The sequence below is a fragment of the Sciscionella marina DSM 45152 genome (genome assembly GCF_000379465.1).
In the GTDB taxonomy this organism is placed as follows: domain Bacteria; phylum Actinomycetota; class Actinomycetes; order Mycobacteriales; family Pseudonocardiaceae; genus Sciscionella; species Sciscionella marina.
In genome coordinates this window covers 1-114406 of sequence record NZ_KB905382.1, presented here as the reverse complement: position 1 = coordinate 114406, position 114406 = coordinate 1, and the positions used below count along the sequence as shown (strand labels likewise).

At 68.3% G+C, this 114406-nt stretch carries 101 protein-coding genes and 2 pseudogenes (1 of these 103 cut by a window edge); 58 read left to right on the top strand and 45 right to left on the bottom strand.

The window, feature by feature from the left end:
* Positions 1-8292, bottom strand: the 5' portion of a protein-coding gene (locus A37U_RS0110805; protein WP_020496657.1) for a non-ribosomal peptide synthetase. It extends 6285 nt beyond the left edge of the window; the window shows 8292 of its 14577 coding nt (coding positions 1-8292); its start codon is at positions 8290-8292; its stop codon lies off the left edge, out of view.
* A gap of 150 nt (positions 8293-8442) precedes the next feature.
* Positions 8443-17184, bottom strand: coding sequence for a non-ribosomal peptide synthetase (locus tag A37U_RS0110800; RefSeq protein ID WP_020496656.1), 8742 nt, complete (start codon positions 17182-17184; stop codon positions 8443-8445).
* Between the two features lie 166 nt (positions 17185-17350).
* On the opposite strand from A37U_RS0110800, the gene A37U_RS43130 reads away from it, so the two are divergent.
* From A37U_RS43130 to A37U_RS43120, 7 genes are read left to right on the top strand one after another with little or no spacing between them, the layout of a single operon-like run.
* Positions 17351-18319, top strand: a complete 969-nt coding sequence (locus A37U_RS43130; protein WP_020496655.1) for a daunorubicin resistance protein DrrA family ABC transporter ATP-binding protein — start codon at positions 17351-17353, stop codon at positions 18317-18319.
* Positions 18316-19116: an ABC transporter permease gene (locus tag A37U_RS0110790; RefSeq protein WP_020496654.1), complete on the top strand. Its 801-nt coding sequence runs from the start codon at positions 18316-18318 to the stop codon at positions 19114-19116. Before A37U_RS43130 ends, A37U_RS0110790 begins: the two co-directional genes overlap by 4 nt.
* On the top strand, positions 19113-20012 hold the full coding sequence (locus A37U_RS0110785; protein WP_020496653.1) for a PLP-dependent aminotransferase family protein: 900 nt from the start codon (positions 19113-19115) through the stop codon (positions 20010-20012). Before A37U_RS0110790 ends, A37U_RS0110785 begins: the two co-directional genes overlap by 4 nt.
* Positions 20009-20989, top strand: coding sequence for a 2,3-diaminopropionate biosynthesis protein SbnA (sbnA, locus tag A37U_RS43125; protein ID WP_020496652.1), 981 nt, complete (start codon positions 20009-20011; stop codon positions 20987-20989). Before A37U_RS0110785 ends, sbnA begins: the two co-directional genes overlap by 4 nt.
* A gap of 10 nt (positions 20990-20999) precedes the next feature.
* Positions 21000-22028 (top strand): 2,3-diaminopropionate biosynthesis protein SbnB, encoded by a 1029-nt coding sequence (gene sbnB, locus A37U_RS0110775; protein ID WP_020496651.1) that lies wholly within the window; start codon positions 21000-21002, stop codon positions 22026-22028.
* Positions 22025-22198, top strand: coding sequence for an MbtH family protein (locus tag A37U_RS0110770; RefSeq protein WP_020496650.1), 174 nt, complete (start codon positions 22025-22027; stop codon positions 22196-22198). The genes sbnB and A37U_RS0110770 overlap by 4 nt, the downstream gene beginning before the upstream one ends.
* A gap of 21 nt (positions 22199-22219) precedes the next feature.
* The gene (locus tag A37U_RS43120) at positions 22220-23149 is read left to right on the top strand and encodes an SDR family NAD(P)-dependent oxidoreductase (protein WP_020496649.1); all 930 of its coding nucleotides are present in this window, start codon (positions 22220-22222) and stop codon (positions 23147-23149) included.
* Between the two features lie 3 nt (positions 23150-23152).
* Here A37U_RS43120 and A37U_RS43115 read toward each other — a convergent pair whose 3' ends face one another.
* Positions 23153-24007, bottom strand: a complete 855-nt coding sequence (locus A37U_RS43115; protein ID WP_020496648.1) for a carbohydrate kinase family protein — start codon at positions 24005-24007, stop codon at positions 23153-23155.
* 62 nt (positions 24008-24069) lie between these two features.
* Here A37U_RS43115 and A37U_RS0110755 point away from each other — a divergent pair, with 62 nt between their 5' ends.
* The 7 genes from A37U_RS0110755 to A37U_RS43110 all read left to right on the top strand — a co-directional run bounded on the left by A37U_RS0110755 (position 24070) and on the right by A37U_RS43110 (position 29866).
* Positions 24070-24822, top strand: coding sequence for a GntR family transcriptional regulator (locus A37U_RS0110755; RefSeq protein ID WP_020496647.1), 753 nt, complete (start codon positions 24070-24072; stop codon positions 24820-24822).
* A gap of 241 nt (positions 24823-25063) precedes the next feature.
* A complete protein-coding gene (locus tag A37U_RS0110750; protein ID WP_157182743.1) occupies positions 25064-25936 on the top strand; it encodes a carbohydrate kinase family protein in 873 nt (290 codons plus the stop codon).
* A complete protein-coding gene (locus A37U_RS0110745; protein WP_020496645.1) occupies positions 25933-26655 on the top strand; it encodes a hypothetical protein in 723 nt (240 codons plus the stop codon). The genes A37U_RS0110750 and A37U_RS0110745 overlap by 4 nt, the downstream gene beginning before the upstream one ends.
* Positions 26652-26963, top strand: coding sequence for a hypothetical protein (locus A37U_RS0110740; RefSeq protein ID WP_020496644.1), 312 nt, complete (start codon positions 26652-26654; stop codon positions 26961-26963). Before A37U_RS0110745 ends, A37U_RS0110740 begins: the two co-directional genes overlap by 4 nt.
* Positions 26960-27817 (top strand): BtpA family protein, encoded by an 858-nt coding sequence (locus A37U_RS0110735; RefSeq protein WP_020496643.1) that lies wholly within the window; start codon positions 26960-26962, stop codon positions 27815-27817. The genes A37U_RS0110740 and A37U_RS0110735 overlap by 4 nt, the downstream gene beginning before the upstream one ends.
* Entirely contained in the window at positions 27814-28455 is a 642-nt protein-coding gene (locus A37U_RS0110730) for a TenA family protein (protein ID WP_020496642.1), read from the top strand. Before A37U_RS0110735 ends, A37U_RS0110730 begins: the two co-directional genes overlap by 4 nt.
* A 139-nt stretch (positions 28456-28594) precedes the next feature.
* The gene (locus tag A37U_RS43110) at positions 28595-29866 is read left to right on the top strand and encodes an MFS transporter (protein ID WP_020496641.1); all 1272 of its coding nucleotides are present in this window, start codon (positions 28595-28597) and stop codon (positions 29864-29866) included.
* A 109-nt stretch (positions 29867-29975) separates the two neighbouring features.
* Here A37U_RS43110 and A37U_RS48215 read toward each other — a convergent pair whose 3' ends face one another.
* Entirely contained in the window at positions 29976-30425 is a 450-nt protein-coding gene (locus tag A37U_RS48215; RefSeq protein ID WP_020496640.1) for a MarR family winged helix-turn-helix transcriptional regulator, read from the bottom strand.
* Positions 30426-30549: 124 nt separating this feature from the next.
* Between A37U_RS48215 and A37U_RS0110715 the strand changes: the two genes are divergently transcribed.
* The 6 genes from A37U_RS0110715 to A37U_RS0110690 all read left to right on the top strand — a co-directional run bounded on the left by A37U_RS0110715 (position 30550) and on the right by A37U_RS0110690 (position 42788).
* Positions 30550-32034 carry a sulfatase family protein gene (locus tag A37U_RS0110715; RefSeq protein WP_026197083.1) on the top strand — a complete coding sequence of 495 codons (1485 nt, stop codon included), beginning with the start codon at positions 30550-30552 and terminating at the stop codon, positions 32032-32034.
* An 85-nt stretch (positions 32035-32119) separates the two neighbouring features.
* A complete protein-coding gene (locus A37U_RS48210; protein WP_020496638.1) occupies positions 32120-32548 on the top strand; it encodes a YbaB/EbfC family nucleoid-associated protein in 429 nt (142 codons plus the stop codon).
* Position 32549: 1 nt separating this feature from the next.
* Complete coding sequence (locus A37U_RS0110705) at positions 32550-32876, top strand: hypothetical protein (RefSeq protein WP_020496637.1); 327 nt, start codon at positions 32550-32552, stop codon at positions 32874-32876.
* 17 nt (positions 32877-32893) lie between these two features.
* Complete coding sequence (locus A37U_RS0110700; protein WP_020496636.1) at positions 32894-33799, top strand: hypothetical protein; 906 nt, start codon at positions 32894-32896, stop codon at positions 33797-33799.
* Positions 33800-33937: 138 nt separating this feature from the next.
* Positions 33938-37048 carry an AfsR/SARP family transcriptional regulator gene (locus A37U_RS0110695; protein ID WP_020496635.1) on the top strand — a complete coding sequence of 1037 codons (3111 nt, stop codon included), beginning with the start codon at positions 33938-33940 and terminating at the stop codon, positions 37046-37048.
* A gap of 253 nt (positions 37049-37301) precedes the next feature.
* Positions 37302-42788 carry an ATP-binding protein gene (locus A37U_RS0110690; protein WP_020496634.1) on the top strand — a complete coding sequence of 1829 codons (5487 nt, stop codon included), beginning with the start codon at positions 37302-37304 and terminating at the stop codon, positions 42786-42788.
* Between the two features lie 63 nt (positions 42789-42851).
* On the opposite strand, the gene A37U_RS0110685 is transcribed toward A37U_RS0110690, so the two are convergent.
* Together A37U_RS0110685 and A37U_RS0110680 are read right to left on the bottom strand one after the other, a co-directional pair.
* Positions 42852-43445: a TetR/AcrR family transcriptional regulator gene (locus A37U_RS0110685; RefSeq protein ID WP_020496633.1), complete on the bottom strand. Its 594-nt coding sequence runs from the start codon at positions 43443-43445 to the stop codon at positions 42852-42854.
* On the bottom strand, positions 43432-44295 hold the full coding sequence (locus tag A37U_RS0110680) for an alpha/beta fold hydrolase (protein ID WP_020496632.1): 864 nt from the start codon (positions 44293-44295) through the stop codon (positions 43432-43434). Before A37U_RS0110680 ends, A37U_RS0110685 begins: the two co-directional genes overlap by 14 nt.
* Before the next feature lie 243 nt (positions 44296-44538).
* Between A37U_RS0110680 and A37U_RS0110670 the strand changes: the two genes are divergently transcribed.
* Together A37U_RS0110670 and A37U_RS0110665 are read left to right on the top strand one after the other, a co-directional pair.
* Positions 44539-45108 (top strand): TetR/AcrR family transcriptional regulator, encoded by a 570-nt coding sequence (locus A37U_RS0110670; protein WP_026197082.1) that lies wholly within the window; start codon positions 44539-44541, stop codon positions 45106-45108.
* 697 nt (positions 45109-45805) lie between these two features.
* A complete protein-coding gene (locus A37U_RS0110665; RefSeq protein ID WP_020496629.1) occupies positions 45806-46282 on the top strand; it encodes a nitroreductase family deazaflavin-dependent oxidoreductase in 477 nt (158 codons plus the stop codon).
* 6 nt (positions 46283-46288) lie between these two features.
* Here A37U_RS0110665 and A37U_RS54380 read toward each other — a convergent pair whose 3' ends face one another.
* Complete coding sequence (locus A37U_RS54380; protein ID WP_276140749.1) at positions 46289-46414, bottom strand: cupredoxin domain-containing protein; 126 nt, start codon at positions 46412-46414, stop codon at positions 46289-46291.
* Positions 46415-46423: 9 nt separating this feature from the next.
* On the opposite strand from A37U_RS54380, the gene A37U_RS0110655 reads away from it, so the two are divergent.
* The 3 genes from A37U_RS0110655 (at position 46424) to A37U_RS0110645 (ending at position 49267) form a co-directional block, all read left to right on the top strand.
* Positions 46424-46756, top strand: a complete 333-nt coding sequence (locus A37U_RS0110655) for a helix-turn-helix domain-containing protein (protein ID WP_020496627.1) — start codon at positions 46424-46426, stop codon at positions 46754-46756.
* A gap of 240 nt (positions 46757-46996) precedes the next feature.
* A complete protein-coding gene (locus A37U_RS0110650) occupies positions 46997-48076 on the top strand; it encodes a hypothetical protein (protein ID WP_026197081.1) in 1080 nt (359 codons plus the stop codon).
* Positions 48077-48166: 90 nt separating this feature from the next.
* Entirely contained in the window at positions 48167-49267 is a 1101-nt protein-coding gene (locus tag A37U_RS0110645) for a calcium:cation antiporter (protein ID WP_020496625.1), read from the top strand.
* Between the two features lie 102 nt (positions 49268-49369).
* Here the strand turns inward: A37U_RS0110645 and A37U_RS0110640 are convergent, their stop codons facing one another.
* Positions 49370-49996, bottom strand: coding sequence for a YHS domain-containing protein (locus tag A37U_RS0110640; RefSeq protein ID WP_020496624.1), 627 nt, complete (start codon positions 49994-49996; stop codon positions 49370-49372).
* 68 nt (positions 49997-50064) lie between these two features.
* Here A37U_RS0110640 and A37U_RS0110635 point away from each other — a divergent pair, with 68 nt between their 5' ends.
* The 3 genes from A37U_RS0110635 (at position 50065) to A37U_RS0110625 (ending at position 52422) form a co-directional block, all read left to right on the top strand.
* Positions 50065-50844 (top strand): helix-turn-helix domain-containing protein, encoded by a 780-nt coding sequence (locus A37U_RS0110635; RefSeq protein ID WP_026197080.1) that lies wholly within the window; start codon positions 50065-50067, stop codon positions 50842-50844.
* A 4-nt stretch (positions 50845-50848) separates the two neighbouring features.
* On the top strand, positions 50849-50980 hold the full coding sequence (locus tag A37U_RS54375; protein ID WP_020496622.1) for a hypothetical protein: 132 nt from the start codon (positions 50849-50851) through the stop codon (positions 50978-50980).
* Positions 50981-51114: 134 nt separating this feature from the next.
* Positions 51115-52422, top strand: coding sequence for an MFS transporter (locus A37U_RS0110625; RefSeq protein ID WP_020496621.1), 1308 nt, complete (start codon positions 51115-51117; stop codon positions 52420-52422).
* Here A37U_RS0110625 and A37U_RS0110620 read toward each other — a convergent pair.
* Both A37U_RS0110620 and A37U_RS0110615 read right to left on the bottom strand, forming a co-directional pair.
* On the bottom strand, positions 52406-54190 hold the full coding sequence (locus A37U_RS0110620; RefSeq protein WP_083933370.1) for an MOSC domain-containing protein: 1785 nt from the start codon (positions 54188-54190) through the stop codon (positions 52406-52408). The two genes, A37U_RS0110625 and A37U_RS0110620, sit on opposite strands and share 17 nt — an antisense overlap.
* On the bottom strand, positions 54183-55031 hold the full coding sequence (locus tag A37U_RS0110615; RefSeq protein WP_020496619.1) for an alpha/beta hydrolase: 849 nt from the start codon (positions 55029-55031) through the stop codon (positions 54183-54185). Before A37U_RS0110615 ends, A37U_RS0110620 begins: the two co-directional genes overlap by 8 nt.
* 117 nt (positions 55032-55148) lie before the next feature.
* Between A37U_RS0110615 and A37U_RS0110610 the strand changes: the two genes are divergently transcribed.
* From A37U_RS0110610 to A37U_RS0110595, 3 genes are all read left to right on the top strand, one after another.
* Positions 55149-55922 (top strand): AraC family transcriptional regulator, encoded by a 774-nt coding sequence (locus A37U_RS0110610; RefSeq protein WP_020496618.1) that lies wholly within the window; start codon positions 55149-55151, stop codon positions 55920-55922.
* 397 nt (positions 55923-56319) lie between these two features.
* On the top strand, positions 56320-56586 hold the full coding sequence (locus tag A37U_RS0110605) for a hypothetical protein (RefSeq protein ID WP_020496617.1): 267 nt from the start codon (positions 56320-56322) through the stop codon (positions 56584-56586).
* Positions 56587-56739: 153 nt separating this feature from the next.
* Complete coding sequence (locus A37U_RS0110595; protein ID WP_026197079.1) at positions 56740-57081, top strand: hypothetical protein; 342 nt, start codon at positions 56740-56742, stop codon at positions 57079-57081.
* A 1-nt stretch (position 57082) separates the two neighbouring features.
* Here A37U_RS0110595 and A37U_RS0110590 read toward each other — a convergent pair whose 3' ends face one another.
* On the bottom strand, positions 57083-58285 hold the full coding sequence (locus A37U_RS0110590; protein ID WP_020496615.1) for a M20 metallopeptidase family protein: 1203 nt from the start codon (positions 58283-58285) through the stop codon (positions 57083-57085).
* A 410-nt stretch (positions 58286-58695) separates the two neighbouring features.
* On the opposite strand from A37U_RS0110590, the gene A37U_RS0110585 reads away from it, so the two are divergent.
* Together A37U_RS0110585 and A37U_RS0110580 are read left to right on the top strand one after the other, a co-directional pair.
* The gene (locus tag A37U_RS0110585) at positions 58696-59352 is read left to right on the top strand and encodes a maleylpyruvate isomerase N-terminal domain-containing protein (RefSeq protein ID WP_020496614.1); all 657 of its coding nucleotides are present in this window, start codon (positions 58696-58698) and stop codon (positions 59350-59352) included.
* 79 nt (positions 59353-59431) lie between these two features.
* Positions 59432-61003 (top strand): helicase HerA-like domain-containing protein, encoded by a 1572-nt coding sequence (locus tag A37U_RS0110580; RefSeq protein ID WP_026197078.1) that lies wholly within the window; start codon positions 59432-59434, stop codon positions 61001-61003.
* Between the two features lie 21 nt (positions 61004-61024).
* Here A37U_RS0110580 and A37U_RS0110575 read toward each other — a convergent pair whose 3' ends face one another.
* Positions 61025-61780: an NUDIX hydrolase gene (locus A37U_RS0110575; RefSeq protein ID WP_020496612.1), complete on the bottom strand. Its 756-nt coding sequence runs from the start codon at positions 61778-61780 to the stop codon at positions 61025-61027.
* Between the two features lie 158 nt (positions 61781-61938).
* On the opposite strand from A37U_RS0110575, the gene A37U_RS43095 reads away from it, so the two are divergent.
* Positions 61939-62802, top strand: a complete 864-nt coding sequence (locus tag A37U_RS43095; RefSeq protein ID WP_240437544.1) for a 5'-methylthioadenosine/S-adenosylhomocysteine nucleosidase family protein — start codon at positions 61939-61941, stop codon at positions 62800-62802.
* Positions 62799-64985, top strand: a complete 2187-nt coding sequence (locus A37U_RS51375; RefSeq protein ID WP_157182742.1) for a hypothetical protein — start codon at positions 62799-62801, stop codon at positions 64983-64985. Before A37U_RS43095 ends, A37U_RS51375 begins: the two co-directional genes overlap by 4 nt.
* A 16-nt stretch (positions 64986-65001) precedes the next feature.
* Here A37U_RS51375 and A37U_RS0110560 read toward each other — a convergent pair whose 3' ends face one another.
* The 3 genes from A37U_RS0110560 to A37U_RS0110550 all read right to left on the bottom strand — a co-directional run bounded on the left by A37U_RS0110560 (position 65002) and on the right by A37U_RS0110550 (position 68051).
* Positions 65002-65250, bottom strand: coding sequence for a PASTA domain-containing protein (locus A37U_RS0110560; protein ID WP_157182741.1), 249 nt, complete (start codon positions 65248-65250; stop codon positions 65002-65004).
* 140 nt (positions 65251-65390) lie between these two features.
* Positions 65391-67583: a catalase/peroxidase HPI gene (gene katG, locus A37U_RS0110555; protein ID WP_020496608.1), complete on the bottom strand. Its 2193-nt coding sequence runs from the start codon at positions 67581-67583 to the stop codon at positions 65391-65393.
* Positions 67584-67616: 33 nt separating this feature from the next.
* Complete coding sequence (locus tag A37U_RS0110550; RefSeq protein ID WP_020496607.1) at positions 67617-68051, bottom strand: Fur family transcriptional regulator; 435 nt, start codon at positions 68049-68051, stop codon at positions 67617-67619.
* An 84-nt stretch (positions 68052-68135) separates the two neighbouring features.
* Between A37U_RS0110550 and A37U_RS0110545 the strand changes: the two genes are divergently transcribed.
* From A37U_RS0110545 to A37U_RS0110535, 3 genes are all read left to right on the top strand, one after another.
* Complete coding sequence (locus tag A37U_RS0110545) at positions 68136-68777, top strand: TetR/AcrR family transcriptional regulator (RefSeq protein WP_276140737.1); 642 nt, start codon at positions 68136-68138, stop codon at positions 68775-68777.
* Positions 68767-69267 carry a pyridoxamine 5'-phosphate oxidase family protein gene (locus tag A37U_RS0110540; RefSeq protein ID WP_026197077.1) on the top strand — a complete coding sequence of 167 codons (501 nt, stop codon included), beginning with the start codon at positions 68767-68769 and terminating at the stop codon, positions 69265-69267. Before A37U_RS0110545 ends, A37U_RS0110540 begins: the two co-directional genes overlap by 11 nt.
* Before the next feature lie 99 nt (positions 69268-69366).
* Positions 69367-70731, top strand: a complete 1365-nt coding sequence (locus A37U_RS0110535; protein ID WP_020496604.1) for an APC family permease — start codon at positions 69367-69369, stop codon at positions 70729-70731.
* 1 nt (position 70732) lies between these two features.
* On the opposite strand, the gene A37U_RS0110530 is transcribed toward A37U_RS0110535, so the two are convergent.
* The 3 genes from A37U_RS0110530 to A37U_RS0110520 are packed head-to-tail and all read right to left on the bottom strand — an operon-like array spanning position 70733 to position 72785.
* On the bottom strand, positions 70733-71728 hold the full coding sequence (locus tag A37U_RS0110530; RefSeq protein ID WP_020496603.1) for an amidohydrolase family protein: 996 nt from the start codon (positions 71726-71728) through the stop codon (positions 70733-70735).
* Positions 71728-72471, bottom strand: a complete 744-nt coding sequence (locus A37U_RS0110525; RefSeq protein WP_020496602.1) for an SDR family NAD(P)-dependent oxidoreductase — start codon at positions 72469-72471, stop codon at positions 71728-71730. The genes A37U_RS0110530 and A37U_RS0110525 overlap by 1 nt, the downstream gene beginning before the upstream one ends.
* Entirely contained in the window at positions 72468-72785 is a 318-nt protein-coding gene (locus tag A37U_RS0110520) for a hypothetical protein (protein WP_020496601.1), read from the bottom strand. Before A37U_RS0110520 ends, A37U_RS0110525 begins: the two co-directional genes overlap by 4 nt.
* Before the next feature lie 70 nt (positions 72786-72855).
* Here A37U_RS0110520 and A37U_RS0110515 point away from each other — a divergent pair, with 70 nt between their 5' ends.
* Positions 72856-73713: a LysR family transcriptional regulator gene (locus A37U_RS0110515; RefSeq protein WP_020496600.1), complete on the top strand. Its 858-nt coding sequence runs from the start codon at positions 72856-72858 to the stop codon at positions 73711-73713.
* A gap of 4 nt (positions 73714-73717) precedes the next feature.
* Positions 73718-74311, top strand: coding sequence for a TetR/AcrR family transcriptional regulator (locus A37U_RS0110510; RefSeq protein ID WP_020496599.1), 594 nt, complete (start codon positions 73718-73720; stop codon positions 74309-74311).
* Here A37U_RS0110510 and A37U_RS0110505 read toward each other — a convergent pair.
* Positions 74301-75524 (bottom strand): alpha/beta hydrolase family protein, encoded by a 1224-nt coding sequence (locus A37U_RS0110505; RefSeq protein WP_020496598.1) that lies wholly within the window; start codon positions 75522-75524, stop codon positions 74301-74303. The two genes, A37U_RS0110510 and A37U_RS0110505, sit on opposite strands and share 11 nt — an antisense overlap.
* A 104-nt stretch (positions 75525-75628) precedes the next feature.
* Between A37U_RS0110505 and A37U_RS43090 the strand changes: the two genes are divergently transcribed.
* Both A37U_RS43090 and A37U_RS52845 read left to right on the top strand, forming a co-directional pair.
* Entirely contained in the window at positions 75629-76465 is an 837-nt protein-coding gene (locus A37U_RS43090; RefSeq protein WP_205622907.1) for a Bcr/CflA family efflux MFS transporter, read from the top strand.
* Between the two features lie 63 nt (positions 76466-76528).
* The gene (locus tag A37U_RS52845) at positions 76529-76870 is read left to right on the top strand and encodes a hypothetical protein (protein WP_020496596.1); all 342 of its coding nucleotides are present in this window, start codon (positions 76529-76531) and stop codon (positions 76868-76870) included.
* 21 nt (positions 76871-76891) lie between these two features.
* Here the strand turns inward: A37U_RS52845 and A37U_RS43085 are convergent, their stop codons facing one another.
* The 6 genes from A37U_RS43085 to A37U_RS0110470 form a co-directional block, all read right to left on the bottom strand.
* The gene (locus A37U_RS43085) at positions 76892-77362 is read right to left on the bottom strand and encodes a YbaB/EbfC family nucleoid-associated protein (protein ID WP_020496595.1); all 471 of its coding nucleotides are present in this window, start codon (positions 77360-77362) and stop codon (positions 76892-76894) included.
* A 9-nt stretch (positions 77363-77371) separates the two neighbouring features.
* Positions 77372-78439: a hypothetical protein gene (locus A37U_RS0110490; protein ID WP_020496594.1), complete on the bottom strand. Its 1068-nt coding sequence runs from the start codon at positions 78437-78439 to the stop codon at positions 77372-77374.
* Entirely contained in the window at positions 78436-78759 is a 324-nt protein-coding gene (locus A37U_RS0110485) for a hypothetical protein (protein ID WP_020496593.1), read from the bottom strand. Before A37U_RS0110485 ends, A37U_RS0110490 begins: the two co-directional genes overlap by 4 nt.
* Complete coding sequence (locus A37U_RS0110480; protein WP_020496592.1) at positions 78756-80348, bottom strand: carboxylesterase/lipase family protein; 1593 nt, start codon at positions 80346-80348, stop codon at positions 78756-78758. Before A37U_RS0110480 ends, A37U_RS0110485 begins: the two co-directional genes overlap by 4 nt.
* Positions 80349-80460: 112 nt before the next feature.
* Positions 80461-81114, bottom strand: coding sequence for a response regulator (locus A37U_RS0110475; protein WP_020496591.1), 654 nt, complete (start codon positions 81112-81114; stop codon positions 80461-80463).
* The gene (locus tag A37U_RS0110470; RefSeq protein WP_240437543.1) at positions 81104-82246 is read right to left on the bottom strand and encodes a sensor histidine kinase; all 1143 of its coding nucleotides are present in this window, start codon (positions 82244-82246) and stop codon (positions 81104-81106) included. The genes A37U_RS0110475 and A37U_RS0110470 overlap by 11 nt, the downstream gene beginning before the upstream one ends.
* A 106-nt stretch (positions 82247-82352) precedes the next feature.
* Here A37U_RS0110470 and A37U_RS43080 point away from each other — a divergent pair, with 106 nt between their 5' ends.
* The gene (locus A37U_RS43080) at positions 82353-83558 is read left to right on the top strand and encodes an alpha/beta hydrolase (RefSeq protein ID WP_020496589.1); all 1206 of its coding nucleotides are present in this window, start codon (positions 82353-82355) and stop codon (positions 83556-83558) included.
* Positions 83559-83571: 13 nt separating this feature from the next.
* Here A37U_RS43080 and A37U_RS53520 read toward each other — a convergent pair whose 3' ends face one another.
* Positions 83572-83691: a DUF5988 family protein gene (locus A37U_RS53520; protein WP_020496588.1), complete on the bottom strand. Its 120-nt coding sequence runs from the start codon at positions 83689-83691 to the stop codon at positions 83572-83574.
* A 189-nt stretch (positions 83692-83880) separates the two neighbouring features.
* Between A37U_RS53520 and sigJ the strand changes: the two genes are divergently transcribed.
* On the top strand, positions 83881-84810 hold the full coding sequence (gene sigJ, locus A37U_RS43075) for an RNA polymerase sigma factor SigJ (protein ID WP_240437542.1): 930 nt from the start codon (positions 83881-83883) through the stop codon (positions 84808-84810).
* Between the two features lie 49 nt (positions 84811-84859).
* Positions 84860-85942, top strand: a complete 1083-nt coding sequence (locus A37U_RS0110450; RefSeq protein ID WP_026197075.1) for an NAD(P)/FAD-dependent oxidoreductase — start codon at positions 84860-84862, stop codon at positions 85940-85942.
* Here A37U_RS0110450 and A37U_RS0110445 read toward each other — a convergent pair whose 3' ends face one another.
* On the bottom strand, positions 85943-87184 hold the full coding sequence (locus A37U_RS0110445) for a hypothetical protein (protein WP_020496585.1): 1242 nt from the start codon (positions 87182-87184) through the stop codon (positions 85943-85945).
* A gap of 206 nt (positions 87185-87390) precedes the next feature.
* Here A37U_RS0110445 and A37U_RS0110440 point away from each other — a divergent pair, with 206 nt between their 5' ends.
* On the top strand, positions 87391-87864 hold the full coding sequence (locus A37U_RS0110440; protein ID WP_020496584.1) for a carboxymuconolactone decarboxylase family protein: 474 nt from the start codon (positions 87391-87393) through the stop codon (positions 87862-87864).
* Between the two features lie 494 nt (positions 87865-88358).
* On the opposite strand, the gene A37U_RS0110435 is transcribed toward A37U_RS0110440, so the two are convergent.
* Genes A37U_RS0110435 through A37U_RS0110415 form a run of 5 tightly spaced genes read right to left on the bottom strand, consistent with a single transcriptional unit; the run spans position 88359 to position 93942 of the window.
* The gene (locus A37U_RS0110435; protein WP_020496583.1) at positions 88359-90110 is read right to left on the bottom strand and encodes an ABC transporter ATP-binding protein; all 1752 of its coding nucleotides are present in this window, start codon (positions 90108-90110) and stop codon (positions 88359-88361) included.
* A 1-nt stretch (position 90111) separates the two neighbouring features.
* The gene (locus A37U_RS0110430; RefSeq protein WP_020496582.1) at positions 90112-90945 is read right to left on the bottom strand and encodes an ABC transporter permease; all 834 of its coding nucleotides are present in this window, start codon (positions 90943-90945) and stop codon (positions 90112-90114) included.
* Positions 90942-91928 carry an ABC transporter permease gene (locus tag A37U_RS0110425; RefSeq protein WP_020496581.1) on the bottom strand — a complete coding sequence of 329 codons (987 nt, stop codon included), beginning with the start codon at positions 91926-91928 and terminating at the stop codon, positions 90942-90944. Before A37U_RS0110425 ends, A37U_RS0110430 begins: the two co-directional genes overlap by 4 nt.
* A gap of 13 nt (positions 91929-91941) precedes the next feature.
* On the bottom strand, positions 91942-93459 hold the full coding sequence (locus A37U_RS43070; protein ID WP_020496580.1) for an ABC transporter substrate-binding protein: 1518 nt from the start codon (positions 93457-93459) through the stop codon (positions 91942-91944).
* Between the two features lie 18 nt (positions 93460-93477).
* Positions 93478-93942, bottom strand: a complete 465-nt coding sequence (locus tag A37U_RS0110415; RefSeq protein ID WP_020496579.1) for a cupin domain-containing protein — start codon at positions 93940-93942, stop codon at positions 93478-93480.
* Positions 93943-94140: 198 nt separating this feature from the next.
* Here A37U_RS0110415 and A37U_RS0110410 point away from each other — a divergent pair, with 198 nt between their 5' ends.
* From A37U_RS0110410 to A37U_RS0110400, 3 genes are all read left to right on the top strand, one after another.
* A complete protein-coding gene (locus A37U_RS0110410) occupies positions 94141-94608 on the top strand; it encodes a GbsR/MarR family transcriptional regulator (RefSeq protein ID WP_020496578.1) in 468 nt (155 codons plus the stop codon).
* A gap of 3 nt (positions 94609-94611) precedes the next feature.
* Entirely contained in the window at positions 94612-95436 is an 825-nt protein-coding gene (locus tag A37U_RS0110405) for a class I SAM-dependent methyltransferase (RefSeq protein ID WP_020496577.1), read from the top strand.
* Positions 95437-95549: 113 nt separating this feature from the next.
* Positions 95550-96179: a TetR/AcrR family transcriptional regulator gene (locus A37U_RS0110400; protein WP_051111608.1), complete on the top strand. Its 630-nt coding sequence runs from the start codon at positions 95550-95552 to the stop codon at positions 96177-96179.
* Between the two features lie 4 nt (positions 96180-96183).
* Here the strand turns inward: A37U_RS0110400 and A37U_RS0110395 are convergent, their stop codons facing one another.
* Positions 96184-96975, bottom strand: a complete 792-nt coding sequence (locus tag A37U_RS0110395) for a PE-PPE domain-containing protein (protein WP_026197072.1) — start codon at positions 96973-96975, stop codon at positions 96184-96186.
* Positions 96976-97128: 153 nt separating this feature from the next.
* Between A37U_RS0110395 and A37U_RS0110390 the strand changes: the two genes are divergently transcribed.
* Both A37U_RS0110390 and A37U_RS0110385 read left to right on the top strand, forming a co-directional pair.
* Positions 97129-97800, top strand: a complete 672-nt coding sequence (locus A37U_RS0110390) for a response regulator transcription factor (RefSeq protein WP_020496574.1) — start codon at positions 97129-97131, stop codon at positions 97798-97800.
* The gene (locus tag A37U_RS0110385; protein ID WP_020496573.1) at positions 97797-99095 is read left to right on the top strand and encodes a HAMP domain-containing sensor histidine kinase; all 1299 of its coding nucleotides are present in this window, start codon (positions 97797-97799) and stop codon (positions 99093-99095) included. The genes A37U_RS0110390 and A37U_RS0110385 overlap by 4 nt, the downstream gene beginning before the upstream one ends.
* Positions 99096-99099: 4 nt before the next feature.
* On the opposite strand, the gene A37U_RS48205 is transcribed toward A37U_RS0110385, so the two are convergent.
* The gene (locus A37U_RS48205; RefSeq protein ID WP_020496572.1) at positions 99100-99570 is read right to left on the bottom strand and encodes a hypothetical protein; all 471 of its coding nucleotides are present in this window, start codon (positions 99568-99570) and stop codon (positions 99100-99102) included.
* Positions 99571-99815: 245 nt separating this feature from the next.
* Here A37U_RS48205 and A37U_RS0110375 point away from each other — a divergent pair, with 245 nt between their 5' ends.
* Positions 99816-100061 carry a PLD nuclease N-terminal domain-containing protein gene (locus A37U_RS0110375; protein WP_020496571.1) on the top strand — a complete coding sequence of 82 codons (246 nt, stop codon included), beginning with the start codon at positions 99816-99818 and terminating at the stop codon, positions 100059-100061.
* Positions 100062-100065: 4 nt separating this feature from the next.
* Here the strand turns inward: A37U_RS0110375 and A37U_RS0110370 are convergent, their stop codons facing one another.
* From A37U_RS0110370 to A37U_RS0110345, 6 genes are all read right to left on the bottom strand, one after another.
* Complete coding sequence (locus tag A37U_RS0110370; RefSeq protein ID WP_020496570.1) at positions 100066-100998, bottom strand: MBL fold metallo-hydrolase; 933 nt, start codon at positions 100996-100998, stop codon at positions 100066-100068.
* Positions 100995-101903 (bottom strand): fumarylacetoacetate hydrolase family protein, encoded by a 909-nt coding sequence (locus A37U_RS0110365; RefSeq protein WP_020496569.1) that lies wholly within the window; start codon positions 101901-101903, stop codon positions 100995-100997. Before A37U_RS0110365 ends, A37U_RS0110370 begins: the two co-directional genes overlap by 4 nt.
* A 26-nt stretch (positions 101904-101929) precedes the next feature.
* The gene (locus A37U_RS0110360; protein WP_020496568.1) at positions 101930-102724 is read right to left on the bottom strand and encodes an SDR family oxidoreductase; all 795 of its coding nucleotides are present in this window, start codon (positions 102722-102724) and stop codon (positions 101930-101932) included.
* Positions 102725-102773: 49 nt separating this feature from the next.
* Entirely contained in the window at positions 102774-103796 is a 1023-nt protein-coding gene (locus A37U_RS0110355) for a hemolysin family protein (protein ID WP_020496567.1), read from the bottom strand.
* Complete coding sequence (locus A37U_RS0110350) at positions 103793-105160, bottom strand: hemolysin family protein (RefSeq protein WP_020496566.1); 1368 nt, start codon at positions 105158-105160, stop codon at positions 103793-103795. Before A37U_RS0110350 ends, A37U_RS0110355 begins: the two co-directional genes overlap by 4 nt.
* Before the next feature lie 118 nt (positions 105161-105278).
* Positions 105279-106118, bottom strand: a complete 840-nt coding sequence (locus A37U_RS0110345; protein ID WP_020496565.1) for an LLM class F420-dependent oxidoreductase — start codon at positions 106116-106118, stop codon at positions 105279-105281.
* A 47-nt stretch (positions 106119-106165) separates the two neighbouring features.
* Between A37U_RS0110345 and A37U_RS54835 the strand changes: the two are divergent.
* Positions 106166-106330, top strand: a pseudogene (locus A37U_RS54835) (DNA alkylation repair protein); the annotation flags it as partial.
* Positions 106331-106718: 388 nt separating this feature from the next.
* Here A37U_RS54835 and A37U_RS49485 read toward each other — a convergent pair.
* A complete protein-coding gene (locus tag A37U_RS49485; protein ID WP_083933368.1) occupies positions 106719-107156 on the bottom strand; it encodes a winged helix-turn-helix transcriptional regulator in 438 nt (145 codons plus the stop codon).
* Positions 107157-107240: 84 nt separating this feature from the next.
* Here A37U_RS49485 and A37U_RS0110335 point away from each other — a divergent pair, with 84 nt between their 5' ends.
* Together A37U_RS0110335 and A37U_RS0110330 are read left to right on the top strand one after the other, a co-directional pair.
* A complete protein-coding gene (locus A37U_RS0110335) occupies positions 107241-108416 on the top strand; it encodes an MFS transporter (protein WP_020496562.1) in 1176 nt (391 codons plus the stop codon).
* 7 nt (positions 108417-108423) lie between these two features.
* Positions 108424-109089, top strand: coding sequence for a TenA family protein (locus A37U_RS0110330; RefSeq protein WP_020496561.1), 666 nt, complete (start codon positions 108424-108426; stop codon positions 109087-109089).
* On the opposite strand, the gene A37U_RS0110325 is transcribed toward A37U_RS0110330, so the two are convergent.
* Positions 109086-109937 carry an NAD(P)H-binding protein gene (locus tag A37U_RS0110325; RefSeq protein WP_020496560.1) on the bottom strand — a complete coding sequence of 284 codons (852 nt, stop codon included), beginning with the start codon at positions 109935-109937 and terminating at the stop codon, positions 109086-109088. The two genes, A37U_RS0110330 and A37U_RS0110325, sit on opposite strands and share 4 nt — an antisense overlap.
* A 134-nt stretch (positions 109938-110071) precedes the next feature.
* Between A37U_RS0110325 and A37U_RS0110320 the strand changes: the two genes are divergently transcribed.
* Complete coding sequence (locus A37U_RS0110320) at positions 110072-110659, top strand: TetR/AcrR family transcriptional regulator (RefSeq protein ID WP_020496559.1); 588 nt, start codon at positions 110072-110074, stop codon at positions 110657-110659.
* Here A37U_RS0110320 and A37U_RS43055 read toward each other — a convergent pair.
* The gene (locus A37U_RS43055; RefSeq protein ID WP_020496558.1) at positions 110656-112107 is read right to left on the bottom strand and encodes a pyridoxal phosphate-dependent decarboxylase family protein; all 1452 of its coding nucleotides are present in this window, start codon (positions 112105-112107) and stop codon (positions 110656-110658) included. The two genes, A37U_RS0110320 and A37U_RS43055, sit on opposite strands and share 4 nt — an antisense overlap.
* An 80-nt stretch (positions 112108-112187) precedes the next feature.
* On the opposite strand from A37U_RS43055, the gene A37U_RS0110310 reads away from it, so the two are divergent.
* Complete coding sequence (locus tag A37U_RS0110310) at positions 112188-112640, top strand: Lrp/AsnC family transcriptional regulator (protein ID WP_020496557.1); 453 nt, start codon at positions 112188-112190, stop codon at positions 112638-112640.
* A gap of 25 nt (positions 112641-112665) precedes the next feature.
* Here A37U_RS0110310 and A37U_RS0110305 read toward each other — a convergent pair whose 3' ends face one another.
* Positions 112666-113238 (bottom strand): TetR/AcrR family transcriptional regulator, encoded by a 573-nt coding sequence (locus A37U_RS0110305; protein ID WP_240437541.1) that lies wholly within the window; start codon positions 113236-113238, stop codon positions 112666-112668.
* A gap of 104 nt (positions 113239-113342) precedes the next feature.
* On the opposite strand from A37U_RS0110305, the gene A37U_RS0110300 reads away from it, so the two are divergent.
* Positions 113343-114179 (top strand): alpha/beta fold hydrolase, encoded by an 837-nt coding sequence (locus tag A37U_RS0110300; RefSeq protein WP_020496555.1) that lies wholly within the window; start codon positions 113343-113345, stop codon positions 114177-114179.
* A 17-nt stretch (positions 114180-114196) separates the two neighbouring features.
* On the opposite strand, the pseudogene A37U_RS0110295 reads toward A37U_RS0110300, so the two are convergent.
* A pseudogene (locus A37U_RS0110295) lies at positions 114197-114406 on the bottom strand (IS110 family transposase); the annotation flags it as partial.

Below are 114406 nucleotides of genomic sequence, written 5' to 3'. Positions count from 1 at the left end.
GGCCGAGGCGAGCGCGGCGAGTTTCGCGTGCAGCGCACTGTCCACCTCGAACAGTTCCACTCCGCCGCGGTTCTCGCTCACCGCGGGGCGCGGGCGGTCGGCGGGAAGCGTCAGCTCGTCCGGGATACCGTCCAATGTGCAGCGCCAGTACTCGACCTGTTGGGCGATCCGGCTTTCCTTGTCCTGCTCGGTGCCCATGACCTGGCGCTGCCAGATGCTGTAGTCCGCGTACTGCACCGGAAGCGGGGCCCAGCCCGGGGCGCTGCCACGCAGCCGTGCGGTGTAGGCCTCGGAGAGGTCCCGTGCGAGCGGCGCCATGGACCAGCCATCGCCCGCGATGTGGTGCAGGGTCAGCAACAGCACGTGCTCGGTTTCGCCGATCCGGAACAACACCGGGCGCAGTGGGGGCTCGGTGTGCAGATCGAAGGGCCTGCGCACTTCCTCGAGCATCCGCTCGCCGAGCCCGGATTCGGTCACCGCAACCGGATCCAGCGTCGGCCGGATCTGTTCGGCGGGCAGGATGACCTGGTAGGGCTCGCCGTCGAACTCCGGGTACACGGTGCACAGCACTTCGTGGCGGGCCAGCACATCCGCGATGGCGGCCTCGAGCGCGGAGACGTCGAGTGCGCCGGAAAGGCGGATGCCGATCGGGATCTTGTACGGGGAGTTCTCCGGTTCGAGTTTGTTCAGGAACCACAGCCGCCGCTGCCCGAAGGAGGCGGGAATCCGTTCCCCGCGCGGCATCGGGCACAGAGTCTGGCGTGCATCGGCCGCATTGTCCAGCGCGGTGACCAGACCGGCCACGGTGGGCGAATCGAACAGGTTGCGCACCGCGAGTTCCACGCCGAAGGCCGAACGGATCCGGCTGACCAGGCGGGTGGCCAACAGCGAATGCCCGCCCATGGCAAAAAAGTTGTCGTCGATGCCGACCGCAGTGTTTCCCGATGACGCAGTCAGGTTCAGTGCTTCGGCGAACAGTTCACACAGCACCTGTTCGCTGCGGTTGCGCGCGGACCTGCCCTCGGCCGCGCCCGCGTACACCGGCTCGGGAAGGGCGCGCCGGTCGAGTTTTCCGTTGGCGGTCAGCGGAAGCCGGTCCAGGGCGCAGAACGCGGCAGGCACCATGTAGCCGGGCAGTTCGTGCTCGGCGAGCGCGCGCAGCTGCTCCTCGTTCGCCGTGCCCACGTAGTAGGCGACCAGCCGCTTGTCCCCCGGGCGGTCCTCGCGGACGAGCACGGCGACCTGGCCGATCCCCTCGGCACGGCCGAGCACCGCTTCGATCTCACCGAGTTCGATGCGGAATCCGCGGATCTTGGCCTGTTCGTCCACCCGACCCGCGAATTCCAGGGCACGGCCCGCGGTCCAGCGCACCAGGTCCCCGGTGCGATACATCCGCGCACCGGCCGCGAACGGATCGGCAACGAACCGATTGGCGCTCAGCCCCGGTTCATCGAGGTAACCGCGGGCCAGCCCGGCTCCGGCGAGGTAGAGCTCGCCGATCGTGCCGTGCGGGACCGGGCGCAGCCGCTCATCCAGTACATAGCAACGCATCCCGTCCATCGGCGAACCGATCGGCACGGTGTCCGGAACCTCGGCCACCGAGCGCATCAGGTGCCGGGTGGCGAAGGTCGTGGTCTCGGTCGGACCGTAGCCATCGCCGAACACCAGCGCCGGATTCACCTCGAACACCCGGTGCACGGCCGAGGCGGGCACCACGTCCCCGCCGGACCACACCTCGCGGACGTTCGCGAAGCAGCCCGGCTCCTCCTCGGCGAGCAGCCGGAACAGGCCCGCGGTCAGCCACAGTCCGGTGATCCCCTGTTCGCGGATGGTCTCGGCCAGCTCTCGGATGTCGAGCTCACCGGCCGGTGCGAGGACCAGTTCGCGGCCGTGCAACAGCCCGGCCCACAGTTCGTAGGTCGAGGCGTCGAAGGCGTGCGGGGAGTGCAGCAGCACCCGCTCCTGGCGTTCGGTGTCCCAGCAGCGGTCGGCCGCGAGCGCGAGCACATCGGCGTGCCGGACCGCGACTCCCTTGGGCACTCCGGTCGAACCGGAGGTGAACATGACATAGGCCAGCCGCTGCGGATCCACGGTGATACCCGGATCGGTGGCCGGGAAATCCTGAGTCCGCGCCGGATCGACGAGTTCGCAGCCGTGCGCGAAACCCGGTTCGGTATCGCTGATCAGCAGCCGGGCCCCGGTGTGCTCGAGGATCCTGGTCAGCCTGCCCTCGGGATTGCGTGCGTCCAGCGGGACATAGGCGGCCCCGGCCTTGAGCACGGCGAGGGTGGCGACCACGAGCTCCGGTCCGCGTTCGAGCAGCAGCGCGATCCGTTCCTCCGCAGTCACCCCGAGGGTGAGCAGCCGATTCGCGAGCCGGTTCGCCCGCGCGTCGAGTTCGCCGTAACCGATCCGCACACCATCGGCGAGCAGCGCGGTGGCCTCCGGATGCCGGGCTGCTTCTTCGGCGAAGGACTCGTGCACCCCGCGCACCGCTTCCTGCTGCGGCGCACCGGTGCCCAGTTCCCGCAGCATCGCGCGCTCGGTCTCCGGCAGCACGTCCATTGTGGACAGCTCGGCGTCCGGGGCGGCGAGCACCCGTTCGGCGAGCGTGCGCAACCGGGCACCGATCGCCTCCGCGTCGACCAGATCGGGCCGGTGATTGAGTCGCAGTTCCAGTTCGGCACCGGGCACCGCGACCACGGTCAGCGGGTAGTGCGTGGCATCGTCGATGTAACCCGCCTCGGCGCGCAATCCGGTCCCGGGCAGTTCGAGCGCGGATTCGAGCGGGTAGTTCTCGAACACCAGCAGCGTGTCGAACAGTTCCCCGCTGCCGAGGGTTTCCTGGATGTCACTGAGACCCAGATAATGCTGTGCCTGCAGCGCGGTCTGTTCGGACTGCACGGTCGAGAGCAGCGCGCGGAAACTGTCCGCGGCACCGGGGCGCACCCGGACCGGGACCGTGTTGATGAACAGGCCGATCATCGACTCGACCCCGGGCAGTTCCGCGGGCCGCCCGGAAACGGTCGCGCCGAACAGCACATCCTCGCGCCCGGTCAGCCTGCCGAGCAGCACCGACCACAGCGACTGCAGCACGGTGTTCAGGGTGACCCCGGCCTCGGCGGCGAGCGCGGAGAGCCCTTCGGTCAGCGCTCGCGGGAAGGTGATCGTGTGCCTGCGCTGCTCCGCCTCCGCTTCGGAATGCGCGCACAGCAGCGTCGGCTCGGCCTCGTCCAGCGCGCGGTGCCAATCCTGCTTCGCGGCCTCGATGTCCTGTGTGGCAAGCCATTCCAGGTAGTCGCGGTACTGCGCGGGCGGGTCGAGCCGCTGCCCAGCGTAGAGCGCGAACAGTTCGTGCACCAGCAGCGGTGCCGACCAGCCGTCGAGCAGTAGGTGGTGGTTGGTGAGCATGACCTCGTGCTGCCCCGAACCCAGGGCGAACACGATCAGCCGCAGCAGTGGCGGCTCGGCGAGGTCGAAGCCCTCTTCCCGGTCGGCGGCGCGCAATCCGTCCAGTTCCGCCTCGCTCGTCTCGATGAGCCGGAACGGAACCTCGGGCTTGGTGCGGGAGAACTGCACCGGCGCGGAAAGTCCACGGTCGGTGAACCCGGACGCAAGGTTGGGGTGCCGGTCGAGCAGCGCGGAAAGGGCGGCACGCAACCGTTCGACGTCCAGTTCCCCGTAGAGTCGCAGGCCAAGCTGCACCACATAGGGGTCCTCGCCGTAGGCCGCGTGGAAGAACAATCCCTTGGCCAGCGGGGAAAGCGGCAACACCTCGGCGAGCGGGGCATGCTCGCGCTCCAGTGCGACCAGCTGGGCGGCATCGAGGGCGGCGAGCGGGAAATCCGAGGGGCTGTACCCGCCTTCGGCACCGGCGAGCGCGGTGAGCGCCTCGGTGAACAACCTGCCCAGTTCGGCGATCTCGGTCTCCGCGAGCACCGCCTCCGGCCAGGAAAGCCGGGCGTGCAGGCCGTCCTCAAGCGCGGTGACGGTGACCTCGAGCGCGTGCGGCGCAGGCAGTTTCGCGTCCGCGCCACCGCCGAGTCCCGCGGACTCCGGTGCGGGCGTGAACGGTTGGCTGCCCGCGGTGAACCGGCCGAGGTAGTTGAAGCCGATCTGCGGGGTGGCCCCGGCCGCGAGCACCGGGCCGGTCTCCGGATCGAGGTAGCGCGCCTGCCCGTAGCTCGCGGCGCCGGGCAGTGCCCGCAGCTGATCCTTGACCAGGCCGACGACACCGTTCAGGGCCGCGCCGCCGCGCAATGCCGCGCCGAGGTCGATCCCGTCGAGTTCCAGGCGCACCGGGTACATCGTGGTGAACCAGCCGACCGTGCGGGTCAGATCGGTTTCGGTACCGTCCCTGCCGTGTGTCTCCAGATCGAGCAGGGTGGCCGTACCCGGGGTTCCCCTGCGGGCCCGCCAGCCCGCACAGGCCAGGGCGAGGCCGCTGAGCAGCACCTCCTGCGCGCCGGTGTGGAACGCCTCGGGAACCGTGCCGAGCAGCGGATCCGCGATCTCCGGCGGCAGCGCCAGATCCAGGTGCCGCACGGTGTCCGCGGTGTCCCGGTTCGGATCGAGCGCGCGTTCGGAAAGCGGCGGGTCGGGCTGGTCGAGCAACCGCGCCCAGGCAGCGGCATCGGCGCCGCTCGCCGTTTCGCGCAGCCGGGCGGCCCAGCCGCGGTAAGCGGTCGGCACCGGTTCCAGTGCCGGGGTCGCGTCCTCGCGCACTGCCTGCCAGGCCTCGGCGAGATCGCCGGTGAGGATGCGCCAGGAGACCCCGTCCACGGCGAGGTGATGCGCCACGATGAGCAGCCGACCGGTGTCCGCGGCGTCCAGCCACACGAACCGCACCAGGTCCCCGGTGCCCGGATCGAGCTGCGCACGGGCCTGGTCGAGCGCCTTCGCGGTGGCCCCGGCCAGATCGCCACCTACCTCGATCCGCTGCACCCGCGCGGTGATGGCACCCGGTTCGGGGATGTCCAGCGACCAGTTCCCGTGCTCCCTGCGCAGCCGCATGCGCAGCGCGTCGTGGGCGTCGAGCACGGTCTGCGCCAGGGTGCGCAGCCGTTCGACGGTCAGGCCACGCGGGGCGATCAGCGAAACCGACTGGCAGAACCCGTCGATCTCCCCGCCCAGTTCGCGCAGCCAGTGCATGATCGGGGTGAGCTCGACCGGTCCGATGCCCGATTCCTGTTGCGGTGCCTGGGTTTCCTGCACCGGGGTGGCCGCTGCGGCGAGCCCGGCGACGGTGCGGTGGGTGAAGATGTCCTTCGGGCTGATGCGCAGCCCGGCCTTACGCGCCCTGCTGGCCAGCTGGATGGACACGATGCTGTCCCCGCCGAGCGCGAAGAAGCTGTCGTGCACACCGATCTCCTCGACCCCGAGCACCTGCGCGAACAGTTCGCACAGCTGCCGCTCGGTCTCGTCGCGCGGTGCGGTGTGCTCACCGTTGCGCACGCCGAGTTCGGGTTCGGGAAGCGCGGCCTGGTCGATCTTGCCGTTCGTGGTGAGCGGCAGCGCGGACATGGCCACGAACGCCGCGGGCACCTGGTATTCGGGCAGCCGCTCGCCGGTCCATTCGGCCAGCCGGCCCGCTCCCGGATCCGCGCCTTCGGGCACGTAGTAGGCGATCAGCTGCTTCCCGCGCGGGGTCTGCCTGGTGACCACGGCGACTTGGGCGAGCTCGGGAGAGTTACCGAGAACCGCGGCGATCTCCCCCGGTTCGACGCGGAACCCGCGGATCTTGACCTGTTCGTCGCACCGTCCGGCGAACTCGAGGATGCCCTCGGGGTGCACGCCGTGCGGATCCTCGATGCGGCGCACCAGGTCGCCGGTGCGATACATCCGCGCGCCCGGTTCGAACGGGTCGGCGAGGAATCGCTGCGCCGTCTGCCCCGGTGCCGCCCAGTAGCCGCGGGCCAGTCCGGCGCCGCCGATGTAGAGCTCGCCGGTGCTGCCGTGCGGTACCGGGCGGAGGAAGTCGTCGAGCACATAAAGCCGGGTGCCGTCGATCACCGCACCGATCGGCACCGTGTCCGGCACCTCCTCGACCGTGCGCATCAGGTGCCGGCACACGAACGCGGTCGCTTCCGCAGGGCCGTAGCCATCGCCGACCACGATCCCCGGGTTGGCGTCCAGCACCGCACGCACGGTCGCGGCGGGCACCACGTCACCGCCGGACCACACCTCGCGGACCCCGGTGAAGCAGTGCGGATCCTCCTCGGCGAACGTCCGGAACAGGCCCGCGGTCAACAATACGGTGCTGACCTCGTGCTCGCGGATCAGTCGCGCCAGCTCCTGAGAGTCCAGCTCCCCGTCCGGGGCGACCACCACCTGCCGTCCGCGCAGCAGCTGGCACCACAGCTCGCAGGTGGACATGTCGAAGGCGAACGGCGAGTGCAGCAGCACCCGCTGATGCCGGTCGGTGTCCCAGCTCCGGTCCGCGCCGAGCGCCACGATGTCCTTGTGCCGCACGCCGACGCCCTTGGGCACGCCGGTCGATCCGGAGGTGAACATGATGTACGCGAGCTGTTCGGGATGCACCGGGATGCCGGGATCCGTTGCGGGGTAATCGGTTGCCGGTTCGTCGACCAGGATGCTCGTGATGCCGTCCACAGCGGTCTCACCCGCGCTCGCGGTGTCGGTGAGCAGCACCGCGACCCCGGCGGCGCCGAGCATGTGCGCCAGCCGCTCCCGCGGACTGCGCATGTCCAGCGGCACATAGATCGCGCCCGCCTTGAGCACCGCGAGCACGGCGACGGCGAACTCCGGCGAACGTCGCTGCCGGATCGCCACCCGGTGCTCCGCGCCGACCCCGGCGGCAAGCAGCCGGTGCGCCAGCCGGTTCGCGCGCTCGTCGAGCTCCCGGTAGCTCAGCCGGATCCCGTCACCGAGCATCGCCGGCTCGTCCGGGTTCGCCGCGACGTGCCTGCCGAACGCGTCCAGCAGCGATTCCTCGATCTCCCCGCCGGTGCCGCGCAGGATGCTGTGTTCCTCGGGCGCGGTCACCGGGATCGCGGCGACCGGGCGCTCCGGGTTCTCCAGCATCGCGGTCAGCACCTCGCACAGCCGCGCGGCGATGCGCTCGGCGGCCGCGGCCGGGAGCAGATCCTCGCGGTGATCGAAGCACAACCGCAGCCGCGGCCCGGGAATCGCGCAGATCGCGAACGGGTAGTGCGTGGCGTCCTGCCCGCTGGCCCCGCGCAACCGCAGGCCGGTACCGGGGAGTTCGAGCGCGTCCGGTTCGAGCGGGTAGTTCTCGAACACCACCAGCGAATCGAACAGGGTGCCCCCGCCGGCGAGCTTCTGGATGTCGGTCAGCGGCAGGTGCTGGTGCTCGAGCAGTTCGGCCTGCTCGTCCTGGATCCGGTGCAGCAGCGCGGAAACCGACTCCTGCGGGCGCAGCCGCACGCGCACCGGGACGGTGTTGATGAACAGCCCGATCATCTCCCCGGATCCGGGGAGCTCGGGTGGGCGCCCGGAAACCGTGGAACCGAACACCACGTCCTCGGCCCCGGTCAGCGAGCCAAGCAGCAGCCCCCACGCCGCCTGCAGCACCGTGTTCGGAGTGCAGTCGTGTTCCCTGGCGAACGCGGTGAGCCGCTCGGTCTGCTGTTCGGAGAGCTCGGTCACGATGCGACGCGGGTGCACCGGTTCCCGCTCGGCGGCGTCCGCCAGCAGCGGCGGCGCGCCGAGACCGTCGAGCGCGGCGCGCCATGCGGTGTGCGCTGCCTCGGTATCGCGGTCGGCGAGCCAGCCGTGGTAGTCCCGGTACGGCGTGGTGTGCGGTAGCTCCTCGCCCGCATAGGTGGTGAACAGCTGGCGCACCAGCAGCGGAAGTGACCAGCCGTCCAGCAGGATGTGGTGGTTGGTCAGCGCGACCACGTGCCGGTCCCCGGTCAGCCGCACCAGCAGCACCCGCAGCAGCGGAGCGGAACTCAGCGTGAAGGTACGCGAACGCTCCTCGGCGAGCAGCTTCTCCAGATGCGTCTCGGTGTCCGTACTGTCCATATCGGACAGATCGAGTTCCCGCCAGGGCAGCCGCACCTGTTTCGGGATCACCTGCACGGTCTCGCCGTTGCGCCGCTGGCGGAATCCCGCGCGCAGGTTGGGGTGCCGCTCGATGAGGGTTTCGAAGGCATGTCGCAGCCGCGCGGCATCCAGTTCGCCGTCCAGCTCGAGCCGCAGCTGCATGGTGTACACGTCCTCGGCCCGCTCGTCGTAGAGCGCGTGGAACAGAAACCCGAGCTGCAGGGGGGAAAGCGGAAGGACATCCTCGATACGGTTGCCGCTCACGACGCCTCCTCGCTGACGCTCGTCCCCATCGCTCGCAGGGCTACTGTGTCCTCTGGTTCACTCGCAAGCTCGCTCACGACGCCTCCTCGCTGACGCTCGTCCCCATCGCTCGCAGGGCTACTGTGTCCTCTGGTTCGCTCGCAAGCTCGCTCACTGCGACAGCTCCCACTCTTCGTCTAGTTCGTTCTCGAATTCGTCGATGTCGTCCTGGTCGAGTTCGAGCAGGGACAGGTCCGATGGCGTGAACCCGGTACCTTCGCCGCCGTGCTCGGCCAGTTCGGTGAGCGCGGTGCGCAGGGCATCGGCGAAGCGCTCCAGCTCGGCCTCGCCGATCAGTTCCCCCGCGGCGAGCACATCAATCACCAGCTGATCCCCGCTATGCACCGCGGTGAGCTCGAGCAGGTGCGCCAGCGGCATTCCGGGGTCCGCCCCGCCGCCGATTCCCTCACCCGCCGGGGCGAATGCACCCGGTTCGGGTGCGGGCATCCTGCCCAGATAGTTGAAACCGATCTCCGCACCGTGCTCGAGTTCCGGACGCTCCCCGGTCCAGCGGGCCAGCCCGTACTCGCCACCGCGCGCGGTGCTGTTCCGCACCTGCTCCTTGGTCAGTTTCACCACCTCGGCGCCCTGTGCCCCACCGATCTCGATGCGCGCCGGGAACAGCGTGGTGAACCAGCCGACGGTGCGGCCGGTGTCGAGATGATCACCACCGAGATCACCGAGGACATCCCGGCCGTGCCCTTCGAGATCGGCGAGCAGTGCGTCCGGTCCGCGCCAGGAGCGAACGGCCATGGCGAGCGCGGCGAGCAGTACCTCATCGGCATGCGCATGGCAGGATTCGGTCACCGTGCCGAGCAGCCGTTCGGTGTCCGTTGTGGACAGCCGGATTCCGGTGCGGCGCACGGTGGCCACGGTGTCGATCGCCGGGTCCAGCGCCCGCGCGCCGATCCGCGGCAGCTCGCCGAGTTCGCGCCAGAACTGCGGATCCACGGTCTGCGCGTGTTCTTCCAGCGCCCGCGCCCAGCCACGGTAGGAAACCGGTACCGGGGGCAGTTCCGGTGCTTGTCCGGTCGCGATCGCGGTGTAGGCGGTACGCAGATCGGCGAGCAGGATCTGCCAGGAGATCCCGTCGACCACCAGGTGATGGGCGAGCAACAGCAGCTGCCCGGACGAGGTGTCCCACGCCGCGCGGAACATCACCCCGGACTCCGGATCCAGTTCCGCGGCGACACTTTCCGGGTCCGCATCGATCCGCAGTACGTCCACGGTGGACGGTTCCGGGACCTCCAGCAGGCCCTCGGGGAGCAGCCGGGCACGCAGCGCCTCGTGCTGCTCGACCAGGGCAGCCAAGGCCGCGCGCAGCACGGGTTCACTCGCTTCCACGGGCAGGTGCACCCGCATGGACTGGTGGTAGCCGCCGATCGGCCCGCCGCGGTCCAGCAGGGCCCGGGCGATCGGCGGAACCGGCAGCGTGCCGATCCCATCCACCGCGCCGGTCTCGGTTCCCGCGGCCGTGCACACCGCGGCGAGCGCGGCCGGGGTGCGGTGTTTGAACACATCCTTGGGCGTGCACACCAGCCCGTGTTCCCGGGCGCGCGCCACCAGTTTGATGGACAGGATGCTGTCCCCGCCGAGCGCGAAGAAGCCGTCCCCGGCCCCGACCTCGGCGACCCCGAGGGTTTCGGCGAACAGTGCGCACAGGATCTCCTCGACCGGACCGCTCGCCGCCTGGGATCCGCCGGTGAACTCCGGATCCGGGAGCGCGCCACGGTCGAGTTTTCCGCTCGGGGTAAGGGGAAACTCCTCGAGCACCACGAACGCGGCAGGCACCATGTGCGCGGGCAGCAGTTCGGCGAGCTCGGCGTGCAGCTGCTCGGGTTCGGCCGTGCCGGTGAGGTAGCCGATCAGCCGCGCCGTTCCAGTGGCATCGGTGCGCGCGAGCACCGCGCATTCGGCGACCCCGTTCGCGGCGGCGAGCACGGACTCGATCTCGCCGAGCTCCACGCGGAATCCGCGGATCTTGACCTGGTCGTCGGCCCGGCCGTGGAACCACAGCACACCGGCACCGTCCACACTGGCCAGATCACCGGTGCGGTACATCCGCGCGCCGGGTGCGCCGAACGGATCGGCGAGGAACCGTGTCGCGGAAAGGCCCCTGCGCTCGGTGTACGCGTCGGCCAGTTGCGGGCCCGCGAGGTAGAGATCCCCGGAAATCCCTTCGGGAACCGGGCGCAGCGCCGAATCGAGCACGTAGAGCCGGGTGTTCCACACCGGTTTCCCGATCGGCACACTCGGGCGCGAATCGGCCGGATCACAAGGCCAGGCGGTCACATCCACCGCGGCCTCGGTCGGCCCGTACAGGTTGTGCAGCCGCGCGCCGAACACCTCGCCGAACCGGGTCCGGGTGGCCGGGGACAGCGCTTCCCCACTGCAGATCACCCGGCGCAGCGACAGGCAGCTGCCCGGTTCACTGTGCGCCAGGAAGGCCTGCAACATCGAGGGTACGAAGTGGACGGTGGTGACCGCGTGCCGTTCGATCAGCGTGGTGAGCGCGGCCGGGTCGGTGTGCGCGTCCGGTTCGGCGACCACGAGCGCGGCCCCGGACAGCAGTGGCAGGAAGAACTCCCAGACCGAGACGTCGAAGCTGGACGGGGTCTTCTGCAGGATCACGTCCCCGGAGCCGATGCCGTACTCGGCGCGCATCCACAGCAGCCGGTTCACGATCGCGCCGTGGGAGACGGCGACTCCCTTGGGCCGCCCGGTGGATCCCGAGGTGTAGATGACGTAGGCGGTGTCAAGTGCAGACACTTCGGCCGGTGCCACCGGTTCGGCGATTTCCTCGGTGTCCACCAGCAGTCGCGCGGTTTCCGGCAGCCCTCCGGCGAGCGCGGAGGTGGTCAGCAACAGCGCGGGTGCGCAGTCCCCGAGCATGAACTCGATGCGCTCGGCCGGGTAATCCGGATCGATGGGCACATAGGCCGCGCCGAGCCGCTGCACCGCGTACAGCGCGGCGACCAGTTCGACCGAGCGCGGCACCGCGACCGCGACCCGGTCCCCGCGAGCGACCCCGCGCGCCGCGATCCGGCCCGCGAGCCGGGCGACCCGGTCCTCGAATTCCCTATAGCTGTACCGCTCCTCTCCACTGTGCTGGTTTTCCGGGAGTAAGAGCGCCGTCGCCTCGGGTGTCTCGGCCGCCTGCTGCGCGAACAGCGCGGGCAGCGTGATGCGCGGCAGCTCGCGCGATTCCCCGGCGAGCAACCGGCCGGAGGCGGGCCGCAGGCGCCCGGCGGGCAGATCGAGTTCGCCGCTGAGCACCCGGGTGAACGCCGCGAGCAGCGCCTCGGCCAGCGGGCGGTCCACCGCGCCGTCCCGGTGATCGAGGCGGATCTCCAGCTGCTGTCCGGGGGTGATGTTCAGGGTCACCGGGTAGTGCGTGGCATCGCTGCCGTGCACCCCGGTGACCGCGAAGTCCGCGCCGTCCGGGGTGAATTCCGCGTGGTCCAGCGGGTAGTTCTCGAACACGAGCAGCGAATCGAACAGGGTTTCCTGCCCGCTCGCCCGCTGGATCGCGGACAGCCCCAGGTGCTGATGTTCGCGCAGCGCGGTCTGCTCGTCCTGCATCAGGCGCGCGGTCTCGGCAAGGGAACGCTGCGGGTGCACCCGGGCGCGCACCGGGACGGTGTTGATGAACAGGCCGACCATCCGCTCCACGCCGGGAAGTTCGGCCGGCCGCCCGGAAACGGTCGCCCCGAACACCACATCCTCGCTCGCGGTGAACGTGCCGAGCACCAGCGCCCACGCGGTCTGCATCAGGCTGTTCAGCGTGATGCCGCGTTCGCGGGCGCGCTCCTGTAGGTCCTCGATGGGCAGCTGCGCCCGGATCGAGCTCGGCGCCGCATCCGGTTCACCTCGGGCGAGCAGGCTCGGCCCGCGCAGCCCTTCGAGATAGGCCGCCCAGGCCTGTTCGGCTGCCGCACGGTCCGCGTTCGCCAGCCAGCGCGCGTAGGGCTCGTGTCCGGCGGTCTCGGCCGGTTCCGCACCACTGTACAGGGCGAAAAGTTCGGCTCCGAGCACCGGAAGCGACCAGCCGTCGAGCAGCGTGTGGTGGTGGGTGAACACCAGCCGGTACCGGTCCGCGCCGAACCGCAGCAGGTCGAAGCGCAGCAGCGGCGGGCGGGCGAGGTCGAATCGTTCGGTGCGCCACCGGGTGAGCAGTTCCTCGACCGCGGCGCTGTCCATTGTGGACGCATCGATGCTCGTCCAGGGCAGTTCCCGGCCGGAAACGATGAACCGGACCGGTTCCCGCATCCCCTCGGTGGCGAAGCCGGAACGCAGCGCGTCGTGCCGGTCGAGCAGCCGCTGCGCCGCGGCACGCAGCCGTTCCTCGTCGAGCTCCCCGCTCAGCTCGAAGCACACCTGCACGGTGTAGACGTCCTCGGTGTCCTGCTCGTAGAGCGCGTGGAACACCAGCCCGGCGGCCAGCGGGGTGGGCAGGACCGCGTCCACCAGATCGCCCGCGGTGTCCTCCAGGACATCCACCTCGTGCTGGTTCAGCGTGGCGTACGGGAAATCGCTCGGGGTCCTGGCGCTCGGGGTTCCAGTGCACTGCCCGGGGCGGGCCGCTTCGGCGAGCGTGGCCAGTTCCGCCTGCCAGGCCGCGGCAAGCCGTTCCGCGCTGGCCCCGTGCAGTTCCAGTTCGGCGACCAGCTGTTCACCGTCCAGAAAGGCGTTCACCACCAGCGCGTGCTCGGCTGTCAACCCTGGTTGCGCACCGGGGAGCACTCCCGCCTCGGCCAGTGTCCAGCCGCGGTCGGTGAGCGCGAGACTCCCGAGGTAATTGAACGCGAGCCAGGGCCGCGGGGACTCGGCCAGTTCCCCGTCCCGGTAGCGCAGCAGGCCGTAGCCGTGCCCATCGCCCGGTGTGGACCGCATCGCCTCCTTGACCGTGCGCACCGTGGTCAGCGGATCCCCGCAGGGCTCGAGCCGGACCGGGTGCATGCTGGTCAGCCAGCCGACCGTGCGGCCGAGGTCCTCGTCCTGCCTGCCGTGCCGTTCCAGGTCCACGAGCAGCGGCAGTTCCCCGGTCGCCACACCGATCGCGGGCAACGCCCGGTGCAGCGCGGCGAGCAGGAGTTCGTCCACGCCCGCGTACCACTGCGCGGGCAACCGGTCGAGCAAGGTCGCGGTCAGCTCCGCGGGGAACCGGAACCGGTGCCTGCTCTCCCCCTGGCCGGTGGGCGCCGCGGCCGTGGGACCGGCCAGTTGCGCGCGCCAGTACGGCAGTTCCCCCCGGACCTCGCGTTCGGCGAGCCGCTGCGCCCAGCTCCGGAATCCGACCGGGACCGGGCTCGGTTCGGTGAGCTCGGAAAGCAGAATGCGCCAGGACACCCCGTCCACGGCGTAGTGGTGCGCCACGAACAGCACTTGCAACGGGGCGCCTTCGAGGACCACGACCTCGAGCAGCCGCGCCTGTTCCGGATCGAGTCGGGCCCTTGCCTGTTCGGCGAGCGCGACCACATCCGCGGAATCCGCGGTCTGCACTCGTGCGGGCACCGCGCCGGATTCCAGTATCTCGGCCTGTCCGGCGCGAACCCGGATCCGGAACGCGTCGTGCCGGTCGAGCAGCCGTTGCACCAGCGCGGGGACCTCGGCCGCGCGCATCCCGGCCGGGGCCTCGATCAACACCGACTGGTTGTAACCCGCCGTCGGCCCGGTGCGTTCCACGAGCCGGCGCATGATCGGGGTCAGTGGGACCGGTCCGGCCGATTCGTCGTGTGCGGCCTCGGTTTCCAGACGGCCCGCGGATTCGGCGATGCGTTCGATCGTCTTGTGTTCGAACACCTGCCGGGGCCCGAGGTCCAGTCCGGCGGAACGGGCGCGGTTGACGAACTGGATCGCGATGATGCTGTCCCCGCCGAGGGAGAAGAAATTCCGTTCCGGCGAGACCTCGTCGAGGCCCAGCACCTCGGCCGCGATCCGGCAGGCGATCCGCTCGTTCTCGGTACGCGCGGCCCGGCCCTGTTCGGCGCCGAACTCCGGATCCGGCAGGCGCTTGCGGTCGAGCTTCCCGTTCGCGTTGAGCGGCAGGGCATCCAGCACCACGATCGCCGAGGGCACCATGTAGTCGGGCAGCCGCCCGGCGATCCCGGTGCGCAGCCCGGCGGGGTCGATGCCTTGCCCGGCAAGGGGAACCACGTATCCGGCGATGCGCCCGTCCCGGAAAACGACCGCCGCCTGGGCGACCCCGTCCGCTTCGGCGAGGGTGCTTTCCACCTCGCCCAGTTCCACCCGGAACCCGCGGATCTTGATCTGGTCGTCGGCACGCCCGAGGTAGACGATCTCGCCGTGTTCGTTCCACCGCGCCAGATCCCCGGTCCGGTACATCCGGGTGCCGTCGCCATAGGGATCGGCGAGGAACCGCTGCGCGCTCAGCCCGCGCCTGTCCAGATAACCGCGAGCCAGTCCGGGACCGGCAAGGTAGAGCTCCCCGGTCACGCCGACCGGGAGCGGGCGCAGCGCCGCGTCCAGGATGTAGGCACCGGTATTGGGCAGCGGCTTGCCGATCGGTGGTTCCGCGGCTCGCCCCTCCCTATCCGGCACAGCGCCGTACCAGGCCGCGGCGTACACGGTCGCCTCGGTCGGGCCGTAGATGTTGGCGATCCGCGCGCCCGGAATGGCCCGCTCGATCCGGTGCATCAGGTACCCGGGAAGCGCTTCCCCGGCCAGCACCACCTGTTCGGCGCGCAGCCGCACCTCGCCGTGTTCGAGCACCGCGGAAAGCGCCGAGGGCACCGCGCTGATCAGGCTGCCCGACCAGGACCGCTCGGCGCGTTCGGCGAGCTCCAGCAGATCCCGCACGATCTCGATGCAGCCGCCACAGGTCAGCGGCCCGAACATCTCGAAAACCGAGACGTCGAAGTTCAGCGAGGTCGAAGCGAGCACCTCGGCGAGTCCCGTGGCGCCGAAGGTGTTCCGTGCCCAGCAGGCGAGATCCACGGCGCTGCGGTTGGCGACCACGACACCCTTGGGTTTCCCGGTCGATCCGGAGGTATAGATCGCGTACGCCGGATGCTCCGGGTACAGCGGCCGTACCCGTTCCGCGGCACTCACCGGGAAGTCCTCGCCGGGTTCCCTATCGGACTCTGTCACATCGGACTCGTCGAGGAGCAGCACCTCGGCCGAGTCCGGCAGCACGCTGCGGGCCCGCGCGGTGCTCAGCGCCAGCACCGGCTTCGCGTCCGCGAGCAGGTATTCGATCCGCTCCGCCGGATAGTTCGGGTCGACGGGCAGGTAGGCTGCGCCCGCGCCGAGCACCCCGAGCAGCGCCACCATCATGGGCGCCGAGCGGGGCACGGTCACCGCGACGAAGTCCTCCGGCCCGATACCGCGCGCGATCAGTTCCCGCGCGAGCCGGTTCGCCGCCGAGGCGAGTTCACTATAGGTGAGGCACTGCCCCGCATGCCGCACCGCGGGCGCGTCCGGGGTTCGCGCGGCCTGCGCGATGAACTCCGCGTAGAGCGTGCTTTCCGGGATCGCCACGGCTTTCGAGGCGAATTCCTCGAGCACCCGGGAGCACTCCTCGGGTGTGCTCACCGAAAACGAGGCGGTCATGGTCTCCGGCGGCACTTCGGTGAGGGTGGTGAACAGCGAACGCAGCCGCTCGGCGAACGCGTCCAGTTCCGCTTCGGTGAACAGTTCCGGGTTCGCGTCCAGGATCAGGTCCAGTCCGCCGTCCGGGCAGCGCGCGTCGAGCACAAGGGAGAGCTCGTCCACTGGGCCACCGGCCAGGTTGCGGCTCTCCGCGGGCACCCCGGCGAAATCCAGCTCATAGTCGAACAGCACGATGTTCACCTGCGGGCCGGTCAGGCGCTGTTCCCCGGCGAGCAGGCCGAGTTCGGCGCGCAGTTGCTCGTAGCGGTACCGCTGGTGTTTGACCGCCTCGCGCAGCCGTTTGGCGGTGTGCTTGGCGAGTCCTGCGATGTCTTGCGCGGCAGCGGTTTCCAGACGCAGCGGCACGATATTCGTTGCCATACCGGGAACCGTGCCGAGTTTAGCCCCGCGCGCGGCGACCGGAAGGCCGAGCACGACCGGGCGCCCACCGCCGACTCGCTCGAGGTAGAGCCCGAACCCGGCAACGAGCAGGCTCGGCCAGGCGATTCCGATCTCCCGCGCGGCCGCGTGCACCCGCTCCAGCGCCGCCCGGTCCAGATGCGTGGTGCGGCGCAGCAAGCGCTCCGGGGTGCCCGAGGCCTGCGCGGCGACGCTCGCCGGTTCCGGACGGTCGGCGAGCAGCCCGGTCCAGTATTCCCTGTCCCGCGCGCACTCCGGCGATTCCCGGTACGCGCGCTCGGCGTCGGCGAGCGCGGCACTCGGCGGGAATTCCGCCGCCGCAACGGTTTCCCCGCGCACCAGTGCGGTGTAGACCTCGGCGACCCTGCGCTGTACGAGAGTCATGCCGACCCCGTCGAGCAACACGTGGTGATAACGCTGCACCCACAGGTATTCCGCTTCGGAGAGACGCAGCAGGGTGAACGAGAACGCCGGGGCGCTGGTCACGTCGACCGGTTCATCGAGCAGGTCCGCGATCCACTCCCGCGCGGACCGTTCCGGATCGTTCTCCGCGGACAGATCCAGGAATGCGAAGGGAAAATCCTCGATTTCCGTGGTGACCCGCAACACAGTGCCGCCCTCGGTGTCCTCGACAACCGAACCGCGCAATACCTCGATGTCCGCCACGGTGCGGCGCAGTGCCCGTGCGAAGCATTCCAGGTCGATCGCACCGGGAATCCGCACGCACTCGGCGACGGCATAGCTCGGATTCCCCGGATCAAGCCGGTTCGCGAACCACACTCCGCGCTGCGCGTCGGTCAGCGGCAGTACGCCATCGGCCATCTTTCACACCCTCGGTCCGCGGACAATTCCTGTTCGCCATGACACCGATCCGGCCGTACCGGGGTCAACGTTCTTGCAGCAACCGGAACCCTGCCCCGGATCCGCCTCCCCGGCGGCGCAATCGCCCTTATGGTCGAGGCAGTCGAAGAGTTATCGAGGTGACCAAGTGAGTATTCACGCCGAGGCGCTGTGCAAGCGGTACGGGGACAGTTACGCCCTGCGCGGGGTGGATCTGCACGTCCCGACCGGCACCGTGCTGGGACTGCTCGGGCCCAACGGTGCGGGAAAGACCACCGTGGTGCGCATTCTGTCCACGCTGTTGCCCGCCGATTCCGGGCGGGCGACCGTCGCCGGGCACGAGGTGAGCGCCGAACCGAAGCGGGTACGGATGCGCATCGGGCTCACCGGGCAGTACGCCGCGGTGGACGAACGACTCACCGGCCGGGAGAACCTCACCCTGATCGGCCAGCTGCATCATCGGGGCAAGCGGGCCGCGTTGCGCAGGGCCGGGGAACTGCTCGAGCGGTTCGATCTGTGTGCCGCGGCCGACCGCCCGGTGAAGACCTACTCGGGCGGGATGCGCCGCCGGGTTGACCTCGCGGCGAGCCTGGTCGATGAGCCGGCGGTGTTGTTCCTCGACGAACCGACCACCGGGCTCGATCCGGCGAGCAGACAGGTGCTCTGGGACATCATCGCCGGACAGGTGCGCGAAGGCACCACGGTGCTGCTCACCACGCAGTACCTCGAAGAGGCCGACCGGCTCGCGGACCGGATCGCGGTGCTCGGCGAAGGTTCGGTGATCGCCGAGGGAACCCAGGCCGAGCTGAAACGCCGCGTCGGCGGGGAACGGCTGCGCATCGCACTCGCCGATCCATCCGATGTGGACAGTGCGGTGCACACTCTGGAAACCCTGTTCACCGAGCGGCCGTTGCTCGATCCGGAGTCCGGCACCATTTCCTTCGCCACGCGCGAGGGCATCGACACCCTCGCCGAGGTCACCGGCCGGCTGCGCGAGGCACGCATCGAGGTCGCCGAGTTCGGCACCAGCCGCCCCTCGCTCGACGATGTGTTCCTCTCCCTCGTCGGCGGCATGGACAGCCCGGTGAATACGGACAAGGTGGGGAGCCCGGCATGAACGTGCGAGAACTCGCGATGGAGACCAGTGCGCTGCTCGGCAGGCACATCCGGCATCTGTTGCGGATACCGGAGAAACTGCTCAGCCTCACCATGATGCCGGTGGCCTATGTGGTCATCTTCGGGGTGCTGTTCGGCAGCGCGATGTCCGTGCCCGGGGTGGATTATCTGGACTACCTCATGGCCGGGATCCTCGCGCAGACCATGCTGATGAACGTGTCCGGGACCGCCCTCGGGGTGGCCGACGATCTCGCGGGCGGGATCGTGGACCGGTTCCGCTCGCTGCCGATCGGCGCCGCGCCGGTGATGATCGCGCGCACCACCTCGAATCTGTTGCTGTCCCTGACTTCCGCGGCCGCGATGGCGCTGATCGGATTCGCCATCGGCTGGCGGGTGCACACCAATGTGCTCGCGGTGCTCGCCGGGTTCGGCATCCTCGCGCTGCTCGGCCTGACCATGGCCTGGCTCGGCGCGCTGCTCGGCCTCGCGCTGCGTTCCCCGGAGGTGATCACCCCGGTCGCGTTCGTGATCGTCGCGCCGATCACCTTCCTGTCCAACGCGTTCATCCCGCTCGGCAAACTGCCCGGCTGGCTGCAGGCGGTGTGCGCGTGGAACCCGGTCAGCGCGGTCATCGCGGCCTGCCGGGATCTGTTCGGTAACGCGGGATCCGCGGCACTGCGCGGAATGAGCGTGTTCGGCAGCGCGCCGATCCCCTGGGCGCTACTGCTGACCGTGCTGCTCCTGGCCATCTTCGCCCCGCTGACCACGCGGGCCTACCGTTCGGCGGTCGCGCGATGATGCGGGTACCCGTCGCCGGAACCGAGCTGCTGGCGAGCCAGGACGCCGAACTGCACGGCCTGGTGTACGCCGAATGGGAGCGCGCCGAACGCAGCATCGCGCTCACCACGACCGCATCCGTGCTGGAATCCAGTGTCGGCGCCGCGATGGGCGCGCTGACCTATGTCGGCCCGAGCACCGACCGGATCGAACAGCTCGCCAAAGACCGGGCACTGCGCGGATTCCGCACCGGCCGGGTGGTGATCACCTCGGCAACACCCGCCGAAGCGGCCGCGCGGGAAGGCAGCGTCACCGATATCAGCGTCACCGACATCTCGGACACCGCGCTCGGGGTGCTCACCGGGAACGCGGAGCTCCCCGAGAACGGAACCGCGGTACTGGCCATGGATTCCGCGCTCGGCGGCCCACGGGCAACCCTGGTGCTCGGCGGGCACGCGGACCATCCCGAGGTGCCCGCCCCGGTGCTCGCCGGGATCGCCCGCGCCCTGGACGCCGCGACCGGGGAACGGGGCATCGCGGCGGCACGGGCCGTGCTCGACAACGCCGCGCACCTGGACGAGCAGCTGCGCGCACTCGGCCGCGACTGTGCCCGCTCCTCCGCGGTGCCGTTCACCGATCTGGTCACCGAGGACGCCGAAACAGCCGCCCGCAGGCTCGCCGAGGTGAACATCCTCGCCGAACCGGCCGGTACGCACCTGCGGCTCGGCACCGCCGCGGTGACCAGACGCGGATTCGGGCCCGGCGAGATGTGCCAGCTGGCCGCGCTCATCCACACCTGGCTCGGCGGCTCCGGGGCGCTGTTCACCACCGGGGCCGAGGTACTGCGGCTCGCCCGGCAGTTCCCCCTCTTCTCGATAAGTCCCAGTCCGGCCACTCCACGGAGCGTGTCCGCATGACCGATCGCCAGCTGCTGCGCGGGATCACCGAGTTGCGTGCCGCGATGATCGAGACCCCGGTCGTCGCCCTCTCGCACGAGCTCGACCTGTGGGCCAAACTCGAATACGAGAATCCGAACGGCAGTTCCAAGGACCGTTCCGCGTACTGGATCCTGAAGTCCGCCGTCGAACGCGGCGAAATCACCAGGGACAGCACCATCGTCGAGTCCTCATCGGGGAATTTCGCGATCTCCCTGGCGAACTTCTGCTCCCGGCTCGGCATCGAGTTCATCCCGGTGATCGATCCGAATGTGAACGCGACGACCGAACGCTTTCTGCGCAAGACCTGCCGCCGGGTGGAGAAAGTGACCGAACGCGATGCCAGCGGCGGATTCCTGAGCACCCGGCTGGCCGCGGTGCAGCGGCTGCGCACCGAGCTCGACCCGGTGTACTGGCCGAACCAGTACGCCAACCTCGACGCACTGTTCGCGCATTACCGGCTCACCGGCGGAGAACTGTGCGCACAGCTCGACCGGCTCGACTACCTGTTCGTCGGGACGAGCACCTGCGGCACGATCAGCGGGCTCTCGTTGCGGGTGAAACAGGAGTTCCCGCAGGCGAAGGTGATCGCCGTCGATGCCTCGGGGTCCGCCATTTTCGGGGACACACCGGGAAAACGGCGGCTGCCCGGGCTCGGTTCGAGCATGCGCCCACCGCTGTGCGAGCACGCCCTCGTCGACGAGGTGATGCTGGTGCGCGAACAGGACGCGATCCGCGGCTGCCACGAACTGTTGCGCACGCACGGAATTCACGCGGGCGGTTCCACCGGAAGCGTGTACGCCGCGCTCAATGAGTATTTCAGTCCTGGAGAACAGGCCAGCGTTGCTTTCCTGTGCGCCGATCGGGGCCGCGCCTATGCCGACACCGTCTACGATCGCGCCTGGGTGCGCGAGCAGTTCGGCTTCGACCCGCACCTCGAATTGACCCCATCCGCATGAAGGAGCCATTGTGACCGAAAAACCGTTCCTCGTCGTCGGCGGCCCGGAGATCTCCGCCGAGATCGAGGCGGACCGCCCGGGCTGTCTCGAGGTGATCCGCGCGGGTTATCTCGCGCACGAGGATCAGCAAAGCGTGTTGCCGCACAGCAGTTTCCTGCGGTTCCCGCACCGGGAATCGGACCGGATCATCGCGCTTCCCGGTTATCTGGGCGCCGAGTTCGACGTCGCCGGGATCAAGTGGATCGCCAGTTTCCCCGGCAACACCGCGAACGGGATTCCGCGCGCCTCGGCCGCGCTGCTGCTCAACGACTGCACGACCGGTTATCCCTTCGCCTGCCTCGAAGCCTCGGTGATCTCCGCCTCGCGCACCGCGGCCTCTGCCGTGCTCGGCGCGGAAGCCCTTACCGGGCAACGGAAAGCGAGCACCATCGGGTTCATCGGAACCGGACTGATCGCGGAGAACATCCGCCGGTTCTTCCGCGATCTGAACTGGCAGCTCGGGGAATTCCTGCTCTACGACCACAGCGCGGACGCCGCGCGCCGGTTCGCCGCGGACTGCGCGGCCGACGGCGCCGGTGAGGTGCGGATCGCGGACAGCGCCGAACAGGTGTGCGCGCAGAGCGATCTCGTCGTGCTCGCCACGGTCGCCGGAACCCCGCACATCCACGACCCGGAACTGTTGCGGCACAACCCCGTCGTCCTGCACGTCTCGCTGCGCGATCTGGCCCCGGAGCTCATCCTCGGCGCCTTCAACATCACCGACGATGTCGACCACGCCGTACGCGAGCGCACCTCGCTGCACCTGACCGAACAGCGCACCGGAAACCGGGAGTTCGTGCACGGCACCCTGGCCGAACTGCTCACCGGGCGGATCGAGCGACCGGCCGGGCAACCGGCGATCTTCTCCCCGTTCGGGCTCGGCGTGCTCGACCTGGCGCTGGGCAGCTGGGTGCACCGGACGATCACCGAACGCGGTGGCGGGACGGCGGTGGAGAACTTCTTTCCAGGCCGGCCCAGTGTTCCAGGGGTGCCCGCATGACCGAGTACACCGTGGTGGTCAACGATGAGGACCAGTACTCCACCTGGCCCGCGGACCGGGAACCGCCCGCGGGCTGGTCCCGCACCGGACCCCGGGGCAGCAAACAGAACTGCCTCGCCTATATCGACCGGGTGTGGGACAACGTGCTCCCGAGGAGCCTGCGGGACTGATCCGCCAGGTACGCTGCCGCCATGTCAGCCACATCCTGGGATGTTCACCGGCTGCCGCGCGCCGAACACCGGAACTTCCTCGTCACCGGCGCCAATGCGGGGATCGGCTATTTCGTCGCCGAACAGCTGGCCAGTACCGGCGCGACCGTCCTGCTCGGCAGCCGGAACACCGCCAAAGCGGAGGCGGCGATGGGCACCATCCGGTCCCGGGTCCCCGGGGCGCGCCTGCGCCACGTTCCGCTGGACCTCGGGGACCGCGCCTCGATCGAAGCAAGCATCACCACATTGGGGGTCACCGCGCTCGACGCGATCGTCTGCAATGCCGGTGTGCTGCTCGAACAACCGGAACGGCAGGTCACCGGGGAAGGCAACGAGCTGATGTTCGCCACCAACCACCTCGGGCATTTCGCGCTCGTCGGCCTGCTCACCCCGCTGCTGGAGGCGGCGGAGGCGGGCCGGGTGGTCACCACCGGGAGCCTCGTCGCCGGTTCGGCGAAGTTCGATCCGGCCGATCCGCAGAGCACCCGTGATTACCAGAGCAAACGCGCCTACGCCCGGTCGAAACTGGCGCAGATGCTGTTCGGCTTCGAACTCGACCGCAGGCTGCGCGCCGCGGGCAGCACCACGCTCAGTACGGTCACCCATCCGGGCGGTGCGCTCGATTCGCTCACCCCCGCGCGCCCGCCGGTGCACGAGCCGACGACCGGGCAGCGGCTGCGCGGCCTGCCCGCGGCCCTGATGCTGCACGGTAAACAGGCCGCCGCCCAGGCCGCCGTCCGCGCCACCCTCGACCCCGCGGTGCGCGGCGGGCAGCTGTGGGCCCCGCGGTGGTTCGGGCTGCGCGGGAACCCCCGGCAGCTCCCGGTGCGCGGTACCTTCGCCGACCATGCGCTCGCGGACCGGCTGTGGACGTTGAGCGCCGAGCTCACCGGGATCGACGTGTTCGGCTGAGCGTCAGACACACCCGGCGACGCGGTCCCGGTCCGGAACCCCGGCCCGCGCCCCCTCCGCGGTGCAGGACAGGCTCGCGGCAGCGGCGGCGAACCGCGCGGCCTCGTGCGCGGGGACACCCCGTTCGAGTTCGGCGAGATAGCCGCCGGTGAAACAGTCCCCGGCGCCCGTGGTGTCCCGCACCGCGACCTCGAGCGCCGGACCATTCCACTGCCGCCCATCCGGGGCGTAGAGCCGCCAGCCCCGCGCACCCTCGGTGAGCACCACCGTGGTGCCGTACTCCACCGCGGCCGCGCCCGGTTCGGCGCCCAGCAGGGCGAGCTGTTCCGCGCTCAGCACCACGTGTTCGGCGGCGAGCAGCGCGGCACCGGCCGCATCGGGATCCTCGCAGCCGTCCAGATCCACGGCGAGGCGGACATCCGGTGCGGCGCGCACCAGCGCAGCGGCCCACGGGAACCGGTACCCGTCGAGATAGAGCAGATCGCCATCCGCCATCCGCTCCAGCACCCACTGCAGGTGTGCCTCGGTGACCGCATCGTCCTGGCTGATGATCGAGCGGTCCCCGTCCGGGCCGACGAGCACGATCGCGGTGGTGAGCTCCCCGTCCCGCGCGGTCCAGGACACGTCGGCCCCGGCACGCTCGAGCTCGGCGAGAAAGGCCTCGCTGAGCGGATCGGGGCCGAGCACCCCGGCGAACCGCACCTCGGCGCCCATCCGCGCGGCGGCGAACGCGGCGTTCGCGCCCATACCACCGTCCCGGCGCCGCAGCGCACGCGCCTGCACCCGCGCACCGGGGCCGGGCAGCGCGGGCAGGTACACCGTCACATCGTTGTTGGCGTAGCCGCAGAAGACGATCACGGAACCAGCCTAACCATAGATGACCCATTGACCAAACGTCATGACGTTTGTATGTTCGATTCATGGCGTGGCATGACGAAGACCTGGTGGACGGACCGGTGCCCAAGTGGCACCAGATCGCCGAGCTGTTGCGCTCCTGCATCACCGCGGGCGAGTTCGCTCCCGGGGACGCCCTGCCCTCGGAAACCCTGCTCACCAGGCAGTTCGGCATCAGCAGGACCACCGCACGCAGCGCGCTCAACGAGCTGGAGCACGACCAGCTGGTGAGCAGGCGTTCCGGACAGGGCACGATCGTGCTGCCCCCCAAGGTGGAGCAGCCGCTGAACCTGCTGGCCTCGTTCTCCGACGATATGCGCGCCCGCGGGCTGACCCCCGGATACCGGCTCTCCGAGGTCAGTGTGGCCTCCGCGCCCGCCGAAGTGGCCAAGGAGCTCGGACTCAGCGAGGACGAACAGGTCGTGCACATCGACCGGGTGCTGCTCGCCGACGGGGAACCGATCGCCTCCAGCGCATCCTGGCTCTCCCCGCGGGTGGTGGCCACCGACAACGCCCCGGCCCCGGAAACCCTCGACGCGTCCTCGCTCTACCAATGGATCGAGCGCGAGACGGGCACCCGGATCAGTTCCGGTGAGGAATACATCGAAGGCGCGGTCGCCGACCCGAAACTGGCCAGGCGGCTCGCCGTGCCCAAGGGCGCGCCGATCCTCATCGCACGGCGGCGCTGCGTGAGCGCCAGTGGTGAACCGGTGGAGTCCGCGGTGATCACCTACCGCGCCGACCGCTACCGGTTCCGGATCGAGCTCGCCCGCCCATGACCCTGCTGACCCGATACGGCCCTTCCCTCCGCTGCGACCTCGGCTCGACTTCTCACTCGTTCCGGGACTCGGTCGCCAAGGCTCCCTCGCGTCCTCGCTCGATCGGTGCCTTCGCGGCATCACTCGCTGGCGCTCGCTGCGATGCTCAGGAAGGACCGCCTCTCGTGACCGAGCTTGCGAGGTCACCGTGGGATACAGAACCGCCGGTCACGAGGCCGACGAGCGCCAGCGAGGAGGATTCGTGACCGCGCTCTTCGTCGGGGACACCGTTTTCGATACCACGATCCGGGTCGGCCATCTACCTGCCGCGGACGAGAAGGTCGTCGCGGCCGAGCTCGCCGACTCCATCGGTGGCGTGGTCACCAATGCCGCCGTCGCCTGCCGCCGCACCGGGCTGCCCACCCGCCTGGTGACCGCGATCGGCACCGACACCGCGAGCGCGGAATGTCTCGTCCAGGGCCGCGAGCTCGGCATCGAGTTCTGCCCGGAAACCCTGACCGGGCCGGCGAACCGGGCGATCATCGCGCTCGCGGGCGATGGGGAGAAGCAGCTCATGCTCGCACCCGGGGTACGGATGTACCCATCGGCGGGCAGCTGCGCGGAACTCCCGTTCGAGGACGTCGGCTGGGTACACACCGCTATCTACGAACCCGAGGCAGCGCGCGTGCTGCTGGCCCGCTGCGCGGAATCCCGAGTGCCCTGGTCCATCGACCTGGAACCGGCGACCTTCCCCTCGGGCATCACGGAACTGGCCGCACATCTGGACGGCGCCGCGGTGGTGTTCTGCAATACCCGTGCGGCGCAAGCGATCGGGCCGGATCCGCTGGAGACACTGCTCGGCATGGGGGTACAGGCGGTGGTGTTCACCGACGGCGCGCGCGGCGCCCGCTGGTGCACCCGCACGGAACGGTTTTCGGTTCCGGCTCCCGCCGATGCGCCACCGGTCGTGGACACCACCGGAGCCGGGGACTGCCTCGCGGGCTCGTTCATCGGGCTGTACTGCGAATCCGCCGATCCCGAGGCCGCGCTGGACTACGCGGTGCGGGCCGCATCGCGCAGCTGCGCGGTGTTCGGCGGGCACCGCTCCTATGCGAGCAGGGAGGAACTGTCATGACACTGCTCAGCGGGGAAACCGAGGTCTTCCAGGCGGCGCACGACGGCCGATGTGCCGTGGTGTTCCTGGCAAAACGGCACAGTCTTGCCGAACGGCACGGTACTGGTGATCCGAGTGCGGTACTCGCTGAGCTGGATCGCTTACGGGACAAGGGATGGCTGCTCTCGCTCGATCGGATCCTCGATGCGCAGGCGAACGAGCCCTCGGTCTACGCGACGGGTTTCACCCACGACGTGGACTTCGCCGGGATGTTCGAGGCACCGAGCCAATCGGCGGCGCACGCGGGAATCACCGCGCTGGAACGGGCCGGCTGGACGCGGCTGCTACGCACCGAATGGCTCACCGGGCCACGGGAATTCCTGCCGGTGATCAGCCCGGCCTCGCGCGGAACCCGGGACGAGTGGGGATTCTTCGCACTCTGGAAATGGAACGCGGCCTGGCAGGCGGCGAGCGAGGAACAGCGCCGCGAATACGACCTGGAATGCGATATCGCCTTCGCCTCCGATGTGCGCGCCGGGGCCGCGATCGCCGGGCGGCACCGGCTGGACGCCGCGAGCGAATGGGACCACATCGGCGTCTGGCGGATTCCGGGCGCGGACATGCTCGACGCGGCCATGCGCGAACACGACCGGGTCGCGGATTTCAAGTTCACCACCTCCCGCCACTACCTCGGCAGGCGGATCCCGTTCGAGAAAGCCATCACCGGAGAGAACGCATGAACGAATACGTCTGGCTGCACTATCTGCTCCCGCGCACCGCATGGTACGAACTCGAAACCGCCGACCGGGAGCGCTACGAACGGGAATTCGAGCGGCTGCGAGACGTTTCCGTGCAGCACGGCGCGCGGTTCTCCGGCCGGGTCCACATCCGCGGGCAGGGCGACTACTCACAGGTGGAGATCTGGTCTTTCCCCAGCGCCGAAGCCGCATTCGAACACTGGTCCCGCCTGGTCTCCGGCGGATACACGAAGTGGTTCGAATTCGCCAACCAACTCGGCACGGCCGAGCAGAACGAAAGGAACAAATGAGCAACGAACTCGGTGTCTTCCCGCCGAAGGAATCGGCACTGAACACGATCTTCGGCACCGACCGCGTGGTGATCGGGGTCGTGCACTGCCGCGCCCTTCCCGGTAGCCCGCACTACCGCGGGGAACCCGTCGCGGACCTGATCCGGTTCGCCGTCGAGGAGGCCGAGGCCTACCGGGACGGCGGGGTGCACGGGCTGATCGTGGAGAACGCCTGGGATCTGCCCTTCCCCAAACCGGAGCACCAGGGTTTCGAGACCGCGGCGAACCTCGCGGTGATCGGTGACCACGTGCGCGAACAGGTCGGGCTCCCGGTCGGGGTGAACGTGCTCGCGAACGGGGCACACTGCTCGATCGCCGCGGCACAGGCGGCGCAGGCACCGTTCGTCCGGATCAACCAATGGGTGAACGCCTACGTGGCGAACGAGGGTTTCATCGAGGGCGCCTCGGCCACCGCGACCCGGTACCGCTCCACCCTGCGCGCCGAGCATCTGAAGGTGTTCGCCGATGTGCACGTCAAGCACGGTTCGCACTCGATCATCGCGGATCGCTCGCTCGCCGAACAGACCGAGGACAACGAGTTCTTCGACGCGGATGTGCTCATCGCGACCGGCGGGCGCACCGGAGACGAGGCCGCGGAGGGCGAGATCAGCGGGATCCGCGCGGCCTCGGACCTGCCGGTGATCATCGGCTCCGGAATGAACCAGGGCAACGGCAAACGGCTGCTTTCCCTGTGCCACGGCGCGATCGTGGCCTCCGCGCTCAAGGAGAACGAGCGCTGGTGGGGCCGGGTGGACCGGGCCAAGGTGCGCGAGTTCACCAAGCAGGCCGAGCAGGCGGGTTACCAGCTGCCATGACCGAAGCACCACTGAGCGCGCGGTTGCGCGCGGAGAATTCCGGAACCTGGCAGGCCGCGCTCGGTATGCGGTTCGTCGAGGAGGTCAGCGCGGACACGATCCCGGACGCGGTCTTCGCCCGCTATCTGGTCTTCGAACGAGAATTCGTGGACACCGCCGCCCGGCTGTGCGGGGCGGCGGTCCGCGAGGCCCCGAACGCGCGCGCCCTTTCCGGGCACAGCACCGCGCTGCACAACCTGGTGACCGAGCAGTACGACTACTTCAGCAAAGCACTGGCCGATATCGGTGGTGCGCCGGAGGTGAGCGCGGCCGCCCAGGAACAGGCAGGCGGGCTGACCGAGGTGGTACTGGACATCGCCGACACCTACGGCTATCCGGGCATCGTCACCGGCATGTACACCGCGGAATCCCTGTACGGGCAGTGGTGTGCCACCGCGGCGCGCACACCCTCGCAGCGCGGTCCGATCGCCGACTGGGTCGCGCTGCACACCAGGGAGCCGTTCCTCACCCAGGTGCGCTTCCTCGCCGCGGAGATCGACGCGCTCGAGGTCCTGCCGGAGACCGAGCGCGAACTGCTCGGCGTGTTCGGCCACACCCTCGAAGCGGAGATCGCCTTCCACGAGGCGGCATACCAGTGAGACCGGAGACGAGCCGACTCGAATAGGTGAAATTCCCTTGGCGGACAAGGGGTCGGCTCATCGGAGGCCGGTTTGGTATCCACCGGCACAGTCGAGACTGAGCCACCGGCTCACCAGTAGTACACAGGAAGGTGGAGCAATGTCGCACACCGGCGAACGGGCGGCGACCGGTCCGGAAACCAATCAACTGGGCGGTTTTCTCGATCGGGTCGGAATCCCGCCGACACTGGCACTCGGTTATCTGGCGCTCGGCCTCTTCATGATCGGCGACGGCGTCGAGCAGGGTTACCTCTCGGCGATGCTCACCGATCAGGGGTTCGGCGCGAACCGGGTCGCGCTGATGTTCACCATCTACGGTGTCACCGCGGGGATCGCGGCCTGGATGGCCGCCGCACTCTCCGATGTGTTCGGCCCGCGCAAGCTCATGCTCGCCGGGGCGGGGATCTGGGTCGCCTTCCACGTGTTGTTCGTGGTGTTCGGCGTGGACCAGCACTCGAATGTGTTGCTGCTGCTCTGTTATGGGTTGCGCGGATTCGGCTATCCGCTGTTCGCCTACGGTTTTCTGATGTGGGTGGTGCGCACCGCGCGGCCCGCGAAGCTCGGCATGGCGGTCGGCTGGTTCTGGTTCGCCTATATCGCCGGGTTCTCCACGCTGAGCCCGCTGATCGCGAAGGCCAGCATCGCGCTGATCGGGCCGCAGCACACGCTGTGGGCCGCGCTGGTGGTGATCGTGCTCGGTGCGGCGATCGGGTTCGCGGTGCGCGCGCCCGGCGGCGATCGACCGGTCGATCGGCCCGAGACGAACCCGATCCGCGGCCTGGTACAAGGGGTCTCGTTGCTCTGGCAGGAACCCAAGGTCGCCGTCGCCGGGATCGTCCGGGTGATCAACGGGGTCTCCCAGTTCGGCTTCCCGGTGTTCCTACCGGTGTATTTCACGCACTCCCTCGGCTTCCCGCTCGGCGACTGGCTGACCATCTACGCGGTGATGTACCTCGTCAACCTCGGTTGCAACCTGCTCGCCGGATACTGGAGCGACCGGTACGGGGTGAACACCGTGTTGCGCTGGATGGGCTGTGTGGGGTGCGCGGTCACCACGGTCGCCTTCTACTACGTGCCGACCGCGACGCACAGCTTCTGGCTCTCGCTGATCATCGGCAGCCTGTTCTGCGCCTGCCTCGCCGGGTTCGCCCCGATGTCCGCGCTCATGCCGAAGCTCGCGCCGAAGCGCACCGGTGCGGCGATGGCCGGGCTGAACCTCGGCGCCGGGCTGGGCACCGCGGCCGGACCCGCACTTGTCGGGCTGTGCCTGACCCCGCTCGGCGTGGAAGGCGTGATGTGGGTGTTCGGCGCCTGCTATCTGATCGGCGCCGCGCTGACGGTGTTCCTCAAGCCCCGGAAGCAGCCCGTGTGACCAGCCGCCGTCCACCGGGAGCACGGTCCCGGTGGACGCGAGCGGGGCGCCGCGCAGCAAGAAGTTTCCCCCGCGGTGGCCTCGTAATCCTCCCCGGCGGTGCGCACGGCTATTCCGGGGTACCCGCAGCGGTGACCGTGGCCAGCACCCGGTGGAACGCGTCCCGGTCGGTTTCGCTGACGTTCTCGAACAGTTCCCGGTCGAGCCGCTCGATGGCACCGACCAGGATCCCCGCGGCCGCGTGCCCCTCCTCGGTGACCGAGAGGGTGACCTGCCTGCGGTTGGCGGTGCCGCGCTGACGGCGGCAGTACCCGAGGCCCACCAGCTGATCGGCGAGCCTGCTGACCGCCTGCTTGGTGGTGTCCAATCGGCGCGCGAGCTCCCCGACCGTCCCCGATCGCCGTGCCAGCGCGATGAGCAACCAGTTCGCCACCGGCGGGACGGGACTGAAGTCATCCGCGATGAGTGCCCTGCGCAGTGCCTCCCGATACCGCCGCAGCACCATGACGAGCTGTTCGGGCGCGGTGTTCGACGGGAATTCCTCGACTGCTTCGCTCATGTGGCCATGCTAACGGAATCGACAAGAAGGTCGCATCCAGAGACAGTCTCGTTTGTTGACGATCATCCGGAGTCGCGGGTACCGTCGATCCGGCGAGGCGTCCCACACCGAGAGGATGCGGCCGATGTCCAGAACCCGTACTCCAGTGGCCTTGTGCGCGACCGCCGTCCTGCTCGCGGTCGCCGGGTGTTCCGGAACCTCGATCGCCAACACCGCCGAGACCGGTTCCGCGCGCCCGAACATCGTATTCGTGCTGACCGACGATCTGTCCATGAACCTGCTGCCCTATATGCCGCACGTGCAGCAGATGCAGCGAGAGGGCATGTCGTTCTCGAACTATTCGGTGACCGATTCGCTGTGCTGCCCTTCCCGGTCCTCGATCTTCACCGGGCGGTTCCCGCACGACACCGGCGTGTTCACGAACTCCGCGCCGGACGGCGGTTATCCCGTGTTCCAGCAGCACGGCGAGGAAAACCGAACCTTCGCCACGGCATTGCAGGACAAGGGTTACCGGACCGCGATGATGGGCAAGTACATGAACGAGTACCCGGTACCGAAGAAGGTGACCGGCAAAGCCCTTCCGCCACCGCCGGGCTGGGACGAATGGGATGTGGCCGAGAACGGGTACCCGGAGTTCGGCTACACCATGAACGAGAACGGGCAGCTGGTGCACCACGGGAAGAAATCGAAGGACTACCTCACGGATGTGGTGTCCCGTAAGGCGAACTCCTTCGCGAAGTCCGCGGCGCAGGACCGGCAACCTTTCCTGCTGGAGACCGCGACCTTCGCCCCGCACGGCCCGTACACCCCGGCACCCCGGGACGCCGACAAGTTCCCCGGACTGCAAGCACCACGCGGACCGGCGTTCAACCAGCTGCCCACCGATGCCCCGCCCTGGCTGGCAAACCGGGAACCCCTTCCCCGGCAACGGATCCAGAAGATCGACAGGGACTTCCGCAAACGGGCGCAGTCGGTGCAGGCCGTGGACGCCATGATCGGCCGACTGCAGCAGACCCTGCGGGCCACCGGGCAGGACAAGAACACCTACTTCGTGTTCAACTCGGACAACGGTTTCCACATGGGCGAGTACCGGCTCGCGTCCGGCAAGCAGACCGCGTTCGACACCGATGTGCGGGTGCCGCTCGTGGTCACCGGCCCCGGAGTGCCCGCGGGCCGCACCACTTCCGCCACCGCCTCCAATATCGACCTCGCCCCCACCTTCGAATCCCTCGGCGGCGCGACTCCCCCTCCGGAGGTGGACGGCCACAGTCTCGTCCCGCCACTGCACGGGCAGAATCCGCCCGGCCGACCGGACACCGCCCTCGTCGAGCATCACGGACCGGACACCGACCCGAAGGATCCCGACTATCCGGCCAAGGGCAGCGGCAATCCGCCGAGTTATGCCGCGATCCGCACCGGGGCGTTCACCTACACCGAATACGACAACGGCGCCAAGGAATACTACGACCACCGCCGCGATCCCGGCCAGCTGCACAACACCTACGACACGCTGCCCACCGCAACGCGGGAGCGGCTGCACCGGCAACTGACCGCACTGCGTCAGTGCCACGGCACGCAGAGCTGCACCGCGGCGGCCCGGACGGGCTGACTCACCGACGGGAAGCGCGTGGGAAGCCGTTCGGAAGTCCCGCGGCCGAGACTGGCCGGGCAAGGGGGCGACCAGGAGGACGGCGATGACAGACGACGAGGCCGCGCGGATGGACGCCGCGTGGCAGAAACTCGCACGGGTTCGCGAGAATGCGCAGGCCACCAAGGATGTTCTGGGCAAGGAGCTGCCCGCGATCTCGGTCGAGGGTGAGTCCCCGGACGGCGCGGTGCACCTGACGGTGAACGTCGACGGAGTGCTGACCGAGCTGCGCCTCGGCGAACAGGTCAGAAAAATGGCACCGGAGCGGATCGCCGAGGCGGTACTGCGGACCTATGCCGAGGCACAGCGCACCGCGGCACGCCAGGCCGCCGAATTGCTGCGCCCGTTCGGCGGCAGCACCTATCTGCAGGACCGGTTCGCCTGGCGCCAGGAATTCGCACCGTACACGGAACCCGAGCCCGAACCGGTGGACCTGGATGCGCTGTCCCCGACCGTACTGCGCAGGGAGTGGTGAGATGAGCAACGGATTTCACGCCGACGTCGAGGAGCTGCGCTATGCGGGCAAAAGCGACCTTCCCAAGGCGCTCGACGACCTGGAGACCGCGCGACGGCAGCTGATCAAGGCCACCGAGGAGGAGAACACGGCATTCCGCTCACACAACCCGGACCTGTGTGCCCGCGCCTTGGCCGGATGGCAGATCACCGCGGAGGCGATGATCAAGCTGCTGCACGACGATCACGAAAACCTCGATCTGGGCAGGGAAGCGATCCTGGAGATCGCCAAGCGGTACGCCGCCGCCGAACGCGATTCGGCCGAAGCATTGCACAAGCACCAGCGATGACGCGGAGGTAGACAACCATGGGTGTACTCGTTCCGGTCGGTGCTTCCTGGCCGACAGAGGTCGAGGCCTGGGCCGATGAATGGCGCAGGACCGCACGTGAAGTGGTCACATCCGAGCTCGTCCCGGTCGGACAGTTGGCGCTGCCCGACCGGCTGTACCAGTCGATCATGCGGTTCGCGGTACCGGAGGACTTCGAAGCCAGCGCGACCATGGCGGAGTTCGTGCACCAGGCCAAGCTCGCGGTCGCCAGGCACCGGGAGAGCGGGCTGGACGATACGGTGGCGACCCTCGCCGCCTGGCAGGGTGACGCGGCGGACGGGTTCCGGCACTATCTACAAACGATGCGCGATGCGGTCCACCTGATGGAACTCCTGTTGACCGATCAGCAGACAACGCTGGAGAACTACAACAAGCTGCTCGACGCGATGAAGCAGGACTTCCACGACACGATGGACGCGGCCGCGGACGGACTGGACAAGGCTCAGATGGCCGAGGAGTCCGCCGAGGCACACATTTGCACCGCGATCGCCAACGCCACCTCGTCCTTCGAGGGCTCCCCGGCCGCGCTGTTCACCGGGGCCGTGACTGTCTATCTCGATTGGAAGAACGTCCAAGGCAAGCCCGAAGTGCTCGAGTCCTTCGCGAACGTGCTCGACCAGCTCCATGACGGGACCACTGCGGAGATGGACCGCATCGCCCGGGCTTTCAAGATCACCGAACAGAACATCCTGGACAACGGCGCACTGCTGCGCCCGCCCCGTCCGACGCTGGTGACCGACAAGCGGTTCGATCCGGACGATTTCTCTTCCCGGTCCCCCGGCGCCGAACGGGTGGAACACCGGGCCTCGCACAAAGACCTCGTCGCGGAACCGAAGGATTCGCAAGACCCGGACCAGGAATCCGCGAACGGTATCCACACCTAGCGCTGTGCTGGACAACTGTGCCGAATAAAGAACTATCGGGACATTTCTCGCGTTCCTGACGGTTTCGGTTCGGCGGAACCGCACGGCTCGGCATCGCGTCCAAGGCCGGGCCGTTCGCCGAACACGAATCGAGGTCCCATGCTCGCCGCCGACCATCCGCGCTATCGGCTACTCGGTCCCGTCGGCGCGGACGGGCCGGGCGGACCGATCCGGCTCGGCGGACCGAAACAGCGCGCGGTGCTCGCGGCGCTGCTGCTGCGCGCGAACCAGGTCGTTCCCGAAACGCAGCTGTTCGACCTGGTCTGGGGCGAGCAACCGCCGCCGAGCATCCGCGGCAGACTGCAGGTGTACATCTCGGAACTGCGCAAGCGCCTCGGCAGGGAGGTCATCGACAGGGAACCGGCCGGGTACCGCATCACGGTGCACCCCGGGGAACTCGACCTGCACCGCTTCGATCGGCTGGTGGAACAAGCGAAAGTCCGCCAGACGGCGGGCGAGTACGCCGCGGCCGCCGCATGCCTGCGCCAGGCACTCACCCTGTGGGACGGCGAAGCGCTCGGCGGCACCACCGAAACCCTCACCGGCGCCGAACTGCCCGCGCTCGAACAACGACGGCTGGTCACCCTGGAGGAGTGTTTCGAGGCCGAGCTCGCCGCCGGAGAACATGCGGCGATCCTCGGCGAACTGCGCACTGCCACCGGTCGGTACCCGTTCCGGGAACGGTTGTGCGGGCTGCTCATGCGGGCACTGCAGCGCAGCGGACAGGCCACCGCGGCACTGGCCGTGTACCGGGAAACGCGCAACCGACTGCGTTCCGAGCTCGGCATCGAGCCCGGAGCGGAACTGCGCGCGATACAGGCCGGTGTGCTCGGCGGCGAGCCGGAGAAGCCGGTCACCATGCCGATTCGCCCGATTCGCCCCGCCGAACTGCCCGCGCGGGTGCGCGGGTTCACCGGACGGGCCGAACAGCTCGCCGCCCTGAACGCCCAGCTCGCCGAGGACGGCACCGGGCTGTGGGTACTCAGCGGCACCGGCGGGATCGGCAAGACCACGCTCGCCGTGCACTGGGCGCATTCGATGCGTGCCTGCTTTCCGGACGGGCAGCTCTATCTCGACCTGCGCGGCTACGACGCCGACCACGAGCCGCTCACCCCGGCCGTGGCGCTGGCGCACCTGCTGCGCGGTCTCGGGATCGACCCGCGTGCGGTTCCCACGAGCCTCGACGACCAGCTCCGGCTGTACCGCTCCACCATCGCGGACCGCGCCATGCTCGTACTGCTCGACAATGCGCGCGACACCGCCCAGGTACTCCCCTTGCTTCCGCCTTCCGGGACCACCGTGGTGACCAGCCGCAACCGCCTCGGTGAACTGGTGGCCCGCGCGGGCGCCCGCACCATCGCGCTCGGCCCACTGTCCGGAGTGGAGTCACGTGGACTGCTCAGCGGAGTGCTCGGCGCCGAGGTTGTGGCCGGGGAGCCGGACGCGGCGCGCGAGCTCGCCCGGCTCTGCGACGGTCTCCCGCTCGCGATGCGGATCGCGGCGGCCAAGGTACTCGCGCAGCCGCGCGGCACGCTCAGGGATGTCGCGGCCGAACTGTCCACGACGGACCCGATCGGCGGTCTCGTACTGGACGGCGCCGAGGAAAGCCCGGTGGCGACCACGTTCGCACTCTCCTATCTGGCGCTCGAACCGTTGTCCCGGCGGCTTTTCCGGCTACTCGGCCTGATCCCCGGCAACGATTTCACCGCGGACGCGGCTGCCGCGCTCGCCGGGATCGCGGTGGCCGAGGCGAATCGCCTGCTCGACCGGCTCGCCGCGGCACACCTGCTCGAATGCCACAGCAGGGGCCGGTACCACATGCACGACCTCGTCCGCTCCTATGCGGCCTGCCGGGCACACACCGAGGAGGACGAGATCGGGCGCGCCCGGGCCCGCGAGCGGCTCGGCCGGTTCTACCTGACGACCGCCGAGGCGGCTTGGCCGGTGGAACGCGCGGGCGCGGTCCGGCTCCCGGTCGGCACCCCGCGGGCGAGCGAGCACGCGCTGTCCTTTGTGGACAGCACGGCCGCGCTGGCGTGGTTGAGCACCGAACTCGGCAATCTCATCGCCGTCGCCACGACGGGTCCGCACGAGATCGCCTGGAATCTCGCCGAAGTGATCAGCGGATACGTCTCCACGAACGGTCACCAGGCACAGTGGCTCGCGGCCGCGCCCGTCATTCTCGACCGGGCACAGCGCAGCGGGGCGCACTCGGTCGCCGCGTTCCTGCGGCTGCGTTTCGGCGAGGCGTATTTCCGTTCCGGAGACCACGAGCACGGCATCCACCACCTGCGCGAGGCCGTCGCCGCCGGACGCGCGCAGCGCTGGCGGGAATGCGAGGCGGCCGCGCAGATCAACCTCGGCAACGCGCTCGAATGGACCGGAAGGCTCACCGAGGCGGTCGAGCACACCCTGGCCGCGGTCGAGCTCAACCGCGAGGTGGGCAATCCGGCCGGGCACAGCGCGGCCCTGAGCTCGCTCGGTTCGCTGTACCACAACCTCGGCAGGCTGCACGAGGCCGAGCGAAGCCACCGCGCGGGACTGGAGATCGCCGCCGGGCACCGGCTGGTCTTCTGGGAGGCGGCAAACCACAACGAGCTCGGCCTCGCGCTGCACGCACTCGGCGAATCCGGGCGGGCGATCGAGCACATCCGGCTGGCCGGTGAACTGCTCGCCGGGCTCGGCGCCAAGTTCGGCGGTGTGCACGTCCTGCTTACGCTCAGCAGGATCCACACCGAGACCGGGGTGTTCGAACCGGCCCGAGCCGAAGCGGAACGCGCCTGGGAACTGGCCGCCGCGGAGGACGACAAGCTGATACACGCCACCGCACTCATCGCGCTCGGCAGGGCCGAAACCGGCCTCGGCAGGCTCACCGTCGCCGAACGGCGACTGCGTCAGGCGTGCCGGGTCAGCGATGCCGCCGGATTCGGCTATCTCGGCGCGAGCGCGCGGCTCTGGCTCGCCGAGACGGCACTGGCCGCGACCGAATCCGGGACCGCCGCGGAACTCGCCGGACAGGCAGCGGATTGGGCCGGAGAGCACGGTTATCGCGTGCTGGGCGCCGATGCCGACGGCACCCTAGCCGCCGCGCTCGCCATGCTCGGTGAACCCGGCCCCGCGGCCACCGCCCGCGATCGGGCGACCACCTTCTGGCAGGAATCCGGGCACGTTCCCGGCAGCCACCGGCTCCAGCGTCTCCTCGCCGCGTGAATCCGGGTCCACTGGCCGCCTCCGACAAATCGCCAGGGCAGACGTGTTCGGGTCCGCGCTCTGTGGTAGACCTTCCCGCGGTGTGGCCTGGACCGTCTTTTTGGCGGGTTCCCACAACGGCACGGCCTCGGCGTGCGTCGAGCCGGACATGGTGTACCGCCCGGTAACGGGGCAGGCTTGGGGTCGAGGTACAGGCGATGCTCCGAGATCCGGACATCGCCTGCTACGTGTGTCGTTTCGGGAGGATCAGCCGGTGTTCAAGCGTGTCGCAATCGTCAACCGTGGGGAAGCCGCGATGCGGCTCATCCACGCCGTCCGGGATCTCCGTGCGGAAACCGGGACGCGGATCGAGACGGTCGCGCTCTACACCGACGCGGACCGTTCGGCGACCTTCGTGCGGGAAGCGGATCTGGCGTACTCGCTCGGCCCGGCCTCGGCGCGGCCGTACCTCGATCACGCGGTGCTCAAGCAGGCGCTGGTAGACACCGGGGCGGACGCGGCCTGGGTCGGCTGGGGTTTCGTCGCGGAGGACCCGGCCTTCGCCGAGGTCTGTGAGGAAGTCGGGGTCACGTTCATCGGGCCGAGCGCCGAGGCGATGCGCAAGCTCGGCGACAAGATCGGCGCCAAGCTGATCGCCGAGGAGGTCGGCGTCCCGGTCGCCCCGTGGAGTCGCGGCGAGGTCGCCGGCCTTGAGGAGGCGGTGCAGGCCGCGGACCGGATCGGCTACCCGCTGATGCTCAAGGCGAGCGCGGGCGGCGGCGGTCGCGGAATCCGCAAGGTCACCAGCGCCGAGGACCTCGCCGATGCCTATGAGCGCACCAGTTCCGAAGCGCTGCGTGCCTTCGGTTCCGGGGTGGTGTTCCTCGAACGGCTGGTCACCGGGGCCCGGCACGTGGAGGTCCAGGTCATCGCGGACGGCCAGGGCACCGCCATGGCGCTTGGCGTGCGGGACTGCTCGGTGCAGCGGCGCAACCAGAAGATCATCGAGGAATCCGCCTCCCCGGTGCTCGGCGAGGAACAGACTGCCGAGCTGAAGGCCTCGGCCGAGCGGCTCGCCGTCGCGGTCGGCTACCGGGGCGCGGCCACCGTGGAGTTCCTGTACCACCCCGGGGAGAAGCTGTTCGCCTTCCTCGAGGTGAACACCCGCCTGCAGGTCGAGCACCCGATCACCGAGAGCACCACGAGCACCGATCTGGTCAAGCTGCAGCTGCACGTGGCCTCCGGGGGCAAGCTCTCCGGCCCGCATCCGGTCGAGCTGGGGCACGCGGTCGAGGCACGGCTCAACGCCGAGGACCCGGACCGGGACTTCGCGCCCGCCCCCGGCCGGATCGCGAAGCTGACGTTGCCCGCGGGCCCGGGAATCCGGGTGGACACCGGGGTTTCCGAGGGCGACACCATTCCCGCCGACTTCGACTCGATGATCGCCAAGATCATCGCCTTCGGCCGGGACCGGGACGAGGCACTGGCCAGGCTCCGCCGCGCGATGGCCGAGACCACGGTGATCATCGACGGCGGCGCGACCAACAAGAGCTTCGTGCTCGATCTGCTCGACGCGCCGGAAGTGATCGACGCCAGCGCGGACACCGGCTGGATCGACCGGGTGCGCGCGGAGGGCCGCCTGGTCAGTCAGCGGCATTCGGCGATCGCGCTGACCGCGGCCGCCATCGAGGCCTACCTCGACGAGGAGACCGCCGCCCGCCAGCAGCTGCTGTCCTCCGCGTTCGGCGGGCGCCCGCAGGTGCGCAGGGAGAGCGGCCGTCCGCTGGACTTCAAGCTCCGCGGCGTCGGCTACCGGGTGACCGTGGTCCGGGTCGGCCAGAAGCGATTCCGGATCGGTATCTCCGCCGGTGGCGAGGTGCACCACGCCGATGCCGAGCTGGAGCGTTTCGACACGCACAGCGGCCAGATCACGGTCAACGGTCACCAGTTCCGCCTGGTCACCGGCACGCACGGGCCGATCCACCTGGTCGAGGTGGACGGGGTCACGCACCGGGTCAGCCGCGATGAGGGCGGCGTGGTCCGCTCGCCCGCTCCCGCGCTCGTGGTCGCCACCCCGCTCGCGGTGGGCGATGAGGTCGAGGCGGGGGCGCCGGTACTGGTGCTGGAGAGCATGAAGATGGAGACGGTGCTGCGCGCGCCGTTCAACGCCAAGGTCTCCGAACTCCCGGTCTCGGTCGGCAGCCAGATCGAGACGGGGGCCCCGCTGCTGCGCCTGGAACCGCTCGCCGATGACGAGGACGAGCAGGATTCCGGTGCTGGACAGAACTCGGGGGCCGAGGCCGAGATCGACCTGCCCGCCGAACCGGGAACGGTTTCCACCGAACAGCGCGTGGAGCGCGGCCTGCAGGACCTGCGCAGCCTGCTGCTCGGTTTCGACCTCGACCCGCACGATGAGCGCCGGGTACTCGACGACTACCTGGACGCGCGCAAGGCGGCCATCGCCGAAGACAAGCGTCCACTCGCCGAGGAACTCGGGCTCATCGACGTGTTCGCCGATCTCGCCGAGCTGAGCCGCAACCGGCCGAGCGGGGAGGACGGCGCGGAAAGCCATGTGCACAGCGCGCGGGAGAACTTCCACACCTACCTGCAAAGCCTGGACGTGGAACGGGCCGGGCTGCCGGAAACATTCCAGACGAAGCTGGCCAAGGCACTGAGCCGGTACGGCGTCACCGAGCTCGAGCACACCCCCGAGCTCGAGGCCGCGGTATTCCGGATCTTCCTCACCCAGCAGCGCTCCTCGGCGGACGCGGGTGCGGTCGCCGCCCTGCTGCGCGCCTGGCTGCAGGAGCCGCCGCCGGACGAATCGCTGCGCGAACCGGCGGGCCTGGCGCTCGAACGACTGGTCTCGGCCACCCAGGCCCGGTTCCCCGCGGTCTCCGATCTCGCGCGCGGTCTGGTGTTCGCCTGGTTCGGCCAGCCGCTGCTGCGCCGCATCCGGGCCCGGGTCTACGCCGATGTCCGCAGGCATCTGCGCCACCTGGACGCGAACCCGGAGGCACCCGATCGCGCCGAGCGCATCGCCGAGATGGTGCGCAGCACCGAACCTCTCGTGCGGCTGCTCGGCCAGCGCCTGGTGCGCATGGACGCCGAGCCCAAGGACAACACGGTCATGCTGGAGGTGCTGACCAGGCGCTACTACGGCAACAAGGGGCTCACGAACCTTCAGGTCAGCGAGAACGCGGGTGCCACCTTCGTGGCCGCCGACTACCCGGGTTCCCGGGTGGTGTCCTGCGCGGTGAGCTTCGACGGGCTCGGAGGGGCACTGCGCGGGCTCGCGGAGCTGGCCGGAACCGGTGAGGCCATCGACGCCGACATCTACCTGTCCTGGGAGAGCCGCCCGCAGGATTCGGATGCGGCGGTCGCGGCACTGCACGAGGTCATCGGCGCGCACCCGCTTCCGGACCGGGTCCGCAGGCTCACCACCACGGTCGCGGGCAGCGGCGGAGCGGTGATGCACCACCACTTCACCTTCCGCCCGTCCACCACCGGGATGAGCGAGGAACGGCTGATCCGGGGGCTGCACCCGTACATCGCGCAGCGGATGCAGCTGGAGCGGCTGAGCAAATTCGATCTCACCCGGCTGCCCTCCTCGGACGAGGAGGTGTACCTGTTCCAGTGCGTGGCACGGGAGAACCCGGCCGATGACCGGCTGGTCGCCTTCGCCCAGGTGCGGGACCTGACCGAACTGCGCGAGCACGACGGCAGGCTGATCGCGCTGCCCACCGCCGAGGACACCATCGACGCCTGCCTGGACTCGATCCGCCGCGCGCAGTCCCGGCGGGGCGACCCGAAGAAACGCTTCAACACCAACCGGATCGTGGTCTACGTGTGGCCGCCGAGCGATATCACCCGCGCGGAACTGGAGCGGATCACCGAACGCGTGCTGCCCACGACCGCGGGCGCCGGGCTCGAGGAGATCCTGTTCATCGCGCGGCAGCGGGACGCCGAAACCGGGGAGCTGACCAAGATCGCGGTGCGCGTGCGGTTCGACGCGACCGGACGCGCCGAACTCGATGTCGGTGCGCCCTCGAACGAGCCGGTCGAACCGCTGGACGACTACCGGCAGAAGGTGCTGCGCGCCAGCAGTCGCAACACGATCTACCCCTACGAGCTCACCGGACTGCTCGGCGAGTTCACCGAGCACGACCTCGACGAGGGCAGCGCGCTCGTCCCGGTCGACCGGCCGCGCGGGCGGAACTCGGCCGCGATCGTCGCCGGGATCGTGTCCACGGCGACCGAGCGCCATCCCGAAGGGGTGCGGCGGGTGATTCTGCTCGGCGATCCCACCAAATCGCTCGGCGCGCTCTCCGAACCCGAGTGTTCCCGGGTCATCGCCGCCCTCGATCTCGCCGAGCGGTTGCAGCTGCCACTGGAGTGGTACGCGCTTTCCGCGGGTGCCCGGATCTCCATGTCCTCGGGCACCGAGAACATGGACTGGGTCGCAGCCGCGCTCAAGCGGATCGTGGAGTTCACCCAGTCCGGTGGCGAGATCAACATCGTGGTCGCGGGCATCAACGTCGGCGCCCAGCCGTACTGGAACGCCGAGGCCACGATGCTCATGCACACCAAGGGAATTCTGGTGATGACCCCGGATTCGGCGATGGTGCTCACCGGTAAGGAGTCGCTGGACTTCTCCGGTGGTGTCTCGGCCGAGGACAACTTCGGCATCGGCGGTTACGACCGGGTGATGGGCCCGAACGGGCAGGCGCAGTACTGGGCGCCGAACCTCGCCGCCGCGCGGGATGTGCTGCTGAGCCACTACGACCACACCTACGTCTGCCCCGGGGAGGCCACACCGCGCCGCGCGGGCAGCACGGATCCGGTGGACCGGGATGTGTCCGGCTACCCGCACGCGATCGTGGGCAGCGAGTTCACCTCCGTCGGCGAGATCTTCTCCGCCGAGCACAACCCGGACCGCAAGAAGCCGTTCGACATCCGCACCGTGATGCGCGCGCTCTCGGACCAGGACCATCCGGTGCTGGAACGCTGGGCGGGCATGGCGGACGCGGACACCGCGGCCGTGCAGGATGTGCATCTCGGCGGGCTGCCGGTGTGCCTGCTCGGGATCGAATCCCGCGCGGTGCCCCGGCGCGGTTTCCCGCCGACCGACGGGCCGGACACCTACACCGCGGGCACCCTGTTCCCGCGGTCCTCGAAGAAGGCGGCGCGCGCGATCAACGCGGCCTCGGGCAACCGGCCGCTCGTGGTGCTGGCGAACCTGTCCGGTTTCGACGGTTCCCCCGAGTCGATGCGCAAACTGCAGCTGGAGTACGGCGCCGAGATCGGCCGCGCGATCGTGAACTTCTCCGGGCCGATCGTGTTCTGCGTGATCTCCCGCTATCACGGCGGCGCGTTCGTGGTGTTCTCCAAGGCGTTGAACCCGAACATGACGGTGCTCGCGCTCGAGGGTTCGTTCGCCTCGGTACTCGGCGGCGCCCCCGCGGCGGCCGTGGTGTTCTCCGGCGAGGTCAACAAGCGCATCGCGAACGACCCGCGGGTCACCGAACTGCAGGCGCGAATCGGTGCGGCGGGCGGCACCGAGCGGGCCACGCTCAACTCACAGCTCGCCGAGGTACAGGCGAATGTGCGGGCGGAGAAACTCGGTGAGGTCGCCACGGAATTCGACCGGGTGCACAGCATCCAGCGCGCGGTCGAGGTCGGTTCGGTCGACGCGATCGTCAGCGTGGCGCAGCTGCGGCCGCGCATCATCGAGGCCATCGAGCAAGGGCTGCAACGCTAGAACCGAGACGTTGAGAGCCGAGACGTTGAGAGCCGAGACGTTGAAAGCTGGGACGTTGACAGCTCAGGACTGGAGCAGGCCGGAGACGAGCAGCAGCAGTGACTGCTCGGCATCGGCTCGGGCCTGCTCCGGGTCCTCGGCGTTGGCGATGATCAGGCTCACCTCGATGATCGCGCTGAGCAGCAGTTGCGCGAGCGCGGGAATCGGTGCGGGGCGCAGGATTCCCGCCGCGGCCGCGCCGCGCAGCGCCTCGGTGATCAGCCCCAGCCCGTGTTCGGTCTCCAGTTCCCGCCACGCTTTCCAACCGAGCACCGCGGGCGCGTCGGTGAGCGTTATCTGGATGACCTCCGGACGCTGGCAGCTGTCCAGGTAGCAGCGGAGCGCGGCGACCATGCCCTGCCACAGCTCCGGATGGCCCTGGATCGCCTCGGCGACCTCCGCGGTGATCTCCTGCTCGATCTGTTCGAGCACGGCGAGGAAAAGTCCCCGCTTGTCGCCGAAATGATGATGCAGCGCCCCACGGCTCAACCCGGTGGCCGTGACCAGTTCTTCGGCGGACACCTGGGTATAGCCGTGCGCACCGAACAGTTCGCGAGCGGTCGCGATCAGCGCGGTCTTCGTCTCGCGGGAGCGGTCGACTTGGCTACGACGGGGCATGCTGGCCGGCGAACTCCAGAATCAGCTCGGCCAGGCGCTGCGGCTGGTCAATAGGACTGAACGTGTACGAATCCGCGATGAATCGCAGGCTCGCGTTCGGCAGGTCACCGGCGAGCCGGTGCGCGAGGCTGGCCGGGAAGAGTCGGTCCGCACTCGACCAGGCTAGCAGCACCGGCTTGGTGAACCGGGGAAACTCGGTCGCCGCCGCCTGTGTGTACCGGCGGTGCGCGCCTGCGTTGAACCGTCGCAGATCCCGGCGCACGGCCGCATTGTTCCGCGCGGGCGCCAGGAAGGACTCGCGTACCTCCAGCGGCACACCCCGCTTGCTCAGCATGCCGTACGCCAGCGGATGCAGCACGGGGAACCGCAGCAGCTCGGTCAGCAGCCGCATCGATCCGGGAATACGCGCGAACAGCGTGAGCAGCTTCAGCGATCCCGGGAAGAACTGCTCATAGCAGTCCGAAGAGGTCAGCACCACCCGGCCGATACGCTCCGGATGGCGGGTGAACAGCAGCTGGGTGAGCGCGCCGCCGGTGTCGTTCGCGACCACGGTGACATCCTCGAGGCCCAGTTCGGCGAGGAACCCCGCGATCAGATCGGCGACCGCGGGCGGGGCGAGATCCTGGCCGAGCGCCGGGATCTCCTGCGAACCGAGCGGCCAATCCGGGGCCAGACAGCGGTACCCGGCCGCACTGATCTCCGGGACGAGCTCATGCCACAGATCCGCGTTCGCGAACACCCCGTGCACGAACACCACCGGCGGCCCAGCGCCCGTGTCGTGATAGCGGATCCGGGTACCGCCTACGGTGACCTCGTGGGCCGGGCCGAGTGTCTCGCTGTGCTGCGCCATGGCGACCTCCTGGGAACGTTGCCATAAACATACATGCAGTATGTATGTTGAGCAAGGATGCTTGTCCGGAACACGGCACGACGCCGAGCCCGGGGAGCGCGCCGGGTTCCCGAGTTCATCGGACGCCAGCAGCCATCCGCTCGGCCGCATCGGCGAACCGTCGGACTCCGCCGCGGACGAGAGCGTCCACTGAAGCGGCCTAGAATTGGGCGGACAACCAAGATGATCGCCGAGGAGGAGCCCGTGCCGGATGCGACGGCCGGACGAGGCCGTGCGACCCGCGAACGGCTGCTGACCGCTGCCGTCGAGCTGGTAGGCGAGCTCGGCTGGAGTGGTGTGACGACGCGCCTTGTCGCCGAACGCGCCGGCGTCAACCCCGGCCTCGTGCACTACCACTTCTCCTCGGTCGCCGAACTGCTCAGCCAGGCTTGCGGTGGCTACGTACGGCGATTGCTCGATGAGACTGCGGCCGCACTCACCGCGCACGACGACATCGAGGCCGGGATGCACTGGCTGCTCGATGAGCTGTGCCGGTACAGCGGTCATAATTCCGCCTCGCTTCCACTGGTCGAGGCATTCCTCGCAGCGGGGCGCGATCCGTTGCTGCGCACCGAGCTGGCAGCCGTCCTCGCCGATTTCCGCGGCTGCGTCGGCGATTGGCTGCGCGCACACGGGAAACACGACCAGGCCGAGCCCATCGCGGCGCTACTGGGGGCCGCGCTGGACGGGCTCGCGCTGCATGGTTCGGTCGACCCTGATTTCGACATCAGGAGCGTGGCCGGGCCGCTGTGCCGGTTGATGGTCGAGGATTAGCCCCGAACGCGGTCGGCTCGGTTGCCGAATTGCCGGTATTCGGGTGGGGTGAATTCGGGTTTGCCGTGGTGGATGTGGACATCCTATTCTGTGTTGTGGATGAGGGTGTGGTGGTGGGCGCATAGGAGCACTGTGTCGTTTTCGGTGGTATGGCCGCCGTTGGTGCGGTCCCGGCATCCCGTGTCGAGTACTTCGCCCTCGCTGCCGAGGACGGTGGGAATGATTCCGGCGCCGCGGGCGGCGTAGCCGCGTGGCCGGGATGATGGCGCCGTCCATAGTGGTGGCGCCGATGCCGTCGCGCAGGGCTTGTTCGGTCATGGTGGCCATGATGGTGAACGGTTCGCCCCCGTTGTCGGGACGATTCTCCGGGTTCGCCGCGAGCTGGACGATGTCGGCGAACGCGTCGGTGTCCCTGGGCATCCAATGGTGGGCGTCCACCCGTTTTCGACAAAACCGGCTACAGACAACGCCACGCTGTCGAATGTGGCATCAGCCTGCTCAAACAACACCGTGCGGTCGCCACTCGTTACGACGAATTCGCCGTCCGCTACCAAGCCGCTATCGCCGCCATCAACATCTGGCTACGACACATGTGAAACACGAACTGGCGCAGCGCCGCGGGTTCGGCTATATTTGGGCGAGTGCCCAAATTGGGCGATCGCCCTACTGTCCCGAACTCCGGCACCCGAGGAGAGCCATGCAGGTCATCAAGAAACCCGCTCCACCGACCGGACTCCCCCGCCTGCTGTTCCGCCTGCCGATCCGGCTCTACCGGTTGCGGCTCGGCTGGCTGCTCGGCTCACGGATGCTGCTGCTGACGCACACCGGCCGGGTATCCGGGAAGCCGCGACAGGTGGTGATCGAGGTGGTCGGCAGGGATGAGCGCACCGGAAGTTACTTCACCTGCTCGGGATTCGGCCAGAAGTCGGCCTGGTACCGCAATGTGCTGGCCACCCCACAGGCGCGGATCCAGGTCGGCAATCGCGCCGTCCCCGCCCTCGCCGAACCACTCGAAACCGAGGACGGCGCGGAGGTGATGGCCGACTACGCGGTGCGGCATCCGCGGGCGGCGCGGCGGCTGGTGCGGTTCATGGGCTTCGCCGTCGACGGCACTGCCGAGGACTACCGCGAGGTCGGCAGGAACCTGCCCTTCGTCCGCTTCACGCCCGAATAGCGCGGCTCAGCGGATTACCTGGAATTGCACGAGGTGGATGTGCACCGAGTGGTGGAAATCGGTGGTGAACCGCCTGATCTCGGTGGCATCGAGTCTCGCGGTCACCACCGGCTGCACGGAACTGGCCGCCATCGGCCTGGTGTGCACCGAGGTGACCGGCGAGGACGGCATCGCGCCACCCGGGAACTGCTCGCCGCGCCGGATGCCGGGGCGAACGAATTCCTGCTCAAGGACACCGATCCGGCCGAACCGCGGAACGCGATCCGCATGGTCGCCGCGGGTGCGGCCCTGCTCGCCCGCACGATCATCCGCCCCCTCATCGACGCTTACACCAGCGGCCATGGGCTCACCGAACGGGAGTTCGATGTGGTGCACCTGGTGGGGCGCGCACGACCGCGCCCCACTGGTGATCTCCGCATACCGGACCGGGCTCGCCGATCCGCCGTGAGCATCCGGGCGCACCGAACGGGGTAGGCCGAACGCCGCAGTGGGCGCGGCCATTCGCTGCGCCACACGCGCCCGTTCGCCGCAACGCCGAGCCGGTTGCACGTCTGTTCCGGTGATCGACGGCTGAATGTCCCGAACGGTCCGGGAGCTACTTTCGGTGAACACGTACCCACCCAGCGCCGGGTGTTCCGCGCGGATTTCCTGCCGCAGAGTCTGCTCGGAAGCCTGGTGACGCCCGGTCGCCGGGGCGGAGTGTGGAGGACGAGTATGCGAGCTGGTGTGCGAGTGGGCACCGCTGTGGCCATCGCCTCGATCGCGATCGCCGGATCGATCGGCACCGCGGGCGCGGCCACCGGGGACGACGCGCCCGGTCTGAAGGCCGCGGTGGACAAGCTGAAACAAGACGTCACCCGCCTGGAAAACGGTTTGCGGGCCAAGGGAATCCGCACCGAGACGGGAAACAGTCTGCTGGACACCGGGACCGGAAGCCGCGCGGGCTGCACCCCCGGCGCACTGCTCGGCTGGGCGGACCAGCTCAACAAGGCCATGTCGAGCCAAGAGCAACGGGGTTCGGGCCTGCTCGGCAGCCTCGCCTTCGACTACGCGGGAAGCGTTGCCAAGGAAGGGCCGGACCAGAAGTTCGGCACCGATGGGCAGTACACCGAGCAGAGCACCGGAACCATGAACAAGCTCCGCTCTTTCTGGGACATCCAGAGCAAGGACATCCAGCTGGTTCCCGCGCACGGCACCGATCTGGCCGATCCGGCCAAGGTGACGAAACTGTTCTCGCTCGTGGACGGCGCGGAACAGGCCAAGACCGATGCCGCGGACGTGCATACGGTGCTTGCCAAGATTCCGGAACTGAAGAACGGCCGTAGTCCGGTTCTCACCTTCAACGCCTATTCCGCGCCCGGTCCGGACAAGCGCATCGAGCTCGGGGACGGAATTCTGGATGCCGCGGCCAAATTCGGTTTCGGCCCGATCGGCGTTCCCGTCGTACTCGCGCACGAATACGGTCACCAGAATCAGTTCGCGAACAACTACGATGCGAGCGGTCCCGCACTGGAAATGGGTGCGGACGCGTTCTCCGGATATTTCGTGACGCACCCGAATGGCATGGGATTCGACGGCGCGGCCCAGGGCAAGGCGACCGAACTCAGCTCGTCCATCGGCGACTGCCAGGACGACCACGGCAGCCCGCAGCAGCGTTCGGCGGCGACCCGGTGGGGTGAGAAGCAGTACGCGGACCAACAGGATCCGAAAGCGGTACGCCCGAGCGCCGAGTTCATCACCGCGTGGAAGAAGGAATTCCCGGTGCTGCATCCGGACGGCGCGCGCAAGTCCTGACCCGCCCGGACCGGCGCAATACCCGAGACCCGGCGAGCGGCATGACATCCTGGAGCCCGAACACGATTCGGCTACGGGAGGAGTCTGCGGATGAGCACGGTGATCCGGGCGGTGACGGCGCGATGGACGCTGTGGGTTCCCCTGCTCGCCATCATCGCGCTCATCGCCACCTGGGGCCGCGCCCTGCATCCCGCCGTAGCCGGGCTCGTGGCGCTGTTCCTCGCCGGTGCCATCCTCGCCGCGGTGCACCACGCCGAGGTGGTCGCGCACCGGGTCGGCGAACCGTTCGGTTCACTCGTGCTCGCGGTCGCGGTGACCGTGATCGAGGTGGCCCTGATCGTCACGCTGATGGCCGACGGTGGAGCGAAATCGGCCACCCTCGCCAGGGACACCGTGTTCGCCGCCGTGATGATCACCTGCAACGGGATCATCGGGCTCGCCCTGCTCACCGGGACACTGCGGCACCGCACCGTGTCCTTCCACGCCGAAGGCACCGGCGGGGCGCTGGCCACGGTCGCCACCCTGGCCACGCTCAGCCTGGTGCTGCCGACCTTCACCACGACCACTCCCGGTCCCGCTTTCTCCCCGGCACAACTCACCTTCGCCGCGGTCGCCTCGCTGATCCTCTATGGACTGTTCGTGACCATGCAGACGGTGCGGCACCGCGACTACTTCCTGCCGGTCTCCCCGGACGGAACCCCGCTCGAGGAGCAGGAGCATGCGAACCCGCCGAGCTCCAAGGCGGCACTGATCAGCCTCGGCCTGCTGCTGGTCTCGCTGATCGCCGTGGTCGGGGACGCCAAAGCGGTTTCGCCGACCATCGAGGCCGGCGTCTCCGCCGCCGGGCTGCCCCAGGCGGTGGTCGGGGTGATCATCGCACTGCTCGTGTTGCTTCCGGAAACCCTGGCCGCCGTGCGCGCGGCGCGCCGGGACCGGATGCAGACCAGCCTCAACCTCGCCCTCGGTTCGGCCATGGCCAGCATCGGGCTCACCATTCCCGCCATCGCCGTCGCCTCGATCTGGCTGCGCGGCCCGCTGGTGCTCGGCCTGGACGCCACACACACGGTGCTGCTCGCGCTGACCGTCGTCGTCGGCTCGCTGACCGTGGTTCCGGGCAGGGCGACGCTGTTGCAGAGCGGGGTGCATCTGGCGCTGTTCGCCGGATTCGTGTTCCTCGCGATCAGCCCCTGAGGCCCGGGTTCCCGACCCTGCCGAAGGAATCCCACCCGCCATCGGTTTCCCCGCCGATGCCCCGGTCTCGCCCCGCGCGAGACCGGGGCATCTCGCCCTGAATCAGGCCTGGCTCAGCCCATGTTCGCGGGCGTAGGCGTCCCGGCAGGACTGCGCGCAGAAACCGAGCGTGGCGCCGTCGTGTTCGAGCAGGATCGTACCCTTGCCCCGGTGCACGAGCATGCCGCAGACCGGATCGAGCAGCTTGCCCTCCGGAATCGGGCCGAGTTCACCGGATTCGGCGAGGACACGGAATTCCTCGGTCATATAGGCCAGAATCGCGTCGGCATCGGCCGCCTTGCCATTCAGCCCGATACTGCCCTCGGCGACCCCGAACACGTTGATCCACAGGTCCCCGCCCGCCCTGGTCCAGCCCTTTTCCCGGTCCACACCGGTGATCGCGGAGCGCACGGCGCCGATCACGTGCCGCGCCGTTTCCGCGCGCCACGCCTCGGGAACCGTGATGCTCGCGAGCACCGGGGGCGCCGCCCCGGGCCGCACCGGCCCGTCCCCGGTGTGCCAGCCGTGCAGTTCCCGGAACGCGATATGGGTCATCCGGCGCGCACGGCGCATGGTCGCCTCCGGCGCCTCCTGCGCCGTCGTGATCAGTTCGGTGATCGACTCGGCGATGCTGCCCCGCTCGGTATCGGTCAGTGCGCCCGCCGGATGTGCGATCTCGATCAGAAACATGACCGTGATCCTCGTGGTCCGCGCCCGATCCGTCGATTACCTCAGGAGTAATCGCCTACTGTGGTCGCATGAGTCCTGCGGTGGGCACCCTGTTGCGCCAGTGGCGGCAACGGCGGCGACGGTCCCAGCTCGATCTCGCGCTCGCCGCCGAACTGTCCGCGCGGCACCTGAGCTTCGTGGAGACCGGACGGGCGAACCCGAGCCCCGCCGTACTCGGCAGGCTCTGCGCCGAGCTCGATGTTCCGCTGCGCGAACGCAATGCGCTCTATCTCGCGGCCGGGTTCGCCCCGGTGCACACCGAACGCCCGCTCGACGACCTCGGCGTGGTGCGGGCCGCGGTGGAGGCCATCCTCGCCGGGCACGAACCGAACCCCGCGGTCGCGGTGAACGCGCACTGGGATCTGCTCGCCGGAAACCGCGCGATGGCCCGGTTTTTCACCGGAATCCCGCGGTCGCTGCGTGAACCGCGGGTGAACATGCTGCGGGCCACCCTGCATCCGGACGGGCTCGCGTCCCAGCTGCGGAATCATGCGCACTGGCGCGAGCACACCCTGCGCCGGGTGCGCCGCCAGCTCGACCGGACCGCCGATCCGGAACTGGCCGGGCTGCTGGCCGAGCTGACGAGCTACCCGGCACCGGAGCCGGGCGAAGCACCCGTGCCGGACACCGGACCGGTTACGCCCATGCGGCTGCGCACCGAGGCCGGTGAGCTCTCCCTGCTCTACGCGGTCACCGTCTTCGGCTCCCCGCGGGATGTCGCCACCGACGAGATCGCGATCGAGACCTTCTTCCCCGCTGACGAGGCGACCAGGGACATCCTCGCCGCGCTCGCGGCCACGGAGCAGTGAAGCCGTGGTCCATCCCGGTGAACTGGGTTCCCGGCACATCGAGATCGACGAGCCGAGCCTGGCCCGGCTCTACGACTATCTGATCGGGACGGGCACAACTTCGAGGCTGATCACGCCGTGCGGGCAATTCGGGTGACACCGGAACTCGCGCCCGTTTTTGGCCATTCTCCGATGCTCATCGACTGGCATGCGACAGCCCATCGGCTCATCCGGTGAGAGGCTGAGCGGAACACCCTCTTCACGACCAGCGACTGTTCGTCAGGAGATGATGTGCCGAACTCCCCGGACCAAGCGCGCAGGAATCGGCGCGCTACCGCCACCAGCGTTCTGACCACCGCGATCGAGTGGTACGACTACTATCTTTACGGCCTGGTCTCCGGACTGGTCTTCGGACACGTCTTCTTTCCGGCCTCCAGCGCCACATCCGGCACACTGCAGTCCTTCGCGATCTTCGCCGTCGGATTCATCGCCCGGCCCGTGGGCGCGATGCTGTTCGGCCATTTCGGCGACCGGTTCAGCCGCCGCACCGCGCTCATCTCCAGCACGCTCTGCATGGGAATTCCCACCTTCGCCGTCGCCCTTGTTCCCGGCTACGAGACCGCGGGACTCGCGGGCGCGATCATCCTCCTCGTGCTCCGCGTGGTGCAGGGCATCGGGCTCGGCGGGCAGTGGGCGGGCGCGGTGCTGGTCTCCATGGAAACGGGACAGGCCAAGCGGCGCGGATTCTTCGCCTCCTGGGCGCAGGTCGGTTCCCCGCTGGGCCTGATCCTGGCCAATCTCGCGATCATCGCCACCCTCGGGGTGACCGGCTCGGACCGGTTCGCCGAATGGTCCTGGCGGATTCCGTTCATCGCGAGCGCGGTACTGATCGGGGCGACCCTGTACGTCCGGGCCAAGGTCGAGGAACCGCGGGCCGAAGCGCCGAAGAGCACCGCGAATCCGCTGTTGGTACTGCTACGCGGGCACTGGCGTCAGGTGCTGCTCGCCGCGCTCACCCGCACATCCGAAATGGCGCCGTTCTACATATTCACGACTTTCGTCATCACCTATGGGAAGAACTTCCTCGGGCTACCGGAAAATCTCGTGCTGGACATCGTGCTGTTCGCCTCGATGCTCTCCCTGGTGACGATTCCGCTGTTCGGGCACCTCTCCGATCGCTGGCGCCGCAAACGCGTCTATGTCGCCGGCGCACTGCTCACCGCGGTGTGGAGCCTGGCCTACTTTCCCCTTCTGGATACCGGAACCACCGCGCTCATCGCGGTCGCGGTCACCGTTTCGCTTGTGCTGCACGACATCCAGTACGGCCCGCAGGCGGCGCTGATCGCGGAGAGTTTCCCGCCCGAGGTGCGCTACAGCGGTACCGCGCTCGGTTCCCAGCTCGCCTCGATCATCTCGGGCGGGCCCGCGCCGATCATCGCGACCGCGCTCTACGGCTGGACCGGCTCCGGGCTCGCGATCGCCGGCTATCTGGTGCTGTGCGCACTGATCGGGGCGGGCGCCGCGATGTTGCTGCGCACCGGTGCCACCAGCACGAGCACGGAAGTGCCCGCCCCGCTCGCGCTCAGGCATCGATCGTGAGGTCGCTCGTGGGAACCGCACAGCACAGCAACACCGCATCCCCGCTCGGCTGCAGCACCGGTTCCAGCGTGTATGCGGTAGCACCCGAGCTGACCTGTTGCACGCAGCTCTGGCAGGCACCTTCCCGGCAGCCCGACCGCAGCCGCAACCCGGCCCGGTCGGCGAGATCGAGCAGGCTGCCGCTTTCCGGATCCCACTGTTCCTCCACCCCGCTCGCGCCGAACCGGACCCGGAACGGGCCGGGGCGCGGCGCCGGACTGCGCTGCCCGACGGTCATCCGCGGAGACTGGAACACCTCGTAATGCAGGCGATCCGCGGCGAGTCCCGCATCCCGCAGTTCGATTCCGCACTCCTTCTGGAACTCTACCGGGCCGCAGAGGTGAGCCACCGCGTCCGGCAGCGACAGCTGCTCGGCGGCCAGCGCGGCGACCGCGGGCCGGCCGGCCGTGGCACCGAGCGCCGCGCACTCGTCCAGGCCGGGTCTGGTCAGGTACAGCCGCAGCCGCGCGCCGGGCAGCCGTTCGGCGAGCCGTTCCGCCTCCTGCCACAGGGCGAGCTGGCTGCCGTCGCGCGCGGTGTGGCAGAACAGCACCGGACCGGTGAACCCGATCCGGGCGAGCCCGGCCAGGATCGGCAGCATCGGCGTGATCCCGATGCCCGCGCTGGCCAGCACGACCGGGTGGGTCACCGGTTCCGGCAGCGCGGGCTCCCCGAACGGCCCGGAGATCAGCACATCCGAGCCGGTCCGCAGCGTATCGTGCAGCAGCCGCGAACCCCGGCCGTCCGATTCGCGTTTGACGCTGATCCGGAGCTGCCCTTCGCGGGCCCCGGAAATCGTGTAGGAGCGCCACAACGGGCCTTCCGCGTCGTGCAGATGCACCCGCAGATGCTGGCCGGGGCTCGGTTCGAGGCCGAGTGTCCACAGTGGATCACGGAGCCAGAAGCTGGTCACCGCATCACTTTCGGCATTCCTGCACACCAGTTCGGCCGGGCGCGGCCACCTCGGCAGTTCCGGGGCGGACGGTGCGGCGGCCCCGGAACGCAGCGCGGCCGCCGCGGCACCGGTCTCCAGCACGGTGGCCCCCTCGCGCAGCGTGCCCGCTCGGCACACCCTGGCGTACACCCCGCAGAAGATGTGCCCGTGCCGGGCGCCGAGCAGCGCGGGCAGGTTCACGTCGTCCTCCCCGGTCTCCGGATTGACCGAAGTCGCCCGGCAGCGCGCGATCGGGCGCAGCACCTCCAGTTCGACCTCGCCGATCCGCAGCCGCCGCCCGATCAGGCCCAGTTCCCACCAGGCGGGCAGCCCGCAGAGATACAGATTGCCCCGGAATCGCAACGGATCCAGCGGCGCTTGGGCCAGTTCGCCGATCCCGGCAACGGTCTCCAGATTGATCAGCGAGAGGGTGGCGTCCTGCTGATCCCAGTACGCCTTCGCGGCCTCCACGAGCTCCACCGGGCTGCCGAACCAGCGCGCGGGCGCCTCTTCGGCGGAGGCGGTTCCCTCCGGTCCGTGCAGCGCCAGTTCACCGTCCCGCACCGCGGAGCCGAAACGGGTCAGCTCCGCGTTCTTGGCCAGATGCAGGAAGGCGGTGCGTGGGACCCACGCACCGCCTTCGGGGACCGGCTCCGCTCCGGTGGCGATCGCCCACCGCCGGTCGTACGGCAGTCCCTCGCCCACCGTCGTCTCGGCCCCGGTCAGCCGCTGGCCGTGCAGTCCCTTGACCGGATAGCGGTACATCCGGGCAAGTCGAACCTGGCCGTCATTCATCGCGCACCATGCCGAGCATAGCTTCGAACAGCGGGTCGCCCTGTTCGGAAAGTCGTTCCACGGCACGAAAATGGTGCCCGTCCGGCTGGTCGACGACCCGGCAGTCGTGCCCACGGCCGCGCCAGGCGGCGGCGAATTCGCGCTGCTGACGGTGGAATTCGGCGGACTCGTCCCCACCGACCGAGAGGATCAGCGGGGTCGGGACCGCGGGCTCGGCGTGCACCGGGCTGTGCCGCTCGGCCACCGTCTCGTCCATCCCGACCACATCGTTGAGGTAGCAGCGCTGGATCGGGTCCAGGTCGTAGAGCCCGCTGATCGCGCAGCCGCCCTTGATCAGGTCCGCCGGCCTGCCGAGCTCCGCCCACGGGGTGGCCAGCATCCGCGCGGTAAGGTGCCCGCCCGCGGAATGGCCGGCGACATAGAGCCGGTTCGGGTCGGCACCGAAATCGGCGGTCTTGTCGTGCACCAGGCCGATGGCGTCCCGGACATCCGCCACGATCTCGTCCATTCCGACCGCGGGGGCGAGCCGGTAGTTCACCGCGGCGAAGCAGACCCCGCGCTCGATGTAGGACTGGGCGAGGAACGCGAACATGGACTTGTCCAGCGACTGCCAGTACCCGCCGTGCAGGAACACCAGCACCGGGTCCGCCCCGGTCGATTCCCGCGCGGGGAACACATCCACCGACTGCAGCGCGTTGTCCCCGTAGAACACCTCCAGCACCGCGTCCCTGCGGGCCCGCACCGGGGCACTCATCCGCGAGAAACGGGAAAATACCGAGAGATAGTCATCGATCCCCGCGCGGACATTGTATTGCGCGTCCAGCCAAGCCCGGTCGTTCATGCGGTCAGCCATTCTCCTTGGTTGTTGCGAGTCATCGCCGATCTGTCTATAAACCTACGAGGAACCGAACTGGCCGAGGGCCGCATCCGAGCCAACTATCGTCGGGAAGCTGCCAAAATGTACGGGAAGAGCGAGGACCGGGACGACTACCAGGACATCCCCCGCCCGGTCGGTGGCATGGCGCGGGATCTGCCCGACCGGCACTACATCCCACCGCACGCGCACCGCAGGGACCAGCTCATCTACGGCGCGAGCGGGGCCATCACCGTGATCAGCACCGAGGGGACCTGGGTGGTGCCGCCACAGCGCGCGGTGTGGGTGCCCGCCGGAGTGGAACACGCCACCCGGACCTGCGGACCGGTGCCGATGCGCACCCTGTACATCGAGCCGAGCGCGCAGGCCGCCCCACCGACCCGGTGCATGGTGATCTCGGTCTCCCCGCTGGCCCGCGAACTCATCATCGCGTGCACCAGGATGCCGACCGAATACGAGGAGAGCGGCCGGGACGGGAAAGTGGTCTCCCTGCTGCTCGACGAGCTCGTGCCCGCTCCCGTGCTTCCGCTACACCTGCCGATGCCGCACAATCCCGGCCTCGCCCGGCTGTGCACCCGGATCATGGCCGAACCCCAGCAGGAGTGGACCTTCGCCGAATCGGCGCGGATCGCGCACCTGAGCGAGCGGACCCTCGCCAGGCGGTTCCGCGCCGAGACCGGGTGGAGCCTCGGCCGCTGGCGCCAGCAGGCGCGGCTGCTCACCGCCGTGCAGCTGCTGGCCGGCGGGAACACGATCGGGATGACCGCGAGCCTGCTCGGCTACCACAGCCCCAGCGCGTTCACCGCCATGTTCCGTAAAACCCTCGGTGTCGCACCGAGCCAGTACTTCGCGGCCTGAGCTGTTTTCCTTTCACTGTCCGGCGCGGCAGTTTCCTCCCGGGGGAATGTTCCGGAAACCGGCGATCGAGTTGGCAGATCCGGATCGAAACATCACCCCGGATCACGCGGCACAAAATGAGCTGGTTCGAGGTCAGGCGCGTTGGGAATTCAGCTATGAAAACCGATGAAGCGAATACCGCGACCACGGAGAGCAGGGCAGCGGCCTCGGGCATTGACTGCATCATTCGGGAGCTGAAATCTTCGGAACGCATTCGGCAAGGGTCGATTGCACGCCGGGGAACTCGGCAACCTACTGGAGGCACGATGGTTTCCGGCCAATCGGTCACGCTCGGCCCGGAAAAGCCCTGGGCGAGCACCGTGAGCATCGTGCCGCCGCGGGAACCGTTGCGGTTCCTGTGGTATTCGCAGCGGCATTCCCGACAGAACTGACCGAACACGCGGATTACTTCTACACCCGCAAGTTCCCCGACGAACAGGTCCGCGCGCCGTGGCAGCGGCCGCTTTCCGAATACCACGGGGAAGGGCACCGCCGCTTCTACGAGGTGACGGTCGGCGAATGGTGGCTGCTGGGCCTCGGCCACTGGGCGGCCACGATGAACGACCAGCGCATCGAGGTGGACCTCGCGGCCTTGCGGCAGGCACCGAAAGAACCGGCCCGGTGAACGCCGCCCTGTGGGGAACACCGTTCCGGGACCGGGAGCTCGAGGCAACCGAGGCCCTGCTCAGCATCGAGGCGTGACCGCCGGGGTCACTCTGCCGGGTGAAACCTCGCGGCCGACTTGCGTTCAGGAATGCGCATATCATCATGAATGGCCATGACAGCGAACACAGCACATCAACCGGCGGAACGGCACGCGCACACCCATGGCCCCCGGTGCGGCCATGAAGCGGTGATCCATCACGACCACGTGGACTACCTGCACGACGGGCACGTGCACCGGGAGCATCAGGAAACCGACGGCATGCACTACGACGAATGCGTGGCCTGCCAGTGCCCGCACTGCACGGATTCCTGCGCCGTGTGCAACTGCACGGACTGCCAGTGCCCGACCTGCAATCACGCGCACTGCCAGTGCGGCAACTGCGCGGGGGACTGCGCCTGCGTCAACTGCGCCTGCGCCGACTGCACCTGCCCCACCTGCAGGCACGCCGCGTGAGCTACCCGGCTGCGGCGAGCCTGCGGTGGGCGAGCCCGGCATAGGCGGCCGCGCCCCGATCCAGCACCTCGTCGGCGAACAGGGCCTGCGCCGAGTGGTTGTTCGGCATGCTCGCCGGATCGGCACCTTCCGGACAGGCACCGAGCGCGAGGAAGGCGCCGGGAACGCTGTGCAGCACCCGGGAGAAGTCCTCGGAACAAGTGAACGGATTCCGTGCCGGTTCGACGCTCTGCTCCCCGTGCAGCTCGCGCACCGTATCGGCGGCGAACCCGGCCTCCTCGGCGTTGTTCTCGGTGACCGGGTAGAGCCGCCGGTAGTCGATGTCCACGGCGAGCCCGTGCGCGCCCGCAACCCCCTCGCACACGGTCACGAAGGCGTCCTTGACCCTGGCGTGCGATTCGGCCGAGAGCGAGCGCACGGTGGCCTCGAAGCGGACCTGCTCGGGAATGATGTTGTGCTGGGTGCCCGCGTGGAAGGACCCCACCGTCACCACGACGGGATCGAACACGTCGAACCGGCGGGTCACCATCGTCTGCAGCTCGCCCACCATAGTGCAGGCAGCCGGAATGGGGTCCAGTCCGCGGTGCGGTGCCGAACCGTGCCCGCCCGCCCCGGTGACCGTGACGGTGACGGTGTCCGAGGCGGCCATCATCGGTCCGGGCCGGGTGGTGAACACGCCGTGCGGCACCACCGAGGCCATCACGTGCAGCCCGTAGGCGGCGACCGGGCGGGAACCGCTCGCCTCCAGCACACCCTCGCTGATCATGTGGCGCGCGCCGTCATGGCCTTCCTCGCCCGGTTGGAACATGAACACCACATCGCCGTCGAGTTCCGCGCGGCGGTCGGCGAGCAGCCGGGCCGCGCCCACGAGCATCGTGGTGTGCAGATCGTGCCCGCAGGCGTGCATGGAACCGCCCGTCGCGGCGAACTCCACCCCGCTGCGCTCGGCGATCGGGAGGGCGTCCATGTCCCCGCGCAGCAGCACGGCCGGGCCCTTCCCCGCGCCGCGAAGCACGCCGACCACCGAGGACAGCGCCTCCCCGGTGCGGATCTCCAGCGGCAGCCCGTCCAGCTCCGCGAGCACCGCTTCCTGGGTGCGCGGCAGGTTCAGTCCCGTCTCCGGACTGCGATGCAGCCGATGCCGCAACCGGGCCAGTTCCCCGGACAGTTCGCGGGCGTCCTCGGCGATTCCGGACAGACTCATCCACGCACCCTTTCCTCGGTCACACCTTCGATGGCGATTCGATGATGCGGGACCGGTCGATGCGGGATGGCGGAGGGGCGAGGAATTTCCCTGAGCGCGGCCGGAATGCCAGAAGCGATCCTGCACGTGCTCCCGGTGAATCCGCGCGCCACCTGGAACCGGATCGCGCGGACCACCGGGCTCGATCCCGGTACCACCGCCCGGCAGCAAGTCCTGCTCAGCCAGGGAAGGCCGCCCCTGTGCTGCGAGCTCCCGGACCGGGCCGCGGATACCGGACCGTTCGCTCGCGCCGCGGCACCGGAAGCGGATGGGCCGCCTGCCCGGCGAGCCCGGCCGCGGCGCGGACACCGTCGCGCTCGAGCCCTGGAAACTCCTTCGCCGCCGCGCTCGCCCGCTGCTAGTTTGCCGGTGTGGAACCCTTCGCCCGCTCCTGGTCGGCGCTGTGCGCCGCGGTCGCCGAACTCCGCGACGAGGACTTCACCCGGCCATCGGGCTGCACCGGCTGGCTCGTGCGTGATCTGGTGTGCCACCTGGTCATCGATGCCCAGGATGTGCTGATCACCCTGGCCACGCCCGCCGAGACGGAACCGACGAGGGACGCACTGAGCTACTGGGAGCTGGCCGAATCCCCGCCGACCGGGGATGATCCGCTCGACGCGCTGATCGTCCGGCTGGCCGCGGCCTACGAACAGCCCGGGCTGCTGAAATTCCACCTCGACGATGTCGGTTCCGCCGCGCGCCGTGCCGCCGGGCTCGCCGATCCGGACCTGCGAGTCGGCACCAAGGGCCAGGTGCTCACCGCGGGCGACTACCTCACCGCCTACGTGCTGGAGTCGACGCTGCACCACCTCGACCTGATCGCGCACCTGCCGGAGAGCACACCACCACCCGCGGACGGCCTCGCCCGATCCCGGGAGATGCTGGAGCAGCTCGCCGGTGCCGCGTTCCCCGCCTCCTTCCCGGATACGGACGCCCTGCTCATCGGCACCGGACGGCGAGCACCGAGTGCGGCGGAGCGGGACGGGCTCGGGGCGGTCGGCACCCGGCTGCCACTGATCCTCGGCTGATCCGCTCTCCGCGTTTGCCCTGTTCAGCGCCTCAATGTAGGTTGTCACGGTCTGTCCGGTGCAGCCACACGAGGAGTGCATGATGAGCGAGGACACCGCCAGGGCCATCGCGGACGGGTACCGGTTCGAGGGTGCCGCCCTCGAACTCGGGGCCGTGCAGATCGACGGGGAGGTCGCGACCGGGCAACAGGTCCGGGTCCCGCTCGCGATGCTGAACCGGCACGGGCTCGTCGCCGGGGCCACCGGGAGCGGCAAGACGAAGACACTGCAACTGCTCGCCGAACAGCTCTCCGCGGCCGGGGTTCCGGTGGTGATGGCGGACGTCAAAGGTGACCTTTCCGGGCTCGCGAAACCCGGCGAACCGGGCGAGAAGATCGAGGAGCGGGCCCGCCAGGTCGGCGATGACTGGTCCGCGGCCGGGTTCCCAGTACAGTTCCTCTCGCTCGGCGCGGGCGGCAAAGCCGTTCCGGTGCGCGCCACCATCACCAGCTTCGGCCCGGTGCTGCTGTCCAAGGTGCTCGGGCTCAACGACACCCAGGAGTCCACCCTCGGCCTGATCTTCCACTGGGCCGACTCGAAAGGGCTCGAACTGCTGGACACCAAAGACCTGCGCGCGGTGATCCAGCACCTGCTCTCCGATGAGGGCAAGGCCGACCTCAAGGGCATCGGCGGAGTGTCCACCGCGACCGCGGGTGTCATCCTGCGCGCCCTGGTCAACCTGGAGGCCCAGGGAGCGGACACCTTCTTCGGCGAGCCGGAGATCGAGATCGCCGACCTCATCCGGCGCGAGGGCGCACAGGGAGTCATCTCGCTGCTCGAACTCGACGAGCTCGCCGGGAAACCCGCGCTGTTCTCCACTTTCCTGATGTGGCTGCTCGCCGAGCTGTTCCACGAACTGCCCGAGGTCGGCGACATCGAGAAACCCGAGCTGGTGTTCATCCTCGACGAGGCACACCTGGTCTTCGCCGACGCCTCCAAAGCCTTCCTCGAACAGGTCGAGCAGACCGTGAAACTCATCCGCTCCAAGGGAGTGGGCGTCCTGTTCTGCACCCAGCTGCCCACCGACATCCCCAACACCGTGCTCTCCCAGCTCGGCGCCCGCGTCCAGCACGTCATCCGCGCGTTCACCCCGGACGACCAGAAGGCCTTGCGCCAGACCGCGAAAACCTATCCCGTCTCCGAGGTCTACGACATCGAACGGGCACTGACCTCGCTCGGCACCGGGGAGGCCATCGTCACCGTGCTCTCCGAGACCGGCGCGCCGACTCCGGTCGCCTGGACCAAACTGCGCGCCCCACGCTCCCTGATGGGCAGTATCGGGGCCGCAGCCGTCACCGAGGCCGCCAACGCCAGCCCACTGTCCGCGAAATACGCCGAGACCGTCGACAGCGAATCCGCCTACGAGAAGCTCCAGGACGAGGAAACGCCGGCGGAATCGGACTCCCCCGCCGGACAGGAAAAACCGGCCGGGGACAACGAAAAACCAGCCGACGGCGAGAAACCGGCCGGGAAATCCGAGAAGGAGGACCCGGGACTCGTCGCCCAGGCCATGGCGAACCCCGCGGTGCGGTCCTTCCTGCGCTCGACCGCGAGCAGCATCGGCCGGGAGATCACCCGCAGCGTGTTCGGCACCAGCAGGCGCCGCCGCTGACCGCGGCTCGGCGATCGTTCCTCAAGTAGACATATCGTCGTGCGGAGTAGTTCCGGCGACTGGACGGCTCCCGGCACGCAGAATCGCGGGATGCAACAGCTCGGCCGCCCCCCGACGATAAACGGCGGCGGGACGGCCACCCTTCTGCCGTGACCGGGCACCGGTCGGTACAAGAAATCCGGGGCTTCCGGTGACTTTGCGATGAAAATTGCGCGCATCCAGGCGTTGTCCCCAGACGATTTCGTACACCATGCGCAGCTCGCTCACGGTGAACTCTGATGGACAGAATGCCGCACCGAGCGTGGTGTACTCCAGCTTGCTGCGTGCACGCTCCACAGCATCGGCAACGATCTGATCGTGATCGAAGGCGAGCCGCACGTCGCCATCCAGGATCGGCTGCACCGGCGACCACACTGCATGGAGGGCATCCCCGCCAGCAGTAGGACTGGGCAGATGTGGCACGAATGCGAGATAGCAAATAGTGATCACACGTTGCCGCGGATCGCGATACGGGCTGCCATAGGTACGGAGCTGCTCGAGATGTAGATCGCTCGGATCCAGACCGGTCTCCTCGGCCAACTCTCGCGCCGCCGCCGTGTCCGTGTCTTCCATTGTCGAAGCCAGAAACCCCCCGGGCAGCGCATATTTGCCACGAAACGGCTGGACTCCACGGCGTATCAACATGATCTGCAACGCACCGGAACGAACGGTCAACACGGCGAGATCGACCGTGACCGCGACCTCGGGAATGGTCCAGCCTCCGTCGCTCGCCTGCACACTGCGTGACGCTCGAGTCTTCACACACTCAGCCTAACGTCCCTCAGTATCGCCATCCGAGCTATTATCGTCAACTTGACGAGAACGGGTATCGATCGCTAGCTTCATTTACAGACACCGAACCGACGGCAGCAAAAGGGGTAGCCGTGATCGTTGTTATGACAGCACTGCCGGTGGAACACGAGGCAATGTGCGCACATCTATCCAATATCGGAGTACATCGCCATCAGGCCGGGACCGTGTTCAAGACCGGCCACCTAGAGGGCACCGATGTGGCCGTGGCCTGCATCGGGCAAGGCAACAACACCGCAGCTTCACTGGCTGAACGCGCCATTGCGGAGTTTCAACCCTTCGCGATGTTTTTCGTTGGCGTAGCGGGCGGTCTACGACCATGGCTCGAGCTCGGCGATGTCGTGTTCGGCACGCGGATCTATGCATACCATGGTGGCAAACAACAAGATCAGGATTTCCTGGCGCGCCCGCGCGCCTGGGAAGCCTCACACCTCTTAGAACAAGAGGCCAGGCTATTGGCGAGATCAGCGAAAGCCAGCGAACTTCAGGTGCATTTCGACCCGATCGCTGCCGGCGAGGTAGTGCTGAACTCTCAGGATTCGACGCTCGGTGAGCAGCTTCGGCACAATTACAACGACGCGGTAGCCATCGAGATGGAAAGCGCGGGCATCGCCACCGCCGGTCAGCTCAACCATGATGTGCACGTGGCCACGATCCGCGGTATCAGTGACCACGCCGATGGAAACAAAGAGCGGGTGGACGCCACGGGGAGCCAATCCGCCGCCGCGGATAATGCCGCAACCTTCGCCGCCGAGCTGATCGCAGCTCTTCCCGATGACAAACCGGAAAGTCGCCAGGAGACCGGCGAGCCACGTCAACAAGCCGTGCAGAACACTAATATCGCCAGCGGAAACGCCCAGGTCGGCCAGCAAATAGGGACGATAAGCGGCGTCCAGTCCATCCAGTTCGGCAATGCCCCCGACCAGCCGCCACGGGGTGAGCGCGCATGACAGAACGCGAACGTCGCGATGGCTGGCACAAGAGCCCTTGGCAATCAGAGGTTAATAGAAATTTAGCGACCGGGAACGCCCATGTCGACGCCCAGATCAGCCACATCGACACGCTGATTTACAATCAGCCCGAGCAAGAAACACCTGAAAAATCACAGTTGCGAGCACGCAGCTTACTGAAGAGGGGCGTTTGGCGCGAGGCAGAGGAAATCCTTCATGAGCTCTCGCTGTCCAATCGGCATCTACCGGACCTGCCGTATGACTACGTGCTTTCGATACTGAGCGGCCGCACCCCGAGTGAGCTCGGCAAAGAAACATATGAGCGACTCGCCCAGGCGAAAACGCTGCCAAGGGAAATGCTTGGAACGCAGACCGCACCTGTGTTCGATTTACTGCTGGAAATAGTTCCTCAAGTATTGCGACAGGCAAGGAACAACAACCAAGAAGAAGAACCGGAATTCATCCGCAAGATCGAACAGCTGCCCGCGGACTACAGGGAAACGATCAACGCGTACCTCGACCCGCTAATCAGTAGTATACGCGGGGATAGACAGGAGCGAGAGCAAGCGAAATGGGTGGCGGATGCCAGAATGAACGCAGACAGGGAGCGGCGAGCGTGGAAGTTCTTCGAACCTCCCCCCGTGCGCCCCAAAGTCGTCGTAGCGCAACGAGGACCACTCGACGAAATGACCATTCCGCAGCTCTGCTGGGGAATGGTCATCCTCATCGCCGGATGCGCCTCGGTGATCCCAGGAGTCAACGCGGGAAACCTGACCCTTGCCGCATCCGGTCTTCCGATCTTCATCTGTGGTTGCATAATCGGCACCTATGCGCAAGGAAAGCGAACTTACCGTCGCAAGCGACGCGCAACGCACCAACGATGGTTCGCCGAACGTACCCAACCACTGGAACTCAAGTCGCCCGGACACTGGGTTCGTACCGATTTCGTCCGCAAAGTCCATAAGCGCTGTGACCATCACTTTTATTTCAATAGCCGTTTTCACTCCAAACATGATGGCCACTACAGCGACAAAGAAATTCGCCGTTGGGATGCGGATACCAGTGGCGCGCGTGACAGTTTAAAGAATCGGTTCGTCAAACTTTACGGTAACGCCAACCTCAAGAACCCGTGGTCGGTGAGCTGGCTGATCGAGTGGCATGCCAAACGCGTCAAAGCGCAATGGTTATCGGGAACCCTTTTCGACTTCCAGGAACGGTTCGCTCCTCGGACGTCCGACACAGCCTGGCTGTTCGCCGGCATCGCCCTCGGATCACTCGGTGCGCTCAGCATCGCTTTCTCCGGCTGGTGGTTCCTAGCCGCCGGGGCCTCCATCGGGGTCAGTGGTTCTCTGCTCAGTATCGCGATAGCCGACTTCCTCTCCCGGCGATGGATCTACCACGACGAACAAGACGAAAACGATGAGTTGCATACCGAAGAAACACTCGGCTATGAGGAGCGGGTCGAACTGCTGAGTGACCGCCCGAAAGACCATGAAATGGCAAAGTGGCTCAACCTGGACAAACGTTATCTGAAGTACGAGGCTTTACGGCGGTGTGGTCTGGCTGGTCGCGAACTGTTCAACGAGCTGATCATGACCCAGCGTGACGACCGTGCGCTACGACGCTGGGATGGAGGCCCCGTACGGTACTCGAGGTACATCGTCATGGTCTTCCTGCTCACCGCATCGGGCGTTCGCGAGGTCGAGACCAAGCTGGATTTTCTCAATGGGTACTCCTACGACGAACAACGTACCTCGTTCGCCTACAGCTCGGTAACCTCCGCACGAGTTACCGAGGTGGGTCGACGGCTTGAACAGGAAGGCGCTCTGGTCGCACGAGGCGAACAACCGGTTCAGTTAGGTAGAAGGGCGTTCCACCTCACCCTCTCCAGCGGCGAAGAGATCGAGGTGATCGCGGAAGACTTCCGGGGCCTCGCCGATATCGACCGAGAGCCCCCGGAGAAGCTCGCCAAGCTCGCACTGGACAGCTCCGGCATCACCGGCGCACTGCACACCATGGAATCCGTCGCCGCCGAAGGGCAGGCGTGGGTGGCGAGAGAAACCGAACGACGCCAGCAACAGCTGCGCGACTGGGAGGGCACCGGCCAGCAGGAAACCGATATCGGCACTGAACGCTTACCACCGGCAAACGGTACGACTGGTACGTACATAGCCAAGACGTAGTACCGGCGATTCCGGCTCAGTGCGACCGTGGCGCGGGGATGGGCGGGACATCCGGCCCGTCCAGCCACACGGTGACCGCGGCGCCGGGCGGGGCCCAGATCTCGGCCATCGGGTCCTGGCTGACCACCCGGGCGCCCTCGCCGAATTCGATCAGCCGCAGGCCTTCCTTGCTCGCGCGGGATCTGGCCTCGCTGCCGGTGAGCCCGAGCAGCGAGGGCACGGGGACCTGGCGGGTTTCGCGGAATCGAACACCGTGTCGGCTCATGGCAACCCCGGAATACGTGATGCTGGCGCGAGATGTTCAACGTTACTGAACCACGCGACGGCGCACCAGTCACCGAATGTGGGGATACGAGAAACCGGCCCGGCAGCGATGCTGCCGGGCCGGTTTCCTCGGTAGGAGAATCAGGCGAGGTCGAACCGGTCGAGGTTCATGACCTTGTGCCACGCTGCGACGAAGTCCCCGACGAATTTCTCGCCGGAGTCGGCGCAGGCGTAGACCTCGGCGACCGCGCGCAGTTCGGAGTTCGAGCCGAACACCAGGTCGACCCGGCTTCCGGTCCAGCGGACCTCACCGCTCGCGGCGTCCCGGCCGGTGAACGTCTCGGCGGACTCGTCGTCGGGCTCCCAGCTGGTGCCCATGTCCAGCAGGTTGACGAAGAAGTCGTTGGTCAACGTTCCCGGCCGTTCGGTGAGCACACCGAGGGCGGAGCCCTGGTGGTTGGCACCGAGTACCCGCAGCCCGCCGAGCAGCACGGTCATCTCGGGCACGCTGAGCGTGAGCAGGTTGGCCCGGTCGACGAGCTGGTACTCGGCAGGGAAGGCGCCGCCCTTGCCCGTGTAGTTGCGGAACCCATCGGCCTGCGGCTCGAGGTGGGAGAACGATTCCACATCGGTCTGTTCCACGGACGCGTCCCCGCGGCCCGGGCTGAACGGCACCTCGACGGTGACCCCGGCGGCCTTGGCGGCCTGCTCGACGCCGACACCACCGGCGAGCACGACCACATCGGCGAAGGAGACCTTCTTGGCGTCGGTACGCCCGGCGTTGAAGGACTCCTGTATCTCTTCCAGGGTGCGCAGCACGGGGCCGAGCTTCGCGGGCTCGTTGACCTCCCAGTCCTTCTGCGGCTCGAGCCGGATCCGGCCACCGTTGGCCCCGCCGCGCTTGTCGCTGCCACGGAACGAGGAGGCGGCGGCCCAGGCGGTGGACACCAGTTGGGCCACATCGAGGCCGGTCTCGGCGATCTTGTTCTTCAGTTCGGCGATCTCGGCCTCGCCGAGCAGCTCGTGGTCCGGCTTCGGGATCGGGTCCTGCCAGATCAGTTCCTCATCGGGCACCTCCGGCCCGAGGTAGCGCTCGACCGGGCCCATGTCACGGTGGATCAGCTTGAACCAGGCCCGGGCGAACGCGTCCGCGAAATAGTCCGGGTTCTCCATGAACCGCCGCATGATCGGCCCGTAGATCGGGTCGACCTTGAGCGCGATGTCCGTGGTCAGCATGTTCGGCGCGATCCGCTTCTCCGGATCGTGCGCGTGCGGCACGGTGCCTTCGCCCGCGCCACCCTTCGGCCGCCACTGCCAGGCGCCGCCTGGACCCTGGTAGACCTCCCATTCGAAGCTGAGCAGGTTCCACAGGAAGTTCGTGGTCCACTTGGTCGGCGTGCTGGTCCAGGTGACCTCGATGCCGCTGGTGATCGCGTCGGCGCCGGTACCGGTGCCGAAGTCGTTCTTCCAGCCGAGACCCTGCTGCTCGAGCGGAGCGCCCTCCGGGTTCGGGCCGTTGTGCGAATCCGGGGCGGCACCGTGCGTCTTGCCGAAGGTGTGCCCACCGGCGATCAGCGCCGCGGTCTCCTCGTCGTTCATCGCCATCCGGCCGAAGGTCTCGCGGATGTCCCGCGCGGCGGCGACCGGGTCCGGCTGGCCCTCGGGGCCCTCCGGATTCACGTAGATCAGGCCCATGTGCGTGGCGCCGAGCGGCTTCTCCAGATCCCGCTGCTCGTTCAGGATGCGCTTGTCGCTGCCCAGCCAGGTGGTCTCGGAGCCCCAGTAGACATCGTCGTCCGGTTCCCAAGTGTCCACCCGGCCACCCGCGAAACCGAAGGTCTTGAAGCCCATCGACTCCAGCGCGACGTTGCCCGCGAGCACGATCAGGTCCGCCCAGGAGAGCTTGTTGCCGTACTTCTGCTTGACCGGCCACAGCAGCCGCCGCGCCTTGTCCAGGCTGACGTTGTCCGGCCAGCTGTTCAGCGGGGCGAACCGCTGCTGCCCGCCGCCGGCGCCACCGCGGCCGTCACCGACCCGGTAGGTGCCCGCGCTGTGCCAGGCCATCCGGATCATCAACGGGCCGTAGTGCCCGAAGTCGGCGGGCCACCAGGGCTGCGAGGTGGTCTGCACCTGCTCGATGTCCCGCTTCACCTCGGCCAGGTCGAGGGAGTTGAACGCCTCGGCGTAGTCGAACTGCTCGCCGAGCGGGTTGCTCGCGGGGTGGTTCTTGGCGAGGATCTTGAGGTTGAGCTTCTCCGGCCACCACTGCCGGTTGTCGGCGCCCTCGACGGGGTACGGCGAAAACGGGCAGCCGGTTTCGGGACTATCGGACACGGGACTCCTCCACGATCAGGACGTACAGAGTGGTCAGGAACGGGTGGTAGCGGAACTGCATTCGGGACACAAGCCCCGGTAGACGACCTCGGCCTCGTCGATCACGAAACCGTGGTCCTCGGAAGCGGTCAAACAGGGCGCCTCGCCGATCGCGCAGTCGACATCGGCGATTGCACCACACGAGCGGCACACCACGTGATGATGGTTGTCGCCGACTCGTGCTTCGTATCGGGCCACCGAACCCGGTGGATCGATGCGCCGCACGAGTCCCGCGGCGGTCAGTGCGCGCAGCACGTCGTAGACCGCCTGATGGGACACCCCGCCGAGCTCCGCGCGCACGAGGTTGATGATCGACTCCGTGTCGGCGTGCGGATGCGTGTGCACCGCGGACAGCACCGCGAGCCGGGGGCGCGTCACCCGTAGCGCGGCCCCCCGCAGTGCCTGTTCGTGGTCCACCGTCGTCGACACGCTCCGGAGTATGCCGCACTCATTGGAATCAATCAAGATTAAGAACTTCTATCATCTGATTGAATCGGTTGCTAGCCTCCGGTGGTGGTCACCGTGGACAGCACCGAGGGGCGGCTGATCGAGGCCGCCGAGCGCCTGTTCGCCGAGCACGGCGTGGGTGCGGTCTCGCTGCGCGCGATCATGCAGGCGGCGGGCACCAATGTGGCCGCGGTGCACTACCACTTCGGGTCGAAGCAGGCACTGCTCGACGCCGTGCTGCGCACCCGGATCGACCAGGTCGCCAGGGAACGCGAAACCCTGCTACGAGAACTGTCGAACGCCGAGGTCACCGTGGAAGACCTCGCCGATGCCTATGTGCGGCCCCTGGTCGCCGTGCTCGGTTCCGGAGGGGAATTCTGGATTCGCCTGGTCGACAGGCTGCTCGCCGCCGGAGACGGAGAACTGGGCCCGGTCGCGGAATCCTTTCTCGAACGCAATGCGGCCTTCCTCGAACTGCTGGGGCGCGGAAATCCCGGCATCGAGACACGCACCCTGCATTTCCGGCTCATCCAGGCGATGCGCCTGACCCTGAACGTGCTCGGCGATATCGGGCACACCCAACGACTGCTCGGCGAACACGGCTGGAGCACCGAGGACGTCGTAGGGCATCTCACCGCGGTCGTCACCGGAATTTTCGCGGGCCCACCCGGACAACGCCAACCGAGGAGGACAAGGAATGGGAACTAATCAGCGTTCGCAGATCGAGATGAGCCAGGAGGAGATCGCGGCCTTCCTCGCGAGCAAGCGGACCGCCACCCTGATCACGCTCGGCCCGAGCGGTCACCCGCACGCCGTCGCGATGTGGTTCGCCCTCCTCGACGGCGTGCTCTGGTTCGAAACCAAGGCGAAAGCACAGAAAGCGGTCAACCTCCGGCGGGATCCGCGGGTCACCGTGCTCGTCGAGGACGGGCTCACCTATGACGTGCTGCGCGGGGTTTCCATCGAGGGCCGCGCCGAGGTGATCGAGGACGCCGACGCGCTCTGGGCGGTCGGGGTGGACATCTGGGAGCGCTACCACGGCCCCTACAGCGAGGAAGTCAAGCCGCTGGTGGAGACCATGCTGCACAAGCGGGTCGCCGTCCGCGTGGACGCCGAGCGCATGCGTTCCTGGAACCACCGCAAGCTCGGCCTGCCCGAGATGCCCCTCGGCGGCAGCACGGTGGAACACCCGCAATAAGCCGCTCACGGGTTCGGCGAACTTTCCCCGGCAGGACGTTGACTGAATTTTCAGTCAGTGCCAGAATGTGGCCCGCTATCCCAGAGCCGGGAGGTAAGCGTGGCCGAACAGACCAGCGGAGCCACCACGGGGATGCGGCGCGTACTCGGTATGCCGGCGCTGGTGGTCTTCGGCCTCGCCTACATGGTGCCGCTGACGGTGTTCACCACCTATGGCGTCGTCACCGAGAGCACGGGCGGGCATCTGCCGGGCGCCTATGTGGTGACGCTGGTGGCGATGCTGTTCACGGCGAGCAGTTATGGCCGCATGGCGCGAGTCCATCCGTTCGCGGGTTCGGCGTACACGTACACGCAGCAGTCGTTCGGCAGGCATGCGGGTTTCCTGGTGGGCTGGGCGCTGTTGCTGGACTACGTGTTTCTTCCGATGATCAATTATCTGGTCGTCGGCATCTATCTGAACGCTCAGTTCCCCGTCGTTCCGGGCTGGGTCTTCATGCTGGCGGCGATCGTTCTGGTGACGGGGCTGAACGTGCTCGGCATCCGGATGGTGACCCGGATGAATCTGGTGCTGATCGGCGCCCAGGCGGTTTTCGTGGTGGTGTTCCTTGTTCAGGCGTTCCGGGTGATCGCCGGGGACGGCACTGCCTCGCTGAACGGCATTCCCTCGTTGACGGAGCCGTTCTTCGGCGGGGACACCTCGCTGAGCCGGATCCTCGGCGGGGCGGCGATTCTGTGCCTCTCGTTCCTGGGTTTCGACGCGATTTCCACGCTGGCCGAGGAAACCCGGGAGCCGCGCCGCCTGATCCCGCGCGCGATCATGGCGACCACGCTGATCGGCGGCTGCCTGTTCATCCTGCTCTCCTATGCGGGCAGCCTCGCTTTCCCGCACTGGCAACGGTTCTCCAGTGTGGACTCCGCGGCGCTCGATGTGCTGCGCCATATCGGCGGTGGCCTGCTGACCGCGTTCTTCACCGCCGCCTATGTCGCGGGCGCGTTCGCCTCGGCGATGGCCTCGCAGGCCAGTGTTTCGCGGATCCTGTACGCGATGGGCCGCGACGGGGTACTGCCGCCGCGGTTGTTCGGCAGGCTCAGCGCCCGCTTCAAGACCCCGGCGGTCGCGATCCTGCTCGTCGGGCTGGTCTCCTGCGTGGCGCTGGTGATCACGCTCGATCTTGCCTCCGCGGTGATCAGTTTCGGTGCGCTCGCCGCGTTCTCCTTCGTCAATCTGAGCGTGATCAAGCATTATCTGCTCGACGGCCGCAGGAGGGGACCGCTCGCCGTGCTGCGTTACGGCCTGGTTCCGGCGATCGGTGTGGCGCTGACCGGCTGGCTGTGGACCTCGCTTTCCGGTATCACCTTCGTCATCGGCGGGATCTGGGTGGCGATCGGGGTCGGCTGGCTGTTGGTGCTGACCCGTGGATTCCGCAGGCCCGCACCGAAACTCGAACTGGAGCACGCCGGATGAGTCACCGCAGCGCGAACACCCGTTCCGCGGTGCGGTGCGCGATGTTCTCCCGCTGGGCCGCGGTGAGCGGGGCCTCGTTCAGGAAGGCGATGGCGCGTTTCGGATCCTCGTAGGGCATGTCGATGGCGAACAGGATGTTGTCCGCGCCGACCGCGCGCAGACCGAGCCCGAGCACATCCGGATCGTCGATACCGCTTGTGGTGAGCACGAAATTGCGCCGGAAGTACTCGCTCGGGGTGAGTTCGAGCCGGGGCATCGGGGTCGCCGCACCGGCCACCCGCCGCGCGAAGGCGTGCCGATTGTCGATGCGCCGCAACCAGAACGGGATTCCCTCGCCCAGGTGACCGAGCACGATCGTCAGTTCCGGATACCGGTCCAGGGTTCCGCTCAGGACCAGGCGCATGGCGTGCAGCCCGGCTTCGGCCTGATAGCCCCAGATCGCCCCGGACAATCCGTAATCGGTGTACCCGGCCGCCGTTCCCGGTGCCCGCGGATGCAGATAGATCGGCGCCCGTTCGGCCTCGGCCGCGGCGAGCAACGGAGCGAATCGTGGCTCGTCCAGATAGTGCGCCTGGGTGTGCGAGTTGATCATGATCCCGTTCAGCCCGAGCGGGCCCATGATCCGGGCGATCTCCCGCGCGGCCGCCTCCGGTTCCTGCGGGGCGACGGTGCCGAGCCCGGCGAACCGGCCGGGATGCGCGCGCACGATCGAGGCCAGTTCCTCGTTGAACTCCTCGGCCAATCCGACCGCGTCGGTGGGCCGGTATGGCTGCACTCCGGGCGGATTCAGGCTCAGCACCGCGAAATCCTGGCCGAGCGCGTCCATCTCGGCGAGCCGCGCGTCCAGATCGAGCAGCCGGGACCGCAACGGCCCGGCGCGCTCGACGGTGCGCATCAGCTCGACCTCGGTCTCCGCACCGGGCAGCAACGGAAGAGCGTGTGCCTTCCGCAGAACGGCTTCGGTACTGATGTGTTCCTCGACGGCGATGATCCGCATCAGGCCCGCCGCCCACCGTCGACGGACAGCGCGATCCCGGTGACATAGGAGGACTGCGGCGAACAGAGCCACACCGCGGCCGCAGCGACCTCTTCGGAAGTGCCCAGCCTGCCGAACGGCGTGATCGCCTCCTGCATCGCGATCGTGTCGGTGCCCGCGGCCCACGTGTCGAACCCTGGAGTGTGGGTCGGGCCGGGGCAGACGGCGTTGACCCGGACGCCTTGCGGGGCATAGTCGACCGCGGCGACCTTGGTGAGCCCGACGATCCCGTGCTTCGAGGCCACATAGGCGGGAGCGTCCGGAATCGCGTACAGGCCACCGTTGGAGGCGAGGTTGACGATCGCACCGCCGGCACCGAGCAACGGCAGTTCGTACTTCATACACAGGAAAGTCCCGGTCAGGTTGACCCGGAGGACACGCTCGAATTCGCCCGCGGTCATCTCGTCGAGCCGCCCGCGCACGGACGTTCCGGCGTTGTTCACCGCGAAGTCGAGGCCGCCGTATGCCGCGGCCGTCCGCTCGACGGCCGCGCGCACGGAGTCCTCCTCGGCGATGTCGGCGGTGATGGCCTCGGCGGTCCCGCCTTCCCCGGCGATCAGTGCCGCGGTCTCCGTGGCGGCGCGCGCATCGCGATCGAGCACGCCGACCGAGGCACCGCGCCGGGCGAACTCGAGCGCGGCCGCCCGGCCGATTCCGCTACCCGCGCCGGTGACCAGACCGGACTTGCCGGCGAGCTCCGTCATGCCTGCTCCTCGTGGTTCGCCCAGACGACCTGGTACGGGTACCGGGATTGCCAGTGCTTGATGAACGCGCCGACATCCGGGATGGCGAACGAGGCGTTGAGCGCGTCCAGGTCGGTGAACTCGAACCGCACGATCGCGCTGGCGCGGAACACCGGACCGTGTTCATCGCCGGGGAACGGGATGTGCCGATGGGTCGCCGCGCCGCGCACGTATCCCGAATCGAGCATGAGCTTTTTCATTCCGTTCAGGAACTGATTGAGCTCGGTGTCCGGAATGGCCTCGGTGAACGAAACAATCATCGTATGGTTGATCATGACACCGATTGAACCCGCGCACGACGGTGGTGTCCAAGATCGATCGGTTCTGTTCCGATAACCTATAGGAATGGATGAATTGGAGACCCGCGAGCTCGGTTACTTCCTCGCGATCGCCGAGGAGCTGCACTTCGGCCGGGCCGCCGTGCGCCTCTCGATCGCCCAGCCCGCACTGTCCAAGGCGATCCGGCGGATCGAGAACCGGCTCGGCGTCACCCTGTTCGTCCGCTCCAGCCGGTACGTGGCACTGACCCCCGCGGGCGAGGCGCTGCAGGAACACGGGCGGCACGCGCTCAACGCGATCGGCGCCGCCGCACGGGCCGCGCGTCAGGCGGGTGACACCCAGGCCCCGTTGCGGTTCGTGCTCAAACCCGGTGGCGATGCCGGACTGTTGTCCCCGATCCTTGCCGAGTATGCCAACCGGCCCGATGCCCGCCAGGTGGACATCCTGTTCAGCGGCCCGGCCGACCGCACCGATTTCCTGCACGACGGCCGGGCCGATGTCGGGTTGCTCTACGCGCCGTTCGACGATCTCGACGGCCTCGCCTGCGAAACGCTGCGCACCGAGGACCGGGTGGCCATCCTCCCGTCCCGGCACCGGCTCGCCAGGCGGAAATCGGTGCGCCTCGCCGAGCTGGACGGTGAGACCTGGCCGCGGTGGAAAGGGGTCCCCGGTGGCGATGGCACCGGTCCCGAGGTCGCCGATGTGGTCCAGTTACTGCACATGATCACGGCGCGCCGGATGATCGGGATGCTGCCGCGTTCGCTGGTCGAACCCCTTCCACCGGGCCTGGTGTGCATCCCGGTGACCGACGCACCGGTCAGTCACCTCGTGCTCGCGTGGTCCCGGCGCGAGCGGCGAGCCCGCATCGCCTCCTTCGTCGGGGCGGCACTCGAGGCGAGCCGCCACGCGGCGGGGATACGGTAAGGCCATGGCTTCCACTCCGCAGCGGCGCCCCGGCGGGCGCACCGCACGCACCCGCGCCGCGGTACACGAGGCCGTGCGGGAACTGCTCGCCGCGGGTGGAACCGAGCCGAGCGTGCGCGAGGTCGCCGAGCTTTCCGGGGTGCACGAGGTCACGATCTACCGCCGCTGGGGTTCGATCGAGGCCCTGCTCCTCGATGTGGCCACCGCACAGCTCGTCGAGGAGTGGCCGTTCCCGGACACCGGGGATCTGCGCGCCGATCTGCTCGCTTGGGCCGGATCCGTCGCCGAGCAACTGCGCCGCCCCGAGGGCTTCGCGTTCTTCCACGCGGTGGCCAATGCGATGTCCCCGGCGTTCGGCACCGTTTCAGCGGAACTCCGGGAACAGGCGGCCGCCTCCATGCGCAGCCGTGCCGCCCAGATCCAGCGCGCCCTCGACCGGGAGGCAGCGAACGGCGGCCACCCGCCCACGGTGGACATGGTGTTCGATCTGGTCCTCGCACCGCTCTATCTCCGGGCGATGTGGAACTACGAGCCCGAAACCCATGTCGAGGTGTTCGTGGACCGGGCACTGCGGGCGGCTCTGCCGGTCAGTGATTGACCGGGGTGCGCTCCTCGAGCCAGTCGAAGATCCGGCCGTACGCGTAGCGCTGCCCGCCGAGATGGCAGTGCGCGTCGGCGCCTTCGGCCTCGATGAACCGCATCCAGGTTTTGTCCGAAGTGGACAGTGCGGTGTAGACCTGCTCGGGCTGCCCCGCGAAGAACAGATCCTCCTCGGCCTCGCACACCAGCACCGCACAGGAAACGCGTTCCGCGATCCCGTCCCGCAGGTGGTAGTCCAGGGCCCGGGCAGCGAACTCGCGCGGGGTGTTCCCGCCCATCACGAACTGGCCGTGTTCCAAGGCCCAGCGGGCACTGGGATCGGCGCGCATCGCGGCTTCGAGTGCGGCATCGATCTCCGGGGCCGATTCGGCGCGCAGTGCCCGTTCGATCTCGGCCCGGTCACCGTCCAGGAAGCTCGTCGCGAAGGCACCCAGGTCGTACACCCCGTCGTTGGCGATGACCGCGGCCAGCCTGGGCTCGAAGGCGGCCGCCCGGACGCACAGTTCCCCGCCGAGGCTCACCCCGTACAGGCTGATCTTGCCGGGGTCGACCTCCTGCCTGCCGATCCCGTAGTCGATCACCGGGCCGACGACGTTCTCCCAGTCCGGCCGGAACAGCAGGCCCTGCGGGTACAGTACGCCCGCCTGCCCCGGCCCGTCGAAGCACAGCACGTGGTAACCGCGTTCCTGCGCCGCGAGCGCGCCCATGAACCGCAGTTCCTCCGCGGTGCCGTCGAATCCGTTGTGCATCACCACGAGCGGCTGCTTTCCCGGCAGCGGGCTCGGATAGAAGTACCCGGGAAGCGTGGTGCCCTCGTACGGGATCTCCACCCGCTCGATACTCGCCGGGCCGGCCAGTTCCACGAAGCGGTGGAAGGCCGCGGTCGCGCTGTCGTAGGACTGCCGGATGCGCGGATCATCCTTGTTGCCGTGTAGGAAGAACTCCGCGGTGCGGTAGTAGTTCGAGGCCCGCAGGTAAGCGTCCCCCGCGGTGACGGTGCGGCCGCCGTGCCGCGCCTGCTCGGCCACCTGCCACAGCCGGTCCGCGGTCGCCGACCACTCGGTGTACCAGCTGTCGTAGTCACCGGCGGTGATCCGGCCCGCGGTGTACAGCACCTCGCCGATATCGGCCCCGCCGTAGGCGACGTGGCCCAGCGACCGCAGGGTCTCGAACCAGAAGTTCGCGTCGTCCGGGAAAAGCAGCTGCTGCACGGTGAATCACTCCTCAGGTAACCGGAACTGCATGAGCGAGTCTGCCACCGACTACCGCTTTAATGCAACTATTGCTGCATTAATGTATAGAATAGCCTTACCTAATGAACGTTGGCAGCACATCCACATCCACATCCGTGCGAGCCGGGACGGGACGGCTGATCCTTGTCCTCGGCGGGCTCTGCGCGATCTCCCCGTTCGCCACCGATATGTACGCGCCCGCCTTCCCGGAGATCGTGTCCTCGCTGGCGACCTCGAAGACGGCGGTCCAGCTCTCGCTGACCGCCTGCCTGATCGGGCTCGCCGTCGGTCAGCTCGCACTCGGCGCGATCAGCGACGCACTCGGCAGGCGCCGCCTGCTGCTTGCCGGTTCCGCGCTGTTCACGGTGTTCTCCGTGGTCTGCGCGGCCGCCCCGGACATCCTCGTGTTCGATCTCGCCCGCCTGCTGCAGGGCGTCGCGGGCAGCGCGGGCCTCGTGCTCGGCAGGGCGGTGATCAGCGACCGGTTCACCGGAACCGAGGCGGCGCGCCGGCTCTCCGCGCTGAGCGTGATCGCGATGACCGCGCCGGTGCTGGCCCCGGTCCTCGGCGGGCTGCTGCTCGGCGCGGGTTCCTGGCGGCTGGTGTTCGTGGCGCTGGCCGCGGCGGGACTGCTGCTGTGGGCCGCCTCCTGGGCCTGGGTTCCCGAATCGCTGCCCGCCGAACGACGCACCAGCGGCGGAGTGCGGGCGGTGGGCACCGCGATGGGCGCCCTGCTCCGGCGCCGCGAGCTGCTCGGCTATCTGCTCGTCATGGGGTTCGGGCTCGGTGGCCTGTTCGCCTATATCAGCGGTTCACCGTTCGTCTTCCAGAACGGGTATGGGCTGTCTCCTGGCGGGTACAGTCTCGTGTTCGCCACGAACGCGGTCGGCACCGTGCTCGCCGGGATGCTCTTCGGGTAACTGGCCGGAAAGGTACGGCTCAACGCACTGCTCAATGCGGGCGTACTGATCACCGCAGCCGCCATGGGCACCCTGCTCGTGCTGCTGGTCACCGGGATCGACACCTTCGGCGGCACCTGGGCCTGCCTGTTCGGCCTGACCTTCGGTTTCGGGATCGTGCTGCCCGCATCGACCGCCATCATCCTGGCGGTCGGCAGCACGGCACCCGGTGCGGCCTCGGGATTGCTCGGCGGCGCCCAATTCGTGCTGAGCGCCGTCGCCGCGCCGCTGCCCGGAGCGCTCGGCAACACCACCGTGCTGTCCACGACCGTCGTGGTGCTCGGCTTCGTGCTGCTCTGCGTGGCTGCGTTGCTCGTCCTGGCCCGGCCATGGCAGGGCTACGGCGAACCGGTCGGCGCCGCGTGACAGTGAGCTGGGACCACACCGTCACCAGCCGCGCCGCTCCAGCCAGCTTTCCGGTGGCCCTTCCCCGGGATCGCTCTCGACCGGGCGCCGCCGCGTGCCCCGGGCAGGCTGCGGGGTTTCCTCCACTGCGGGGGCGGGCAGCAGATGCCCGGGAAGGGCGTGGATGGTCCCCTCGTTGCGCAGCCCGGTGTAGGTCGCGCGCACCTGTTCCCGCGCCTGGGCCGCCGCTCTGCGGACGGTGGCGGTGATGACCGGGCCGAGCGCGCTCGGCGGTGTCGACAGCGGCACGGGCAGTTCGAGCGCCGTGAGCAGTCCGGTGCTGTCCACGGTCGCCCGGATCCGGCCGTCCGCCGAGGTCGCGGTGCCCTCGATGGCCAGGCTCTGCTTCTCCGCCCAGTCCAGGGCGGCCCGCCTGCGGATCAGCTTCTGGTTGGCCTGTTCCGCGCGGTTGAGCACCCGGGCCGCTTTCTGGTCCAGCTCGTGATCGGGCATCGCGGGCTCCTACTGTTCGGGGTAGATGTCCGCGCCGCGCTCGGGCGTGGGCAAGGGTTCGTAGTTCGGTCGCTCTTCCGGGATGAGGAATCCCGAACCACCGGGCGGAATCTCGGGCATGTGCGGCTGCGGCTGACCTGGCACGTCGACGTGGTGGTCCTCGCGGTCATCGCGGTCCGGTCCCGGATCGGCGACGAGATCATCCCGGTCCACCTTGCCGTGTTCCTTCGGCGACTGTCCTTTCGGGCTGAACTCGTCCGGGTCGAAGGAATCATCGGTGATCAGCTTGGGCCGCTTCGGACGCACCTGGTCGACTCCGCCGGTCTTCTTCTTGTCGATATCGGTGAGATAGGTCAGCACCGTGTACAGCCCGCGGTCGATGCGATACCGGGAATCGACCGCGTCGTCGAGGATCTTGTTCCCCTCATCCACCATGGAATTGAACACCTCCTCCTTGGTCGGCCCACTGACATCCAGTATCTTGTCGCTGATCTCGCCCTGCACCATGGCGGTTACGACACCCACGGGGTCCTCATCGTCCGCCGCTCCGACGATATTGATGACCGAACTGATCATGTTGAGCCGCTTCTTATGCGCTTCCTCGTGCTGCGCCTGCTCGACCGCGTCGAGCTGATCGTGACTGCTCTCGATGAAGCCGAGAACACCATCCCGGAATTTGCGCTGCAACTCGCGATACCCGGTCATGGCGCGTTTGGTTCCGTCGAGACAGTCGTGCATCCGGGTGATCGCATCGTTCATATCGTCGAGTCTGTGGCGAAAATCCTCGGCCGTGTCTCCCTGCCAGTCGACGGTGTCGCTCTTGGCCCGGTCCAGATGCTTGTGCACGTTCTGGTTGAGCCGCATCAGGGCTTGATCGAGTCCTTCGACGATCACTTCGGCCTCGTCAGCGTCTCCGGAGGCGAAGGTGTCGAAGAGGAACCGCAGTTTCTCCTCGCACCAGCGCGCCCATTCGGCATCGGGAAAGCACGGATCCTCGGGGTCATCGTGGAGCTCGCTCAGAAAGGCGTCCCGATGATAGGCCATCCGCTCCGCCCAGCTGCCTGCCGGATAACTCATTGTCCCAGCTCCTTGGCCGATCGGTGCTCGTTCTCGTCGTAGCGGTGCGCGACCTCGCGCAGTGCTTTCGCGGAGAGCTCGAGATTCTCCGCGTTGTCCGAAAGGACCCGCCCGAGGTAGTGGCAGGCCTCCTCGAACCGTGGTTTGAGTTCCTCGAACAGGCGTCCGGGACCTTCGCCACCGGAGAACGCCTCCGGATGGTTGGCGGCTTTGCCGAGCAGATGCCTGGTGTCCTCGAGATCCTTACCGAGTGCGGCGGTTTTCTTCGCCGCATCGCGCAAGCCGTCCGTGTCGACGGTGAATCCGTTTTGCATGGTCATTTCCCCAGTTTCTTCCAGAAGGAACAGTGGTGCTCGGCGGCAAGATCGACCGGATGGATACCGCCCGTGCCGGGAGCGAGTGACTGGACGTACGGTGTTTGCGCGTCCGAGCGGAGTGCCTGCCATGCGGGGCCTTCGGGTTTGCCGTTGTGCGCGAAACCGCTCCAGTAGTCGACGATCTGGTCGGCCAGCCGCTTCTGCTCCTCCGAGAACTGCGGTGGGTAGCCACCGAGGTCGAACAGGGACCAGATGTCCGAGGAGTGGTAGGTACCCATCGGCATTTTCGGCTTGGCCCACATCGGCGGCGGAGCCGGATCGGCGAACTCGTATTGGTGGACCGGGGCATAGCGGGCCATGTTCCGCGAGTCCGCGTACTGCGTGCAGCTCCATTTGCGATCGGTGATCATCGCCGCGAAGGCCTGGGCCGCGGAACCGTAGGCGGCGCGCGGATATTCGGCCGCCACCTTCGCGCGATCCGCACCGAAGGTCTCGCCGAGCACGGAATCGTAGGTCTGCTCGCTGATCGGTCCGCCGTTCTCGTACGCGGCAGCGGACATGGTGCCCTCATCGTGCACGTTCCCGGAGATCACCGGAACCCGCCGGAAATGCCCCTCCCGCAAGGCATCGGCGGGTTTCTCCGGCAGCACCGCGGTGTGGTACGCCGGATGCACGAACCGGCTCAGCACCGGTTGCAGCCGCTTGACCGGGAGCGCGCGCAGGCAGTCGATCGTGGCGCGCGGATCCGGTTTGGCGCAGCCGAGTTCGGCCGCCGCTTGCTGTCCATCCCGCTGCACCGTGGTAACCGGTTCGAACACGGCACCCGCCTTCTTGTGCGGGGCGTCGAAGTTCTTCAGCCAGTTCGTCCCGCAGGAACCGCTCTGCATGATGGCCTTGCCGAACAGGCCCGCCGCAGTGGGCGAGGTCAGGTGCGCGCAGTTGCTCATCGCGCCCGCGGACTGGCCCGCGATGGTGACATTGCCGGGGTTTCCGCCGAACGCGGCCGCGTTGCGCTGCACCCACTTCAGCGCGGCCTGCTGATCGCGCAATGCGAAGGTGCCGGAACCGGGCAGCCCCTTGATACCGAAGTTGCCGAGCATGCCGAGCCGGTAGTTGATCGTCACCACGATCGCGTCCCCGCGGTTCGCCCAGCGTTTCGCGTCGAAACCGTTGCTGGTCCCGCTCATGAAGACCCCGCCGTGGATCCACACGATCACCGGCTTCGGTTTGCCCGGCTTCTTGGCCGGCGTGGTGACGTTGAGGTAGAGGCAGTCCTCGTTGTCACTGGGCTGTGCCGTCTCCCCGGGGTTCTGCGCGCAGGACGGTGACGGCTTCGTCGCATCGCGGACCCCCTGCCACGGGGCGACCGGGCGCGGATCCCGCCAGCGCAGCTCGCCGACCGGGGGTGCGGCGTACGGAATCCGTTGGAACACCCGGGTTCCGTGCTGCACGGAGCCGCGGACCGAACCCGCATCGGTGTGCACCACCGCGGGATCCGATGGCTTCGCCGGCGGTGGGTCGGCGGCACAGGCCGTGCTGCCGAACAACACCGACAGCATCCCGCAGATCACGGCCCAACGACTCAGCACCATGACTTTCCCTTTCGTGACAAGCGCATTCGGTTGCCACGAAAGGTAGAGCCCGCGCCGGGCGGGCACATCAGCCTTCGGTCGATGCCCGGTAGCCGGGCGGCTAACGTACGGCTCAGGCCAGTCCGGCGTCGTGCGCGAGCAGCGCGATCTGGGTCCGGTTCCCCAGTTCGAGCTTGGTGAGCACACGCGAGACATGCGCCTTGACCGTGGCCACGCTCATCAGCAGCTCGCCGGCGATCTCCGCGTTGGTGCTGCCCCGGGCCACGGCGAGCGCCACCTCGTGCTCGCGCTCGCTCAGCCGCTCGAACCCGGCGCGAGCGCGATCATAGCTGCTCGCATCGGTGGCCACCTTGTCCATCAGTTTCCGGGTGACCGCGGGCGAGAGCATCGGATCCCCGGTGGCCACCCGGTGGATCGCGTCCACGATCTGCGCGGGCGGGGTGTCCTTGAGCAGGAATCCGCCCGCACCGGCCCGCAGCGCGCGCAGGATGTTCTCATCGGTGTCGAACGTGGTCAGCACGATCACCTCGGGCGGCTGCGGGTTGGCGCGCAGTCTTCGGGTCGCGGTGAGCCCATCCACGGAGGGCATCCGGATGTCCATCAACACCACGTCCGGTGCATGCGCGTCGACCGCGCCGAGCGCGGCATTACCGTCCGGTGCTTCGCCGACCACCGAGATCCCGTCCGCACCTTCGAGCATGAAGGTCAACCCGGAGCGAACGAGAGCGTCGTCATCGACGATCAGGACGCGGATTTCACGACTCACCGCCCCATGGTAACCAGGCATCGAGGCGAAATTCCCCGGAACCGGTCAATTGATGATCGAGTTTCCCGCCGGTGAGCCGTGCCCGCTCGGTGAGCCCGATCAGCCCGGTCCCCCGGCCATCCGAGCTGTCGGTGCCGGGAACCGGGTTGCTGACCTCGATCCGCACCCCGGTTCCCGGCTCCCCTTCCACCCGGACCTGCACCTCCTGCCCCGCGGCGTGCTTGCGCGCATTGGTCAGGCCCTCCTGCACCACCCGGTAACCGGTGTGCCCCGTCGCGGGCGGAAGCGTTTCCCCGTCCTGGATCCGGTAGTCGAACCGGACCGGGGTCCCCGCGGCGCGCGCCTCCGCCACCAACTCGCGCAGCTCGGGCAGCCCGGGCCGCGGCCGGTCACTCGCATCGGTGTCCTCGCGCAGCACGCCGATCACCTCGCGCAGTTCGCCGAGCGCCTGGTACACGCCCTCCCGGACCACCCCGGCCGCGCTGACGAGCTTGGCCGGTTCGGCGTCCGCGCGGTACTCGAGCGCACCGGCGTAGGTGGCCACAAGGGACAGCCGGTGGGCGAGCACATCGTGCATCTCCCTGGCCAGCGCGGCCCGTTCGGCGATGCGCGCCTCCGCGACCCGTCTGCCCTGTTCCGCCTCCGCGCGGTTGGCCCGTTCGGCCAGCGAATCGATCAGCGCCCGCCTGGTCCGGATCAGCATGCCCACCCCGACGAGTGCGATGAACGCGAACACGACGATGACCAGCCACCAGCCATAGGAGAGTCCCGGCATCGGCCGCCACAGCCCGAAGATCGCCTGCGCGAGGATCCCGGCGACACCGACGAGGCAGCTCACCCTCGGGCGCTGCCGGGATGCCACCTCCAGTGTCGCGATCGCGGCCGGAATGGTCGCGGTGAACGCGAATGCGGTCAGCACGATCAGCGTCAGCACGACCGGAACCGGCCAGCGCGGCAACCCGGCGAGCAGCACGCAGGCGAGCACCAGCACCCCCAGGTCCGCCAGCAGTTCCCCGCGCGGTGTCCCCGCGCTGACCTCCGCCACGATCTGCGTGATCGACATCAGGGCACCGAAGGCCGGGAACAGAACCGGCGCGAATCGGCGCAACGGAGGCAGGCGGGGCACAGACACCCGATCAGCCTAGGTCAGCGCGGCGAACCTGCCCATAGACCAAAGTAGATCCCGCATGGCCGCCCGTTGGAGGCCATACCCCGGCCGGTGCGGCCATGCTTTTCCCATGGCGAATCGAATGCTCGGCGTGCTCTCCACCGCTGCCCTGTGCCTGACCCTGACCGCCTGCGAAGACGCGGCCGGGCAAGCCGCGCAGCAAGGCGAGAATCCTCAGGATCCCCTGATCTCCACCGAACCCCTGGTTTCCATGGATGCCGGCACGCTGACCGGCTACCTGAAACAACAGGGTTTCGATCCGGCCGGAGTGCACGACGGGGTCGATGCCTATCGGGTGCTCTACCGGACCACCGGTGCCGACGGAAAACCGACGATCGGCAGCGGAGTGCTGGCCTTCCCCCAGGGCTCCGGTGACAGGGCACTGCCGATCACCACCTATCTGCACGGCACCAACCCGGTCCGTGGGATGGCCGCCTCCGTGGCCGATGGTCCGGATCGCGCGGGCACCCTGCTTTTCGCGGGCAGCGGTCAGGCCGCGGTGGCCCCGGACTACCCGGGACTCGGCCTCAGCTTCGGAAAACCCGCCTACATGATGGCCGAACCGACGGTGCACAGCGCGGTGGACGGCATCCGGGTGACTCGGGCGATGGCGAAGCGGACCCATCACCGGCTGCGGCGTTCGGTCAATGTCGCCGGATTCTCCCAGGGCGGTCAGGCCGCCGTGCCGCTCGGCAAGGCACTTCAGGGCGGCGCCGCCGGATCGGAACTCGGCGCGGTCGCCGCGGTGTCCGGCCCACACGACATATTCGGTACCGAACTGCCCGCCGCGTTCGACGGCAGGGTCGATCCACACGAGGCCGTGGTCTATCTCGGCTACTTCGTCACGTCCTGGAATCGCGCCTACCACCTCTACGATTCACCATCCGAGGCATTCCAGGCACCCTACGATCAGAGCGTCGAAGCGCTTTTCGACGGATCGCATCCGTTACCGGAGATCATCCAGGGGCTGCCCGATTCCCCGGAGAAACTGCTGCGCCCGGAATTCGTGCAGCGGCTGCGGCATCCCGGTGGCAAGCTCGCCGAGGCGATCCGGATCAATGACCGGTTGTGCGCCGGCTGGAAACCGAAGGCCCCGGTACGGCTGTTCCATGGCACAGGCGACCGGGATGTGCCGTATGCCAACTCCGAACAGTGTCAGCGGATGCTGGCCGCGAGCGGCGCCAAGGCCGAACTCGTCGATGCCGGTCCACTCGATCACAATGGCACAGCACTCGCCTCGTTCCCGAAAATCGCGCGGTGGTTCGCCGGCCGCTGAGCCATCGGGAGCGTCATTCCGCTGTCTTCGTGCGGTAGATCCACCGGTACACGGGAAGCCGGTCACCGTCGGCCAGCATCGTCTCGGCGGTCTCCTCGAAATGCTCCCGGCCACTGTTGTAGCCGACGACCATCCGGGAGGGTGCTCTCGAATGCTCGAAGCGTTACCCCCGGGGAACGGCGAATCCGTAGCAGAATCGCCCCCCGGCAAGGACGGGATCGACGCCAGGCCGGTATTCCGGACCCGATCAATCAGCGGTTCCACCGCCCGGAACCCTGCGAGTCATTCGACAGGAGCCTGCCGGACACCTACGGTGAGCGACGTGGATTCGGTTGCGGTGTTCGAACAGGCCCGGCCCCGGTTGTTCACGCACGCCTACCGGATGCTCGGATCCGCAGCCGATGCGCAGGACGCGGTGCAGGACGCCTATCTGCGCTGGGCGGGCGCGCGGCACGCGGAAATCGAGCGCCCCGAAGCGTGGCTGGTGAAAACCCTGACCAATCTGTGCCTGAACCGGCTGACCTCGGCGGCCGCGAAGCGAGAGAGCTACGTCGGCCAGTGGCTGCCCGAACCGGTGCTCACCGGACCGGACGGCGATGTGCCCGGCACGGTCGAACGGTCCGAGGCGGTCAGCATCGCGATGCTCACCCTGTTCGAGCGGCTGACCCCAGCCCAGCGCGCGGTGTTCGTGCTCCGCGCGGCTTTCGGGTACCCGCACGCGGAGATCGCCGAACTGCTCGGCATTTCCGAGCCCAATTCCGCGCAGCTCTATCACAGGGCACAACAACTGGTCCGGGACCAGCGGACGCGCTTCGAACCCTGCGACGAACAGGCCCGCGCGATCGCGGAGCGCTTCCTGGACGCGGCCCGTGAGGGCAATGTGGACGGCCTGACCCGGCTGCTCGCCGAGGACGCGAGTTCCATCGCGGACGCGGGTGGCCACCTGCCGGCCGCGCGCAAGCGAATCACCGGACGGGACCTGGTCACCCGGTATCTGCGCGGCACCTTCGGCAGGCTGGACGAACTGCCGGACCCGTTATTGCGGTTCATCGAGACCAACGGCGAGATCACCCTGCTGATCGGCATCGGGGACCGGCTGCTCGGCACGCTCGGGCTCACCGTGCTCGACGGGCGCATCACCGAGCTGCACATCCAGCTGAACCCGGACAAGCTCGGCTACCTGGCCGGTCAGCTCGGTATGACCGTGTTCGAGCCCGCCGAGCTGCAACAGTTCGTCGCCCGGTTTCGGTGATCCAGCACACACTCTGTCAGATTCGCGCGGGCTATCCGGTCTGTTCGGTATGACGAATCGAATCCTGGTGCTCGGCGCGGGTTACGCCGGGCTGTTGACGGCAAACCGGCTGGCCAAGCTGCTCGGCACGGCGGCGGAGATCACCCTGGTCAACGACCGTGAAGTGTTCGTGGAACGGGTGCGGCTGCACCAGATCGCCGCGGGCCAGGAGCTCGTCGTGCGCCCCTTGGAGAGCCTGCTCGCTCCCGGGGTGCGGCTGCGGATCGGCCGGGTCGGCGAGATCCGCCCGGATGCGCGGAAGATCCGCGTGGACGAGGAGATGCTCGGTTACGACCGGCTGGTGTACGCGCTGGGCAGCCACGCGGCCGCGGAACCGGAGCACACCCACGGCATCGCCGGCTACGACCAGGCGCTGCGCCTACGGGATGCCTTGCCCGGTAAGGAAAGCATCGCGGTGATCGGGGCCGGTCTCACCGGTATGGAGATCGCGAGCGAGCTGGCCGAGTGTCACCCCGGGCTTCGGGTGCACCTCGTCGACGAGTTCGAACCGGGGCACCGGCTCTCCCCCGGCGCGCGGCGCCACCTGGGCTCCGCCTTCGAACGGCTCGGTGTGCAGGTGCACACCGGCCGGAAGTGCACCGGGGTGACCGCGGACGGTCCGGCACTCGAGGGGTCCGGCACGCTGCCCGCCGAGCTGACCGTCTGGGCGGGTGGCTTCGTCGCGCCGGAGATCGCCGCCTCCGCCGGGCTGCCGGTGGACGAAAGCGGCCGGGTACCGGTCGACGAATTCCTGCGCAGTCACGATTACCCGGAGATCACCGTGGTCGGTGACGCCGCCGCGGTGCACTCCCGCGGTGCGACCGTTCGCATGGCCTGCGGTGCGGGCATTCCCAACGCCTTCTACGCCGCCAACGCGCTCGCCGGCACCCTGCTCGGCAAGCAGCCGAAACCACTCTGGTTCCGGTTCTTCGCACAGAACATCAGCCTCGGACGGCGGGACGGCGTCGTCCAGTTCGTGTACCCGGACGACCGTCCACACCGGAGTGTGCTGACCGGGCGCGTGGCGGCGAAATGGAAGGAACTGGTCACCAGCGGAGCCATGGTGGCGATCAGGCGCCCCTGGCTGCGCTGATCAGCGGGCCTTCCGCGGATAGACGAACACACCATCGGATTCCTCGTCGAAGACCGCGACAGGTCCGGCGATCTCGGTCGGTACCTTGGTTCCCTCCGGCAATGCCGTGGCCTTCGCGGTCGCCACCGAGACCCGGACCGCGCCCTCGGTGGCCGTGGAACTGCCCGCCATACCGTACCCGGTACCGTCCCTGTCGACCGCGGAAACCGTGACCGCCTCACGGGATTCGTTCTCCGCCAGGCAGATTCCCTTCTTGGCGGCGAGATCGAACACCACCTGGCCCGCGATCAGGTACCTGCCGTCCCCGGAGAGCACCGGAACACCACGCTTTCCCGAACCGGAATCGTCCAGATCGGACTGTGCACAAGGGACCGAGGCCTCGACCTTCCCGGTCGCCGCGTCGTGCACCGCCCAGACCCGATCGTCCGAGGAATCGTTCGCGGACGGCCAGGCGGCCACCACCGCGCGCCCATCGGGGGTTCCGACCGTCTTGACCTCCTGGGAGCCGGACTCCTGCTGCGCACCGGGTGGCAGCACATCTCCGCTGAACCAGCCACCGGGGACCCAGAAGGCGCCGAATCCCTGCACCAGCGGGCCTTTCGGGGTCATCCCGGACACCGTGATGCCCTGATTGCAGTCCCCGATCTCGTGCGTGCACTCCTTCGGTGCGTGCAGCGCGGCGTCCTGATGCCGGTAGCCGGTGTCCCGCCCACTGCGCACATCGACGACCGCGGTCGAGGAACCCAGCCGCACCAGCAGGTTCCCGTCGTTCTGCGGGATGAAGTCCTGCGCGCTCTCCGGCACGGTCACCACCCTGGCCGGTTCTCCCTGATCACGCATGGCGGCCACATCGAAGATCTGCAGCGTGGTGACATCCCTCGGCTTGTTCACCGTGTCCCCGCCCTCGGTCCCGGTGGCCGCGAGCACCGCGTAATCCTTGCCGTTCTCCGTCGTCCCGAACAGGCTCGTGGACACGCTGTGATAGTTCTGCCCGGTGTCCGGCAGTTTCAGCGTCCGGCTGGCCCACCGGGTGGCGCCGGTTCGGGCGTCCTTGGCGAGGACACGGATGCCGCCATCGTTCGCGGACTCGGTGAACAGCACCAGCCCGGAGCGCGCGGCCACGACCGGATGCTCCAGCCCGGTGCCGTGATCCTTTGCCACCCAGCCGCGCGCCCGGTCGAACGCGTCCGGGATCTGCTGGGCCGAAACGGCGGGGTCGGGCGCGGCCGAGGTGCTCGGCACGGGAACTGGTGGTTGCGGAACCGGTGACGAACCGCATGCGGTCAGTGAAAGCACCGTGCACAGTCCGAGCCCGACAAGACCACATCGTCCTTTATCGCGAATCATGAAAGTTGTGACGCGATCCGGGTCACTTCGGTTCCCTGTCACGTTCGGGCCCGCCGCCTTGTCCCCTGGGTGTCCTATCGAAGACGAACGAGGAGCCCATCATGGAACCCCGCCTCAACCCGTTCGAGAACGCCCCGATGCGCAAGTTCATCAAGCACCTCATGGCGGCAGGCAAGGTCATCGACGACTCGGCATTGCCCGCGGCCACCCAGGAACTGGTGAAGATCCGCGCCAGCCAGATCAACGGTTGCGGATTCTGCACCGATATGCACACCAAGGACGCCGCGCATGCCGGGGAAACCCAGACTCGGCTCACCATGGTCGCGGTCTGGCGCGAGGCCAAGGTGTTCACCGGGGCCGAGCGCGCCGCCCTCGAGCTGACCGAACAGGGCACCCGGATCGCCGACGCCGCCGGTGGTGTCGGCGAGGAGGTGTGGGCACGGGCCGCCGAACACTACGACGAGGAACAGCTCGGTGCCCTGGTGGCACTGATCGCCTGCATCAACACCTACAACCGGATGAACGTCATCGTCCAGTTGCCCGCCGGTGACTATCAGCCGGGCCAGTTCGGCTGAGTGTCTCGCGGTTGACCTGTCCCCCAGGGGACAGGTCTAGCGTTCGGGCCGTGACCGGTTTTTCGGATTGGCACCGTTTCGCGGCGCACGGCGAGCCGCAAGGCGCTGCTCGGCTACGAGGCCCTCGGGCTCGTCGTCCCCCGGGCGGGACCCGAACGGATATCGCACCTATGACGAGCACCAGCTCGCCCTGATGTGCAAGATCCGCAAGCTCAACGAGCTCGCGATCCCCTCGACTGCGTACGGCCGTTCGTCGACTGTCTCAGACTGTCTCAGACTGTCTCAACGAGGGAAGCGAGCACGCGGATACCTGTCCGGCCACACTGGGCGAATACCGGCGCGCGATCGAGCGGCTGGACGAGACCGTCCAGCTGACCGTGGTCGGCGAACGCATGATCGAGACGATGCGCCCACCACCACACCCTTGTCCACAACACCGTAAGTCCATACACACCACGAACACCCCGAATTCACCCCGCCCGGATACCGGCCGACTAGCCCGGAACGGAGCCTGGCTCGGGTGCCGTGAACAACTCCGGGGTATCCGCGAGCAGCGCCCTGGTGTAGTCGTGTTCCGGGGTACCCAGGATCGAATCGGTCCGGCCGTGCTCGACGATCCGGCCGCGGTTCAGCACCACGACACTGTCCGCGATGCTGCGCACGACACCGAGGTCGTGGGTGACGAACAACAGAGAAAGCCCATCCTCGCAGAGCGAGCGCAGCAGTTCGACCACGGAGGCCTGCACCGAGACATCGAGCGCGGAGGTGACCTCATCGCAGATCAACACCGTAGGATCGCAAGCGAGCGCGCGGGCGATCGCGACCCGTTGCCGTTGCCCGCCGGACAGCTCCGCGGGATACCGCTGGGCGAATCGCTCCGGCAGCTCCACCCGCTCGAGCGCGCCCCGGACCCGGTCGGCCGCCTGCTTGCCGCGCAGCCCGAAGAAATGCCGCAGCGCCAGGGCAATGGAATCGCCGACCGGGTGCCTCGGATTCAGTGCCCCGTGCGAATTCTGGAATATGTACTGAATCCGGCGCTGCATTTCCCTCCCGCGCGCACCCGCGGAAGCGGGCAACCGCGCACCCGCGAAGCTCAGTTCGCCGTCCTGGCGATCATGCAACCCGATCAGGCAGCGGGCCATCGTGGTCTTACCGCTGCCCGACTCCCCGACCACCGCGAGACAGTTCCCCCTCGGCAACGCGAAGGAAACGTCGAACAGCACCTGCCGCGCGCCGTAATGGGCGTTCAGCCCGGAGACGGTGAGCACCGCATCGGCGCCCTCGGTGGTCTCCTTGGCGGGCAGCACAAGGGTTTCGGTCCGGCCTAGCCGCTCACCGATACGCAGACAGCGCGCCGCATGCCCCGGAGCGGCGAGCGTCAATGCGGGTTCCCGCGTGCCGCATTCGGCGATCGCGTGCGCACAGCGCGGCGTGAACCGGCAGCCCGCGGACTGTTCCCCCGGCTGCGGGGCACGTCCCGGGATCGGCACCAGTTCGCGGCGTTCGCGAGTGGAGGGCACCGAGCCGAGCAGTGCGCGCGAGTACGGATGCGCCGGTGCCCCGATCACCGCGCCGACCGTCCCGGTCTCCACGATCCGCCCGGCGTACAGCACCGTGACCCGGTCGGCGAGATTGCCGACCACGGCGAGATCGTGCGAGATGTACACGCCCGCCATCGCCGAGCCGTGGCACAGGTCCCGGACCAGTTCCAGCACCCGGCGCTGAGTGGAAACATCGAGCCCGGTCGTCGGCTCATCGAGCACGATCAGCCGTGGCCGCGCGGCGACCGCCATCGCGATCGCCACCCGCTGCTGCTGTCCGCCGGAAAGCTCACCGGGACGGCGGCGCAGGAACTCGCGCGAACCGGGCAGCCCCACGGACTCCAGCAGTTCACCGGCACCGGCGCGATCACCGATCTCGGCAAGCTGATTCCCGATCCGGATGGCCGGATTCAAGGCGGCGCCCGGATCTTGGGGCACATAGGCGACCAGTTCCCGCCGCGCCGCACGCAATCCGCGCACCGTCAGCGAAAGCAGCTCGGTGTCCTCGATCAGCACACTGCCGCCGGTGACCCGGGTACCGCGCCGCGCGTAACCGAGCAGCGCCAGGGCCATGGTGCTCTTCCCCGAACCGGATTCGCCGACCACGCCCATGATCTCGCCCGCCCGCACCTCCAGGGAGACACCGCGCACGATCTCCGCGCCGCCACCGCTCAAGCCGACCGTGAGGTCCCGCACCTCGAGCACGTCAGGCCCTCCCTTCCGAACGGGCGATCACCCGGGAAACCCCTTCGGACACCAGGTTTCCGCCGATCGTGAACAGTGCGACGCACGCGATCGGCGCCAGCACGGCGAGCGACTGGATCCCGAGCGCGCTGCGGTTGCTGCTGATCATCTCGCCCCAGTCGGCGGTCGGTGGCTGAATGCCGTAGCCCAGATAACTCAGCGAGGCGATGGTGCCCACCGACCACATCAGCCGCACCCCGAACTCCACCAGTACCGGGGACATCACGTTCGGCAGCAGTTCGCGGGCCAGGATCGTGCGGGCGGGCAGGCCGACCGCGCGCGCCCAGGACACGTGTTCCCGTTCGAGCACCGGGAACACCGCGCCCCTGGTCACCCTGGCCACCCCTGGGAGATGACCGACCGCGACCAGCAGCACGAGCAGCGGTTTGCTCGGCCCGAGCATCGAGACGAACAGCAGGGCCAGCAGCACCCCGGGAAAGGCGAGCAGCACGTCCATCAGCCGCATCAGCAGCGTTTCCAGTATCCCGCCGCGAAACGCCGCGAGCAGCCCGATCCCCGCACCCACCACGACCCCGAGCAGCGCGGCGAGCACCGACATCCACACCAGCTGATAACCGCCCCACAGCACCCGGGAGAGCACATCGCGGCCGACCGTGTCGGCGCCGAACGCGAGCCCACCGCCCGGTTCCGCATACGGGGTGCCGATGATCCCGTTCGGCTGGTGCGGCGCGAACAGCGGACCGAGGAAGGTGAACAACAGCATCAGGGCGAGCAGCACGAGGCCGACGCGAACCTGGGCCGGGCGCAGGTATTTTCCCGCCGTGGCAAAGCTCATCGCCGCCTCCTCGTCCGGTTCGCCAGCACATCGGCCAGCGTGTTCAGCACATAGAACGCCGCGGCCATGAACAGCACGATGGCCTGCACGATCGGCAGGTCGTGATTGCCGACCGCGTCGACGAGCGCGGTACCGATCCCCGGATAGGAGAACACGTTCTCCACCACGATCAGCCCGGCAAGCGAATACGCGGCGACCAGGCTCGCGGCCGGGGTGATCGGGCCGAGCGCGTTCGGCAGCGCATGCCGGAACAGGATCCGCCGCATCGAAAGACCGTTCAGCACGGCCTGCTGGATGTATTCGCTCTGCAGCACATCGATGAACGCCACCCGCACCAACCGGGAAAGGTAGGCGACTCCCATGATCACCATCGCGGCGATCGGCAGCACCAGATCCGCCGGATGCCACCAGGGCAGATCGCCGGGCGGGATCAGCGCCACCGGCGGCAGCACGTGGAACAGCGTGGTGCCGAACAACGCGGCGAGCACCGTGCCGATGACGAAATCCGGAAGCGCGTTGGCGATCATCGAGGAACCGAGCAACGTCTTGTCGTAGAACCGGTCCCGCAGCCGCGCCGCGAGCATCCCGGTCAGCAGCGAGAGCGGGAGGATGAGCACCAAGGCGAACACCCCGAGCACCAAAGAATTGAGCAACCGCCCGGCGAGCAGTTCGCCGACCGGGTAGTGGTTGATCAGCGAGGTGCCCAGATCTCCGGTCAGCACCCCGCGCAACCAGTGCCAGTACTGCGCGACCAGCGTCTGGTCCAGGCCGAGCTGCACGCGCACCGCGGCCAGCTTCTCCGGGGTGGCATTGGTACCGAGCACGATCCGCGCCACATCCCCGGGCAGCGCCTCGGTGGCCAGGAAGATCAGCACCGAGACCAGGAACAAAGTCAGTACACCGAACAGCACCCGCATCCCGAGCCAGCGCAGGACGCGTGGCACCGGCCGGCTTTCGATGATCGGTTCCGCATTCGCCACCATGGCGCCACCTTCACTATTGACCGACCGAAACACCGGTCAGGTAGTAAACCGGGGGAAGGGACCGGGTCACGGGGAGCCCGGTGACCTGCTTGCGGTAGGCCGTCAGCAGATCGTTCCACGCGGGGATCAGCGTGCCGCCGCGATCATGCTGGATCCGGTCCATGCGCTGCCGGATCGCGCACTGCTGGGCCGGATCACCGGTACTGAGCAGTTCATCGGCTAGTGCGACGAATTCCTTGTCGTTCCACCGGGACACGTTTTCGGTCCCGTCCGGAAGCAGGCTGTTCTGGAGTATGGAGGCATAGGGACCCGAGTCGTATCCGGTCGCCACCGGCCATTCCTTCCAGCGCGCCAGGAATCCCGCGGTATCGAGTTTGTTGATTTTCACCGTGACTCCCGCGCGCAGGGCGTTCTGCTGCACCACCTGGGCGAGTTCCAGCATGCCCGGCTGGTCGTCCGCCGTGGCGATAGAGAACTCCAGGTGCGGCACTCTCGCCTCGGCGAGGAGTCGGCGCGCCTGGGCGATGTTCTGTGTGCGCTGTTCCGGGCCGGGGAACCCGCAGGCATTGTCGCGGATATCCAGATCATCGGCTACCGCCCCATGTCCGCTGAACGCATTGCGCACCACCTGTCGGCGGTCCACGAGCAACCGGACCGCGTTACGTACCCGCACATCGTCGAACGGGGCCAGGTCGGTACGCATGCCGAGGACAAGGTGATTGTTCGAGCGACTTTCCAGTAGCCGCAATCCCGGTGTGTTCGCCAGGGAATCGGCCTGCTGCGAAGGGATTTGTGCGGCGATGTCGATCTGACCGCCCTGCAATGCGTTGATCTCGGCCTGACGGCTGGGCAGGTCGAGAATTTCCAGCCGGGCGATCTTCGCCGGACCGCCCCAATAGCGTGCGAACCTGGTGAAGATCGAGCCCCGGCCGGGTTCGGCGGTGACATAACGGAAGGGCCCGGTGCCGATCGGGTGCCGTGGGTCGAATCCTCGCGGCACCATCACCAGGTAGTAGTTCGACCACACCTGTTCGAACAGCGAGAACGGCCGCTTCAACCGGAACCGCACGGTGAGATCGTCCACCTTGGTGATCCTGTCCGGATCCACGAAGGACAGCAGCGCGGCACCCGCGCTGGCCAGTCGCGGATCGAGTATCCGGCGGACGCTGTAGATCACGTCCTCGGCACCGAACGTCCTCCCGTCATGGAGCCGCACATTCGGTCGTAGTTTCACCGTCCACTCGTCGAGCGTGGCGTTCGGCCGCATCGCGACCGCGAGCGACCAGGTGACCTTCCCGGACGGCGACAACCTGGTCAGTCCATCGAACAATTGCGCGACCCGAACCGATTGCGCTTCCGCCGAGGTCGAACTGTACGGGTCCAGCCGCTCCGAACTGTTGCCATGGATCCCGATCTTCAGCGTCCCACCGGCACCGACCCTGGTGATCGGCGGGGCACACGCGCCGACCACCAGGGCCAGGATGACGGCCAGGACCTTGATGCGGAAGCAGCGGCTGCTCCGTTGTGCCATCCCGGCTCCTGAGCGGTATCAGGGGCGCGAGGCGCCCTCGTCCGATTCGTAGCTCGGATTCAGCGAGAGCGCGGAAAACCGGAATGGGCGGTCCACCCTGTTGAATCCCAGCGGACAGTGCCGCACACCGGCCGGGATGTACACCGATCCGCTGGTGGTGATGATGTGCCGCTCGCCTTCGATATCGAAATACAGCTCAGCACCGAGGTCACGCGGATCGTCCGGATTGTTGCCGGTCCAGATCAGCACTTCGTCATAGGGGTGCTCATGCTCGATCACCCACTGGATCGGAGTGTCCCGTTCCTTGATCCACATGTGCGACATGTGGATCCGGCTTTCCGGCACATCGGCGGAACGCATCAGTGCCAGCCCCTCGCCCAGGTTGTCCGGAGTCGGCAGGCCCGCCGCATCGCCTTCGTTGGCGAAATCAGCGAGGCAGTCCTGCATGTCCCGGACAATCAGATGCTCGTAAGTGCTTGGCATACCGACTCCTTTGTGCGGTGGGATTTGTGCCGTCCACGGTAAGGCGATGCGGCGAAAACAGACCTTCTCCGGCAGCGGGTATTCCCGCACAGTCAACCGCTGTTCTCTGGCAGCCAAGCCCTTGCCGGCGCGCGCTCACAGTCGTACAGTTCGTTCAGAATCTTCTAAACGACGATGCGATGATGGGCAGGTGTGCGAATGACCCCGGAGGAGGCCGAACTGGTCGACCGGATCGGGCTGTTCATGGAAACCGTCGGCGCACCGCGCACCATCGGCCGGATCTACGGCTGGCTGATGGTCTGCGATCCGCCGGAACAGTCGCTGACCGAACTGGCCACGGCGCTGCGGGTGAGCAAGGCCTCGATCAGCACCATGATCCGCCCGATGCAGGAGGGTGAGCTCGTGGAACGGCTTCCCTCTGCCTCCCGGGAGCACTACTACCGGGTCGTTCCCGGCGGATTCACCCAGCTGCTCCAGGTACAGCTCACCCGGATGCATGCCGGGGCCGAGGCCGCGGAGTTCGGGCTCTCGGTGCTCGGCGAACAGCGCACCCAGCAGCGGGAGCGGCTCGCGGACCTGCGGGACTTCTGCCGGTTCGCGGCGACCGAGATCGGCGATGACCTCATGCGGCGCTGGGCGGATTACCGCGCGAACAACAAGGAGTGAGCGATGCGGACCGACAAGGTCGATTTCACCGGTGTGCAGTCCACGATGTTGGTGACGTTGTACCTGCGGGCCCTGGACAGCAGGGATCCCGAACCCATTCTCGGTGACCGGTTCGCGGCCGAGGCCGTGGAACGGATCGATTACGACTGGGCGAGGCTCGACAAGCCGTCCATCAAACGCAGCCGGACGGTCGCCGCACTGCGCCCGAAGCAGTTCGACGACTGGACCGCGGATTTCCTGCGCCACAACCCGGATGCGACCGTGCTGCAACTCGCCTGCGGGCTGGACACCCGGGCCTTCCGGCTCACCCTGCCCAGCGGGGTGCACTGGTTCGACGTCGACCTGCCCGAGGTCATCGAATTGCGCCGCCGGCTCTACGCCGAGACCGGGACCTACCACATGCTCGCCGCCTCGGTCACCGAACAGGTGTGGCTGGACGAGATCCCGGCCGATAAACCGGTGCTGATCATCGCCGAGGGCCTGCTGATGTACCTGCCGGAGCACGAAGTACGGCAGCTGCTGCACCGGCTCACCGAACGCTTCCCCTACGGTGAACTGATCTTCGATGGATTCCTTCCCTGGGTGCCCAAACTGACCCAGCTGATGAAAAAACTCCTCGGCGAGCGGTACGAATACCCGCCGTACCGGACCGGAATCCGCGACGGCTCGGACATCGAGCGGTGGAATCCCCGGCTGCGCTGCCGCGAACGCGTCGCCATCATGGACCGGATCGGCGAGACGAATACCGGCCGCGACCGCATTCTCCGGCTGATGCGGCGTTTCGACTGCCTCCGGAATATGTTGTGCCTGTTCCGTTTCGAGTTGTGAACCGCATTCCCCGGGAACCCGGGACGTAGCCCGCGACCGGTCCGCACAATGTGCCGAGGGAATCACCGTTCCTATGCGGATCCGGCAATCCCGTTGCTGTTACGGTGGTCAGCGTGATCGGCGAGCACGGGAACGGCAAGCTGACGCGCGGGCGGCACGGGCTGAGCCGCGAACAGGTGAGCGCCGTGCAACGGGCCCGGTTGCTCGATGCGATGGCGCGGGTGGTCGCCGAGCAGGGCTATGTGAAGACCTCGGTGGCCGCGGTGCTCCGGCGCTCCGGGGTGGGGCGCGAGACCTTCTACGAACTGTTCACCGACAAACAGGACTGTTTCCTCGCCGCCTACGACGCGGTGGTCGAACGGCTCGGCACGGCGACCCGGCAGGCGCTCGGCGATACCGGCAGCGCGCTCGAGCGGTGGAGCCGAGGACTGGCGAGTTATCTGAACACGCTGGCCGCGGAACCCGAACTGGCCCGCACCTTCCTGATCGAGGTCTACGCGGCGGGCCCGGTCGCGTTGGCCAAACGCGCCACGGTCCAGCGGCTGTTCGTGGACGCGATGATCGGGATCCTCGGGGTCACCGGCGAGCGGGACCGGTTCGCCTGCGAGGCCCTTGTCGCGGCGACCAGTTCGCTGGTGACCACCCGGCTCGGTGCCGGGGGCGGCGCCACCCTTCCGGAGTTGCACGAACCACTGGTGGGCCTGGCCCGCGAACTGTTCGGGGCCAGACCCGGCGAGCAGTAGCGGATCAGGCGGGCGGTGTCGGCGGGTGACAGTTCTGCCTGCCCAGCGGGGTGGATGCGTTGTCGTAGACGCCATCGGCCAGGGTGTCGCCCATGATCGAGCGGTGATCATCGGGACGCAGCCACTGGTAGCACTGGTGCTGGGCGAAGTATCCGCCCGGCGCCTCCGGCGTTTCGAAATTGCACACCCCATCGGTCTCGATGCAGTACCGGATGTAGGGGATCCCGCCGAAGTCGGTGCGCCCCGGGCCGAACGAGACATAGCCGCCGAACGGTGAGGGCGCCCCGGTCCCCGCGGGAAGCACCGCGCTGATTCCCCTGCTCTGCGGTCCGACCGGCTGCATCGGGTCGGCGTAGAGCTTCGCGGAGAACCGGGACTTGTCCACGCCGAGTTTCCCGTCCGCGATGTCATCGAGCATCATGTCGGCCACGATGGCGCCCTGCGAGTAGCCGACGACGGTGAACTCCGCGCCGGGGTTCTCCCCGAACGCCTCCTGCACCACCCGGTCGCCCTCGGTGTGTCCGGCGGCGACGCTCTGATCCATCGGTGTCTGGTCGCAGCCGGGCAGTCCGGCCGCTCCCGCCGGGTACTGCACGACCTTGCGGATCCCGCCCTGCAGCCAGGCCTGGTCGTAGACTCCGGCGTTTCCATCGCAGGTCCCGCCGACGAGGATGTAGTAGTGCGGCCCGCCCTTGGGCGCGGCGGTCTCGGCCGGGGCGATGCCGCTCATCGACCCGAACAGCGTCAGGACCGCCCCCGCGACCATTACCGGTCGCAGTTTTCGTAGCAGATTCATCACGAGTCCCCTGGTTCCACAGTGCCGCAGTTCCGGACCGCGGCAGATCCGGCACGGAGAGTATCACGAACACCAGTGTTCGTATAGTGTGCGCGAACGTGCACTCCCCCCTGTGTTCGGCGGATTTCACTCATCCGGGCACAGAATGTGTCCATGGCACGGGTACTGGTGATCGAAGACGCCGAGGCGATCCGGGTCGCCGTGGAGACGGCGCTGACCGGGGCCGGGCACGAGGCACTCGCCCGCGCCGACGGGACGGAACTCGAACAGGACCTGGTGCGGTTCCATCCGGACCTGGTCCTGCTCGATCTGCGGTTGCCCGGCAGGGACGGGTTCGCCCTGCTGGAGCTGATCCGCGCGCACGGCTGCGCGGGCGTGGTGATCATGACCGCCCGGGACGCGGTCGGCGACCGGGTGCACGGGCTGCGCTGCGGTGCCGATGACTACGTGGTGAAGCCGTTCGTCCTGGAGGAACTGCTCGCCAGAGTGGATTCGGTGCTGCGCAGAACCGGGGGTCTGCCCGCGGTGGTGGACACCGGCGAACTGGTGCTCGATCCGCAGTCGAGCAGTGTGCTGCGCGGCGGCGCGCGGATCGAACTGACCTCGACCGAGCTGCGCCTGCTGGACTACCTCGCCGCGCACCGCGGACGGGTGCTGAGCAAGACCCAGCTGCTCGACGCGGTCTGGGGTTATCAGGAATACGACCCGAATCTGGTCGAGGTACACGTCAGCGCGCTGCGCCGGAAACTGGAAGCACACGGCCCCCGCCTGGTGCACACCGTGCGCGGCAGCGGTTATGTCTTCCGCGCCGAGGCAGCGGAATGACCGGCCTGGTCACGACCTCGCTGCGGCGCCGGGTACTGGTCGCCGTGCTCGCGGTGTTCCTCGCGGTCCTCGCCGCGACCGTGCTCGCCGTGGGGCTGCTGTTCTCCGCCGAATCGGCGAAGGCGGTGAACACGGTGCTCGCCGACCGGATGCGGCTCGCCCGCCAGCTGGACGCGCGTGGGGTGCCGCCGGAGCAGCTGATCCGCCGCCTCGACCGGCGAGCGGTGCGTGCCGAACTCGACCTGCCCGATGGCCGCGTCTACGGCCGGGTGCCCGGTGAGGACCGCGCGGACAGCAGGACGGTCCGGTTGCGCGACGGTTCCCGGCTGATCCTCGCCCCGGAGACCCGGTTGCTCTCCGGGGCGCAGGGCACGCTGATCCGGGTACTGATCATCACCGGCATCGTGGCACTCGCCGCCACCACCGTGCTGATCATCCTCGTGGTCCGGATGGCGCTCGCCCCGCTGGACACCATGGCAGGCATGGCGCGCCGGATCGCGGCCGGTGAACGGGGAAACCGGCTCGCCCCGCGGCGCACCGATACCGAGATCGGCCGCACCGCCCAGGCCATCGACGAGATGCTGAACGCACTGGAAGGCGCGGAGCACCAGGCGCGGGAATCGGAACTGAGCACCCGCCGGTTCGTCGCGGACGCCGCGCACGAGCTGCGCACCCCGATCGCCGGGATGTCCTCGGTGGCCGAGGTACTGCTCGGCGGCGGCGAACTCGAACAGCAGCAACGAGAACGGCTGCGCACCCTGCTGCGCGGGCAATCCCGGCTCGCCGCCAAACTCGTGGAGGACCTGCTCGATCTGGCCAAGCTGGACATCGGGATCAGCCTGGACCGCGAGCCGCTCGAACTGCACGGGCTCGCCGAGGCCGAATGTCAGCGGATTCGGCTGGCGCACAACGGAATGCACGCCACGGTCCGCGGAACCGCCACGGTGTGCGCGGATCCCGCGCGGGTCACCCAGATCCTGGTCATCCTGCTGGACAATGCCGCACAGGCCACCCCGGAGGACGGCCGGATCACCGTGGATATCCGTGCTGCCAACGGTTTCGCCCTGCTGCGGGTCATCGACTCCGGCCGCGGTGTTCCCGCGCGGGAACGGGAGCGCATCTTCGACCGGCTGGTCCGGCTCGATCCGGCGCGGGCGCAGCGGCCGGAGGGCAGTGGGCTCGGGCTAGCCATCGCCCGCGGGTACGCCCGCGCGCACGGCGGCGAGCTTCGTTGTGTGACACCGGAAAGCGGCAGCGGAGCCGCGTTCGAGCTCACGCTGCCGCTTTCCGGCTGAGCCGCTACTTGCCTGCGCCCCGGTCGGCGATCGCGGTCGCGGTCACCGTGTCCCCCGCCTTGTCCGCGCGGAGCCCGACCTTGTCCCCGGTGTGCACATCGGTGATCTTCTCCGGTTTCTTTCCGGGCACCGCGCGCACCTTGGTCTTGTCGTTCACCGCATAGCTCTTCGTGTATCCGTCCGAACTGCGCACCGTGATCGAGGAAGCGTTCACCGCGGTCACCGCGCCGTGCTGGATGTCGATCACCCGGTGCTTCTTGCCGTTCATGGTCAGTTCGCCGTGCGATACCCGGGCGAGCGGGGACCGATGCTTGTGCTTGCCCGGCTGCGGCTTGTGGTCCGGCTGCTGTTTCTGGTCTGCCGACGGTTGCGGGGCGGCGGGCTGGGTGTCCGCGGCGGCGACCCCGGCACCGATACCGGAGACCGCGAGCACTGCGGCGGCGATCCCGCCGACCAGCTTCGTCCTGTGCTGCATCTGCATCCTCCTTCACGTGCGGCGGCGACCGGTTCGCCGCCGTCCACGCCAAGGCTGAGCGGAAAAACTGTGCGAATCCTGAGTTTCCCGCCCGTGCCGGGCACATCTTCAGCAATCGTTCAGCAACGCGGTGGAAGCACCCGCATCGGTCTCCGGTCGGATGGCCGATCCGACTGCGGGCCGATGTGAGCGAACACGAAGTGTGGTTAGCGTGAGGACGTCGATCGGGAAAGGATCACGTACTCATGCTTGCCACACACACCACCGTCCTCGCCGACTCCGTCTCCGGACTGGGGTTCGGATTGGCGATCTTCCTCACCCTGGTCGCCCTGGCCTACGTGGTGTTCATCGTGGCCGCCTTCGTGAGCATCATCTTCTCGAACATCGACGGCGGAATGAAGATCGTCTGGCTGATCTTCGCACTCTGTGCGCCGTTCCTCGGTTCGCTGTGCTGGTTCCTGATCGGCAGGCGGCGCCGGCCCATCGGCTGAGGCTTCAGGCCAGACAGGTCAGTGGTTTTCCGCCGTTGTAGTCGACCATCTCGGTGAGCGCGGTCACGGTGTCGATGGTGCCACCGCGCGGTGTTCCGCCGAGTTCGGCGTAGGCACGGTGCAGATTGCCCACGATGCGCTCGGCGTCGGGCCAGTCCGCGAACCGGCCGAGCTCGGTGTCCCGCGCGGCCCGCAGCGGCGGAATCCCCTCGGCATGCCCGCGTTCGGCCAGGTCGAGCACGAAGCGCAGATAGGCCAGGGTGTCCGCGATGGGCGCGTCGTCGTGGAACACCGGGCCGTGGCCGGGCACGATCGTGTCCGCCCCGAACGGCCGCACCACCTGCTCCAGCACCTCGATCGCGCCCGTGACCGAGCCCATCAGCAGGAAGGGCGTGCCGCCGTGGAACACCAGGTCCCCGCAGAACAGCACGGAACGCTCGGGGAACCAGATCACCGAGTCGTTGTTGGTGTGCGCGGGCGAACCGACATAGCGGACCTCGGCGCGCAGCTCGCCGAACCACAGCGTGACCTGATCGGTGTAGGTCAGAAACGGTGGTTCGAGCGGGAGGTCGCCCCATTCGGGGTTCTGCCACCAAGGCAGTTCGCGGGCGGGCCCGAACGCGATCGCCTCGGCACGGGTCCGCTCGTGGGCCACGATCGTCGCCTGCGGGAACAGGGCGTTGCCGAAGGTGTGGTCGCCGTGGTGATGCGTGTTCACCAGGGTGCGCACCGGCGCGCTGGTCACCGAGGCGATGGTCTCGAGCAGCGCGCGGGTGCGCCGTTCGGTGGAACAGGAATCGAAGGCGGCGACACCCTGCGGGCCGACGGCGAACCCGGTGTTGTTGATCCACCAGGTTCCGTCCGGCTGCACATAGGCGTAGATGTCCGCGGAGACTTCCTGCAACCGCGGCCTGCCCGGCACGGTGATCTCGGTCATCGGTCCTCCTCCCGCAGCGGAACGACGGGCGCGCCCTGCTCGATGCGGGCCTCGATCGCGCCGAGTCCCCGTGCTTCCAGGCGCACCCGGTCGCCGGGCCGCAGCCACGGATACGCCTCGGGGCCGTGCGTGCGGGAGAGCTCCAGGATGCAACCGGTGCCGACGGTTCCGGAGACGATCAGGTCCCCGGGCAGCACCCGGGTGCCGCGCGAGGCGTAGGCGATCATCTCGCCGAAGCTCCAGTACAGGTCGTCCAGGCGGCCCGCGCTGTACGGGCGGCCGTTGACCGAGGCGGACATGCTGGCGGCACTGTCCAGTTCATCGGCGGTGAGCAGCCACGGCCCGCAGCTGTGCGCGGAGTCCTTTCCCTTGGCCGGGCCGAGATTGAGTTTCATCTCCGCACCCTGCAGGTCCCGGGCGCTCCAGTCGCAGAACAACAGGTAGCCTGCCACGTGCTCGATCGCGGTGCGCGGATCGAGGTCGGCGCCCTCCCGGCCGATCACCGCGGCGATCTCCAGTTCGTAGTCGAACGCGGCGCTGCCCGGCGAGACCGGGACCGGTTCGGTGGCCCCGCGCGCCGCGGCGGGGTTGGTGAAGTAGAAGACCGGTTGCCGGTACCACAGCGGATCCACCTCGACCCCGATCGCGGCGAAGGAGGTGACCACGTGGTTCTCGAAGGCCATGAAGTCCCGGATGGACGGTGGCCGCGGAATCGGTGCCAGTAACCGGACCGAATCCGGATCCACCGCCGGTTCGGCCAGTGCCCGTTCGGCGGCCTCGGTGAGCCGTTCGGCCTGGATCAGGCCGAGCAGCGTTTCGCCGAGGGGCGCGGGATGCAGTCCGGCCGCACTCCAGACTCCCGCCCGTTCGCTGCCCTGTTCATCGGCGAAGGTACTCCAGCGCATGCACGCTCCTTTCCACGGTGCCACACTCAGCTTCCCACGAGACCACCGTTGCTCAGCAACAGTTGCCCGTTCACCCACTGGCCTTCGGGCGAACAGAGGAAAGCGGCCAGGTGCGCGGTGTCCTGCGGAGTACCGAGCCTGCCGAGCGGTGTCGCATCCCGCACTGTTTCCTGCAATTCCCCGGACATCCAGCCGGTGTCCACCGGACCGGGATTGATGACATTGGCGGTGACACCGAGGTGCGCGAGCTCCCGCGCCGCGGCGAGGGTGATCCGGTCCATCGCGCCTTTGCTTGCCCCATAAGGGAGATTACCCGCGGTGTGATCACTGGTGAGGCTGATGATCCGGCCGGGGCCCCCGTTCTCCGAAAGCCCGGCTGCGGCGAACCGCAGGCCGAACTCGCGGATCAGCAGCCAGGTGGCGCGAGCGTTGACCGCGAAGTGCCGGTCGAAGCTTTCCACCGTCGTGCCGAACAGATCCGAATCGACCGATTCGCAGTGGCACAGCACCAACGCGCTGATCCCGCCGAGGGCGTGTTCCACCTCCGCGAACACGCGCGCCGGGGTGCCGGGATCGGCGAGATCGGCTTCCACCGCCACCTGCACCGCGCCCCGTTCGGCGAGTACACCGGCGATCGCCTCGGTCGCGCCGGGTTCGAGACCCCAGGGCATCCGCCGGTCGTAGGCGTTCCAATAGGTGAAGGCGATGTCCCAGCCCGCGGCGGCAAGTTCACCGGCGATACCCGCGCCGATGCCCGCGGTGCGCCCGACACCGGTCACCAGGGCCACCGGCCGCGAGGAGTGTCGCTCGGGATCCGTCACGACACCGGATCCTCGGTGAACCGGACCGGGACGGCAACCGCTTTTCGGTTCAGGGAGCGGGTTCTTCTGGCGACAGAGTCCGTGGCAGCAACCGTTCGAGCAGATCGTGCAGCGTCACCAGGCCGTGGGTGTGCTCACCGGTCCGGATCAGGGCGAGGTGCTGGTGGGTCCGGCGCATCGCGGTCAGCGCGGCCGCGATGGGGGTCTCCGGGGGCAGCATCAGATGCGGGCGGAGGTGTTCGGCTGCGGTGGTGTTTCCGGGCTGGGTGAGCACATCCCGGACGTGCACGATGCCGTGGATCCGGTGCCCATCCCGGACGATCAGCCGCAGATGCCCGCTGTCCCGCGCAGCCCGCAGGATCTGTTCGCGGGTGGCCCCGGGTGGGATACCCACCGGTTCGGCGCCACCGCTGATGATGCTTTCGATGGCCTGGCTGTGCAGGTCGAGCACGGTGGTGAGCTGTTCGTGGCGCCGTGGGTCGAGGGTGCCCGCCTGTGCCGAGTGATCCAGGAGCTGGCGCAGTTCCTCGGGCCGTTGCCCAGCGGTCATCTCGTCCACCGGCTGGATACCCGCGCGGCGCAGGAACCGGTTGGCGAGATCGTTCAGCCCGACCAGCAGCGGCCGGGTGAGCCACATGAACCCGCGCATCGGGATCGCGAGCAGGGTCGCGGAGCGCTCCGGATGCGCGATCGCCCAGGACTTCGGCGCCATCTCCCCGACGACCAGGTGCACGAAAGTGACCACGAACAGCGCGAGGAGGAAGCCGAGCACATCCGCGGTCGTCGCGGGCAACCCGGTGCCGTGCAGCAGCGGGGTGAGCAGATTGTGCACCAGAGGCTTGGTGACCGCACCGAGCGCGAGCGTGCACAGGGTGATGCCCAGCTGCGAACCGGCGAGCAGCAGGGACAGTTCACGGGCGCTGCGCAGCGCCATGCGTGCGGCGAGGCTGGTGCCCGCGGCCTCTTCGAGCCGGTGCCTGCGGGCCGCGACGAGGGCGAACTCGACCGCGACGAAGAAGGCGCTGAGCACGATCAGCGCCACCGAGATCGGCACGGCCACCGCGGTACTCATGAGCGCTCCGCGGGATGCTGGCTCAGTGAGACCCGCCCGGGAACGCGCCGGTCCAGCGCGTCGACGGTGACCACGAGATGCCCGGCCGGTTCCTCGGCGCCGGGCCGGGCGGGCAGCGCGAGGGTGACCGTGTCCCCGGTCTCCGGCAGCCGCTGCAGGCTCGCCATCACCAGCCCGGCGACGGTCTCGTAGTCCCCGCGCGGCAGATGCTGTTCGAGCAGGCGCTCGACCTCGTCGATGTGCGCGGTCCCGGGAAGGCTCCAGGTATCACCGGCGCGCGTGATCCGGTCGGCATCGGTGCGGTCGTGCTCATCCGCGATCTCCCCGAGCAGTTCCTCGGCGATGTCCTCGACGGTGATCACCCCGGCCAGCCCGCCGTACTCGTCCACGACGCAGGCCAGCTCGTCCCCGGTGGCGCGCAACCGGTCCAGCACCGCGGGCAGGGTCAGCAGCGAGGGCACCACGAGCGCGGGCGTGGCCAGTTCGCCCGCCAGGGTGGTCTCCGCCCGGTCCGGGTCGAGTTCGAGCACCGCACGCAGGCACAGCAGACCACGCACGTCATCGACGTCCTCGCCGAGCACGGGAAGGCGGGAGTGCCCGGCCGCCATCAAGGCATTGGCTTCGGCGACCGGTTGCTCCGCGCGAATGGTGACCAGCCGGGTGCGCGGGATCATGGCGTGCCCTGCGGTGCGCCCGTACAGATCCAGGGTGCGTTCCAGCAGCCCGGACAGCTCGGCGGGCAGCGCACCGTTCGCCCGCGAAGCCGCGAGGATGCCTTCCAGATCGCGCGCGGTGGCCGCGTGTTCGACATCGTGCACCGGTTCGATGCGGACCGCCTCGAGCAGCAGGCTCGCCGCCCGGTCGAACAGCCAGATCAGCCAGCCGAACAGGGCCAGATACAGCCCGGTGGACCAGGCCAGCCGACGGGCGAGCGGTTCCGGGCGGGCGATGGCCAGGTTCTTCGGCACCAGTTCGCCGAGCACCATCTGCACCACCGTGGAGAAGACCAGCGCGAACACCGTGCCGACCGCGATCCCTGCGGTGGGAGCCACGCCCGCGCCACCGAGGAGCGTGCCGAGCCCTTCCCCGATCAGCGGTTCCGCCGCGTACCCCACCAGCAGCCCGGTCACCGTGATCCCCAGCTGGGCGCCGGAGAGCAGGAACGAGGTGCGGCGGGCGATCCGCAGCGCATGCCGGGCCCGGGCGTCACCCGCGTTCGCGCGCACCGTCAGCCCGGCCCGGTCCACGGCCATGTAGGCGAACTCCTGGGCCACGAAATACCCGGTCAGCGCGGTCACCAGGACCACGACCAGCACCCCGAGCAGGACCGTGATCAGCGCGGTGAACACGAGCCCACCCGCCACGACCGATGGGCACCGCCGTTCCTACATCGGGACGGGTCCATGACTCCTCTCCGTAAGCCGCACACCGGGAATGTTCACTATACGCATCAGCGGAGCCGGAAGTTCCCGGCGAACGAGCTCAGCCGAGCTTGGCGAGCTCCTCGGCGAGCGGTTCCAGGATCGCGGGGCGATGCGGCGGCGGCAGGTAGATGATGGCCAGGTCGAGCCCCTGTTCGCCGAGCGCGGCGGCATCCGCGGCCACCTTGGCGAAGTCGTCGTCCTCACCCAGCCGTACATGGCTGGACAGGGTGATCTCCTTGGGGTCCCTGCCGAGCTCGGCGCAGTGCTGGTGCAGCACCTCGCGTTTGCGGGCGAACTCCTCGGGCGAGGCACCGAGATAGTTCCAGTGCTGGGCATATTTCGCGGTGGTGCGCAGGGTCCGCTTCTCTCCGTTGCCGCCGATGCAGATCGGCGGGTGCGGGCGCTGTATCCCCTTGGGTTCGCTGCGCGCCTCGGTCAGCTGGTAGTACTCGCCCTGGAAGGTCGTCGTCTCCTTGGTGAGCAGGCCGACCAGCACCTCGCAGCCTTCCTCGAAACGGTCGCTGCGCTGTTTGGCGGTGCCCAGTTCCATGCCGTAGGCGCCGGATTCCTCCTCGTTCCACCCGGCGCCGATCCCGAGTTCGAGCCGCCCGTTCGAGACGATGTCCAGGGTGGCGGCCATGTTCGCGAGCACCGCGGGGTGCCGGTAGTGGATGCCGGTGACCAGGGTGCCGAATCGCAGCCGCTTGGTGGCCTGGGCCAGCGCGGTCAGCGTCACCCAGCCTTCGAGGCAGGGACCGGTCGGGTCGGAGAAGATCGGGTAGAAATGGTCGAAATTCCAGCCGGACTCGAAGATCTCGATGTCATCGGCCGCCTGCCAGACGGCGAGCAGGTCCGACCAGGTGGTGTTCTGCGGCGAGGTTTTGAAGGCGAAACGCATATCGTCGATCCTAGGCCGAATCCGGCAGGTGATCGAGGGGGACCGAAGTGGCCGGAACGGCCGTGACCGAGGTACTTGCCGAACTGGCCGGGTTCGAGGATCCCGAGGCGCGCGCCGTGAACGAGAAGCACGGTGACGATCACGGGGTGAACCTCGGCAAACTGCGCGCGGTCGCGAAACGGCTGAAAACCCGACTGGAACTCGCCCGCGAACCTTCGGACGGGCCGGACCCGGTGATCGCGGCGGCAGCCTGGGCATGGACCGCCGAACGCGCTCATCGGCAGCATGCTGTGCCAACCAGGTGTGTACCAGCTGGATCCGTATGGCGGGCTGCTGCGCAACGGCCGGCCCACACCAATCGGGCACCCACTGTTCGGTCAGGCGGCCGCAGCGTGGCAGCAAGAGCTGCCGCAGGCCGCGGTGCGTGGATTCGTGATCCTGCACCCGGCTACGGCGGGCACTATCGAGGTACACGACGATCCGAACCACCCGATCATCTTCCTCGACCACGAACACGCCGCGGACGTACTCGGCTCGTGGTCGGTACCGGAATCCGGGCACATCGACCGGATTCTGTTGCTGCGCCTGCTTACCCGACAGCTAACCGATCTTGTGCACTCGCGTGGTTTCGGCGCCCAGTACGCTGCCGTCCACGCCGCTCGGTACGAACTCCGGGACCGGTTCGCCGTGCTGATCGACGAGCGTGGAGTGGGCTTCGCCGGGCGCGAAGGCGTGCCGTTCGCCCCACTGGCGCAGGGTGAGGATGACCGGGAAGAGGTCGCGACCGGCCTCGGTGAGCGCGTATTCCTTGCGGCGCCCGGATTCCGCGGTGTGCTGCTCGAGGAAGCCGTGCGCGATGAGTTTGCGCAGCCGGTCGGTGAGGATGTTGCGCGCGATTCCGGTGCGCCGCTGGAATTCGGTGAATGAGCGCGCACCGTCCATGGCGTCCCGGATGACCAGCAGGCTCCACCGGTCGCCGATGAGGTCGAGGGCGCGGGCGACGGGGCAGTCGGGGTCGGTCCAGTCCGGGACGTTCATGACACCTTCCAATGAGTTGCAGATTGAAACCATTATGCCGTACGGTCGAATAAGTTGCAAAATGCTACTGATTCGGAGGTTGTCATGAACGGCTGGCGGCGGTTGCTGCTCGCGATGGTGTGCGGGGTCGCGGTGGCGAACATCTATGCCGCGCAACCGGTTCTGGCGCCGATGGGCCGCGCTCTCGGGGTGCCCCCGGATTCGGCCGGGTGGATCGTCGCGGCCGGTCAGCTCGGCTATCTGGCAGGACTGGCGCTGCTGGTGCCACTCGGTGATGTGGCCGAGCGGCGGCTGCTGATCGCCGCACAGCTGGCGCTCACCGCGTTCGGCGCACTCCTGACGGCCACGGCTTCCGTTGCCTGGCAGGCGTTCGCGGGGCTCGCAACGGCCGGGCTGTTCGCGGTCGTGGTGCAGACGACGGTCGCTTACACGGCCTCGGTCTCCTCGCCCGCCGATCGCGGCCGGAACATCGGGGTGGTGACATCCGGGGTCGTGGTGGGCATTCTCGGCGCCCGGGTGATCACCGGAGCTCTGGCGCAGCTGTCCGGCTGGCGCACCGTCTACGCCGTGCTCGCGGTGCTCGCCATCGGGCTCGCGGCACTGGTTCTCGTGCTGCTGCCCGCCGAGCGACGTCCCCGTGTCACCGGGGGATACCGATCGGCGCTCGGCGCACTCGGCGGACTGTTCGGGCAGCGGCTTTTCCTGACCCACGGGCTCATCGCGTTCTTTCTGTTCGCCTCGTTCGGCACCCTGTGGAGCGGACTGTCCCTGCCGTTGGCCGCGCAGCCTTGGCAGCTCAGTGATGCGCAGATCGGGTTGTTCGGCATCGCCGGGCTCGCCGGTGCGCTCGGCGCGGTACGCGCGGGCCGCTGGGCGGACGCGGGATGGACGGCCCGGGTCACCGTCGGCGCGCTGAGCCTGCTCATCCTGTCCTGGGCGGCGATCGCGCAGCTGCCCTGGTCACTGTGGCTGCTCGGCGCCGGAATCGTCCTGCTCGACTTCGCGGTCCAGGCCGTACAGGTCAGCAATCAGCACGTGCTCACCACCGCGTATCCGGATCGCACCAGCGGGGTGCTCGGCGGTTACATGGTCTTCTACTCGCTCGGCTCCGCCCTCGGCGCGGCCACGACCACCGCCGTCTACACCGCGCACGGCTGGCTGGGCACCGCCGTCCTCGGCGCCGGATTCGCGGCCTGCGCACTGATCACCGCGGTGACCGCACGGCGGCCGGCCCGGGAGGAGGAGCCCGCACTGGTGTAATGGCTGCATGTCCTTCGATGCACAGCACGGCACGTTCTCCGAGTGGTTGCGGGCGGCGGCCGAACCTGACTGGACCGCGGCGGTCACCCATCCCTTCGTGGACGGCCTGTACACCGGCGAGCTCGCCGAACCGGTGCTGCGCCGCTATCTGGTGCAGGACTACCAGTTCGTGGACCGGTTCGTCGCACTGCTCGGTGCCGCGGTGGCCGGTGCGGACACCGTGGACGGCCGGATGGTGCTCGCCCGCCAGCTCGGGGTCATCGGCGGCGGGGAGAACACCTACTTCCAGCGCAGTTTCACCGCACTCGGGGTACCGGAGGCCGATCGCGAAGCCCCGGCACTGCATCCGGTCACCGAGGCGTTCAACCGGCTCATGGACCAGGCACGGGCGAGCCTGGACTATCCGAGCTGCCTCATCGTGCTGACCGTTGCCGAATGGCTCTACTCCGACTGGGCCGAGCGCGCCCCGCAAACCCCGCCGCGGAACGCCATCTGCGCGGAGTGGATCGAACTGCACCGTGGCCCGGAATTCACCGCCTGGGTGGACTGGCTGCGCGCCGAGCTCGACCGGCTCGGTCCCGGACTCACCGCGGAGGCCGCCCGGGGATGCCGGGAACTGTTCTGCCGGGCGACCACACTGGAACGCGAATTCTTCGACGCCGTCCGGCCTTAGCCGATGTCCGCGGCGAGCCGGTCGGCGACGCTGCTCGGCTCGCGGCCGAGCAGTTCGGTCAGCACCGGGCTGGCCTCGGCGAGGTACCCCTCCCTGCTGGCCTGGTAAAAGGTCAGCAGCAGCCGGGCCATCTGTTCCGGGAAACCGGCGGCGATCTGGTCGGCGACCCACTGTTCGTCGTCCAGGACCACACGCTCGATGGTGCGGCCGGTGAGCTCGGTGGCGATCGCGGCGGCATCGACAAAGGTGATCGCCTTCGCCGCGGTGAGGTCGACCGGGCCGTCGAGGGAGCGGTCCCCGGCGAGCAGGGCCGCGATGCCCTCGGCCACCTCGGCACGGTCGACGTAGGGAACGGGACCGTCTTCCGGCTGGGCGATCACCCCGGTCCGCTGCCACGGGCCGAGCACCTGCTCCAGCGGGCCGTAGGCGGCGTTGCGCAGCGCCGTCCAGGCGACTCCGGATTCGGCGAGGAACGCTTCGGTGGCGAGATGGAATTCCGTCGGCGGGTACGGATTACCGGGGACGGCGCCCTGCTGGCTCGTGTAGAGGACGCGCCGTGCGCCCGCCGCGACGGCGGCTTCGATGGCGTTGCGGTGCTGGGCGGCGATGTCGGCCGCCGGGTCGTTGCCGGACACCAGCAGCACCTGCTCGGCGCCTTCGAACGCGTCCCGCAGCCCGGCCGGATCCTCGTAGGAACCCTGTCGCACACGCACACCCCGGTCGGCCAAGGACCGCGCCTTGGTGACATCGCGGACGCTGACCCCGATCCGCTCGGCGGGCACCCGCTCGAGGAGGTATTCGACGGTCGCGCTTCCGAGCCCTCCGGTAGCTCCGGTGACAACGATCATGTCCGTGGTCCTTCCTGCGCATCGATAAGTTGACTGGTCTGGTCAAGTTGACCCTCGCCGACTACTGTAGGTAAACTGACTCGGTAAGTCAAGTTGTGTTCGTACGTTCGAGGGTTCGAGAGGCGGTGACGGGCATGGCCGGTGCGACAGCTCCGGGACCTCGGCTGCGCGCCGATGCCGAGCGCAATGCCGAGCAGATCAGACGTGCGGCGATCGATGCCTTCCACGGCAGAGGGCTGACCGTGCCGCTGGAAGAGGTCGCCAAAGTGGCTGGGGTGAGCAAGGGCACGATCTTCAACCGGTTCGGTGGCCGGATCGGCCTCATCGAAGCCGTGATCGAAGAAGTGGTCGCCACCGAGCTGTACGCCATCATGGACCGCGCCCGGTCCATCGGGGAACCCGGCGAGCGGCTGCGGTACTACGTGACCGCGATCCGCGATCTGCAATACCGGCAGCCCGCCCTGGTGGACACGATGCTGCAGATCTACCCCGACTCGACAAACCTCATGGCGATCTGCCGGGCAGGCACCGAGATCCACGAGGAACTCGTCACGGCGAGCCGGGCCAGCGGCGCACTACGGCCGGATTTCACCGCCGACGATCTCCAGGTGCTGCTCCACGACAACGCCCTCGCCCTGAAACACGGAACCCGCCCGGAACGCGAGGACTACGACCGCCGAACCACCTACGTGCTCGACGGAATCCACACGCAGGGAGCCTAAGATCGCGCGTAGGCGGCCAGGCGGTCCACGACGAGATCGATATCCGCTTTCGTGGTGCGGTGATTGGTCACGCAGGCGCGAATCCCGGTCCGCTCGCCGAGCCGGGCCGGTCCGAGCAGCGCGGTCCCCTCGGTGATCAGCTCGCGCAGAATCGCGGTGTGTTCGGCATCGGTGCGGCCATCGATCCGCAGGCACACCGCGGTGAGCGTGACCGGGTTGAGCAGCTCCAGGCCCGGCTCGGCCGCGACCCGCCGCCCCAGATGAGCGGCGAGTTCCAGGCAGCGCCTTGCCGCATCGCGGAACGCGCCCGCCCCGAAGGTACGCAGCGCCGCCCACACCTTGAACGCCTTGAAGCCCCGGGACAATTGCGGCCCGTAGTCCATGAAATCGATCATCAGCGGATCGGGCTCGACCGTCAGATACGCCGCGGAAAAGGAGTAGGCCGCGCGCAAGGATTCCGCGTCGCGCACCACCAGGCAACCGACTTCGTACGGGGCGAACAGCATCTTGTGCGGATCGAGCGCGATCGAATCGGCGCGCGAGCATCCGGCGAACAGCTCTCTCGTCTGCTCGGCGAGCACGAACAGCGCGCCGTAGGCACCGTCGACGTGCAGCCACAGCTCGTGCTTCCCTGCCACATCGGCGATTTCGGCGATCGGGTCGACCGATCCACTTGTCACCGTGCCCGCGGTGGCCACGACGCAGCACGGTTCCCGCCCGGCCGCGCGATCGGCACGCACCGCCTCCTCGAGCAGATCGACGCGCATCCGGAACTGTTCATCGGTGGAGATGTGGCGCACATTGTCCAGCCCGAGCCCGAGGATCGCGGCGGCCTTGTCCACGCACCGGTGCGCCTCCTGCGAGGTGTACACCACCAGCGGTGGCCGGTGCCGGTCCTGCAGTCCCCGCCGCCGGAAGTCCGGCCGGCGCGCGACGAGGGCCACGGTCAGCGCGTTCAGCGTGGCCACCGATCCCCCGCTGGTGAGGATTCCCCCCGCGGCGGCACCCAGTTCGAACAGTCCGCTCAGCCAGCGCACCACCGATCGTTCGATCACGCTGGCTGCGGGGGAAAGCTGCCAGAAGTTGCAGTTCTGGTTCAGGGTGGCCGCGATGGCATCGGCATAGGGGCCGACGCTGTTCGGCGGTCCCTGCACATAGGCGAGAAACCGCGGATGGGCCACCGCCGTCGAATTGGGCAGCACGCGCTCGTACAACTCGGCGAAGAAGGCGTCCACCCCGATTCCCTCCTCGGGAACCGGTTCGGTCAGCAGCTCGGCGAGCACGTCCCGGTCCAGGGCGGGAAGCAGCGAACGCTCGGGCAGGGAACGTTCGTAGTCGTCCAGGAAACGGGTCAGCAGTTCGTTGGCCCTGGCGCGCGCCGCGGGGCCGAAGACGAGCGGGCTCGGCTGAACGTCGTCCTCGTGCACCGGGGTGGATTCGATGGCCATACCGGGAATGCTAGGCGCCCGAGAACGGCACCCGATTGCGAAAATGCTGGTGAACCCGCCCTTTTGTAGCATGTCGTGTCATGGATCAGATCGACCACGCAATCCTGAACCAACTGCGTGCGGACGGCCGGCTGGCGAACAACGAACTCGCCGAACGAGTCGGCCTCTCCCCATCCCCGTGCCTGCGCCGGGTTCGCGCGCTGGAGGAGGCGGGGGTGATCACCGGTTACCACGCCAATATCGAGCCGAAAGAACTCGGCAAGGGACTGCACGTCCTGCTGCATGTGGAACTGGCCGAGCAGCGCGGGGAAACGGTCGAGGCCTTCGAAGCGGCCGTCCAGGAACTGGAGGAAGTGGTGGCCTGTCAGCGGATGTTCGGCTCCCCCGACTACCTGCTGCACCTCGCGGTCCGCGATATCGAGGACTACGAGCAGGCCTACATGGCGAAACTGACCCAGCTGCCCGGTATCGCGCGCACCACGTCCCAGTTCACCATGAAGACCGTCAAGTCGACGCCCGGCTTTCCCTATTGAGCACCGCCCCTACTGAGCGCCGCCATTATTGAGTAGCGCCCTCACCGAGCAGCGCCTCGGCCGCGGCGCGCGCGTGCCCCGCGGCATCGGGGTTGCCCGAGATGGCCGCGGTGACCTGAGCCCCCTCGGCGAGGATCGCCAGTTGTGGGGCCAGTTCGGGTGGTTTCCCCGCCTCGGCGACGAGCGTGGCGACGTACTTCTGGAACGTCTCCTTCTGCTCCCGGACCACCTTCGCCACTGCGGTCGAGATGGCGCCCATCTCCCCGTGGGTCTTGATGAACGCGCAGCCGCGGAAATCCGGCTCGCGGAACCAGCTGTCCAGGAAGTCGAAGATCGCCAGGATGCGCTCCCGCGGCGTGTTCGCCTTCCGGGCCGCCGCGGCGAGCCCGGTGTCCCACACCTGGACGCGGTGGCGCAGCACGGCCACGATGAGCTCGTCCTTCGAGGCGAACAGGGAGTAGATCCGCTTGAGCGAGACTCCGGAGCGCTCCCGCACCGCGTCCATGCCGACGGCCTGCACGCCGCGCGCGTAGAACAGCTCATCGGCGGCCCGGACCACCTCGTCCCGGGCGGTGTCCTTGTCGATCACGTCACTCACCCAATCCTCTGACGCCCACCCCTTGCGCGGAGAACGTTCGTTCTCTACTCTAGCAAACACACGGAGAACGATCGTTCTCCAGGAATCGAGGAGGCATCCGGATCATGGGTCACATCGAGGTCGGCACCGAGAACAGCACCACGACCGAGCTCTACTACGAGGATCACGGCAGCGGACAGCCGGTCGTGCTCATCCACGGCTACCCCTTGGACGGCAGCAGCTGGGAGCTGCAGTCCCGCGAGCTGATCGCCGCGGGGTACCGGGTGATCACCTACGACCGGCGCGGTTTCGGCAGGTCAAGCAAGGCAGGCACCGGTTACGACTACGACACCTTCGCCGCCGACCTGAACACCCTGCTGGAAACCCTCGATCTGCGCGAGGTCATCCTCGTCGGGTTCTCCATGGGCACCGGCGAGCTCGCCCGCTATGTGCACAACCACGGGCACGAGCGGGTCGCCAAGCTCGCCTTCCTCGCCTCGCTCGAGCCGTTCCTGCTCGAGGCGGCGGACAATCCGACCGGGGTCCCGCAGTCGGTGTTCGACGGCATCTCCGCGGCCGCCTACGCGGATCGCTACGCCTGGTTCACCCAGTTCTACAAGGATTTCTACAACCTCGACGAGAATCTGGGCAGCCGCATCTCATCGGAGGTGGTCACCGCGAACTGGAACACCGCCACGGGCAGCGCTCCGGTCGCCGCGTACGCCGTGGTCCCGACCTGGCTCGAGGATTTCCGCGCGGATGTGGCCGCGGTACGGGCCAGCGGTAAGCCCACACTCATCGTGCACGGCACGGCGGACAACATCCTGCCGATCGACGCCACCGGACGGCCGTTCCACGCCGCCTTCCCGGAGGCCGAGTACGCCGAGATCGACGGCGCACCGCACGGCTTGCTGTGGACGCACGCGGCCGAGGTGAACGAGTTGCTGCTTCGGTTCCTCTAGGGATCCTTCTATGTTCGTCAAGCCGGGCTGATGGCTGGTTCGGCGGAGTTGAGGATCCGGTAGATCTGGTGGGCGAGGTAGCGCTTCAAACAACGACGGATCTCTTTGGTGGTGCGGCCCTCGGCTCGTCGTCGCTCGATGTAGGCGCGGGTTTGTGGGTCGTGTGTCATGCGGGTGAGGACGGCGATGTGCAGGGCCCGGTTCAGACGCCTGTCGCCGCCGCGGTT

Excerpts from the sequence above, each read along its gene's own strand:
- A37U_RS0110800 (WP_020496656.1), bottom strand. The coding sequence starts at position 17,184 with ATGGCCGATGGCGTACTGCCGCTGACCGACGCGCAGCGCGGAGTGTGG.
- A37U_RS0110790 (WP_020496654.1), top strand. The coding sequence starts at position 18,316 with ATGAACGTGCGAGAACTCGCGATGGAGACCAGTGCGCTGCTCGGCAGG.
- A37U_RS0110785 (WP_020496653.1), top strand. The coding sequence starts at position 19,113 with ATGATGCGGGTACCCGTCGCCGGAACCGAGCTGCTGGCGAGCCAGGAC.
- sbnA (WP_020496652.1), top strand. The coding sequence starts at position 20,009 with ATGACCGATCGCCAGCTGCTGCGCGGGATCACCGAGTTGCGTGCCGCG.
- A37U_RS0110770 (WP_020496650.1), top strand. The coding sequence starts at position 22,025 with ATGACCGAGTACACCGTGGTGGTCAACGATGAGGACCAGTACTCCACC.
- A37U_RS43120 (WP_020496649.1), top strand. The coding sequence starts at position 22,220 with ATGTCAGCCACATCCTGGGATGTTCACCGGCTGCCGCGCGCCGAACAC.
- A37U_RS0110755 (WP_020496647.1), top strand. The coding sequence starts at position 24,070 with ATGGCGTGGCATGACGAAGACCTGGTGGACGGACCGGTGCCCAAGTGG.
- A37U_RS0110745 (WP_020496645.1), top strand. The coding sequence starts at position 25,933 with ATGACACTGCTCAGCGGGGAAACCGAGGTCTTCCAGGCGGCGCACGAC.
- A37U_RS0110740 (WP_020496644.1), top strand. The coding sequence starts at position 26,652 with ATGAACGAATACGTCTGGCTGCACTATCTGCTCCCGCGCACCGCATGG.
- A37U_RS0110735 (WP_020496643.1), top strand. The coding sequence starts at position 26,960 with ATGAGCAACGAACTCGGTGTCTTCCCGCCGAAGGAATCGGCACTGAAC.
- A37U_RS0110730 (WP_020496642.1), top strand. The coding sequence starts at position 27,814 with ATGACCGAAGCACCACTGAGCGCGCGGTTGCGCGCGGAGAATTCCGGA.
- A37U_RS43110 (WP_020496641.1), top strand. The coding sequence starts at position 28,595 with ATGTCGCACACCGGCGAACGGGCGGCGACCGGTCCGGAAACCAATCAA.
- A37U_RS48215 (WP_020496640.1), bottom strand. The coding sequence starts at position 30,425 with ATGAGCGAAGCAGTCGAGGAATTCCCGTCGAACACCGCGCCCGAACAG.
- A37U_RS0110715 (WP_026197083.1), top strand. The coding sequence starts at position 30,550 with ATGTCCAGAACCCGTACTCCAGTGGCCTTGTGCGCGACCGCCGTCCTG.
- A37U_RS48210 (WP_020496638.1), top strand. The coding sequence starts at position 32,120 with ATGACAGACGACGAGGCCGCGCGGATGGACGCCGCGTGGCAGAAACTC.
- A37U_RS0110705 (WP_020496637.1), top strand. The coding sequence starts at position 32,550 with ATGAGCAACGGATTTCACGCCGACGTCGAGGAGCTGCGCTATGCGGGC.
- A37U_RS0110700 (WP_020496636.1), top strand. The coding sequence starts at position 32,894 with ATGGGTGTACTCGTTCCGGTCGGTGCTTCCTGGCCGACAGAGGTCGAG.
- A37U_RS0110695 (WP_020496635.1), top strand. The coding sequence starts at position 33,938 with ATGCTCGCCGCCGACCATCCGCGCTATCGGCTACTCGGTCCCGTCGGC.
- A37U_RS0110685 (WP_020496633.1), bottom strand. The coding sequence starts at position 43,445 with ATGCCCCGTCGTAGCCAAGTCGACCGCTCCCGCGAGACGAAGACCGCG.
- A37U_RS0110680 (WP_020496632.1), bottom strand. The coding sequence starts at position 44,295 with ATGGCGCAGCACAGCGAGACACTCGGCCCGGCCCACGAGGTCACCGTA.
- A37U_RS0110665 (WP_020496629.1), top strand. The coding sequence starts at position 45,806 with ATGCAGGTCATCAAGAAACCCGCTCCACCGACCGGACTCCCCCGCCTG.
- A37U_RS54380 (WP_276140749.1), bottom strand. The coding sequence starts at position 46,414 with ATGGCGGCCAGTTCCGTGCAGCCGGTGGTGACCGCGAGACTCGATGCC.
- A37U_RS0110650 (WP_026197081.1), top strand. The coding sequence starts at position 46,997 with ATGCGAGCTGGTGTGCGAGTGGGCACCGCTGTGGCCATCGCCTCGATC.
- A37U_RS0110645 (WP_020496625.1), top strand. The coding sequence starts at position 48,167 with ATGAGCACGGTGATCCGGGCGGTGACGGCGCGATGGACGCTGTGGGTT.
- A37U_RS0110640 (WP_020496624.1), bottom strand. The coding sequence starts at position 49,996 with ATGTTTCTGATCGAGATCGCACATCCGGCGGGCGCACTGACCGATACC.
- A37U_RS0110635 (WP_026197080.1), top strand. The coding sequence starts at position 50,065 with ATGAGTCCTGCGGTGGGCACCCTGTTGCGCCAGTGGCGGCAACGGCGG.
- A37U_RS0110620 (WP_083933370.1), bottom strand. The coding sequence starts at position 54,190 with ATGAATGACGGCCAGGTTCGACTTGCCCGGATGTACCGCTATCCGGTC.
- A37U_RS0110615 (WP_020496619.1), bottom strand. The coding sequence starts at position 55,031 with ATGAACGACCGGGCTTGGCTGGACGCGCAATACAATGTCCGCGCGGGG.
- A37U_RS0110610 (WP_020496618.1), top strand. The coding sequence starts at position 55,149 with ATGTACGGGAAGAGCGAGGACCGGGACGACTACCAGGACATCCCCCGC.
- A37U_RS0110595 (WP_026197079.1), top strand. The coding sequence starts at position 56,740 with ATGACAGCGAACACAGCACATCAACCGGCGGAACGGCACGCGCACACC.
- A37U_RS0110590 (WP_020496615.1), bottom strand. The coding sequence starts at position 58,285 with ATGAGTCTGTCCGGAATCGCCGAGGACGCCCGCGAACTGTCCGGGGAA.
- A37U_RS0110580 (WP_026197078.1), top strand. The coding sequence starts at position 59,432 with ATGATGAGCGAGGACACCGCCAGGGCCATCGCGGACGGGTACCGGTTC.
- A37U_RS43095 (WP_240437544.1), top strand. The coding sequence starts at position 61,939 with ATGACAGCACTGCCGGTGGAACACGAGGCAATGTGCGCACATCTATCC.
- A37U_RS51375 (WP_157182742.1), top strand. The coding sequence starts at position 62,799 with ATGACAGAACGCGAACGTCGCGATGGCTGGCACAAGAGCCCTTGGCAA.
- A37U_RS0110560 (WP_157182741.1), bottom strand. The coding sequence starts at position 65,250 with ATGAGCCGACACGGTGTTCGATTCCGCGAAACCCGCCAGGTCCCCGTG.
- A37U_RS0110540 (WP_026197077.1), top strand. The coding sequence starts at position 68,767 with ATGGGAACTAATCAGCGTTCGCAGATCGAGATGAGCCAGGAGGAGATC.
- A37U_RS0110530 (WP_020496603.1), bottom strand. The coding sequence starts at position 71,728 with ATGCGGATCATCGCCGTCGAGGAACACATCAGTACCGAAGCCGTTCTG.
- A37U_RS0110525 (WP_020496602.1), bottom strand. The coding sequence starts at position 72,471 with ATGACGGAGCTCGCCGGCAAGTCCGGTCTGGTCACCGGCGCGGGTAGC.
- A37U_RS0110520 (WP_020496601.1), bottom strand. The coding sequence starts at position 72,785 with ATGATCAACCATACGATGATTGTTTCGTTCACCGAGGCCATTCCGGAC.
- A37U_RS0110515 (WP_020496600.1), top strand. The coding sequence starts at position 72,856 with ATGGATGAATTGGAGACCCGCGAGCTCGGTTACTTCCTCGCGATCGCC.
- A37U_RS0110510 (WP_020496599.1), top strand. The coding sequence starts at position 73,718 with ATGGCTTCCACTCCGCAGCGGCGCCCCGGCGGGCGCACCGCACGCACC.
- A37U_RS43090 (WP_205622907.1), top strand. The coding sequence starts at position 75,629 with ATGAACGTTGGCAGCACATCCACATCCACATCCGTGCGAGCCGGGACG.
- A37U_RS52845 (WP_020496596.1), top strand. The coding sequence starts at position 76,529 with ATGGGCACCCTGCTCGTGCTGCTGGTCACCGGGATCGACACCTTCGGC.
- A37U_RS43085 (WP_020496595.1), bottom strand. The coding sequence starts at position 77,362 with ATGCCCGATCACGAGCTGGACCAGAAAGCGGCCCGGGTGCTCAACCGC.
- A37U_RS0110490 (WP_020496594.1), bottom strand. The coding sequence starts at position 78,439 with ATGAGTTATCCGGCAGGCAGCTGGGCGGAGCGGATGGCCTATCATCGG.
- A37U_RS0110485 (WP_020496593.1), bottom strand. The coding sequence starts at position 78,759 with ATGACCATGCAAAACGGATTCACCGTCGACACGGACGGCTTGCGCGAT.
- A37U_RS0110480 (WP_020496592.1), bottom strand. The coding sequence starts at position 80,348 with ATGGTGCTGAGTCGTTGGGCCGTGATCTGCGGGATGCTGTCGGTGTTG.
- A37U_RS43080 (WP_020496589.1), top strand. The coding sequence starts at position 82,353 with ATGGCGAATCGAATGCTCGGCGTGCTCTCCACCGCTGCCCTGTGCCTG.
- A37U_RS53520 (WP_020496588.1), bottom strand. The coding sequence starts at position 83,691 with ATGGTCGTCGGCTACAACAGTGGCCGGGAGCATTTCGAGGAGACCGCC.
- A37U_RS0110450 (WP_026197075.1), top strand. The coding sequence starts at position 84,860 with ATGACGAATCGAATCCTGGTGCTCGGCGCGGGTTACGCCGGGCTGTTG.
- A37U_RS0110440 (WP_020496584.1), top strand. The coding sequence starts at position 87,391 with ATGGAACCCCGCCTCAACCCGTTCGAGAACGCCCCGATGCGCAAGTTC.
- A37U_RS0110430 (WP_020496582.1), bottom strand. The coding sequence starts at position 90,945 with ATGAGCTTTGCCACGGCGGGAAAATACCTGCGCCCGGCCCAGGTTCGC.
- A37U_RS0110425 (WP_020496581.1), bottom strand. The coding sequence starts at position 91,928 with ATGGTGGCGAATGCGGAACCGATCATCGAAAGCCGGCCGGTGCCACGC.
- A37U_RS43070 (WP_020496580.1), bottom strand. The coding sequence starts at position 93,459 with ATGGCACAACGGAGCAGCCGCTGCTTCCGCATCAAGGTCCTGGCCGTC.
- A37U_RS0110415 (WP_020496579.1), bottom strand. The coding sequence starts at position 93,942 with ATGCCAAGCACTTACGAGCATCTGATTGTCCGGGACATGCAGGACTGC.
- A37U_RS0110410 (WP_020496578.1), top strand. The coding sequence starts at position 94,141 with ATGACCCCGGAGGAGGCCGAACTGGTCGACCGGATCGGGCTGTTCATG.
- A37U_RS0110405 (WP_020496577.1), top strand. The coding sequence starts at position 94,612 with ATGCGGACCGACAAGGTCGATTTCACCGGTGTGCAGTCCACGATGTTG.
- A37U_RS0110395 (WP_026197072.1), bottom strand. The coding sequence starts at position 96,975 with ATGAATCTGCTACGAAAACTGCGACCGGTAATGGTCGCGGGGGCGGTC.
- A37U_RS0110390 (WP_020496574.1), top strand. The coding sequence starts at position 97,129 with ATGGCACGGGTACTGGTGATCGAAGACGCCGAGGCGATCCGGGTCGCC.
- A37U_RS0110385 (WP_020496573.1), top strand. The coding sequence starts at position 97,797 with ATGACCGGCCTGGTCACGACCTCGCTGCGGCGCCGGGTACTGGTCGCC.
- A37U_RS48205 (WP_020496572.1), bottom strand. The coding sequence starts at position 99,570 with ATGCAGCACAGGACGAAGCTGGTCGGCGGGATCGCCGCCGCAGTGCTC.
- A37U_RS0110375 (WP_020496571.1), top strand. The coding sequence starts at position 99,816 with ATGCTTGCCACACACACCACCGTCCTCGCCGACTCCGTCTCCGGACTG.
- A37U_RS0110370 (WP_020496570.1), bottom strand. The coding sequence starts at position 100,998 with ATGACCGAGATCACCGTGCCGGGCAGGCCGCGGTTGCAGGAAGTCTCC.
- A37U_RS0110365 (WP_020496569.1), bottom strand. The coding sequence starts at position 101,903 with ATGCGCTGGAGTACCTTCGCCGATGAACAGGGCAGCGAACGGGCGGGA.
- A37U_RS0110355 (WP_020496567.1), bottom strand. The coding sequence starts at position 103,796 with ATGAGTACCGCGGTGGCCGTGCCGATCTCGGTGGCGCTGATCGTGCTC.
- A37U_RS0110345 (WP_020496565.1), bottom strand. The coding sequence starts at position 106,118 with ATGCGTTTCGCCTTCAAAACCTCGCCGCAGAACACCACCTGGTCGGAC.
- A37U_RS49485 (WP_083933368.1), bottom strand. The coding sequence starts at position 107,156 with ATGAACGTCCCGGACTGGACCGACCCCGACTGCCCCGTCGCCCGCGCC.
- A37U_RS0110335 (WP_020496562.1), top strand. The coding sequence starts at position 107,241 with ATGAACGGCTGGCGGCGGTTGCTGCTCGCGATGGTGTGCGGGGTCGCG.
- A37U_RS0110330 (WP_020496561.1), top strand. The coding sequence starts at position 108,424 with ATGTCCTTCGATGCACAGCACGGCACGTTCTCCGAGTGGTTGCGGGCG.
- A37U_RS0110325 (WP_020496560.1), bottom strand. The coding sequence starts at position 109,937 with ATGATCGTTGTCACCGGAGCTACCGGAGGGCTCGGAAGCGCGACCGTC.
- A37U_RS0110320 (WP_020496559.1), top strand. The coding sequence starts at position 110,072 with ATGGCCGGTGCGACAGCTCCGGGACCTCGGCTGCGCGCCGATGCCGAG.
- A37U_RS43055 (WP_020496558.1), bottom strand. The coding sequence starts at position 112,107 with ATGGCCATCGAATCCACCCCGGTGCACGAGGACGACGTTCAGCCGAGC.
- A37U_RS0110310 (WP_020496557.1), top strand. The coding sequence starts at position 112,188 with ATGGATCAGATCGACCACGCAATCCTGAACCAACTGCGTGCGGACGGC.
- A37U_RS0110300 (WP_020496555.1), top strand. The coding sequence starts at position 113,343 with ATGGGTCACATCGAGGTCGGCACCGAGAACAGCACCACGACCGAGCTC.